This window comes from Mesorhizobium denitrificans, assembly GCF_003403035.1.
GTDB lineage: Bacteria > Pseudomonadota > Alphaproteobacteria > Rhizobiales > Rhizobiaceae > Mesorhizobium_G > Mesorhizobium_G denitrificans.
This window is the reverse complement of sequence record NZ_QURN01000013.1, coordinates 1-114,753: the sequence shown is the minus strand read 5'-3', so window position 1 is coordinate 114,753 and position 114,753 is coordinate 1. Positions and strand designations below refer to the sequence as shown.

The window sequence follows — 114,753 nt, the reverse complement described above, 5'->3', positions numbered from 1 at the left end:
GCTTGGTTGCCGTCGAGCGCGGTTGTCGGTTCGTCGAGGAACAGGAAGCGCGCCTTGCGATCCAGATTGGCGATGACTTCCACCATCTGCTTTTCGGGATGGGAGAGCGCGCTGACGGGATCGTTGGCATCGACCCGCAAGTGATAGTCGGCGAGCAATTTGCGGGCATAGCCCACCATTGTGGCATCGTCCTTGATGCCATGCTTCGTCAGTTCGCGGCCGAGGAAGAGGTTCTGCGCCACCGTCAGATTGGGGATCAGCCTCAGTTCCTGGTAGACGCAGGCGACTCCCTTTTTCAGGGCGTCGCGCGGGGATGAGAACGAGACTGCCTCGTCTGCCATCATCAGGACACCGGCATCCTGCTGCTGGGCCCCGGCCAGGATCTTCAGCAGCGTGGACTTGCCAGCGCCATTGTGGCCAAGCAGCGCATGGATTGTTCCGGGGCGTACCTCGAAATCGACGCCATGCAGCACCTGGATCGCTCCAAAGCCCTTCTTGATGCCGGTGGCACGATAGGGATCATCACTCATCGACATCGAACCCGATCTGGAACGGGCGGCCGGTGTCCCGAGGGACCCGGCCGTCCTGTCGGCTCAATAGGCCTTGTCGGCTGTCGCGGCGGCGTTGTCCTTGTTGACCAGCAGCGGCGGGCTGTCGATCACAGGTTCAAGCTTCGTGCCGGCGAGATACTTCTTGATGTTCTCGACCTGGATCTGCGCCAGCCTGGCCGGTTCCTGGATGGCGCCGGCCTTCATGATGGTGTTCTCCGCGATATGCTGCACGCCGAGCTTGTCGACGAAGGCATAGAGCTTGACGTCGTCCCGGCCGAGCTGCTCGATGGCCGCGATCGCGCCCAGCGCCGACGGTTCGGTGTCGGAATAGACGATGGTCATCTCAGGGTTGCCCTGCAGCATTTCCGTCGTCACCTTCAGCGACGTCGTTTCCTCGACCTTGCCGTTGACCAGGGCGACCACCTTGAGATTGGGATTGACGGCGATGGCTTCCTTGAAGCCGGCATCGCGCGCATTGGCCGCTGCGGCGGTGGGTTCGCCGACAATGCCGATAACCGCCGAGGCATTGGCGCCGAGATCCTTCATCAGTTGTTCGCCGATGTATTTGCCGCCCATCTTCTGGTCGGTCTGCACAGCCTGAACGACGGTCGCGCCGACCTGCTTCAAGCCGTCCGCATCAGGAAGAAGATTGATGGTGAAGACGGGGATGTTCGCGGTGTTGAGTTCCTGCACCGAGGACACGCAAGGACCCGAAGAGACGCAATTCAGGGCGACGGCGTTGACCTTGTCCTGAACGAAGGTCTGGACCTGCGAGAGCTGCTTGGCGTCGTCATTGTCGGCGATCAGCACCTTGACATCAAAGCCCTGGGTTGCGGCATTCTCCTCAAAACTCTTCTTCATCGCCACATAGTAGGGGTTGGTCAGGTTCGGCAGCGCCACGCCGAGCACCGGCTTGTCCTGGGCCTGAGCAATGCCGGCAAGGGCAAGCAGGGGTCGGAACAAGAACTGCTCAAAATTGTACGCTAAGGTCGAACGGAGCAGGAACGTTATGCGGCACGCCTTAGTCCAACCGGGAGGCGGAGCGACCTGAAGCCTTCCGGGAGATGTTGCTCGCTATCCCAGGTGTAGATGCCCGTCAGGTTGATATGCTCCCAACTCAGCGGCGAGATATGCTTCAACAGCGGATCTGGAATATTTCTTCCCGCTCGTTTGAGCTGTGTGACCGCGCGGTCGAGATAGACAGTGTTCCAGTGTACGATTGCACTGACGACGAGGTTGAGGCCGGAGGCGCGGAACGCCTGGCTTTCGAACGATCGGTCCCGAATCTCTCCGCGCTCGTGGAAGAAGACGGCGCGCTTCAGCTTATGCGCCGCCTCTCCCTTGTTTAGGCCGGCCTGGCAACGCCGCCGTAGCGCCGGACTTGAGTACCATTCGATCATGAACAAGGATCGCTCGATCCGACCCAGTTCGCGCAATGCTCTGGCAAGCTGGCTTTCCTTCGGAGATGCGGATAGCTTCTTCAGGATCGTCGACGGCACCACGGATCGCGTCGTGATTGACGCCGCCAGATGGAGTAGGTCGTCCCAATGATCGAGGATCAGCGTGGCGTTGATCGGCGCCCCGATGTGATTTGACAGCGCTGGATATGCATCGCCCTTCTCGAACGTATGGAACTTCCGATCTTTGAGATTACGCAGCCGCGGTGCGAACCGCTTGCCGATCAGGGCGAACAGTCCGAAGACGTGATCGCTAGCACCGCCCGTATCGGTGAAGTGTTCCTGGATGTCGAGGATCGTGTCCTGATCGAATAGCCCATCAAGTACATAAGCTGCCTCGCTTTCTGTTGGGCTGATCGGCAAGATGCTGAAATAGCCGTACTGATCGGACAGATGACTGTAGAATTTCGAACCGGGTTCGCTTCCGTAGTGCAAATTGACGTCGCCGCGCTTGGCGGCTCGGTCGCTCGCGCGGAAGAATTGCCCATCTGACGAAGATGTCGTGCCGTTGCCCCACAGGCGAGAATGCGGGTGACGGGCATGCGTATCTGTAATGCAAGCTTGCGCCGCACGATAGGTTTCGGATCGCGCATGGAATGTACGCATCCAGCCAATCTGATGCGCGCTGATCCCCTTGGATGCGCTCGCCATTCGCTTCGGACCGAGGTTGGTCGCATCGGCCAGCACGCCGGCCAGCATAGCGGAGATATTTCTCGGCACGTCGCCGGTGCGGACATGCGTAAAGTGGTCGGCAAAGCCGGTCCAATCGTGCACTTCCTTCAACAGGTCCGGTACCTCAACCATTGGATACATATCGCTGATCTCAGCATTCAGTTCTTCGGCCGCCGCCGGGACCTCGCCAGCCGTTGGCGTCACGATCAACGTCCCGGCCTCAAGACGAACACCGTCGAGCTTTCCTGACCGTGCTCTGTGCGCGAGGCGCTTCAGGTTGAAGTCGAGCATCTGACGCGCTTCGGCAAGCCAAGCCGCGCCATCACCCTGGACGCCCAGCCCAAGGCGATCCTCCTCCTGCATTTTGGTGAATGTCGACCGCGGCATTAGATGCTCGTCGATCGGCCGGAAGGATCGACTGCCGTCGACCCAAATGTCGGCAGAGCGCAGCCGGTCTCGCAAGGCGGCGAGCGTGGCGATCTCATAGAGACGACGATCGGGCTTTTCCTGTTCGAAGATGAGCCGTCGATCGGTTTTGCTTAGGTGGGTGACCGGGACGCGATCCGGGAGGGTCCTCCGCTTCTCGATATAGAGCCGCTTCAGCAGCGCGATAGCCGCAAGAAGCGGATCGTGGCGACGCGCCGATTGGAACGTGAACGCCTGCAGGAACGCACCGGCATATTTGTTGACGGTCGCATATTGCTCGGCCGCTAAGGTCAATGGCGCCGCCTCGTTGTCCTCGACCATCGACTCGAGCTCAGGCTTCATGCGAAGCAACCGGTGCCATCCAATTTCCTGATCGAGAACCTCCAATGCGTTCCGGCCATAATCGTTCGCGGACTGCAGGGCTGTGATCGTGTCCAGGAACATGCGCAGCGCTTTGGCGGTATCCGGCCTGCAGTCCATGTGCCGCTGCTTCTTGCGATTATTGGCTTGCGAGAACAGCCGACCCATCAGCTTGATGAACATCGTCACCGCATCATCGGTGAGCTTCTGGCCGAGCTTGATGACCTGCGCCACAATCAGGGCGCGCCGGCGGCTGGCATTGAAGTCGTTGGCCAGCCATGCCGGTGTGGCATTGCCCTCACGGATCATCTGATCCCACCGTCCTGACGATATGCGGACCTGCAATTTCGGATCGATTTCTAGCTTGCGCAGGAAGGCAATCCGTTCGGTCAGCCCGACCAGGTTCGATGCACTTGGCGCTTCCGGAGCCGAGCGCAGCCAATGAAAGCGCGTCTGGGCGATCGATGGGTCAACCTCCAACAGCCTATCCAATAATTGGAGCGTATCGAGCGGAATTTCTTCGATGAGCGCTCTCTCTGCCCGCCGACGAGCAATCGAGCGGCCCGCGAGCCCTATTCGCTCGATCGTCTCGGTCACCGGAAGCAGGGAACCGCGTTCACGAAATGCGGCGACAATGGAACTGGCTATTGCAGCACCGTCGTCGGACATCGCCGCCGTCTGAATTGCAGCCAATAACGCCGCTCGACGATCTTGCGCCGTTGCGCTTCTCGTATCCAGGTACACCATGAGGCGCGCCGTGTGATCGCGGCGGGTTTCTTCACGGCGCGCATAGAGCGCGAACGTTCCGAGGTCGGCGCCGACCTGATCGGCAACATACTTTAGCATTGCGCGAGGCGGAGTCTCTCCAGCGGCAAGCACTCTACCCGGGTGGCGCATTAGGCAGAGCTGAACAGCAAAGCCGAGCCGATTGTGTTCTCGCCTGCGGAGGTCAATCTCAAGCCTGTCAGCCGACGTCAGCGAATAGTGTCGGATCAGGCTTTCCTCATCGGTCGGCACCCTGAAGAGCTTTTGCCGATCTTGATCTTTGAGAAGCTTCCGTCTGCGCATCGCCCGACTCCATCACAATACTCGATGGAACGATGTCAAACTGGGCGACGCGTAAGTCAGCCTTGGCTACGCTATCCACAGACATCAAGTGCAATACGGCCGATATCACACTCGGGTTCTCGCTACGTTCGCCCTTAGCGTACGATTTTGGGCAGTTCTTGTTCCGACCCCTATTGGGATAGGACCAAGGGCGAGATGGTTGCGGCCTGCGCCAAGGGCGCGTTGTTACGCCGCCTCGTACCCTCATCGCTATCCTGCGCGTCCCCAACCAAGGGGCGCTGGCAGGGTCTCGGCACGCAGCATTGCGGCTATTGCCTGCCTTGTCTCATCAGACGGGCAGCACTCGTTGCCGGCCTACACCCCGATCCAGATCCCACCCTCTACACGGTCGACGACCTCACCGCCCGCGCGCTCGACACACGCCAATCGGAAGGTGTCCAGATCCGCTCTTTCCAGCTTGCGATCGAGCGGCTTCGCGCCCGGCCGGCACTGGCGCCGATCCTCATCCACAAGCCAGGACCGCTTTTCGATGAATCGCCGGCCCGGCAAGCAGCCCTCGCCGGCGTCTATCGGCGCGGCCTTGAGGAGGTCGGCGCGTTACTGGCGGGCGTCAGGACGCGCCCAGGATGACCGAAACCGCTCAAGCTGCCGGCGTAGATTTCCACTGCCATCTCGACCTCTATCCCGACCCTGAGGCCGCGATCGCAAGAGCAGAAGCCGCGCGGATCTACACACTGACCGTCACGACGACGCCGAAGGCCTGGTCGCGCAATTACGAACTAACGCGTCGTACCCGCTTCGTGCGCGCCGCGCTCGGCCTGCACCCGCAGCTTGTCGCGGAGCGCGCCGGCGAGCTGCCAATATGGGAGCGTCACCTGCCTGAGACACGCTATGTCGGCGAAGTCGGCCTCGACGCCGGTCCGCGCTTCTACAAGTCGCTAGACACCCAAAAACATGTGTTCCGCACTGTCCTTGAGGGATGCGCAGAAGCCGGAGGCAAGATTCTCACGGTCCACAGCGTGAGGAGCGCACCGGCGGTGCTCGAGATGATCGAGCAATATCTCCCGCGGGATCGCGGCACCGTCGTGCTGCATTGGTTTACCGGAAGCAAGAGTGAGGCTCGACGTGCGGCGACGCTTGGTTGCTATTTCTCCGTTAACACTGAAATGACCCGTTCGGATCGAGGCCGTGCTCTGGTCGCCGGGTTGCCGATTGATCGAATCCTGACGGAGACAGATGGCCCCTTCACTCAGATTGATGGACGCCCCAGCGAGCCTGCCGACGTGAAAGCCACGGTTGCCGCTATTGCCGAGGTCCGGAGTGTCCCGGTCGATGCCGTCAGGACGGCGGTAAAATCGAACCTTCGTCCTATGCTGACGTGATGCAACCGTACGAGAACTGGTTGCCTAGTCGACGGATGTCAGCTGTTCCGCCCAGTGGCCACTTTACTAGGTTGGCGGCAGAATGCAGCCATTCCGCTTCCGGCCCCCTTGCGGCGGACAGCAGTGCACGTCAAACTGACTGTTCAAGTTCGCCACTGTTTGCAGCCGAAAATAGACAGCGTTCTACGTCCTATCCAAGTCTATGGCTTTGCTTGCAAGCTGCAAGGATTGGACTTCGAGCATGCGGTTGGAGCATCTAGCCAGTGGAGCTTCACAAAGCTGAAGAAACTACGCGTTATCGACGTGCACAATCTAAGGAGCTTGCCAGTGAATCAATAATCCAATTCGCTTCGGTCGGAAGAGACTCCGCAAAGATTGATCCGTTGGTTTCGAGCAGGAGCCGTGCTGCCAAATACATATTCTGAGAGATGGCAGGCGATTCAGCCAAGGACAGTTCAGCGATCAGCCGCTCCAACCTATGGATTTCGAGTTGTTCTGCACGAAGCTCAATCGCCTTGATGTTTTCGCGCAGTTCCCAAGCCCCCATCTTATCGGTCAACTGCGATTGAGCCTTCATCGCTGTGCGAACAGAGCGCAGAGGCTGAATGACGGTTTCGCGCCAATTTGCGCACTGCACATCCAACGCCCGTATCTGATCTGAACTGACCGCGCGGCCCTCTGCAACAGCCCGAAGCACAGCCAGAAAAAGCGGCACATCGACTTTGTATTTTTCCTGAAGTTGAAGGCAGGCATTCGCGACGCCGGGTCGCGCATAGAATTCAACCATGAAGTTCCAAAGGTTGGATTCCTCTTGGGACATCTCCACCGTATTCCTCAATCGCGATGAATAGCGACGCAGTTTGAATCAGCTTTCTTTCATTCCACCCCAGCGCTTCACCTGCCCGGTATCTATACCGAAGAGATCGAGTGCCCGTCCTACTGAATGCGTAACCATTTCCTCGAGACTCTGCGGTTGTGCATAGAATGCGGGAACGGGCGGCATCATGATTGCTCCCATTTGGGTCAGCGTGACCATTGTCTGAAGATGACCGAGATGGAGCGGCGTCTCGCGAAACATCAGGACGAGGCGTCGACGCTCCTTCAGCACGACATCGGCGGCGCGGCTCAACAAGGTGGAGGTCACGCCTGAGGCGATCTCCGACATGGTCTTGACCGAGCACGGTGCGATCAGCATGCCCATGGTCTGGAATGAACCGGAGGCGATGGTCGCGCCAATATCCGACGCTGCATGAATGAAGTCCGCACGGCCATCGAGATCGGCTTTCTGCAATCCGAGTTCCTGATTCAGTGTGAGCAGCGCAGCGCGCGAGACGACGAGATGGGTCTCGACTTTCGCAGCGCGGGAAAGTTCAAGCGCCTTGAGCCCATAGATCGCGCCGGATGCGCCCGTGATCCCGACAACCAGCCGCTGCGATGCCGTGCTCATATGCCCGGGAACCAGTCTTCGGCGCGCACCACATCACCCAGGCGCAAACGCTTGCGCTCGAATTCCGCCTCGCGACCCCACGGTTTCGTTGCATCGACGAGCAGCCGGCCCCAATGGTCCTTCTGTTCGTCGCGGTAGAAAGAAGGCGTATCGGCGATGATCATCATGTTCTTGTCAGGCCTGCACCGCGTCAGAATCGCCCATTGAACATCATCCATGTCGTAGATGTTCACGTCGGTATCGACGACCGTAACCTGCTTGGCCCAGATCGGCTCCGCGCCAATTGTCGCCAGCATCACCTGTCGCGCGTGGCCCTCGAACTGGGGCTCTATCTGGACAATCGCATGATTGACGAAGGGCTGACAGGTAACGTTGACGATGCCCGGAAGTGCAGCGCTCAGCCGCTGGTAGATGTTGGCCGAAACAGACAGTTCCAACGTCAGCACTTCCTCTGGCGATCCGCACAGAATGGAATGGAACATGGCATCCTTGCGCACGGTAACGCCGAGAACTTCAAACACGGCGTTGGGGCCGACAGCGACGTAGTATCCCATGAACTCGCCGAATGGTCCTTCAGGTCGCCGCTCGTTCGGCAAGAAACGTCCTTCGATCACGACCTCGGTTTCCGCGGGCACCTCCAGATCTATGTGATTGCATCTGCGCATCGCGATGGGACGGCCGCGGAGGCGGGCTGCGACTTCGAGTTCGTCCACGTCATAGGGCAGTGGGGCGGCGGCGGTCAGAAATGCATGGGCGGGCGGTCCTATGAGCATCGCCGCTTCAAGCGCCTGGCCCTTCCTTTCTGCTTTTTCGTGGTAGATCGTCAGATGATGGCGCGGCGCAAGGCGGCATCTCAATTCGTTATCGCTGATGTACATCGAACGATGATAAGAGAGATTGCCGACTCCGGTATCGGGATCTTTGGCGATGAACATCGCGGAGGTGAAATAGGGCGCGCCGTCGCGGTCGGAATAGGTGATCAAAGGCAAGTCGGAAAGTTTGACTTCCTCATATTCAGGCAGTTCGCCTGCCTGCGCAGGGACGAGCGGTTCCTTCATTTCGGATCCGCCGAGCGAGGCAAGCTTGCTCCACTGCGTGCAGAAATCCAGCGGATTGATGCCGATCACTTCTGCCAGACGATCCCGCGTGCTGTACACATTGCTGACGACAGGGAAACGCGTGCCTTTGACGTTCGTGAACATTACCGGTTTCGCCCATTTCGTCTGGGCGAGCTGGGTGACCGCAGCGAGTTCATGTGCAGGGTCGATCTCACGATCGACAATCAGCAGGTCACCGCGCGTTTCGAGTTTGCGGACAAAATCTCTCATACGTCTTTCTCTCCCGAGGCGTTCGACGTTCAGCGGCCGGCGCCGGAACCCGAAGTGGTGACAATGCGGCTGGTGCGGGCTTCGTGCGTCGAGCGTAGCCGGTAGCGGTCACCCGGATAAATAAAACGGCTGCGCGTGACCGGAATTCCGTCCCGCCACGTCGAGCGGTCCAGCAGAAGACATGGCTGATTGCCTTCAATCTGCAGATGCTGGCGCGTCTCCTCGTCGGCGCGGATTGCACGGATCGTGTTATCAACCGTGGTCACTGTTGTCTCGCGGAGCAGCCAGACATGAGGACTTATCTTGGAGAAATCCTGCGCAATGTAATCGGGCGCCTCGGACGCGTTGACGTAGCGGTCCTCTAGCTGGATCGGTGTGCCGTCCTCTAGGTGCAGAAAGCGGGAATGGAAAATCACCTCGTCCGCAGGCAATTGCAGCATGTTGCGTCCAGGGTTTTCCTTGGCGAGAATGGAATGGGCAAGCACGCGGCAACTGTGCGCCCCGCCTGACGCGGCGATCTCCTCGGTGATGTCGGGCAAGTTGAATACCGCGCATTGCATACGAGGGCCGATCACGAAGGTGCCGCGTCCCTGTATGCGAATGAGTACGCCATCGGCCTGAAGCTCCCGCAACGCGCGCCGCACAGTGAGCCGCGAGGCGCCGAATTCTCCCGCCAGGTCACCTTCGGAGGGTACCTGAAAGTTCGCGGGCCATTCTTCCGTTTCGATGCGGCGATCAATGGCCGTCTTGATTTGCTCGTAAAGGGGCTGGTCGGTGGTCACGATCTCACTCATACTGATATCACTATCTGTACAAACTGTCATAGAAATCCGCCCGACTTCAAGCGCAAACTTCGGAAAATCGGCGATTGCTTAGGCCTTCTGCATTGAGTTTGCCATTTTCGGGGCGATTTGCGTAATTTTCATGCGTAATTCCGCTATTTTTTGAAGCAAATAATATTACCTGTTGACAGCTAAAAAAATATCAGTTTGCCTATTAATAGATATCGCTTTTGAGATGCAACACTCTCGAAAGTGCTGCGTCCACCGCAAGAATGACCTGCCGAGGAGTGATCATGCCGACCGAAAGCCTGCCGAAACTGTCCATGTATGTTGGCGGTGAGTGGGTGCCTCCGGCGGCCGGTGAATATATCGAGACGGTCGATCCGTTCACGGCGAAGCCCTGGGCGCTGGTGCCGCGCGGCAATGCGCAAGATGCCGACCGGGCGGTGCGTGCTGCGCATAAGGCGTTTACGGAAGGCCCGTGGCGCACGATGCACCCGAGCCTGCGCGGACGGATCATCCAGCGTTTTGCGGAACTGATCGAGGAAAACGCGGATGCACTCGCCGAAATCGAGGTGCGCGACAATGGCCGCCTGCTTGCCGAGATGCGGCATCAAATTCGCTACATCCCGCGCTGGTACCACTACTATGCGGGTCTGGCGGACAAGATCGAAGGCGCCGTCCATCCCTGCGACAAGAACGCATTGAGTTTTTCTCGTCACGAACCGCTCGGTGTCTGCGTCGGGATTGTGCCGTGGAACGCACCGCTGTTCCTCTTTTCCCTCAAAGCCGCGCCAGCATTGGCCGCAGGCTGCACGCTGGTAATGAAGCCGGCTGAATACACGTCGGCCACAGCGATCAAATTGATGGAGCTGGTGGAAAAGGCGGGCTTCCCGTCAGGCGTGATAAACGTGGTGACCGGCTTCGGACCGGAGGTCGGTGAGCCGCTGGTGACACACCCGCTCACTCGCCACGTCGGGTTCACCGGTTCCACGCGGACAGGCGCTCACCTCTATTCGCTGGCCGCGAAAGATATAAAGCGGGTCAGCCTCGAACTTGGCGGCAAATCGCCGAACATCGTCTTTGACGACGCCAATCTCGACAACGCTGTTCGCGGTGTCGTGGGCGGCATTTTTGGCGCGGTGGGTCAGACCTGCATCGCGGGCTCTCGCCTTCTCCTGCACCGCAAGGTCCATAACGAATTCCTTGAGAAACTGACGATCTTTACCAAAACAGCCCGGATCGGCGATCCCAGACATGCAGATACCCGGATCGGCCCCATCGCCAACTCGATGCAGTTCGAGAAGGTGCTGGGCTACATCGACGTAGCGCGCCAGGAAGGCGCCGATCTGGTCCTTGGTGGCAAGCGACCCGATATCGCGGAATGCAGGGACGGGTTTTTCATCGAGCCGACGATCTTCGCAGGCGTCAACAATGAAATGCGCATCGCTCGTGAAGAAGTTTTTGGCCCGGTTCTCGTAGCCATCCCGTTCGATGAGCCGGAAGAAGCCATCGCAATCGCGAATGATAGCGAATTCGGGTTGGCGGCCGGCGTATGGACCAGCGACATGCGCCGCGCAATCCTGATGTCGGAGCGGCTTGAGGCGGGCAGCGTGTGGGTGAACACCTATCGCGACGTGTCCTACACGACACCCTTCGGGGGCTACAAGAAAAGCGGAATCGGACGCGAGAACGGCATCGAAGGCATTCGGGAATTCTTGCAGACCAAAGCCGTCTGGCTTTCGACGGCAGAGGAAATAGCCAACCCCTTCGTCATCGGCTGAGGGCGAATGACCGGCGGCAAAGGCCGGGCTGGAATCAAGCGGGTCCGCATGCAAGCCGACAGGCGGGCCGACCACCAATGGGAGACTTGCAATGATGAAATTTGAAAGACAAAGGCGCGGCTCCGGCAGCGCCAGAATCGCGGTGGCGCTGGCGAGCGTGATGCTCGCAGGCGGCTCGGCAAATGCGGAAGGCGCGGCGGACCTGCTGCCCAAGAAATACAAGGATGCGGGTGTCATCAATCTGGTGACGGACGCCAAATACCCGCCCTTCCAGTATATCGACGATTCCGGCAAGATGGTCGGCTTCGAGGTTGATCTGTGGGACGCCATTGCACAGAAGTTGGGGGTAAAAGTCGAAGTGACCTCCGTGGCCTTCGACTCGATGATCCCCGGGGTTCAGTCGGGACGTTGGGACATTGCCATGGAAGGCATCACCGACAATCTCGAGCGTCAACAGGTCGTGAGCTTTGTAGATTATGGATACACCACTTCATCGGCATATGTGCTTGAGGAAAAGGGTGCCGAGATCAGCGACCACCTTCCCCTTTGCGGCCTCAAGGGCGCAGCGCAGAGCGGAACCGAATGGGTCGGAATGATCACGGCTGAAATGGCGGCAGCCTGCAAGGAAGCAGGCAAGCCTGAGCCGACCGTATCCGAGTTCGGAACATCGGACGCGACCCTGCTCTCCGTCTATTCGGGCCGAACCGATTTCGTGCTGACCTCCGCTGCCTCCGCGCAGGAGATCCAGAAGGCCGCTCCGCGTCCGGTCAAGGTGGTGCCGATGCCAATCCTGCCGCGCAAGCCAAGCGGGATCGCCTTCCGCAAGGACGAAAGCGATCTTGGCGAGGCGTTGCTTGCGGCGCTCAAGGAAGTCCGTGCGGACGGCACGTACGACAAGATCTATGCTGACTGGAGCGTCGAGCCCATGAAGATGGATCACGAGCCGGGCATCAATCTCGCGACTGTTCCGGCCGAGTAAGAATATATCGGGCCGGCGGCATGTCCGCCGGCCATTCAATGTGCGATTATCCGAGTGACCATGGCCAAGACCACGACCGCCGACCCGACAGACGTCGCTTCCGAGGCGACGGAACCTATGCTCACCTATGTACCGGCAAGTCCATGGGGTACTCGCATCGCTGCTGCGTTGCTGTCGGTGATCGTCGGTGGCTTCCTGATTTCCATAGCAGGCAACGCAAATTTCGGATGGGCAGTGGTCGGCGAATATTTGTTCGATGCCCGCATTTTATCCGGTCTCTATCTGACGATCTGGCTAACTGTTGTCACAATGATTATCGGCGTCGTGCTGGGCACGATCTTCGCGATCATGGCGATGTCGAACAATATCGTCATCTCTACCGTGGCAAACGCATATATCTGGTTTTTCCGTGGCACCCCCGTGCTGGTGCAGCTCATTTTCTGGTATAATCTTGGCGCCCTGTTTCCCGAACTTTTCATCGGCGTTCCGTTCACTCCCTGGGGTATGAGCGTGCCGACTAATACGCTGATTTCGCCGGTCACGGCTGCTGTCCTGGGGCTCGGCCTGAACGAAGGCGCATACATGTCCGAGATCATCCGCAGCGGCCTCCTTTCGGTCGATCCGGGGCAGCGGCAGGCAGCGACGTCGCTTGGCATGACCCGGGGCAAGGCGCTGTGGCGTATCGTTCTGCCGCAGGCGATGCCGGTGATCGTTCCACCCACTGGAAACCAGACGATCGGCATGCTGAAAACATCTTCGCTGGTCAGCGTGATATCGCTCTCCGACCTGCTCTATTCCGCGCAGACGATCTATTCGCGGAACTTCCAGACCATTCCGCTGCTAATCGTGGCTTGTCTCTGGTACCTGCTGGCGACCACGCTATTGAGCCTGTTGCAAGCCCGAATCGAACGCCATTTTGCCCGCTCTCGCCAAGAAATTGGCGCAGTCCCGCGGCGACGCATTTTCCGTTAATGCAGGGGTCGGGAATGTCTGCTCCGATGATCGTTTTCGATCGAGTCTCCAAGAATTACGGCGATCTCGCCGTGTTGCGCGATATCAACCTCACCGTGGCGGCGGGCGAAGTCATCAGCCTGATTGGCCCGTCCGGGTCGGGTAAATCCACGCTTCTTCGCTGCGTAAACCATCTGGAACGTATCGAGCGCGGCAGCATAACTGTCGATGGAGAATTGATCGGCTACCGCCGCAATGGAAACCATGCCTACGAGTTGCCCGAAAAGTTGATTGCAAGGCAGCGTGCTCGCATCGGTATGGTGTTTCAGAGTTTCAATCTCTTTGGGCACATGACCGCGCTGGAGAATGTCATCGAAGCGCCGGTTCACGTGCTGGGCATTCCCCGGCGCGAAGCAGAAAACCTCGGCGCAGAACTGCTCGTACGGGTCGGGCTGGCTGATAAACTCAAGAGCTATCCGCGCATGCTTTCCGGTGGCCAGCAACAGCGCGTGGCAATTGCCCGTGCACTGGCAATGAAGCCGAAAGTGATCCTGTTCGATGAGCCCACCAGCGCACTAGACCCGGAACTGGTTGGCGAGGTGCTCGATGTTATGCGCTCGCTGGCGGCGGACGGAATGACTATGATGGTTGTCACGCACGAAATGTCGTTTGCGCGCGAAGTCTGCCACCGCATCGCTTTTATGGAATCGGGCAGGATCGTCGAGTGCAGCACCCCGACAGAGGTGCTCGACAATCCCGCTTTCGAAAGGACGCGGACGTTTCTTTCTAAAGTTCAGTGATGCGCAATCATGACGTCCGATGAATGGGACCTGATCATTATCGGCGCGGGCATCGTGGGATGCTCGGCTGCCTTTTACGCGGCCAAAAATGGAATGCGCGTTCTGGTCTTTGAACGGGAGACGCCCGGTTCGGCGCAATCAGGGCGTAACCTCGGATTCGTCAGGCAACAGGGTCGTGACTTTCGCGAGCTCAGTCTTGCAATCGCTGCCATGAAGCTCTGGGAAGGCGTGGAAACGGAACTTGGCCGGAAAGTCGGCTGGTTTCGTGGGGGCAATCTCGCACTTGCGACTAGCGATGCTGACATGGCGCGGCACGAGGAATGGCAAGTCCGGGCGATGGACTTCGGCCTCGACACGCTGCTTCTGACAACGGAACAGGTCATTACGAAGCTGCCGCTGCTGTCGCGGAACGCCAATATCAAAGGCGCCATGTATACCGCCTCGGACGGAAAAGCAGAACCCGGCCGCGCCACCCGTGCCTATTTTGAGGCAGCGCTGGAACTTGGAGTTTCCTTCAGCCTTGGAGCATCGGTATCGCGTATCGACGTGAGCGCGGGACGTGTTACAGGCGTCTGGTCAGGCGGACGGCTTCATCGTTCCCGTATGGTTCTTTGCGCGGCCGGCGCGGGAAGCGGACGCCTTCTACGAGCAATCGGGCTCGATTTGCCGCAGGAGCAGATCCGGGCAACTGTCGTGCGCACACTGCCCAGACCGGAACTAAAACTGGAGCCGTGCGTATCGGGGCCGCTGACCGGTATCCGGCAGGATGTCAGAGGCGCCTATGTGGTTTCGGTGGCGGGCGGCGAATATGATGTACGTTGGGACTCCTGGCGATACGCACGTTCCTATGCGCCGGTTCGAAAATCCAATCCCGATATTGCCCGCATCAATGTCTGGGCGCCGTTGCAGCGGATATTCGGACGCGGATATGACAGGCCGTTGGCAGACATTCCCCCCACCCGCGATCATGTGGCTCCTGATGCATGGCGGACCAAAGAAGCCATTACGGAGTTTCGACACCTGTTTCCTGCTCTCGAGGACACGCAGGTTGAAACCTCCTGGGCAGGTATCATCGACACGCTGCCCGATGTCGTACCAGCCATGGGCGCAGTCGACGCGTTGGAGGGGCTTCTCGTTGCAACAGGCTTCAGCGGTCACGGTTTCGGACCCGGACCGATGGCAGGAAAGATCATGGCAGATCTCGCCACCGGACAGCAACCGCACATAGATATATCAGAGTTGTCACCAGCGCGTTTCAAGAATTCTCTCCAAGCCTGATGGAGAATCATCGAAACGCAATTCGACCGCTGTGAAGGTAAGTCATCGACTCGATTGGGCGGAGTTCAGCATAACAACTAACAAGTAGCGGAGCGACCAGTTATCGATCTTTTCAATCGGAAAGCAGCCGGTCCGCAGTCGGCCCCTTTTCTGCCGTCAGATGACGCGTCCCTGCACTATTTTGGAACCTTCCGCCGCAACGGAGTGTCCGAAATCGTGCTACAAATTTCGGACACACGTCGCCCTAAGCGGTCGTGCTCAAAAAGTCACATAGGCACCACCTCACATTGGGGAGGGCGCCGGACATACCCGATTCCTCCCCCGAGTAACCGGCCAACGTTTCAGTTATTGCAGTTAGAGCGCCGAACTCTTATATTGGCGGCAAGGAGAGCAGTCATGGCCAGCCAAGTCGTCAAATTTGCCGGTCTCTCGGATCGCGACCTCAAGAAGGTTGCCGCGATGCCAAGGCTCGCTGCAGGCGATCGGATGGAACTTCATGTGCGCCGCAAAGACGGGAAGGAGCAGACCCTGGCTCTTCCGGCCGTTGCCGTTGATGCTGTCGAGACTCTGATCGACCGATTGCTGAGCGGCGATCGCGTTGCGGTCCTCGCTGAAGACCAGGAACTCAGCCCGACGGAGATTTCTCCGATCCTCGGAATATCCCGGCCGCTCGTCGTGTTGCGGATGGATCGGGGTGACCTTCCGTTCCGATATGTCGGCAAGCACCGCCGTGCCTTGCTCAAGGATGTGCTGGCACTGAAAGCCCGTCTGGAAGCGCAGCGTGGTGCTATGGAGGCACTTGCTGAGGACGCTGAGGATCTGCACGTGCGCTATGGCGTTTAATCCTCCAACGGCGGTCTGTGATGCCTGCGTCCTTTACCCCTTCCATCAGCGCAACATCCTGATCCAGGCCTCCGCCGACGGGCTTTATGATGCACGCTGGACGGAAGAGATCCACGACGAGTGGATGCGCAATCTCATCGCGAACGTGCCGACGCTTTCGATTGAGCGCCTTCACGCAACACGGCGCCTGATGGAACAGGCTCTCCCTGAAGCACTGGTCGGGAAGTTTCATCACCATATCGAGGCCATCAGTCTGCCCGACCCTGATGACAGGCACGTCGTGGCTGCTGCGATCGAAACAAAAGCGTCCCATATCATGACCTGGAACCTGCGCGACTTCCCCGCAACGGAACTGAGGAAACACCGGCTGATCCGCGAGACACCCGATGGGTTCCTGGTCGGGATTTATGACGAGGCACCCGAACTCGTTATTGGGTCGCTGTCAAACGCTCGTCGCAATCTGAGCAAGACAGGCACCTCGGCGCAGGATTTCCTCGAACTTCTCCTCAAACAAGGGTTCACAAAACTGGCGCGGCGGCTGCGTTCGCACACTGCAGCGCTATAGCCGCTCCTGAGGCCATGTTCACGCTCCGTGCTCAAAAAGTCGCATAAGATTGCAAAGTGGATGTGATGTCCGGAAATATCTGGCATCTGGCGGGGTTTACGCGCCCGGAATTATGGGAGGCTGGTGGATCGCTTATGCGTCTGAAAACAGAACAGTTTTTTGGCTGAGCGCAGGGGATTCCGATTCCAAACCGGGTTTACCAATGGCCTCGTTGACAGTTAATTTTGGACCGGCGTTAGGGGATTGAATTTGAATGGAATGTTGGCTCGACTGTTGGTCAACCTGCTCATGGACGGTACCAGATTGGTCAACCTTGGACGGATACGATTGGTAAACCGGGGCAGGGGTCGCAACTCTTATTCCCAGCCTCGTCACGATGCGCGATGAGGCTGTCACACCAAGTATAATCCAGTCTGCTATTCGATGGTCACGTTCTCCCTATAGGGGCCAAGCACGATGACCATCGAAGAGTTCGTGCCTCTGACCTTGATCGCTCAGTTGGCGGGAGTCTCCCGGCAGGCAATTTGGAAGGCCTGCCAGCGTGGAAGCTGGCGAGGGTACCGCCTGGAGATCCGCGTTGCGCAAGGCAAAGGTGGCAACGCGGGCAAGCAATATCTCGTTAGTTTGGCTTCCCTTCCAGCCGAGCTGCAGCTGAGGTTGGAGGCCACTGGAACGCTGGTTCATCCGTCGCGGCCGATCGCAAGCCGAGGTCGGCGCCGCCGAGCGGATAGAGGCAAGAAGCGCGTGGTGATCAGTCGGCGGTGGGACGGACTGGTACTTTTCGACCCTGTCACCAAGGCCAAGATTGCGGAAGATCGCCTACGAAGCGATTGTTCTCTATGGTGAGAACACCTCGCTTCGCGCTCTTTGCTACCTCCTCCAGAACTGTGCTGCAGCTACCAACGGCATTGGCAACATTCGTCTTCCCCGCATCGAGACCATGCTCCGTATCATGTCGTGCGGCAGCGATGCTCTGAAGCTATTGTACGAACGCGGACACGACCTTCAAAGATCGGCTTAATTCCGGACGGCGACAGTTAATTTTGAACGGCACATGGAACCACCGATTCCGAACCCTTCCGAGACACTCATTGGCGCGGTCAATTGATTGCAAACCGAACAAGATCAGGGCAGTAAATATCGCGGGCTTCCGGGAGGTTCGCGACGTTTCGCCAGGACGGTCATCAATTTAGGTCGAGGAAGAAAGGCGCAACGCGCGTGCGTATGAAGGTTATCAGCTGCATTTGCGCTGCGTTCTTGAACATTGGATCTGCCACAGCGATGCCGGTGGACATGACGACAGACCGCTTTCTCGATATCTGCGACGCGCCCAATGTGCAGGCGGCCGCTTTGAAAGGCGACCAACTTGGCTGGCAGCGCCTGACCAAAGCGGAAACGGAGGAATGGCGAAGCAATTTTCTCAACTACAATGGCGGTTCAGTGGACGTTGTAGGTTGGCCGCGGGAGAGGAAAGCTCGATCCGATTCAATGTCATTCTGGGTTGCAGTCGGTCCAAATGCTCACAAAGCATGTGCATACTCGACAGCAAGACCTGGCGGGTGGCTTGATGCCTTGTCGGCTCGTCTAGGCGAGCCCGACACTCTCGACAAGGATGACACTGTAGAAGTTATTTCGGCGTCGTGGACGCGAGGTACGGTCGAGTATTCATTTGCTCAGGCAGGATCGTCCGCCAGCATCACAATCGCAGCAAAGCGATGATGTGGCGGCGAATGCGTCGATAGTTTATCGCCCCAATTCTGAGAGATGAGAGGCGCCTCAGCTTTGAGGGCGCTCTTTGAAGCGCCAGGACTCGCTGCCGGTCTCGATGATCTCGCGGTGATGGGTAAGCTGGTCCAGCAGCGTCGTGGTCATCTTGGCGTCGCCGACGACGGCCGGCCATTCTTCCGAAGTGAGGTCGATGGTGCCGATGTTCGAGGTCTGCTTGTAGAGCCGGCTGACTAGGTAGAAGAGGAGTTGTCCGCCGGCCTGGGCAAAGGGGTATAGCCAAGTTCGTCGGGCACGACGAAGTCGAGCCGGGTCAGGTAGTCTGCGATGCATCCCTGCATGCCACGCCGCTCTGTCTCAAGCCGGTTGACCAGATCGACAACTTTGAATAAGCGGCCGCAGGCGCCACTGCGGACAAACGCGCGGGCGATCGCGATGCTTACGCCCCATCCGTCCAGAGATCACCGGCACCGCTCCGGCTCTTCGCCACGTTCACGAGCACGCTCGGCCGCGCGGTTGCAGCGGATCCGTCTAACCGTCTCGAGGTTCTCGCGCGCCGCCGCGGCATTGCTCCGGCCAGCCTCGGCAAGATTGCGAATCTGCTCCGATTGATTCACTGCCGCGTCGTCGCGACGCTGCTGCTGATCGCGCATGCACTGCGTAAATGCCCGGCCGCGATCCGCGCCGAACCGTTCGCACGTCTGGCTGTCTTCCCGGTAGGCACTGCGATCAGAATTTTGCGCGAGGCCCGGCGAAGACGCGCATCCTCCGAGCGCTGCTGCCAGAACAAGAAGGGCGCTGAGCCGCACATTCGTCGTGCGGGCCGAAATGCTGTTATTCGTCATGATATCTTCTCCAAACGGCCGATTTCGGCCGATTTTCAAGTCGAGGTTGATTTCCGTTGCCGCTCTCAAGCGCTGCGGCACTTGTAGCGGGCGGTGGTCTGGTAGAGCTTGTTCGCCGCCAGAAAGGTGCTGGCGAGCGCACCGAGCAGCTTGGCTCCCCGGCCCTTGCAGCGACCGATCGCAAGCGTCGTGCACGGGCCGATGTCCCAGGCGAGAGCGCTGGTGCAGGTCACGATGAACTCGGACTTGTGAATTTCGCGCGCAAGGGTGCCGGTCGGCAAGACTGCGGCGCTCAGCACGAGCGCTATGCCGGCACAGGTTGGCGTCACGACACGAAAGTGGTGAATCTGTCCGACATTTGAGAACATAGGGTGATCAAGCGGCGAGGATGGACGTCTCGCGCCGGAGCGGCCTGAGATCGAAGCTGTCAGTCGGGGTCCAGATGTAGTCGCCGGTAAGGCTGATATGCTGCCATCCGAGCGGGGTGATGTGTTTGATCACGTCGGGCGGCGTGGCGACACCTTCCTGGTTGAGTTCGGTGAAAGCCGGATCGAGATAGAGCGTGTTCCAGTAGACGATGGCGTTGATCAGCAGGTTCAGCCCGGATGCCCGATAGAACTGGCTCTCGAAGGTTCTGTCCCGTAATTCTCCGAGCCGGTTGAAGAACAGCGCGCGAGCCAAGGTATTCTGGGCTTCGCTCTTGTTGAGACCGGCGGTCGCGTTCCTGCGCATTTCGGGGTTCTGCCACCACTGGGGCAGGAAGATGGATCGGTTGATGCGTCCGATGTCGCGCAACGCCAGTGCCAGTCCGTTTTGGCGTGGGAATGCGGACAACTTCGCCAACAAGGTCGAGGGGCGTATCTGGCCGGAACGGATGGTCGTGACGAGGCGCAGGATATCGTTCCAGTTTGCCTTGATCCGCTCGACGTTGATGGACTCGCCAACGAGCGGTACCAGGTTCTCGGGAGGCGTGTCGCCCGGGAAGAGATAGAGCTTGCGATCCTTGAGACCGCGCAATCGAGGTACAAGCTGGAAACCGATAAGGTGGCAGAGGGCGAAACTCATGTCGCTGACCCCGCCGGTATCGACATAATGGGTTTCGATGGCGAGATCGCTACCATGATAGAGTAAACCGTCCAGAACATAGATGGCCTCGCTCGCGTTGGCGTTCATGGCGATGATGTGGAAGGCGCCATACTGGTCGGAGGTGAAGCGATAAAATTTTGCGCCGGGGTTCGGGCCGTAGCGGGCGTTGAGGTCGCCGATCGCCTCGGCGTGCCCACCCGCCGGAAAATACTGCCCGTCCGAGGATGAGGTGGTTCCGTCGCCCCACAGTTTCGCGAGAGGCAATTGTCTCTGGGCATTGACAAGGATGGCATGCGCGGCGGTGTAACCCTCCTCCCGGATATGCCAGTCGTGCGCCCAGGCGAGCTGGCGCATCGTCAGGCCGGGAGACACATCCGCCATTCTGGTGAGGCCGAGATTGATGCCGTCCGCCAAAACGGCGGTAAGCAGGGCAAGCTTGTTGTCGGCCGTCCGCCCGGTCCGCAGATGCGTGAAGGCGCTGGAAAATCCGGTACGGGCGTCCATCTCAAGCAAAAGGTCGGTGATGCGGATTGCCGGCAGGCGGCCTTCCACCTTCGGTTTCAGCGCCTTTGCGATATCCGGAAACAGGGCCTTGTGCGGCGTGACGCTGAAACCCGCTCCGGTCAATTCGACATCGTCGAGCTCACCGGCTTCCGCCAGACGGGAAAGATCGCGCAGCCCGTCGTTCAAGATCTGGCGCTGTTGTTTCAGATAGGTTTCTACATCGGTATCGACGGCGATCGGAAGCGGGCCTTCCTCGCGCATCAACTCGAATGTCGGCGCGGGAATGAGGAAGCTCTCGAAGGACTGGAAGCGCTTGGCTCCGTCCACCCAGACATCACCGGCATCGAGGCGGCGTTTCAATTCGCTGAAGAGGCAGAGTTCATAGGCCCTGCGATCGATCTTGCCATCCTTCAAGATGAGAGGCATCCAGCCTCTCGGCGCAAATGATATGGGCACCCTGTCTGGTATCGCTCTTTTTCCTTTGCGGTACAGATCGGCGACCGCGGATAGCGCCCGCAGGAGGTTGGTCGCAACGGCGTGGCCACGAAACACGAACGTCGAGAGGAATTTCGGCGCCATCTTCCGGATCGTCGGATAGCGCTGAAGCATTTCGATCTTCCCGTCGATGCTGTCCGGAGCAATCAGCGTGTCGACCGCCTGAACACTGGTAGTGAAGATCGGCCATTGAATGATCCGTTCGAGCGCTCTACCGATATCCTCGCCCTTCTCCTTCGCCTCGATGATCGCGTGGCAAATTTTCGAAACGTCCTTCAGCGGCTTTTGAACCTCCCGGACGGAACGGGTTATGCGGGCCGTCGCCTGATTGTCGGCTCGCCGCGTCAAGGCGCCAATCAATTTCTTGAAGACGTCGATTGCGCAGTCGGTCAGATGGCGGGAAAGATGCAGGGCCGTTGCAGCCAGCACGGCGTACCGGCGTTCGGGGTTGAGGTCGCGCAGGTGCTGCGCGCTCATCCGTGTCCCTTCTGCGGCGAGTTCGTCAAAAATCTTGGCAGGAATGCGCTCCATCAGTTCCACTGGCAGATTCAGAGATCGGAGGAACTGAACGCGTTCCGCTATCCTGTCGAGATTAATCGCGGTGGGCGACATTGCTGGTGTTCTCGCCCATGCGAGGACGGTCACGCTCATCCCCTCGCGCGGATCGAGAAGCTCGTTGAGGTCACGCTTCTGGTCTTCCGAAAGCCCACCAGCCAAGGCCCGGTGAGCGATGCGAATTCCACGCCGGATTGCAACATGGATGATGGCTTCGAGCGCCCCGCGCGCCGGCAGGAGAATTCGCCGCCGGCGCAATTCCTCCACAACCATATCCGCCAATGCATCGGCCCGGCGCAGCGCTTGCGCCGCAGGCGTCAGCCAGCCGGTCAGCGCTCGCACGTCCGAAGGTACAAACGGGCGTATCTTCATCCTCTCGAAAAGCAGGGCCAAGTGCTCGCGGCGTGTCTGCGGGCGCTCGAAATATCGATCGATCTCGCGATGATCGACGCCGATCTGCCGCGCCAGGAACCGCAAGACGCCTGGAGGTAGGATCTCACCCTCCGCTAGCGGTCGGCCTGGAAATCGCAGCATCGCCAAAACGCAGGTCAGGCCCAGCCGGTTCGGTGCACGGTTCTGCCGCATGATCAGATCGAGATCCGATTGGTCCAGCGTGTAGTGCTTGGCGATCTCCCTTTCGTCATCCGGGATTGCCGTCGCCTGGCTCCACCATGTTTCGCTCAGCATTGCTCTTCGCGCCATTCACCACCATCCATCTCGCCACCGAGGTTGCAGTGAAATGGAAAATGCGTGTCCGGCAAACGGAGGTTTGGCGGCGTCCACAGTTTTTGTCCGCAAACCTTGCCATATAACGGCAAATCGGACATTGTCCGAATTCGACGCCAAAACGGACAAGCCGCAACTCATGACCGCAATAGGCTATGCAAGGGTTTCCACCAGCGACCAGGATACCTCCCTGCAACTTGACGCCTTACGCAAGGTCGGCTGCGAGAAGCTGTTCGAAGACAGGGCTTCGGGCGTCAGTGCCGATCGGCCCGGCCTGGCGGAAGCCATTCGCTATGTCCGGGAAGGTGACACGCTCACGGTTTGGAAGCTCGACCGTCTCGGCCGATCGATGAAGCATCTTATCGAAATCATCACCGAACTGGAGGCCAAGGGTGTCGGCTTTCGGTCCATCACCGAGAATATCGACACCACCACATCCGGCGGCCGTTTGGTCTTTCACGTATTCGGGGCGCTGGCGCAGTTCGAGCGTGATTTGATCCGGGAAAGAACCCGAGCAGGCCTGCAAGCGGCAGAGGAGCGGGGGCGACGCGGCGGCCGGCAAGCTGTCGTCACGCCGGAAAAGCTCGCCAAGGCTCGTCAGCATCTTGCTGCCGGCCTCAATGTTCGCGAAGCCGCCGCGCGTGTGAAAATCGGAAAAACCGCCCTCTACGAAGCTCTCAAAGCCGAAAACTCGATGACGCCCACGGTTAAGCTAAGCTAAGTTCTTGATACGTTCTCAAAAGTCGGACAGATTCACCACTTTCGTGTCGTGATGCCTTGATGGCCGACCCGAAGGTTTTGCTACTCGACGAACCATCGATGGGCCTAGCGCCGCAGATGATCCGCGAGGTTATGAACATCGTGCAGCGGCTGAACCGCGAGGGCGTTACGATTCTGTTGGTGGAGCAGAACAGCAAGGTTGCGCTTAAGTTCGCGGACTATGGCTACGTACTAGAAGGCGGACGAATAGTTTTGGAAGGTCCAGGCGCTGAACTTGCCGGCAATGATGCAGTTATCAGCGCCTACCTTGGGGACGCGGCCGGATAGATAGCGACAAAGTTGCACGCGAAGCCCAGCTTGTTCTGCGGACGGCGGTGGAGTTCGCATTCCAAACGATCTGCCGGACCCAGCGCAAAGTGACGGATCGGGATCCTCGTCCGTCGCTATACCCAAAAAAAGTATTGCCGCTTATTCGAGCTGATAAGCTTTATTTTCTCTACTGGCGTTCTCCCTTGGCACAAACAGACTCAAGGTGAAATTGGTCGCCATCAGCAGAATGCTTTCAACCAGCAGGCGACTCCAAACCAGATTATCTGGCGTTATTTGTTGTTTTTTGAGTGATTTATAGCGTTGATTTCCTACTAAGCCACAAATTCCAACGAAAAAACCAACGCTCGTTCAAACGCTATCAGTCCAAAGAGATCACGCCAGGCCAATCTCGGTCGGGAACGTCTCTAAGGAAACGACATGCAAAACCAGCGCAGGCTACCACCCGAGCCACTCAACGGCGTGGACATACCCGGCCTCCTTGCCACGATTCGCTTGGTCGCGGATCAACCGGAACTAGCCCAGTTTCAGTTCAGAACCTGCAACGAGTGGGTTCACGGCACTCACAGCAGAAGTGCGTTTGTTGGATTTGCCGGTGCGGGCAGGGAACTCAAGCATGAGAGATTCTATTTCGCCGATACTGACCATCCCGCAGTCCTGTGCGGGAAGGGCAGTGCTCCCACACCGGTTGAATGGATATTGCACGGCTTGGCGGGCTGCCTCATGGCGGGCATTGCAAACGATGCAGCCGCCCGAGGCATCAGGCTCACGAAAGTGAAGTGTTCCGTATCAGGCGATATCGACCTGCGCGGGATATTCGGAGCACCCTGTGCGATTCGCAATGGCTTTAGCGACATTACGGTAACGTTCGACATCTCCGGCGAGGCAACCGGCGAAATGCTCGAAGCCCTCGTTGCTAATTCTCGCGCCCGCTCAGCTGTATTCGACATTCTGACAGCCGGCGTTCCGATCTCAGTGAACGTGCGAGCGCAGCACTGAATACAAATCAACCAATCCAAAACCAAACCAATGGAGACTAAAATGTTCCACACCATAAGCCGTGTTGCGCGGTCCATCAGGCTTCGCAGGGCCGAAAACGACCTGCGTCAACTGCCCGATCATATGCTTAAGGATATCGGGATATCGCGGAGCGAAATCTCATTCGCAGTTCGCGAGCGCAACTACCGCCGGACCTGATGAACCTGGGACGGGCGAAGACGAATTTCCGCCGCAAGCTCATCGGAGGTCGAAGCAATAAAAGCGTTCAAATGATTGATGAACTCGGCGAAGGCTGGCTCGTCCTTCAACAGGATGTGGTTCTGGCTTGTTGATTTCCACTCAGAAGTGAGCCGGATAGGCGCATAATTTTCATTGAGAACTGAGCCATGTGACCACTCCCCGAAGCGACATGCAGAACGGGGACAATGGAGTGATCCACATGGGACTATTAAACGTCATTCGGCGGATGGCCTTGCGCGACGAGTTATCGATACGCGAGATCTCGCGCCGCACTGGCCTGTCGCGCAACACGGTGACGAAGCATCTGGCTTCCGGGACGATAGAGCCGAAGTTCGCAACGCCTGTGCGACCAAGCAAACTTGATCCTTTTGCCGGGAAGCTTTCAGCCTGGCTGAAGACGGAGGCCGGAAAGCCACGTAAACAACGACGCAACCTGAAGCAGTTGCATACGGATCTGGTGGCGCTTGGCTTCACCGGGTCTTACGGCAGGGTTGCGGCCTTCGCTCGAGTCTGGCGTGCGCAGCGGCAATTCGAACAACAGACCACCGGACGGGGTACATTCGTCCCACTGGCGTTTCGCCCTGGCGAGGCTTTCCAGTTCGACTGGAGCGAGGATTATGCCATCCTTGGCGGCGAACGCACAAAGTTGCAGGTTGCCCACATCAAGCTATCGCACAGCCGGGCGTTTCTGGTCCGCGCCTATCTTCTTCAGACCCATGAGATGTTGTTCGACGCCCATTGGCACGGGTTCCGAGTTCTCGGAGGCGTTCCGGCCCGCGGCATTTACGACAACATGAAGACGGCGGTCGATCGCGTGGGCCGTGGTAAGGAGCGACAGGTCAACATGCGTTTCCTCGCCATGACGAACCACTACGTCTACGAAGCTGAGTTCTGCAATCCAGCGGCGGGATGGGAGAAGGGACAGGTTGAGAAGAATGTCCAGGACGCCCGGCCGCGTCTGTGGCAGCCGATGCCGGACTTTCCTGATCTTGCCACGCTCAACATATGGCTGGAACTGCGCTGCCTGGAACTGTGGAGCGAGATCCCGCACGGCACTCTTGCCGGCATGATCGCTGACGTCTGGGCCGCCGAGCAGGCGGCGCTCATGCCCTTGCCGGTCGCGTTCGATGGTTTTGTCGAGCAGAGCAAGCGTGTCTCACCCACCTGCCTGATCAACTTCGAGCGGCATCGCTACAGCGTTCCGGCGTCCTTCGCCAATCGCCGCATCAGCTTGCGGATTTATCCTGAGCGGCTTGTCGTCGTCGCCGAGGGACAGATCGTGTGTGAGCACACACGCTTCATCGAGCGGACACATAAGCATCCACCGCGCACGATCTATGATTGGCGTCATTATCTGGCTGTCATCCAACGTAAGCCCGGAGCGCTACGTAATGGTGCGCCGTTCTCGGAACTGCCGCCAGCCTTCAGGCAGCTACAGGATCAGTTGCTTCGTCGCCCCGGTGGTGATCGCGAGATGGTCGATATCCTCGCATTGGTGCTGCAGCACGATGAGCAGGCTGTACTCACGGCTGTGGAGCTTGCTCTTGTCGAGGGAGTAGCAACCAAGACCCATGTGCTGAACCTGTTGCACCGACTGGTCGACGGCAAGACGACAGGCGGTCCGGAACTCGATACGCCGCAGGCACTGACATTGCGGCGTGAGCCCAAGGCCAATGTCGAGCGTTATGATGGCCTGCGCAATCATCTTGCGGGAGGCCGCCATGCGTCATGATCCCGCCAGCGGCGCAATCGTCATCATGCTGCGCAGCCTGAAGATGCACGGCATGGCGCAGGCAGTCACCGATCTCGTCGAACAAGGGGCGCCGGCTTTCGACGCCGCAGTGCCGATCCTCTCCCAATTGCTGAAGGCCGAATTGGCAGAACGCGAGGTTCGCTCCATCGCTTACCACATGAAGGCGGCGCGCTTCCCGGCATACAAGGACTTATCTGGATTCGATTTCGCTGCCAGCGAGATCAACGAAGCCACATTGCGACAACTCCATCGTTGTGAGTTCCTCAACGAGGCTCACAACGTCGTGCTGATTGGCGGGCCAGGGACCGGTAAGACGCATGCCGTTACCGCTCTTGGCGTCCAGGCCATAGAGCATCATCGACGCAAGGTCCGCTTCCTCTCCACCATCGAACTCGTCAATGCGCTCGAGTTGGAAAAGGCAAAAGGCAAATCCGGACAGATCGCCGAAAGCCTCACACGGCTCGACCTCGTTATCCTGGACGAACTGGGATACCTGCCATTCAGCGCGTCCGGCGGAGCGCTGCTCTTCCATCTGCTCAGTAAGCTATACGAACGCACCAGCGTCGCCATCACAACCAATCTGAGCTTTAGCGAGTGGGCCAGCGTCTTCGGGGACGCCAAGATGACGACAGCTCTTCTCGATCGTCTCACTCACCGATGCCATATCCTCGAAACGGGAAATGACAGCTTCCGATTTAAAGCGAGCTCAGCAGCAGCGGCACGAAAGAACAAGGAGACCAACCGTGACTTGACCCAGGCATGAAGCCAAAACGATAATCAAAACCGGCTCAGTTCTCGGTGAAAATCCCGGCTCACTTCTGGGTGGAAATCAACAGACTGGGACGTCAGAGAGATAGAGGCTCGCATCCCCGCCAGGGGATGCGCCCATATCCGGCGACCAGCCGGCGGGGTGCGCGAGGGGTTGCCCCTCGTGACGTCAGGGGCCGGTCGACCCGGTCCCTGAGGTCCCGCGAGAGGCGATCGTTACCTTTGGCGGAGACTGCTTCAGCAGGCTCCGTGAGCGGCGGCGCACCGCGAATAGAGCGCGGTCGGCCGCAGGCCGGCTCGCCCAAACACCGTTCATTCAGCCGATGCATAAACAGCCTGAATCGATCCGGTCGGACCGATTCACGGAACTCGTTGGACGGCATGCATTGCGCGCGCGACATTCCCGTCATGCAGAACGAAGATGTGATCCACCTCCATCGTATCGATCCCGCCCGGAACATGGCCAGGTTCTATCGGCTGTCGTCAGCACCCAGCCTGTTCGGCGACATCTGTGTGGTGCGCGAGTGGGGACGGATTGGCCGGCCGGGTCGGATGCGGATCGACCTCTATGAAAAGGGCGAGGAGGCCATCGCGGCGCGCAAGGTCCTTTTGCGTCTCAAGCGCCAACGCGGCTATCAGGATGCGGTCGGGGAAAGCTGACGGTCGAGAGTGGTAGTCAGGCGGGCAAAATAAAGAGGCCCGCGCCGGATGATCGTCCGGCGCGGGCCTCTTCTCTGCGGGTTACTTCGACTGGAGATGTCGCAGCAGTGCGGCGAGCGTTTCGTATTCGCGGTCGTTGGTGCCGAGCCAGAGGGCGAGATCGTCGCCGCTTTCGTCAGGGAATGCCTGCAGGAAGAAGGTGCGCAGCGGTGGATCGTAGCCGATGACGGCATCCGGATCGAAGCGGCTATCGCTGCTGGTGACGGTGTAGCGGCTCATCGAAGCCTCCTGATCGGGTGGTGCAAAAAAGAGAGCCGGCCCCTTGCGGGGCCGGCTCGCTGCGGTTCACTGCGGGTTGTTCCACAGGATCACCTTCTTGTTCTCGTCGCCGCCGGGGGCGGGAGCGAGGTTGCCGAAGATCACGCCGATCTCGGGAGCTTCCAGCTTGACCGAGGTGTATTCCTCGCCCGAACGCTGGGAGATGCGGTTCCAGCCGGCTCCGATCTCGAAGCCTGTGCGCTTGTTGACGATGCGGTAGTCGGGGGCATCCTCGCGGGTCTTGTTGGCGTTCGGGATCAGCGTGATCGGGGCGTTGACCCGCAGCGTGGCGAACACGCCTTCCATCGAGCCGTCGGCCTTGGCGGTGAGGTTTGCGATCGTGGTGGCCATGGTAGTTCTCCTTCGGTTGCATCGGGACCATTCCCAATGGCGCCAAAGGAGGGGGCCGTCCTGCTGCGGTCACTAGGCAACAAATTCTGGAAAATTCTATTTGCCGCAGACAGCGGGCCGCACTTTCAAAGGGCCCCGCTTGCGGGAAGGAAAGTGCCCTGGCCCGCAAAAAAGAACCGAAATCGAATTTTCCTGAATTTTTGCCGAGCGTACCCCCAACGGGGGTTGACCGCAAAAGCAGGCGGTCCACTACAAAGGCGACATAACCACGGGAATGGTCCGGATGTGAACGAAGGCGATGCCTCCGGCCGCCATCGCAGATCCTTCACGCCCACGCACGCCGCTCGCAGGCACGGGTTTGCCTCGGCTGCGGATCCGCCTCTCCGTCACCTTGCCACACCCAACGACCGCCGCGCGTGAGGTGTCCCCTGCCCCGTATTCCGTCACGCGTCAGGCTTTGCGGGTCGGAGCCGGCTGGTGATGCTCGATTCCAACATGGGGCGAAGGATTCGCCCGCCAAGCGTGCAGCCGAGACTGCGCTGCCTGATCCGCAACCGCCCTGGCCTTGGCGCGACGGACAGTTGGGATTTCTAGGGGAATGCCTGCGGACCGCGCGGGTTGGCCTCGTCAGGGATCGGCTTCGAAGCTCGCAGACGATCGCCGCGGCGGCATAGGCGGCCGGATCCGAGGCCGCCCGATCGGTAGCCGGTCGACCTGGCTTGGGATCAGATTTCGAGGGCAAGGCGCTCGTCCGCCGTCATGCGGGCTTCGACGTCGCGCTGCGTGTCGGGGCCGGCATGCCGCATCATGGCGCGCCAGTCCGCGACGGTATGGACGGTTCCTACCGTGCCGCGCATCGTGTCGTATACGACGCAGGGACTGCCGATGATGGCCAGGCGCAGCACGTTGAGGCAGGTACCTGGCGAAATGCCGTCCCACACCATCAGGCCGAAATCGGCGCGGTTAGCCATCTCGCGGTCTTTTTCGGCGTGGACAGCAAAACCCTTCGCGCCGGCCGGCGGCGGAACGTGGTAGGCGGCCCAGTCACCGAGATTGTTGCGGGGTTCCGCGCGAGCATGGAAGACGCCGACATGCTCGTAGTTGTAGCCTGCCAGCAGTCCCTGCATCTCGGAATCCGCGCCCGGTGCATCGCCGATCAGCACGCCATGTTCGGCCGCGACGATCGTGCCGACCCGTTCGATTGCGGGGACAGGCAGTTCGAAGATGTCGCGTGAACCGCCGAGGAATATCATCGCCATGGTCGCTTTCCTTTCTCTCAGATCAACCGCCTCGCCCCCGGCTCTCCTCTCGCTCTCGTGCGCGAGGGATCGTCACCGTAGGCCGAGACGGCGGAGCCGGCTCGGGGAGCGGCGGCACGCCGCGAGTAGACCCCGGCCGGCCGTAGGCCGGCGCGCCCGAACCCGTGACGGACGACATTGGCAACGCTCCATCTGCGCTGTTTCCACGACGTCCCCGGACTTGCTGACGGGAACGGATGTGCACGCACGAAGAATCCGGCCGCAAACGGCCGGGTTCTTCGACGCGGAAAATGAAGGCGGCGCTCACGCGCCACCCTCCGTGAACCGCCAGACGGAAATGCCGAGCCGGCGAGCCTTGTCGGCCAGGTTCTCGGTGATGCCGGAGCCGGGGAAGACGATTAGTCCGTAGGGCATAACCGAGAGCAGCTGGTCGTTGCGGCGGAACGGAGCCGCTTTCGCGTGCCGGTTCCAGTCGGGCTTGAAGGCGATCTGCGTGACCTTGCGGTTCTCGGCCCAGCAGGCTGCGATGCACTCGGCGCCGCGCGGGCTGCCGCCGTGCAGCAGGACCATGTCGGCGTGCTTTTCGCGGGCCTTGTCGAGCGCGTCCCAGATCCGGTCGTGATCGTTGCAGTCGAGGCCGCCGGCGAAGGCGATCTTGGTGCCGGCGGGAACCAGCACCTCGGTCTCGGCACGGCGGCGAGCGGCTAGGAAATCGCGGCTGTCGATCACCGCTGCCGTCATCGCCTGGTGGGAGACCTTGGAGCCGGTGCGCGGCCGCCACGCCGATCCGGTCTGAGCCTCGTAGAGGTCGGCGGCCTCGTCGCGCATGATTTCGAGCACGTTGCGGCGTTCAACATAGGTGATGCCTTCGGCGGTGAGCCGTTCCAGCTCGACTGACTTCACCTCGGAACCGTCCTGTTCGTTCTGGCTCGAGCGCTGCGCTTCCTCGTTGCGGTCAAGGCTGCGGGCGACGCGCTCGGCGGCACGATGGAAGACGTTGGTGAAGGACCAGAGCAGGTCGTCGAGGTCGGGTTCTAGCCTGGTGTCGCCGAGCATCCCGGCGAAGGTCTCGACGATCCCGGCGAGGCCGGCCCGGATCACCTCGTCGTCGGGCAGCGGCCGAGGATCGGGCTCGTCCTGATGCGGACGATGGCCGTAAATCTGCAGCTCGAGGATGACGCGGTCGGTCGGCGACGAGGCGTGGTAGGGCTCGTAGGCGTCGTCGAAAGGAAGTTCGTAGGTCATGGTGTGTCTCCGTCGGTTGTGGCCGGGCGCAATAGCGGCCTGACAGCGACGCCCGGCCGCGCCCCGGGCGCGGCCGCACCGAAGGCCGGAGCGAAGCGGAGGACGGCGCAGCCGTTGCGGCCGCGCCCGGGGGGTGGCAGGGATCGCCTCTCAGGCAGGCCGCGGGCGCGGCCTTTCCGAGGGACCGCCGCCATGGCTGCGAGATTTTCTGTGACGCCGCCCCTGCCCACCTGCCGGCCACTCGCCGACCCTTGGGCCGTTCATCCGGACGGAGGCAAGAGACCGGCATCGTCCGGGAGGAGCTGATCGCGCAGGCACGCCGCGAGTGACGCCGGGCCGAGGTAGCGCAGATCGTCGTTGAAGTCGCCGAGCTGCGGGCGAAGCACCATGGCGAGAATGCCAGCCTCGCCTGCACGCTGGCTGAGGCGTCGGATGCCGTGCCGGCCGGCGGCGTCCGCATCGGCGGCAATGTACAGGCGACGGCAGCCAGGCGGGAAGGTCAGGCCGGAGAGGTGATTGGCCGAGGTGGCGGCGGCGACCGGCAGTCCTGCCGACACCGTGCGCAGCGACGCCATAGTCTCGAAACCCTCGCCGGCGGCCATGGCCGGAACGGGTGCGCCAGGTTCGCGGCCGAGCCAGATGGCGTTGCCGAGAAGATTGCCGAGCGAGCGGCGCGGATCAGCAAGCTGCGCCTTGCCGTTGCCGGCCGGGTCCAGCCACGTGCGCTGCAGGCCGGTGATACGTCCGTCGAGCGAAGTGACGGCTGCGATCAGGGCGGGCAAGGTCAACGTCTCGCCGGTGACGAGATCGCGGTAGTAGCAGCCGGGGTGGAAGCGCAGGGCGCGCTCGCGCGCGGCAAGGAGGATGCCGCGCCCAGCAAGATAGGGGTCAGAACAAGAACTGTTCCCCCAGACACGCTAATATCGAACGAAGCGCGAACACGCGTGATTGATCTGTAGATGAAGCTGCTGGAAGGTTGAAAGAGACAGCCTGATGGCGGCCAATTCTCCCTTGAAGCTGTGTGCCAAGGGAGAGCGCGAGTGGGTAGAAGAAGGCTTGTCAGCTCGAAGGAAGCGGCGATACTTCTGGGTATAGCGACGGATGAGGATAGCCTGATCCGTCACTTTACACTGGATCCGGCAGATCGTTTGGAATGCGAGCTCCGCCGCCGACCGCAGAACAAGCTGGGCTTCGCGGTTCAGCTTTGCACAATGCGTCAGACGGGGCGGCTCTTGTGGGATATCGAGCAGCCGCCCGCGGCTGTGATCAACTATCTTGCGGATCAGCTCGGTATCGACGCCCGCCTCTACGCCTTCTATGCACATCGAGCACAGACGCGTTTCGATCACAGCCGGTCTTTGATGGGTTACCTTGGTCTCCGGACTGCCTCTAAAGACGACCGCCGCGCTGCCCTCGTAGCTGCAATCGATGCAGCGGCCAGTGGCGATCACGGGTTCCCGATCGCGACAGCAGTCATTGCCGAATTCCGGAAACGAAACGCGCTCCTTCCTTCGCTACATTCGATCGAGAAAATCGGCCTCGGCGGTCGCGCGATAGCTCGCAGACGTGCTGAGAAAGAACTCGTCGAAGGTATCCCGCCTGATCGGCTTGAATCGATGGACGGGTTGTTGGAGGTTGACCCGGCGATCGGCCAAACTCGCTTTCATTGGCTGCGATCGGCGCCAGAAGCGCCGGGTGCGTCAAACCTGGTCGGGCTGACAGAGCGGATTGCCTTCCTGCGCAAGCTGGAAATCAATCCAAAATTGCAGATGCGCATATCGTCTGGACGGTGGGACCAAATAATCCGTGAGGGTACCGCCACGCCGGCATGGCTGGCCAACGACTTCAATGCGAGCCGACGGCATGCTTTGATCGTGGCGCAGGTCATCAAGCTCGGCCAGAAGCTCACCGACGACGCAGTGTCGATGTTCATCAAGCTGATGGCTCGGTTGTTCTCGCAGGCGAACAACCGCAAAAAGCAGCGGCAGATGGATTCCAGGCGGGATGCGGCCAAGGCGCTGCGCATGTTCCTCGATACGATCACTGCACTACAGTCAGCCAATGACAATGGTCGTAACGCTTTGGATGTTCTCGATGAAAAAGTTGGTTGGGATAGACTGGTCCGTATGAAGCCGGAGCTCGAATTGATGGTCAAAGATAGCGAGGCGCCATCCCTGGTTTTGGCGGCCGAACAGCACACTAATGTGAACAAATATGCAGGGGCGTTCCTGCAGACGTTCACGTTCCAGTCGGCGCGGCGCGGTGATCCGCTTCTGGCGGCAATCTCGCTGTTGAAGCGCATGTATGCCGAGCGGCGTCGGACACTCCCGGATCGTGTTCCGGTCACCCACCTCAGCCAAGCCGATCGACGGCTCATCTTCGAACAGGAAAAGCCCGATCGTCGTCTCTACGAGATCGCCACGCTCGCCGCTTTGCGAGACAGACTTCGATCTGCAGACATCTGGGTCGACGGCAGCCGGTCGTTCCGGCCGATTGACGAGCATCTCATGCCGCGCGCGACATTCACCACAATGAAGGAGGAAGATCGCCTCGGACTCGGCGTCCATGGTGATGGCGCGGCTTGGCTTGCCGAAGCGAGTCAGATGCTCGACTTCAATCTGAAGCGATTGGCGCACAGAGCAAGGTCCGGAAAGCTCGAAGGTGTTCGTCTTGAGGCCGGGACGTTGATCGTCACGCCGACCGCCGGCGAAGTCCCCGCTGCAGCCGAGGAACTCAATGCCGAAATCAGCGATATGTATCCGATGGTCGAGGTGCCGGACCTTTTGAGGGAAGTGCACGATTGGACGGGCTTTGCCGACCACTTCACGCATGTCCGCACCGGCGATGTCCCAAGAAATGTCTCGGCCATGCTGGCCGGCGTGCTGGCCGATGCGACCAACCTGGGTCCGAAGCGGATGGCCAGCGCATCAAAAGGAATCAGCGCTCACCAGATAGGCTGGATGAGAACCTTCCACGCCCGATCGGAGACATATCGTGCTGCGCAAGCATGCATCACCGATGCGCACACCCGGCATCCGCATTCTCGGCTTTGGGGCAATGGAACGACCGCGTCATCCGACGGGCAGTTCTTTCGCGCCAGTGATCGCGCCGCCAAGCGCGGCGACGTCAATCTACACTATGGCAGCGAGCCGGGCTCGAAGTTCTATAGCCATCTGTCAGATCAATATGGTTACTTCAGCATTCTGCCCATCAGCCCGACCGAAAGCGAGGCGGCCTATGTGCTCGATGGGCTATTCGATCAGGACACGATCCTCGACATCCAGGAACATTTTACCGATACAGGCGGCGCAAGCGATCACGTCTTCGGGCTGTTCGCCCTGATCGGCAAGCGGTTCGCACCGCGGTTGCGGAACCTCAAGGACCGGAAGTTCCACACGTTCGAGAAAGGCGATGCATATCCGGCGCTGTCGAACCATATCGGGGCACCGATCAATGCCACCCTGATCCTCGATCATTGGAATGATCTGCTCCATCTGGCGGCGTCGATCACGACTCGATCCGTGGTGCCGTCCACGATCCTGAAGAAGCTGTCGGCGTCACCGAAGGAAAGCCAGCTCGCAAGGGCGCTACGGGAGCTTGGTCGGATCGAGCGATCGCTGTTCATGATCGAGTGGTACTCGAGTCCGGTATTGCGCAGACGCTGCCAGGCCGGCCTCAACAAGGGCGAGGCCGCTCATAAGCTGAAGCGCGCTGTCTTTTTCCACGAGCGTGGAGAGATACGCGACCGATCATTCGAAAGTCAGGCATTCCGCGCGTCCGGTCTCAATCTCGTCGTCAGCGCAATCGTCCATTGGAATACGGTCTATATCGAACGGGCCATCACCCATTTACGCAATGTGGGTCGCGCAATCTCCGACCATCTGCTCAAGCACATCTCGCCGCTAAGCTGGGAGCACATCAATCTGACAGGCATCTACACATGGGATGCGGAACATCAGATGCCTGAAGGTTTCCGGTCGCTCAGACTTCCGGTTCGGTTACGCCGCGCCGCCTGATGTTCCTGCTCTGTACGGCCTTAGCGTGTCACCGGGAACAGTTCTTGTTCCGACCCCTTTTTTTGGCATCCCTCAAGCCTCCACCGGCCGTCTGCTGCGTAACGTAATTTGATAGACCAGGATACGAATGATGCATTATTCTGTATCGGGACGTCACCACGATCATTGTTCTATATCATAGGCGTTGACCGAGGCCGCGCAACGCGTTAGATATAGCATCCTGATCGCTGCCATCATTTGATCTGGATTCTACATCATGGCATACCAGAGTGAAAGCCTGATCGCGCAAGCACGCGAGATCCGCGAGGCCTCCGGCGTTAGTCAGCGCGCGCTCAGTGAGCGGGCCGGGCTGACGCAGAGCCACATTTCCCAAATTGAGAGCGGCAAGTTGGAACCCGGGCTGTCGAGCTTCATCGATATGACCCGCGCGCTCGATCTCGAGCTCATGCTGGTGCCGAAGAAGCTCGTGCCCGCGGTGTTGGGCTTGGTGAAGGCCCAGGCGATGCCGGACATGCATATCCATGCCGGTCAGCCAAACGACAAGCGCTTCGCCCGCGCAGAGCGCTTGGTCAAGAAAATGAAGCACCTCTACGGGAGCTCGGCCGATCTCGATCGCATCGAAGATACAATTCGTTTTCTGCGGCGGGTGAACCTAAGCGACCAAGAGATGCAGCTGGTGCGCGAACTGATCGCGCGACTCGAGCGATACCAGGCGAGCGCACAGGCGGCACCCGTCGTCCATGACATCGCGCAGAACCTGCAGCGACTGCGCAATTCCCTCGCCCATGCCGCTCCGTCGGAGCCGCGACCAGCATATTCGCTGGACGATGGAGATGCCGATGCCTGACGTCTCGGTTCTCGACGTGCGGCTCTACGACCAGCCTATCGGCACGCTGACCCATTTGCAGGGTGAGCGGACGATCTTTGCCTTCAACGAAGACTACGTGGGGGACCCGGATCGACCTACCCTCAGCCTGTCGTTCAAGGACGATCTGGGTGGCCTCATCACCAAAATCCGCCCGACGCAACGGCTTGTACCGCCATTCTTCTCGAACCTGTTGCCGGAGGGCGGCCTGCGCCGCTATCTCGCTGAGCGGGCCGGGGTCAATCAGCAGCGCGAGTTCTTCCTGCTTTGGGTGCTGGGCCTCGACCTGCCGGGAGCACTCTCGATCCATCCAGCGGTTGGCGGCTCCCTTCCGCCGGGCGACGACGAGGAATTGCCGGCGAACGCTAAACCCAATGCGCTGCGCTTTTCGCTCGCCGGTGTGCAGCTCAAGTTCTCCGCCTTCGAGAACGCAGGGAAGGGCGGGGGCCTGACCATTCCCGCTGAAGGCGTCGGCGGCTCGTGGATCGTGAAGCTCCCGTCCCAGCAGTTCACCGGCGTCCCTGAAAACGAGTTCTCGATGATGACGATCGCTGGCATGATCGGCATGGAGGTGCCGGTCATCAACCTCGTCGACCTCGATGCGATCTCCGGCATTCCCGAAGGCGTTGGCGAGCTGAAGGGCCAGGCGCTTGCTGTCAGCCGCTTCGACCGAACCGGCGACGGCCCCATCCACACCGAGGATTTCGCGCAGGTGTTCGGGGTCTTCCCGGACGACAAATACAAGCGTGCAAGTTACGCCAACATCGCGCGAGTCATCGGCAACGAGGCCGGAGATGCCGGCGCCGCCGAGTTCATTCGCCGCCTTGTGTTCAGTGCTCTGATCGGCAATGGCGACATGCACCTCAAGAACTGGTCGCTGATCTATCCCAACCGGCGTACTGCCGCGCTATCGCCTGCCTACGATCTGGTGTCGACCATCCCCTATATCGAGGGCGAGGACACGGCCGCACTCAATTTCTCTCGGACCAAGAAAATGGCCGAGTTCGATGCCGATGAGCTTCGGCATCTGGCGGCCAAGGCACTTCTGCCCGAAAAGCTCGTCATCGACACCGCGGCAGAAACCGTCCGACGTTTCCGGCAGGTCTGGGAGGCCGAAAAGGGGAATCTTCCTCTGGCCGCCGACGTCGTGAAGGCGATTGACGGCCACGCTCCGACCGTGCCGCTCTACAATGAACTTGCATGACGGAGGTCCCGGTCACGAACACCCGTCACCGACTATCTTCGGATCAAAAAAGAGGGCGGGCCATGTCGCCTCGGGAACCATCGCTCGAGTTTGTATGCCCCCGATGCGGGGCGACGATCACCGAAACCATTGACGAAGTTCCGAGCTACGATGTTCAGGCAGACCGCGAATCCGACGCACAGGGCTACGCCGAACAGACGGTTGCCTGCCACGGATGCGAGCAGCAATTCGCTGTCGGTATCCGGAATACTGGGGCCTGCCTCGTGGCGAACCTGATGAATGAAAATATCCATGTGAGCGTGATCGATGATCCGGTCAATACTTCCGACGACCCATGGGAGGTCGAAGCGTATCAGCGCGAGAACCTACCGAGCGACCCGGCACAGATCTTCAAATTTGCGACCTACGACATCGGTCATATCGCCGCCGAGATGGAGGGGCGGGGGCTCATTGACGCGCTGAACCGCATGCTGCTCGTCCAGTATTTTTCCGCCATCGAAGCATACCTCAGCGATCGTCTTATCAGACTGGTGCTCGATGATCCGAAGGCAATGTCAGCTTTGGTGAAGGGGAACAAGGAGTGGGTTGCCGACAAGATCGAAGTCGTTGAACTCGCGTCCAATCCAAACGCTTTTCGCGATTGGGTACACATGCGGCTGCGCGAGTTGATGTACCATAACTTCGTGAAGATCGATCACTACTACCGGAGCGCCCTCGGTTCGACCATGTTTCCAGACGATGCGACCAAGAAAACGCTTATGGAGTTCGTGCCGGTGCGGCACGATTGCGTCCATCGCTACGGTCGCGATCACGATGGTCGGGAGCGATCCATAAGCAAGCCTGACCTGGAGAGGCTGAGCGAAGCCCTCGAAGGCATGGTCACGCACGTCGAGGCCGCATTCGCTCGGCGGGGAGAGGCTGGCTGAGGCGGGGACCATGTCTATTCATTCTGTGGTTGTCGACGGACCGCTGGCGTTGCGGATGCAACGGCTCGATGCCGCTCGTGAAGGAGCCACCGGGCGCCAGATACTGACCCTTCCCCTTCTTGCCGCACGCCTCGCCGGCGGCTTTGTCGCGCCGGCGTCACAGGAGGTCTTGTATCCCGCAATAAGACAGGCTCTCGACGCTGGCGGATATGAAGACATCGGCAAGGTTTCCGGCTTGCCCGGAATGCCATCAGCCGTGCTCTCCGCTCTCCGGAGCTGGTGGGACGCCGGCACCCCAAAGAGCATACCGGACAACGCCCGCCTTTGGGACTTCACCTTGCTGGAACGACGGGTGCGAGAGACATTGCCTCCGGGGACAATGGTGCCACCCGATCTTATCGATGCGGCGGTGAGGCGCCTGCATCTCGCGCCGAAATTGCTCGGTCAAGTCACCATTCACGAAGTTCCCGATATCAGGCCCGTCTGGCGCCAGTTCCTCGTCCAACTTTGTGACGTTGTTCCAGTCCGATGGGTTGCGTCGTCCCATAGTCGACGGAGCTGGTTTCCCGGAAGGACGGAAACCGCGCCCGTGGGATTGAGTCTTCTCGTTGCGGCCGATGTCTGCGCCGATCCGCGAAGTGAGGTGCGCGAAGCGCTCCGGTGGGCCCGCGCGCGGATAGCCGAGGACGGCATCCCTCCAGAAGAGATCGCGATCACGGCAGCCTCGCCGACAACCTGGGACGACACGTTCCTGGTGCTCACGCGCGAGGCCGGACTTCCAGTACACTTTACTCACGGCATTCCAGCCCTCGCGACCCGCGAAGGGCAGACCTGCGCGGCACTCGCCGACATCCTGTTGAGGGGGCTGTCCCAGGAGCGCGTTCGCCTTCTCTTTGCCCGTATCGCTCCGGTGCGAGAACAGATCCCACTTGATTGGGCCAAGGGTTTGAAGCGGAGCGCTGCGCTGACCACTCGGCAGCTTTGGCGGCACGCCCTCGAGCAGGCGCGGGCCGAGCGGGCTGACGGGGATCTTGCCGAGCGTACATTGCTGCCGGTTCTCGAACTGCTCTCTCGCGGTATCCCGGAGGCGGATCGCGCGGGACGCCGCCTCTTGCGCGGACCGGCGCTCACCTTGTGGCAGGACGCCTTGCGCATGGCACCGCCACAAGCGATCGAGCTGTCGCTGCAGGCGCTGCGTGTTGATGATGGACACGAGCCCGGCAATACCATCGTGTGGGGGCCTGCCCATCACGTTGCAGCGGCCCCCCGCAAGCATGTCCGCCTTATTGGCCTCGCAGCGAATGCTTGGCCACGACGGCCGAGCGAAAACCCGCTGCTTCCTGAACATCTGCTCGAGCCTCTTCGGCTGCCGTCAGCCGATATCGCCAACGACGATCGAATGACGCACGACATCATCGTCAGCCAATCGGCCGACCACAGCCTCTCGCGTGGACACAGAAGCGCTACGGGCGCGCTGCAGGCGGCGAGCACATTATGGAGACGCGATCGGGAACGAATTGTGGGTCGGAGCGCCATCCCGCGGCACGCGTTCAGCGAAAGCGACCGCCTCTACGCCAGGCCGGCCGATGCGGGCAAGCAACCGCAGGTTCGGGCCAGCCGCGCCTGCTGGCGCGCCTGGCAGGACAGCGACTGGCATACCGCCCATGACGGGCTCGTTCGGGCAAACCATCCCCTCATTCTGGGCGCACTCGGCGAAGTGCAATCAACAACCTCGCTGCATCGCCTTCTTTGCGATCCACTCGGATTTGTCTGGGAGTACGCACTCCATTGGCGCGAACCGAACCTCGATCCCCAGCCACTCGCGCTCGATCATCGTGCGTTCGGCGAACTCGTCCATGCGCTCATCGCGGGTGTGCTGCGACACGGAGCACCGCGAAATGTCGATGAGATCGAGATCGGCCTTACGGATGAAGCCAAGCGTCTGGATGACGCCTGGCCGATCGCACGGGCCGTCCCGCCAGGCCTGCTCTGGCGCCACACCATGCGGCTTGCCTGCGAACGTGCCTCGCGCGGGCTGAGAGATGCGCTCGGCGAAGCCCGCGGCACGGCCTGGACCGAACTCGCTTTCGGCGAGCCCATGGATGGACCTCACCCGTGGATCACACTTTCGCCGGTCCCCATCGGGACAACCGGCATTGCGTTTCGCGGCCGCATAGACCGGCTCGACGAGGACGGCTCGAGGGGCGCGGCCATCATCACCGACTACAAGGCGGGTGCGGCGCCGGAGCGGAAGAAGTCCGTCGTCTTCGACCGCGGCGCCGAACTCCAGCGTGTCTTCTATGCCCTAGCCGCCAGATCGCTGCTGGCAGGCGTTCGCAACCTCGAATCGCGGCTGACCTATCTAAGGAACGAGCCCGCCCGCACGTTGAGCCTGGTCCATGACGAACTGGCAGCCGCGATCGACCAGGCCATCTCATTCAGTGGAGCTGGCGCCGACCTTCAGCGGGGCGGTCAGATCGCACCGGGTCCGCAGCCGGAGTTCTTCGATCCCATATCGATCGCGCTTCCGGCGGACCCGGAGGCCTACCGTCGGACCAAGCAACGGCCGTTCGCGCAGGTAAACAGCCCGCTTGGCAAGCTTTGGAGCAGCCCGTGACCCTGCCTGACCTGGATGCTCGCAGGCGCGCCCTGACCGATTTCATCTCCAACATACTGGTCGAGGCGGCGGCCGGCACCGGCAAGACGTCCTTGATGGCCGCCCGCGTCGCGATGATGATAGCGAGCGGGATTGAACCGTCCAAAATCGCCGCGATCACCTTTACCGAGCCTGCCGCGAGCGAACTCGAAGCGCGGATTCGCTGGACGATCGGTGAGCTTCGCGCGGGACGAGTTCCACCAGCGCTTTCCAATATTGTCACCCAGCCTTTGGATGCCGACGCGGTCGCACATCTCGAGGCCGCGGCCCCGCGTCTCGATGAGATTACGGCGACGACAATCCACGGTTTTTGCCAGGCCATCCTTCGCTCCCACGGGCTGGCCGCAGGTCTGGATCCCGGGTCGCGCGTCGTCGACGGGACGGTCGCCGAGGCCCTTTTCGATGAAGTCCTCTCCGAATGGCTGACGGCGAAGCTGGCGGACGGCGCGGAAGATGGGGCGATTGCCACCCTGGCCAAAGACGATCCGCTGGGCGTTGTCGAGCGTGTTCGCGAACTTGCCATTCTGCGACGGGATCACCGCACCGCGACCACGCCTCCACCCGATCTTTCGTCTCGGCCAGATCGCACCTTTGCCGACGCCGTCGCAGCGATTTCCCGGTGGCACGCAGCCGGGCCTGGAGAGCCGGGGACGGCGGACTTGATCCACGACCTCGAGCGTCTTGCTGCATTCTACGAGGGCTCCCTGGAAAATCCCGACTTTCAGTCCCTTTGGCGCTTGACCCAGCCGCCACACTTGAGCGCGATGCGGCCGAAGTCCATCGACCTGCAGCCGTACAACAAAGCGACAGCCTGGAAAGGCATCCTTGGCGAAGCCGAGGGCCAACGTCGCGGCGGCGAGGCGGCCGCCCGCTTCGAGCAGGTCGGTAAGACCTATCGCATCTTGATAGGGTCGATCGCGCAGAGGCTCGTACACGAGCTTGCCGCGCTGTTGAGCGAAGTGATTGACGCCTACGACCGACGCAAGCGCGAAGCTGCGGTCCTGGATTTCGACGATCTGCTGCTGCAGGCCCGTATTCTTGTCTGCGAGCATCCGGAGATCCGCGACTGGCTCGCCGGCCGCTACCCGCATCTTCTCGTCGACGAATTCCAGGACACCGACCCGGTCCAGGCTGAAATCGTGTTCTGCATCGCCGCCAGCACGCTGCCAACACGATGGGATCAGGCACGCCTTCGGCCGGGCGCTTTGTTTCTGGTTGGCGATCCAAAGCAGGCGATCTATCGCTTCCGTGGCGCCGACATCGAGGCTTACGCGCTCGCCAAATCGGTGATCTCCAAGGCGGCCAACGGCCGTTTACTTGCCGTCACCGCCAATTTCAGATCCCGCCAGGAGGTGATCGAGCACGTCAACCAGGTCTTCCAGCAGGTTCTCGGCAAGGCCGGGCAACCCGGTTTCGTGCCCCTGGCGGCGACCCTGAACCTGCCGCCACTGTCTTTCCCCGCCGCGGTCAAGCTGACGATCGACGTCCCGCGCGATGCCCGCGCCGAGGAACAGCGCGAGGCGGAAGCAGCCGCGGTGGCCGGGCTATGCGCGCGCCTGATCGGGACGCTCACAATCACCGAGACGGATGGCAGCGAGCGGCTCCTGCGCGCCGGTGACATTGCGTTGCTTGCGCCCACGCATACCGATCTCTGGCGCTATGAGCGCGCCCTTGAAGGACAACGGATCGCTGTCGCATCGCAGGCAGGCAACGCGCTGTTCCGCCGGCAGGAGTTGCAGGATCTTCTCGCCCTCGTTCGTGCCCTGGCTGACCCGTTGGACACGCTCGCGTTCGGCGCGCTCATGCGCGGTCCCCTCGTGGGGCTGAGCGACGAAGAATTGCTCGATGTAACGGCCGCACTCCAGTCCGATGCCGATGGGCGCCGGCGATTCCAGCTTCGGACGTCGCCTGACGAGGTTGTCCATCCCCTTGCGCGGGATATCCTGGTGAAGCTCCAAAAGCTGCATCGCCTCGCGGCGGAGCTCACGCCCATGCAACTCCTGGCCTATGCGATCGAGCGCATGAACTTGCGGGTGGTGATGGCCGCGCGTCACGGCCAACGCAATGCCCGCGCCCTGGCGAACCTCGATGCGATCGTCGAACTCGCCCGGCCCTATGGCGTTGCCGGTCTCCGCGCGTTTGCCCTCGACCTCCAGCGCGGATGGGAACGCAAGCGCCGCCACCCGGAAGGAAGGGTGGACGTTTCCCAGGACTCTGTCGAAATCGTCACCATGCACAGCGCCAAGGGCTTGGAATGGCCTGTCGTTATCACAGTCAACTCGTCCACGCGCTTCAAGCCTCAGGACCAGTTCGTGTATCGGCAATCGGACGATACGATTCACTGGATCGTCGGAGGTCTCGAACCGCCAGAGCTTGCGGCCGCCCGCGAAGAGGAGGAGTTCCGGGAAGCGAGGCAGCGCGAGCGGCTGTGGTATGTCGCGACCACGCGTGCCCGCGACTTGCTGGTCATTCCCGACCTGCCAGGAGCCGCCTCGCGCTCATGGTCGCGGGTGATGGATCTTGGCCAGAAACGCCTGACCGAACTTCGAACGGACTCATTGCCCGCCCCCGTGGCCAGCCCTGCCCATACCCCCACGAACGAGCAGACGGAGGCGGTCTTCGCGGCTGAGGCCGAGCGGATCGTCGCGGCCTCAGCCCCCATCGTCTGGGATCGTCCGAGCGAGCGTGATGCCGATCGCAGCGCAGACAGCATTGACAGCTTCGTCGTTGACACCACATCGGATGGCCAGCGAATAGTCGGAGCCGGCGCGCTGCGCGGCAACGTGCTGCACAAGCTCATGGAAGAGCTTCTCAACGGTGAGCTGCCATCCATCCGAGAGGAGGGCATCCAGCGGGCGGCCGAATTGCTGCAGCAGCTGCAACCCATTGTCGATGACGAGGCCGACATGGGGCGGCCGGATCCAGCCGAGATGGCTACAACGGCGCTGCGCACACTCGGCCTGCCCGAGCTCACCCCCTATATCGCGCAACTGGTGCCTGAGATCCCGCTCTGGGCCGCCACCCCGCCACGCTTCCTCGCTGGCCGAGCGGATGCGGCCGTAATCGAGGGCGATCGGATCGTTCTGGTCGTCGACTGGAAATCCGACGTCAATCCGGACCCGGCCGCGCAAGGCGCGCACGCGGCACAGCTGCGCGACTATCTGAGCGTGACCGGCGCTCAGCGTGGCGCGATCGTCTACATGTCAGCTGGGCACGTCTCCTGGATCGAGCCTTAATAGGGAATTCACCAGGCCGGATTGAGGATCGCCGACGCGGAACAGACCAGCACGTGGCGAGATCCACGCGTCATCGCGACATAAAGGTTGCGGGCATTGAGAGCGCCGGCGTTGAGAACAACGCAGATGTCGGCCTCGAGCCCCTTGAGGAGCAGAGTGCTGCCGACGGAGCGCCTGGCCAGTGGTCGTCCGACGAGCCGCGACTGTTCGCGGATCGCGACCGTGGCCTCACGGAACGACGGTCCTTCGGGTGAAGCCGCAAGCTGCAAGGCTCTTTGTGCCGCTGCAAGGACCGCCGGTCGATAGCATCGCACTCCACCGGCCCGGTTGATCGCAACGAGCAGGTCCGAGACGGCGCCTGGCGTTCGCTCTTCCTCGAAAATTACGGCAGCCCGTTCCATGTCCGACAAGGCGCGGCCGAGCGTGCCCGCCCTAGCCGATGCGGTCGAACGCACAAGGTCGTCCGCGGAAAAGTTGCTCATCAGATTCTCAGCAAAGTCGGCCACCACGGATAATGCTTCCGGTCGGCCAAGATCGAGCGACGCACCAAAATCGGTGAGGTCACGCAGGTCCACCGCCTCGACCGTCACCGCGCCATCGACCTGGCGCGCGAACCGACGCTGGCCGCGGGGATCGATGCTATCGCCGATAATCAGAACCTTCGTGTCGCCAGGAGCTGCGACAGCGGCGGCCGCGAGACGAAGCGCGTCATCCCGCCGGCCGTCGAGCTGGATCCATGTGACACCAGCAGGCGCTGCGCGCAGATCGATCGGCGCGCCTCTTGCGAGCTCGGGTCGTATCGACAGCAACCACTGCCCCAGTTCGGGAGCCCCTGCATTGATCCATCTCCAAGGGGTCTTGAGTTCCCCGACCACGGGGAAGAACGCGACAACCTCCTTCTGCCAGTCCGCCAACGGGTCCCCGCCGAAGCCGAAAATGGATTGAAAGGGGTCTCCCACGATTGCTGTCGGCAGGCTTTGGGCGAGCCAGGTCACCAGCGCATGCTGGCGGATCGAACAATCCTGATACTCGTCCACGAACAGTTGCTCATAGCTGGCGGCCAGGACGTCGTGCAGGTGCCCGGCCGCTACCAGGCTCGCTGCGGCATTCCGGATGGCGTCGTAGTTTGGGCGTGCGCCGCTGACGATCCTAGGATCGTGTCCCGCCCGCTGCGGAAATGTCGATATGAGCCGGATCGCAAAGCCGTCGAGCGTCGCGGCGCGATATGCAGCCGGCTTCACCCCGATCTTTTCCAGGCGACCGCGCAGCGCGGCCACTCCGGCATTGGTATGGGTCAGCACCAGAATTGGCTTCGCCGTGTCGTGCCGAGCCAAGGCATCGACAATAAGCTGCGTCTTGCCGCAGCCGGCCGGTGCGATCACCAGCCCGCGGGTTATCGTTCGGAGATCGATTTCAGCGGGCGCCATCTGCAACCCAGTCCAAGACGCCGTCCATCACGCCTGTCAGGCTGATGTCGGTGTCGTCGTAGGCCGGCCCGACAATGGTTCGCCCCGCTGTTTCCATGGTCGTGATGGTTTTCAGCCAGCCGAAGCGTGCGGCCGCATTGCCGAGAAGCGTGCGGCTATCGGGGCTGAGGCCGTCAAGCAGCACTTCGATTTCAAGATCGCTCAGCGACGTCGCTCCGTTCGAGATGGTCTTGACATGCGCCTCCACCAGTGCGCGGTCCTTAACCTCGATGGCGAGTTCCAACAGCTTGCCAGCCGGTCCGTCCGGAAGCGCGGCGAAGAGTTCCTGCTCCAGCGCCCGCCCGCCGCCCCAGTCGAAGACGTGCCCGCCGCCCGCCAGGAAAGTCGCTTCCGCAGCCGCCGGCGCGGGCTTGTCGCTGTCCCGTAGAATTGCCACCCGATATCCGAGAGACTGAAGTGCATTGGCGCGGCTGAAGGTTTCGTCGCCATTGCCGTTGACGAGAGTGGCGCCGCAAGCCGCCAGCGACCTGTTGCCCGCTGCGGTAAAGTGCTGATCCAGGCCGCGCATGAGGCCGATCTCACTGCCGCCTTCACACACAACGATCGAGGTGGCAAGCAGGGCATGGGCGTGAGCACGGACTGTGCCCTGCACGTCGCCGGCGTCGCTGGCGCGCGTGACAATGTGCTCTCCGCCCTTTTCTCGGACGATATGCAGTTGATGAGCGCTCAATTCCGTGACGGTCGTCGGAGAGTGAGTTGTTGCAAAGACCTGCAACGGCGGCACCTGTTCCTTTGCACCGAGCGCTCCCAGCAACCGGATGATACGGTGCGGCTCCAGACCGTATTCGAGTTCATCGATCAGGAAGGTCGTTGCCTTGTCCGCGGCTTTCCGCTGCAAGGCCGCAATCAGCAGACGCGACGAGCCCAGGCCGAGTGACCTCAGCGGTATGCCGTTCTCATCGTGCAGCGAGATCGTCCCGCCCGTGAAGCTTATCGAGCCGGCATCGATAAGGGCCTGTACGGCCGCGCCGACCGGCACGCCCATTTCGCCAGCGGCGGCGGTGACGAGCTTCAGAGAATCGTCGAGTTCCTTGAGTCCCGCCTGGTCGAACGCATCCCGCATCTCGCGGGCCAAACGGGTCAGTTCGCTCGACGTATCCGCCTTGCCTCCGGTGAGCTTGCTCAGCACGGAGCCGCGGCGCCACGTCAGATGAGTATCCCCGGTAACGCCGAGGCGCGCCGGCGCAGTTCGCGTGCGATCAGCCCAGTTGAGGTTGCGCGTGCGTCCCGCGGCCTGGGCGCGAGGCGATATCAACGACCATTCCGGCTCGAGATCACTCCGCACCGTGAGTTGCAGGGTCAGCGCCGTTTCGATCCCCGCTCCCGGTTCGGGCTCGATGATGCCGGTGCCGGCGTTGAATCCCACGAGGAAATCGCCATACGCGTCTATGTTCTTAAGCGGCTCATCAAGGGCACCAAAGGTCACGGAAATGCGGATGGGCTGATCAAAATCGATCCCGTGAAAATCCACATCCGTAAAGGACAGCGATCGCCGTGCGCCGAGGCACAGGTCGATGGCGTCGAGGATAGTGGATTTTCCGCTGTCGCCCGGCCCAATCAGACAATTTACGCCCGGACCCGGCAACCAACGAAGCTTCCTGATCGCGCGAAAGTTCTCGATTTCGAGCACTCGGATCAATGTCATGCCGTTCCACTCCCCCAGGACATGGCCGTGTCGGCTTTCCCCTATGCCGTCCTCTCACCGACATGTTCGGTGATTGAGGCATCTTTCTGCTCGACATGGCGCAGGAGGTTCGACGCTGGCAAAGGGCGCGACGCTCATGATGCCCCGACATTGGCCGGCGCGACGTTGAGATATTGCTCGAGCGCCTCGATGCTCGCCATGACCTCCGCGAAAGCGGGCGGCGTTCCGAAAATCATCGCCGACATCCGCTGGTAGTCCGCTGCGAGCTTGGCTCGCATGTCTTCCGTCGGGACCAGGCGATAGCTGCCCGGCACCGCGTGGTCGTAGCGATGATCGGGCGCGCGAAACATCAGCTGCTTGTGCTGTCGGCAGGCCTCGGCAAGCTCGCGCATGGATGCAGTTGCGACACCGTAGTCGGGATGGGTCCAGATCTGATGGACGTCGTAGTAATGACGTGAGTACCGATTGAGGTCGGGCACGGGTCGCTCCGGATTGGCATCCTGACGCCGCTTCTCTGTCATCTCCGTCATCGCATGCAGGATCAGCACCTTCTCCCAGAAGGTCCGCTCCGGCTTCACCGTCGTCACGTTCCGAACAGTCAGGCTCGGCCCGTCCGGCATTTCGCCAGCTAAATAGGGCACGATCTCCCGCGGCTCAGCCGGCTCGGGGTCGGGGCGCGCGCCGCCCTCTATGCGGACTGCCGCCTGTACATAGCCGCCCGCGGACTCGAAAACGCTCTTGTAGCCCAGCACCAGAATGTCGAGCGCTTCCTTGTTGCGATAAAGATCAAAGCCGAAACCCAGCGAAAAATGACCTGGCCGCTCGGCTGCCTCTTCGACGGCCGTGAGCTCCTTGGCCAGCAGCTCCCTCAGCGGTCCGGAGATATATTGCCGCGCGGCCTCATCGACTTTGTCAGCGAGCGCGCGTTGCTGCTGATTGACGGAGGGCAGGGCGGCAATGTCGGCTTCGAGCGGGACGTGGAGATCGGCTTTGTAGATGCCGATGTCGATGTCCTCGGAGAATCGGCGGATCAATCCATACGCTTTGCTGAGGCTGGTGCCGCCCTTGAAGTAAAGACCAATCGGATCGCCTCCGCGGCGGTTGAACAGGAAGTCGAGCACCCAGCAGACGTAGAGATCCTTTTCGACGTTCGCCGCTTGTGTTTCCAGATGGGCCGCGACCGTCTCGAAGAGAGCACGGCGTTCACCGACGCTCGAGCGCAGGATCTCAATGAACGTCTTCTGCATGATCGCCCTTCTGCGTGTCTGTTTCGGTTCGATCCTCGGCGATTCTGCGCGTAATTGTCTCTGCCAGCGGATACATCCACGCGGGGACCGCATGAATGTTGTCGCGCAGATCGTCCACGACCTTCTCGCGGTTCGGGTCCCGCGCGAGGTGCCGTACGATGCCGTTCACGGCGGCATCAAAGCTCGACCTCTCGTCGCGAAACCATGTGAGCGCCTGAACCACCCGCATGGCCGGCCGCCCAGCCCAAAATGCCGTCTTGGCCGCGATGCGCTTGAAATCGAGCTTGTAAATGACCGGCATGGCCGCCTTCGGATCGCCGGCGTTGGCTTCGATCTCGATCGTTCGGGGATAGGTATCGGCATAGATCGTCGAGCGCGCCGGGACGGCCGTCGTCAAGCCGAGATCGTTTGCGGCGGTCATCCCGTCGACAAGGACGCGCAGTTTGTCGCGCCGCGCGATCGCGTCGATGAAGGAGGAGCGAGGTGGAAACACCATCTTGCCGGTCAGCGTGCTGACGCTGGGCTTGTCATAGAGACCGCGATAGGGCCGGCGGATATCGCCTCGCAGGGTCAGCCGTTGCAGCGCCTTCTCGACGGCATTCGGTGTCCCGATGTCGAGGAAGTCCGCCCGCGACCAAACCCCGGCCGGCGCGGCCTGGGCCATCCGGTCGTGAATGCGATCGAGCGTGTCGGACGTCGGGTCGGGCATTTGGGTACCATTTCTGACCGAAGATTATATATAAAAATTGGTCAGTAGCAACCAGCATAGGATGACTGACCAGAATTTGTATTCAAACTTTGGTCAGCACCACGCCATATTTGCCATCGCAGCTTTGCGCAATCAGCTCGATTGACTCTTGCGGCTGTTGAGAACAAAAATAGAACAAATCGAAAAACGGAGACGAATGCGACGGGCATGGCCATGTCCTCGAACAGGTTTGCATTGTCCGAACTTCGGGAACGCATCGCGCGCCTCGAGGGCGGTTCTGCACGCCGGCGCGAGGTCCTTTCCTTCGGCGTTCCGGCGATCGACAGGGTTCTACCGGGAGGAGGGCTGGCGTTAGGGGCGCTGCATGAGGTTGCCGGTGGCGGCAACGGCGCGCTGGATGGCGCCGCGGCAGCACTCTTTGCCGCCGGAATTGCGGCGCGCACAGCTGGCAAGGTGCTGTGGTGCGTTACCCGGCCGGACCTGTTTGCGCCGGCGATTGAACAGGCCGGCCTGCCACCGGGAAGGGTGATCTATGTTGAGGCCGGGGACGAAAAATCTGTTCTCGCCTGCTTCGAAGAGGGTCTTCGTGGTGGCTTTGGCGCTGTCGTTGCCGAGATTGCCCGGCTTTCGATGACCGCGTCACGGCGGCTTCAGCTCGCCGCCGAAAGCTCCGGCGCCATCGGCATCGCCATTCGCCGCTGGCGGCGTCAGACGGAGGCCACGGATTTCGGCCAGCCGACAGCCGCCGCAACCCGCTGGCGGGTTTCGGTCCTGCCGTCGACGCCGTTGCCCGTGCAGGGGGTGGGACGCGCGCGCTGGCAGCTTGAGTTGATCCGATGCAGGGCAGGGGAGAGTGCGGATTTTACAGTGGAGGCATGCGATGCCAAGGGTCGTATCGCTCTTCCTTCCGAGGTGGCCGACAGACCGCTTCAGAAGGAGAAGGAAATCGGGCGACGCCGCGCCTCCGCCTGAGACGCCGCTCGTCCTTATCGGCCGTGACGGTCGTCGCCGTGTCGTGCTCGCCGCCGACGCGGCAGCGTACGCAGCCGGCCTGCGCATCGGCATGCCGGCGAGCAAGGCGCAGGCGCTGGTCCCGGGTCTGGTCGTTCATGATGCTGAGCCCGATGCCGACGAAATGGCGCTCGAGCGATTGGCGCTTTGGGCGCTTCGCCGCTATTCGCCGATCGCTGCGGCCGATCCGCCGAACGGCCTCGTGATCGACACGACTGGCGCCGATCATCTGCATGGCGGCGAAGCTGCAATGCTCGCCCAAATGGCGGATCGTCTTGGCGCGTCTGGCCTCACCGCGCGTGCTGCGGTTGCCGACACCTGGGGCGCAGCTCACGCACTGGCCCGCTTCGGTAGACAGCAGACCCTTGTGGTACCGTCCGGCGAAACCGCCGAAGCGATCCTGCCTTTGCCGGTCGCTGCCCTTCGTCTGCCCGCCGTTACGATCGATAGCCTGCGGCGGCTCGGCTTCGAGACAATCGCGGATCTTGCAGGCACGCCGCGGGCTTCGCTCGCCCTGCGTTTTGGACCAGAACCCGGTCGCCGTCTCGACCAGGCGTTCGGACGGGTGAGCGAACCGATCGAGCCGATCCGGGCGGAGGAGATCGTCGAGGTACGCCGCAATTTTGCCGAACCGATCGGCGCGGCTGAAACGATTGCCCGCTATACCGGCAAGCTGGTAGCCGAGCTCTGCGCTGAACTGGAGACGCTAGGGCTTGGCGCACGCCGGCTCGATTTTTTGTTCTTCCTGGTCGACAATCGCATCGAGGCGATCCGTGTCAGCACAGCAACGCCGGTTCGCGACACGAAGCGCTTGACCCGGCTCCTCACCGATAAGATCGAGACGATCGATCCGGGCTTCGGCATCGAACTGATGCGGCTTGCCGCGACCGTCGCCGAACCGCTGCACGCGAAACAGACGATCTCTTCGCTTGCCGAGGCGCCGGAAGCTGATGTCTCGGATGTGATCGACATCCTTGCCAACCGTGTCGGCGAGGACCGGCTCTATCGTTTCGCCCCGGTGCAGAGCGACGTTCCCGAACGCTCCGTTCAGCGCATTGCGCCGATGGCGCCCGACACCGGCGAAGGCTGGCCCGGCCATTGGCCGCGACCGTCACGGTTGCTGCCTCGACCCGAGCAGATCGAGACAGTGGCGCTTCTCCCCGACCATCCGCCCGTGACCTTCACCTGGCGCGGCGTTCGCCGGCGCGTGAAGCGGGCGGACGGGCCGGAGCGCGTGTTCGGGGAATGGTGGAAGCGCGACGCCGAGCTCGTGGCGGTGAGAGACTATTTCCAGGTCGAGGACGAGAACGGAGAGCGCTACTGGGTCTATCGCGCCGGCGATGGTGAGGACGCCGCGACCGGATCGCACAAATGGTTCCTGCACGGGATCTTCGGATGACTGGCAGAGCCCGGTATGCCGAGCTGCAGGTCACCTCGCATTTCAGTTTCCTGCGCGGGGCGAGCAGCTGTGAGGAACTGTTCGCGCAGGCAGCGTTGCTTGGCATCAAGGCACTGGCTGTCGTCGATCGCAATTCGCTGGCCGGCATCGTGCGCGCCCACGAAGCGGCGAAGGCGACAGGTGTCCGGCTGATCGTCGGCTGCCGTCTCGATCTCGCCGACGGCATGTCGATGCTGGTCTATCCGACCGACCGGCCGGCCTATTCGCGTCTCTGCCGCCTGCTTTCGCTCGGCAAGGGCAGGGCGGGTAAAGCCAAGTGTCATCTGGAATGGGATGACGTCGTCGCCTACGGCGAAGGGCTGATTGGGGCGCTCGTTCCCGACGAGGCCGATGACGTCTGCGGCTTGCGTCTACGACGCCTGCGCGAAGCCTTCAGTGATCGCGCCTATCTGGCGCTCACCTTGCGCCGGCGCCCGAACGACCAGCTCCGACTTTACGAGCTGGCAAACCTGGCGACCGCAATGCACGTGCCAACGGTCGTCACCAATGACGTCCTTTTCCACGAGCCCGGCCGCCGCATGATGCAGGATGTTGTCACCTGCATCCGCCACAACGTCACTATCGACGACGCCGGCTTCCGTCGTGAACGTCATGCCGATCGCTACCTTAAGCCGGGCGACGAGATGGCGCGGCTCTTCAGCCGCTATCCCGAGGCTCTGGCGCGCACGATCGAAATCGCCGACCGCTGCCGTTTCTCAATGGACGAGCTCGCCTACCAATACCCTCAGGAGAAGACCATGCCGGGCCTCACCGCCCAGCAGGCGCTCGAAAAGCTCACCTGGGAAGGTGCTGCCCAACGTTACCCCGAGGGTCTGCCTGACAAGGTCGTTGGCATTCTTAAACACGAGCTGCGGCTGATCGAGACGCTCGAATACGCGCCCTACTTTCTCACTGTGAACTCGATCGTCCGCTTCGCCCGCAGCCAGGACATCCTTTGCCAGGGCCGCGGCTCGGCCGCCAATTCAGCTGTCTGCTACGTGCTTGGCATCACTTCAATTGATCCCGAACGCAACAACCTCCTGTTCGAGAGGTTCGTGAGCCAGGAACGGCGCGAACCGCCCGACATCGATGTCGACTTCGAGCATGAACGGCGCGAGATCGTCATGCAGTGGGTCTACGAGACCTACGGTCGCGACCATGCCGCACTCTGCTCGACTGTCATCCGCTACAGGACGAAAGGCGCCGTTCGTGATGTTGGCAAGGCGCTCGGCCTGCCTGAGGATATGACGAAACTGCTCTCCTCGCAGATCTGGGGCCATGGCGAAGCCGTCGATGAGCAGCGCGCCCGTGAGCTCAACCTCAATCTCGGCGATCGGCGCCTGCGCCTGACCCTCGAACTCGCAGCGCAACTTGCCGGCACCCCGCGCCATCTCTCGCAGCATCCGGGCGGCTTTGTCCTGACTCACGATAGGCTCGACGATCTCGTGCCGATCGAGCCGGCGGCGATGAAGGATCGGCAGGTCGTGGAATGGGACAAGGACGATATCGATGCCCTCAAATTCATGAAGGTCGACGTGTTGGCGCTCGGAATGCTGACGGCGATGAAGCGGTCATTCGATCTCCTGTCAGAGCACAAGAGTGTCACACTCGACCTGGCAACAATCCCGGCGGAGGATCCGCGCACCTATGCGATGATCAGGAAGGCCGACACGCTTGGCACCTTCCAGATCGAATCCCGCGCGCAGATGTCCATGCTGCCGCGCATGAAACCCCGGACATTCTACGACCTGGTCATCGAGGTGGCGATCGTCCGTCCGGGGCCGATCCAGGGTGACATGGTGCATCCCTATCTTCGCCGGCGCGACGGCAAGGAAGCGGTGACGTTTCCAACACCGGAGCTCGAGCGCGTACTCGGCAAGACGCTCGGCGTGCCGCTGTTTCAGGAGCAGGCGATGCAGGTGTCCATGGTCTGCGCCGGTTTTTCCGCCGGCGAGGCCGACCAGCTGCGGCGCGCCATGGCCACCTTCAAGTACACCGGCGGCGTCTCGAAGTTCCGCGACAAGCTGGTCAACGGCATGATCGCCAACGGCTACACGCGGGAATTTGCCGAAAAGACGTTTTCGCAACTGGAGGGTTTTGGCAGCTACGGTTTTCCGGAAAGCCACGCCGCCAGCTTTGCATTGATCGCTTATGCCTCGTCCTGGATGAAATGCTGGCATCCGGATGTGTTTTGCGCAGCACTTCTGAATTCGCAGCCGATTGGTTTTTACCTGCCAGCCCAGATCGTGCGCGACGCACGCGATCACGACGTCGAGGTGCGCCCGGTCTGTGTCAATGCCAGTCGCTGGGATTGCACACTCGAGCCGACGGATGTCGAAGACCGCTTTGCTGTCCGCCTCGGCCTGCGCATGGTGAAGGGGCTCGCCAATGACGACGCGGCCGCGATCGTTGCTGCGCGAGCCGATGAGCCCTTCCTCTCAGTCGACGATCTCTGGCGCCGCGCCGGCGTGCCGGGGTCATCGCTGGTCCAGCTTGCCGAAGCCGACGCTTTTCTGCCGGATCTCAACCTCGCCCGCCGCGACGCACTCTGGGCGATCAAGGCGCTGCGCGATGAACCCTTGCAGCTGTTTGCAGCGGCCACCTCCCGTGAACAGCAGACTGTGCCGGAGATCCACGAACCTGCCATTGCGCTGCGGCCAATGACGGCCGGCCGCGAAGTGGTCGAGGATTATGGCCATGTCGGGCTGACCTTGCGCAGCCATCCCGTGTCGTTTCTGCGTGCGGACCTTCGCCGGCGGCGCATCGTGACCTGTCAGGAGGCCATGCAGGCGCGGGACAGACGATGGCTCGAGGCCGCCGGTCTGGTGCTGGTCAGGCAAAGGCCTGGCTCGGCCAAGGGCGTCATGTTCCTCACCATGGAGGATGAGACGGGCGCCGCCAACGTCGTCGTCTGGGTCAAGGTGTTCGAGAAATTCCGGCGCGTGCTTCTATCGTCCGCCATGCTCGGCGTGCGCGGCCGCATCCAGCGGGAAGGAGAGGTTGTGCATCTCGTCGCTCACGAGCTGACAGACCTCTCTGGCGAGCTGGCAAGCGTGGGAAATCGCGAGGCGCCGTTTCCCCTGCCGCATGGCCGCGGTGACGAAGCCTATCACGGCGCGCCGGGTGTCGATCCGCGGAGCCTGCCGAAAGGTCGCAACATCGTCGACCCCTACGATCATATCGACCGCATCAAGGTGAAGACACGGGATTTCCGGTAGCAGGGATGGACAGCGCCGCGACTACTCGGACGCGTCGCTGATCGGAACAATGCAGGCTGCGAAAGTCTGGTTTCCAAAACGGGTCTTCGAAATGTGTTTCTGGTCGGACCGATATGATCAGGAGATCACACTCTCCACTTCGAAGGCTGACACTGGCGCGACAGTTCTGGTCACCGCCAACGCGATGCGATTACTTGGATGGAAAGCCGGAGGAAGAAATTAGGAGGAGCAGGGACGGCGCATTCATCACATTCCGATGAGTGGGTGGCCATACTGGCGAAGCTATGCCATGTTTGGGTCGATGAAACCTCGCGCGTTCACCAGACGCCTTCTCGTTGTGCTGGCCCTTTTTGGGCTGGTGCTCGCGCCTTTGACCGCCTCGTCGGCGTCGCTGACGATGTCCGCGCAGGCGATGGCATCGATGCCAGATGGCATGCCCTGCTGCCCGGACGACCAGCCCGCAGTTCCGGACTGCGGCAAGGATTGCCCGCTCGCAGTCCTCTGCCTGTCAGGACTCGTCAGTGTTCCGGTTCCGGAAACGCTGAGGTTGCTCACCCATCTCCCGATCGGCGACAAATTCCTAGTTGGCAGAGAAGCCGTCCTTTCGTCGTTAGGCGGCGAGCCGCCGCCGAGACCCCCCAAAGCCTGACTGTCATAGGCGCTTCCAGCGCTTGAAACCCGTGCTGCCGACCGCTGCGCGGGTGGGGTCGCGTGGTGTTTGCCACGCCCAATGCCGTGCGCAAGCGCGGATCAATGACAGTTGGAACTTTCAAATCATGAAATCGAAACTCGTACTTCGCGCCGCAATGCTGGCGCTCGCATCCGTCATCGTGTCTTCTCACGCGGCCGTGGCCGCGCCCGAGGATTACGAATTCCAGCTCGTTGACAACGAGGTCAAGCAAGGCGAAGCCGTCGTTGCAGTAAGGCTCGTCGACAAGCGGACAGGCGCGCCCGTCGGGGACGCCGTCGTCTTCACCACCCGCATGGACATGGCTCCGGACGGGATGGAAACGATGACCACGCCCGTCGAGGCAATGCCATCCGAGGAAGCCGGCGTGTACCGTTTCAAGACCGATCTCCCCATGGCGGGAGGCTGGCGCTTCTCGATAGCGGCCAAGGTCCAGGGCGAGACCGAAGCGGTCGAGAGCCGCCTGGAATTCAAGGCCGTCCAATGAGCAGGTTCGGCTCATTCCTGGCCCTCGCCGTCGTGGCGGCGGGGGCCGGGGCGGGTGGATACTGGGCCGGGCAGCGCGATCTGTCTGCTCCAGCCGCTCTGCAAATGATCGAGGCGATTGCGATGCGGGCGTTCGGGGCCGAGCCGGAAGCAATGCCGGCAGCCTCCGCTCCCTACGGTCCCGTCATCTACTATCGCCATCCAGACGATCCCGCCTATTCGACGACGCCGAAAAAGACCGATGACGGCCGCGACTTCGTGGCCGTGCTCGCCAGCGAGGACGTGAGCTTCGATAGGCCGGTGGAAGCCGAGCCGGACGAAGCGGCCGAAGTGGCGACGGATGGAGGCGGACGGCGGATTCTCTACTATCGGAATCCGATGGGCCTGCCGGACACGTCGCCAACGCCGAAGAAGGATTCGATGGGCATGGACTACCTCCCCGTCTACGAAGGCGAGGACGAAGACGGCTCGACCGTCACGGTTTCGCCAGGGAAGGTCCAGCGGACCGGGGTCAAGACTATTTTGGCCACGAAGGGCGCGATCGTTCGCCGGGTCCGGATACCCGGCACTGTCACGCTCGACGAGCGTCGCGTCAGCGTCATTTCGACCCGCACCGAGGCCTTCATCGAGGAGGTCGCACAAGTCACCACCGGCTCCGTGATCGGTGAGGGAGAACCTCTTGTCCGCTTCTACGCCAAGGAGATCGCGGCGGCGGGCGCGCTCTATGCGGCCGACTTGAAGAGCGGGGCCGGTAAGATAGCAGCGGCAGGCAGTCTGCAGCGGTTGACGAATCTCGGCGTGCCTGCAGAAGCGATCGCCGAAATCGAGAAGACCAACAAAGTCCCGATCTCGGTGACGTTGATGGCTCCGCGAAGCGGCGTCGTCCTGGAGCGCATGGCGGTCGACGGAATGATGGCCGAAGCGGGCCAGACGCTGTTCCGGATCGCGGACATCTCGACGGTGTGGATCATGGCGGACGTGCCGGAATACGACCTGAGAGCCGTGCGCGTGGGGGACAAGGCGTCCGTCCGCGTCCGCGGCCTGCCGGGCAAAGAGTTCGAGGGCAAGGTCGGCCTGATCTATCCCGAAATCCAGGGCCAGACCCGCACCGCGAAGGTCCGCATCGAACTGCCAAATCCAGACGTGCTGCTGCTCGCCAACATGTATGCCGAGGTGGAGATAGCGACTGGCGGCGGCGATCCCGTCGTGACGGTTCCGGACAGCGCGGTCATCGACACGGGCGACCGCCAGGTCGTAATCATCGACAGGGGCGAAGGCAGCTTCGAGCCGCGCGACGTGAAGATCGGCGCGCGCGGCGAGGGCATGACGGAGATCACGGAGGGGATCGCGGAAGGCGACCGGGTCGTGGTCTCGGCGAACTTCCTGATCGACGCTGAAAGCAACCTCAAGGCGGCGCTTTCCGCGCTCACGCCATCGGAGCCGAAGCCATGATCGCCAACCTCATCGCATGGTCCGCGCGCAACCTCGTCCTCGTCTTCTTCGCCACGGCGCTCGCCGTCGGCGCAGGGGTTTACGCGGTCAAGACCTTGCCGCTCGACGCGATACCCGACCTTTCGGATGTCCAGGTCATCGTATTCACCGACTATCCGGGGCAAGCCCCGCAGGTGGTCGAGGACCAGGTCACCTATCCGCTGACGACCGCCATGCTGACCGTGCCACGGTCGAAGGTGGTCCGGGGCTTCTCCTTCTTCGGCGTGTCCTTCGTTTATGTGATCTTCGAGGACGGCGTCGATCCCTACTGGGCGCGCAGCCGCGTGTTCGAATATTTGAACGCCGCCGCCAGCCGGCTGCCAGACGGAGTGTCCCCGGCGCTCGGTCCCGACGCGACGGGAGTCGGCTGGGTTTACCAGTACGCGGTCGTCGCCAAGGAACTTTCGCTGGCCGAACTCAGGTCGCTGCAGGACTGGGTCGTGCGTTTCGCGGCCTCCAAGGCGGAAGGCGTGTCCGAAGTCGCGAGCGTCGGGGGTTTCGTCAAGCAGTATTCGATCGTCGTCGACCCTGATCGGATGCGCGCCCAAGGCGTGACGCTGTCGGAGATCGGCGAAGCCGTTCGGGCGAGCAACATGGACACCGGCGGCCGCACGGTCGAAATCTCCGAGTTCGAGTTCATGGTGCGCGGCCGCGGCTATCTGAAGAGCGTCGCCGACATCGAGAGCATCGCGCTCAAGACCGTCGGCGGCGTGCCGCTCAGGCTAAGCGACGTCGCCCGGGTCGAGATCGTCCCGGACGAGCGGCGCGGCATCACGGAACTGAACGGGGAAGGCGAAGTCGCGAGCGGCATCGTGCTGCAGCGCGTCGGCGCTAACGCCCTGACCGTCATCGAGAACGCCAAGGAAAGCCTTGCCGAGATCGAGAAGAGCCTGCCGGGCGGGGCGAAGATCGTTCCGGTCTACGACCGCTCGGTACTGATCGACGCCGCGATCGAGACGCTGAAGTCGACGCTGGTCGAGGAGAGCATCGTCGTGGCTCTCGTCACCATCGTGTTCTTGCTTCACGTCAGGAGCGCGCTGGTCGCCATCATCATGCTCCCCGTTGGCATCCTGATGGCCTTCACGGCGATGAAGCTGCTCGGACTCGGCTCCAACATCATGAGCCTCGGCGGCATCGCCATCGCCATCGGCGCGATGATCGACGCGGCGATCGTGATGATCGAGAACGCGCACAAGCACCTGGAGCGCGCTTCGCCGGACAAGCCGCGTATCGAGGTGCTGGTCGAGGCGGCGAGCGAGGTCGGGCCAGCGCTGTTCTTCAGCCTGCTCGTCATCACCGTCTCGTTCCTGCCGATCTTCACTCTCGAAAGTCAGGAAGGGCGACTGTTCGGCCCGCTCGCCTTCACCAAGACCTTCGCAATGGCTGCGGCCGCGCTGCTGTCGGTGACGCTGGTGCCCGCGCTGATGGTGATCTTCGTGCGGGGCAGGATCGTTCCCGAGCACAGGAATCCCGTCAACAGGATCCTGATCGGGCTCTACCGTCCGGTCATTGCCGGAGTGCTTAAAGCGAAGACTTTCACCATCCTGCTCGCGGTCGTCGCGCTCGCCGCGACCGTCTGGCCGGCCCGCCAGCTCGGCAGCGAGTTCATGCCCGCCCTGGACGAGGGCACGCTTATGTACATGCCGACGACACTGCCGGGGATCTCGGTCACCAAGGCCGCCGAGCTCATGCAGATGCAGGACCGGATCATCAAATCCTTTGCCGAGGTGGAATCCGTTTTCGGCAAGGCGGGACGGGCGCAGACCGCAACCGATCCCGCCCCCCTGGAGATGTTCGAGACGATCATCAACCTGAAGCCGAAAGCGGAATGGCGGCCGGGCGTGACCGTGGAAAGCCTCAAGGCGGAGATGGACGCGGCGCTGCAGTTCCCAGGGGTGTCCAATGCCTGGACGATGCCGATCCGCGCCCGCATCGACATGCTGTCGACGGGCATCCGCACGCCCGTCGGCGTGAAGGTCTACGGGACCGATCTTGCCGAGTTGGAGACGGTCGCGCGCCAGATCGAGGCGGTCCTGCGGGCGGTTCCAGGCACATCCAGCGCCTATGCCGAGCGGGTGATCGGCGGCTACTATCTCGACATCGTCCCAGACCGCATCGCGCTCGGCCGTTACGGCCTGTCCGTCGGCGACGTGCAGGAAGTCATATCGATGGCCCTGGGTGCGGAGGTGATCACCTCCACCGTGGAGGGCCGCGAGCGCTACGGCGTGTCCATTCGCTATCCGCGGGCCATGCGCAGCAACCCGCAGGCCATCGCCCGGGACGTGCAGGTCGCGCTCCCCGGCGGCGGCTTCGTGCCGCTCGGCGAGGTGGCGACGGTGGAGCTTACGCGCGGCGCTACTTCGATCCGCACCGAGAACGGGCAGCTCGCCGTCTACATCTTCGTCGACATTGCCGGCCGAGACCTCGGCGGCTATGTCGCCGACGCGCAAGCCGCGGTCGCGAGCGAGGTCGATCTCCCTTCCGGCTACTCCGTCGCCTGGAGCGGACAGTTCGAATACCTGGAACGGGCGGTGGAACGCCTGAAGATCGTGGTGCCGCTGACGCTGGCGCTGATTTTTCTGCTCCTGTACCTCAATTTCCGGGCGCTCACCGAGACGCTGATCGTCATGCTGTCGCTCCCATTCGCGCTGGTCGGCGGCATCTGGCTGATGTGGTGGCTGGGCTTCAACATGTCGGTCGCGGTCGCAGTCGGCTTCATCGCGCTCGCAGGCGTGGCCGCCGAGACAGGCGTGATCATGCTGATCTATCTTGACCATGCATGGACAGAGGCGAAGGCACGAAGCACCGCCAAAAATCGCCTGATGACTAGAGACGACCTCCGCGCCGCGATTATGGTCGGCGCGGTCGAGCGTGTCCGCCCGAAGATGATGACGGTGGTCGCCATCATGGCGGGGCTGCTTCCGATCCTGTGGAGCACCGGGGCCGGATCGGAAGTCATGCAGCGCATCGCGGTCCCGATGATCGGCGGCATGATCTCGTCGACCATCCTGACGCTCGTTGTGATCCCCGCCGTCTACGGGATCGTCAAAGGCTGGCGGCTGCCGAAGCTGTCTACCGCCGAAACACCGTCGCTCCCGGCACCCGCGTTGAAATTGGCAGCGGAATAGAAAGAAGAGAACTGTTGCGGAAGCTCATAGGTTGCGAACCATGGCACAGCGGTTCGATCTCGTCGTCATCGTAGATGCGGCAGCGCGCGGGACGGCCCACGGATTGTTCAGGTCGCCGCCCTTGACCTTCCACCCGCTGGAAGGAGCACGATGCTTGCACATCAAAGGAGACTGAACAATGCTGTGTCAGTCCAATCCGCCTCTCGACCGTGCGATTCTTGCGGCCTTCAAATCCGCGCATGACGCGGGAAGGCTCGACGTCGCGGAGCACCTCCTGTGCGCCCTGGAGTGCCTCTGTGACAAGGGAATCGAGGCAAGCGCGGCCGATGAGGCTTACCTAGTTATCTCCCGCGCTTGCGGAAACAAACGGCGGAAGCATCGAGACTCTGGTTAGAAGATATAGCGTTACCATAGTGTCGAGCGCCGCTTTCACGCTCTCGCCGGAAGTGAAGTCGATCTCCAACGGGTACGCCTCCGAACCGCCGCTCAAGGCCTTCGGAGGTGTTCCGGCGACCTGAGGGTTCCCGGGTGGCGTCAACCTTGTCGCGGTCACTTCACGTTGTTCGTCAGGCCGTTGAGGTACATGACCAGGTTAAGAGGATCGAATCTGAGGCCGTGATACTTTGCGGCGAAGCGCCCGCCACGGTCGATGATGTGGGTGACCACCCCGTGCATCTGCTGACCGTCGTCGAGCGGGTCGAAGCGCTGGTTGTATTCCTCGGCGAGCTTCCGTGTCGCATCCTCGGCCTGCCCGTCGCGCGCGGTCAGGAATAGCCAGTTGCGCGGGTCAAGTCCGTGCGAGGGGCCGTGGGCCTTCAGGATCTCCGGCGTGTCCGCCGCCGGATCCGTGGTGACCGTCAGGAACTGCACCATGTCCTTCATCGGCGTGGCGTTCACCATCTCCTGCACCCGCGCGATCAGGTCGGAGTGGAGCGGGCAGACATCGATGCAACTGGCGAAGACGAAATTGAGCACGACGATCTTGTCGGAGAAGTCTGACAGGCGGACGGGATCGCCGTCGGCGTCGGCCAGTTCGAATCCGGGCGCGGCGGGAGCGTCGATCGCCTGGAAATACTTCTCCTCGCTGCCCATCAGCCTGTCGAGATCGGCCCCTGGGTGATGGGCATGTGCCGGAAGCGCGAGCGCCGGGATGGCGGCCGTCGAGAGGAGAAGCGCTCTTCTGTTCATTTCCGGTCTCCGGCTCTATCGGTGAGTTCGGACGGTGTCCGGCACGAACCCGCCTTCGCGTGGGGCATGAGGCGGTGCATGCAGACGCCGAGCGCGCACATGACGGCGCAGGGAAGCACCGCCAGTATGATGGGAGCGAGGCCGACCGCAGCAAGCCAGTCCCATCTCGACCAGAGGGCGATGGCGAGCGCCGAGAGGCCGACGAGCAGCCAGGCCCGCGTTCGCAAAGCGCGAAGCAGCCTTGCCGCGGTTTCGGGTGAGTAGATTCCGGATTGCACCGTCATGGCGTCTGATTCCTTTGCGGATGTCGTTCGATCGCACTTGTCAGGAAGGCAATCATCTCTGGCGAGTCCCACTCGGCGGGTCCGGCGAGGCGCGCAAGCTCGTTTCCGTCCGGACCGATCAGCAGCGTGGCTGGCAGCCCGAAGAGCGAAAGCGAACGGAGAGCGGCCCCGTCCTGGTCGATGAAGACCGGGAGGCCGACCCCGATCTCGTCGAAGAACTTCCGGACCGCACCCGCACCCGCTCGGTCCACCGAAAGGGCGACGACCTCGAATCCTTCGCCGCCGAGCCGCTCCTGCAGGCGGGCGAGCGTCGGCATTTCGGCGCGGCAGGGCGCGCACCACGTTGCCCAGATATTGAGCAGCACCACCTTGTTGCGCCAGGACTCCAGCGTTCGTGGCTTGCCTGACTCGTCGGCGAAGACGAGTACGGGCACGGATTGCGGCTCCTCGTGCAGAGCCATGGCCGCCGGCTCCTCGGCCCACGCGCTAGCGGTCGCGAGGACGGCAAATACCAGCGCCGACAGGATCGCCCTCACTGTGTCTTCTCCTTTGTCTTCTCCTTCTCGCGTTGGCTCATCTCCGCCTGGTAGGCGCGCTCACGCTCGGGCCATGTGCTCTTGATGAAGGCGAGGACGGCACCGATCTCCTCGTCGCTCAGCACCTCCCCGAATCCCTGCATGTCGCTCTCGTAACCGCCGCCCACCACGGCGGCGGGACCTTCCTTGGTGATCCGGAACAGAACCTCGTCCGGATGGTGCCAGGTGTGCCCTGACGCGTCGTGCGGCGGGGCGGGCATGCGTCTCGACGGCAGCGGCCTCTTCCAGTCCGGCTGGCCTTCGAGGTTGGCTCCGTGACAGGAGGCGCAGTTCGCGGCATAGAGCTGCCGTCCCTGCGCGATCGCCGCGGCTTCGCCGGGGTTGGCTCCGAACTGCCAGATCACGGCGAGGGCCGCGGCTCCGGAGAGCGCCGCCACGATGCCGAGGGCAACGACCTTCCTGCTCATTTGCGGCCGCTGAAGAACAGGTACTTCACCAAGGCCGCGGCCGCGAGGACAAGCACCGCCAGGAGCAGGAGCCAGACGAGCCCCATGCCCACCATCATGCCGCCCATGCCGTCCATCATTCCGCTGTCCATCATCGTCGGCTCCTTCCGGGTTTGGGTTCAGGCGACGCTATTCCCGCGCGTAGACTCCGCCCACGGTGCCCGACTTGGTAACCTCCAGCATCTCGAACGGCGCTTCCTTGGTGCCGCTCATTCCCGGCGAACCCATGGGCATGCCAGGCAGCGTCACGCCCTTGATGTCAGGGCGCTCGGTAAGCAGCTTTTTGACGGTCCCGACGGGCACGTGGCCGCTGACGACGTAGCCATCCACGAATGACAGGTGGCAACCCTGGAACTCGTCAGAAATGCCAGCCTCGCGGCTCATCTCCGCCAGGTCGTGCGTCGCCTTGACCGTGACGTCGAAGCCGTTCTCCCGCAGGTAGTCGGCATAGCCCTCGCAGCAGTCGCATTGCGGATTCTTGTAGAGGGTGACGTCCTTCTCGCCTGCGAGCGCCGGGACGGCAGCCCAGACGAAGGGAGCGAGGGCGACGGCATTCAGGAACTTTCGCATTTCGGTTCTCCTTTGGAGTGGATTGGTCAGGCGACGCCGAAGACGCCCATCATGCCTGCGGCCTGGTGTTCGAGGATGTGGCAGTGGAGCATCCATTCGCCGGGATTGTCGGCGACGAAGGCAATCTCCACCCGCTCGCGCGGCGACATGAGCACCGTGTCCTGCCACTCGCGGTGGCGGGTCGGCTTGCCGTCCCGGGAGATCACCCGGAACGAATGGCCGTGCAAGTGGATCGGATGATGCCAGGCAGTCGCGTTGGTCATCGCGATGACATGGCTTTTGTCCCGCGCCAGCGTCAGCATCGGGTCCATGATGTGGCCCTCGGCAGCAACCCCGTTGATGAACCAGATGCCGCCGGAATGCATCATGTTCATCATGCCGCCCATGTTGCCCATCATTCCGCCCATCTCGCCGGAGGAATCCTTGCCCATGTCTCCCATGCTGCCGCCCATCTCCTGCATGACCATGGCTCCCATCATGCCGCCGTTGAACGTCACCTCGTGGCGGATGGCGGTCGCGAGTTCCGGCTCCGGCAGCGGGTTCGGCGGCAGGACGACCGGCCAGTCGGGAGCCGTCTCCCTGAGCGGAGTGTCATCGTAAGCGAGATCGACCAGGCGGTACTCTAGCCCCTTGTAGAAGCGGTCGGTTACTGAAATCCGGCTCCCGGCATCAGCCGTCATGTCGAGGATGACGTCCACGCGCATCGCAGGTCCCAGCACGACGACCCCGCCCTCCGGGGCATGCGGCTCGACTGGCTGCCCGTCCAGCGCAATGACGACGGGTTCGTGGCTTCCGAAGTCGAGGCCGAAGATGCGGGCGTTGGCGGCGTTGATCAGCCGTAGCCGGATCCGTTCGCCCTTCCGCACCGGGAAAGCGTCCGGCACGCGCCCGTTGATCGTGACAGTGTTGCCGACCCGGCCGTTGTGCATCATGTCGTGGCGGTTGCCGAAGTCTTCCCGAATCTCGGCGGTCTTGGTCAGCCGCCAGTCGGACAGCACCCAGGTCAGGTCGCGGTCAACCCGGATTGGATCGGCTTCCTCCACGATCAGCGGGCCGTAGAGGCCTCGGCCGACCTGCTCGAAGCTGCGCTGGTGCGGGTGGTACCAGAAGGTCCCCGCATCGACGGCATCGAACTCGTAGGTGAAGGTCTCGCCGGGCGCGATCGGCGCCTGAGTCAGGTGCGGCACCCCGTCCATGGCGTTCGGCACGCGCACGCCGTGCCAATGAACGGTCGTCTCTTCGTCGAGCGCGTTCTCGACCGCGATCCGCAGGCGTTCACCCTGGCGGACGCGGATTTCCGGACCGGGCAGGCTGCCGTCATAGCACCAGACGGCGGTATCGCCATGCGGCTCCGGCGTGATCTGTGCGCGGCCCAGTCCGGGGCGGAGCCGGAACTCGGGGGTTCCCGCGGTGGCTTTGGATTGCGGTGGAAGCATCGCGCCCGCCGAGACGGCGGCGGCGGATGCGAGGAAGGCTCGACGCGTAAGCGTCGGCACGCGGAAATCGGACATGGATCAACCATCCTGGAATAGCCTTATGTGACGCGCGGACGTAGCCAGCGCGTCGACGGGTTGGCCGTAGGCGAATGCCGCCGCGGCCGGTCAGCTCAGAGGATGGATCGGGGAGGGTAGGGGTCAGGCGGACCCGCCCGGTCGCTAGGTGTTACTGCGGTACGGGTTGCCACGACATTCGGGATATTGGGAAGATCGGTGCTCGCCGGCGGGCAGATAGCGGCAAGCGTGGTCATGCAGAACTGGTCGCATGACGACGCTTGCGCGTCATCGCCAGGACAGTCTTGGCAGTCTGTCATTCCGCCATCGTCCATGGTCGCCATGGACATCTTCAGGGACATGTCGGTGGCAGCCGCCGCGTGCGCTGCCGACCCTGCGGCGAAGGCCGCGAGGAAGACGACTGCGAGGACGCGGACGAGCTTGCTCATTGGACTGACAGTAGTCCTGCCTCTGCACCGTGTCCAGAATCGGATGGTCGCAGGCTAGCCATGACCGCTGCGATGGGTTTCGCTCGCGAGGCGATAGTTGCAGGCCTCGGAATGCGTGGCTAGGCTTGGGAAATGGCCGATTTCGCTCCTTCTCTTTACGAGCCCATCAACGTCTACAAGCCACTGGCGGCCAATATCGGGATTGTCGACGGGCCTTTCGAGTATTTGACGGTTGCCGGAATGCAGCTCCCGCTCCCGTTCACCACACGTATGACGGTCGTGACGCTTCCAGGCGACGACCTGTTCCTCCACTCGCCGATCGCATTTGATGAAGAATTGGCGGATGACCTGCGATCAAGAGGAACGGTTCGTCACCTCGTCTCGCCCAATCAGTTTCATTACGCGCATATTGGAGAGTGGGCCCGGGCTTTTCCGGGCGCTTTGACGTGGGCTTCGCCGCATGTGCGCGCCCGCGCCCGCGCCCGACGCGTCGACGTCCACTTCACTAGGGATCTTGCCGCAAACGCATCCGAAGATTGGGTCGATGAAATCGACCAAACGCTGATCCCAGGCGGCTATTTCAAGGAGTATGTGTTCTTCCACAAGAGTTCCAGGACCTTGATCCTCGCCGACACCATCATCAACCTTGAACTCGACAGGATCGCTCAGCCCTGGCGTTTTGCGACGTGGCTTACGGGGATGTATCACCCGTTCGGACAGGTGTTCTTCGGAATGCGCCTGCCTCTCCTTTTGCAGAGAAAAAGGGCGAGGGCGGCGATAAGGACAATCCAATTATGGCGCCCAGAGCGGATTGTGCTCAGCCATGGACGCTGCTTCGATGAGAATGCCGAGGGCGTAGTGCGCCGGATTTTCGGCGAACCCTAGCCGTCAGTGCGCAGCCGTTTCATCGAGAGCTGAAATCTCGTTTCAGTCAGCTTGCAAAGCCATGACTCACCGCGTTCCAACCCTTGCCGAACTGCTGTCCCATACGCCTGACGGGAAGCGAATCGTCGCCGAGTCAATCGATACGGGCGAGCCCGTTCACATCGAGGATGCCGAGAAGGAATTTGCCTGCCGATACGTATGCCCGGGTTGCGGCAGGCCGATCGTCGCGCACCTGGGGTCCGCAGGCGATCCGTGGGCTTCGCCCGGAGACTGATACGAAAGCTCTTGAGCTTCCACCTGCTGGAAGGTCTATGTTCCGGCCAGTTTGTTCATCGGAGGCTTCAATGAACATAGGCGACGCAGCAGAAAGATCAGGCCTGCCTGCCAAGACGATCCGGTACTATGAGGATATCGGTCTCCTGAAGCCTGACCGGGCTGGCAATGGCTACCGGGACTACTCGACGGCGGACCTGCACCGCCTGCGTTTCCTGCAGCGGGCGCGCAGCCTCGGATTCTCAGTCGAGGAGTGCAGGCAGCTTCTCTCCCTGTACGGTGACACGCGACGGGAGAGCGCCGACGTAAAGGCAATCGCGACCGCCAAGCTCGATGACATCGACCGCAAGATCAGGGAACTCACAGGCCTCCAGGTAATGCTTCGCCAGCTGGTCGACAGCTGCCACGGCGACCACAGGCCCGACTGCCCGATCATCGACGGCCTTTCGGGCCGTCATGACCTGCACTGAAGAAGTCACAAGGCATTATGCGCAGTCTCGCCCCGCCCGTCGCCCTGACGATGGGGGAACCCGCAGGAATAGCGGCCGAAATCACGCTGAAGGCGTGGCTGGCTCTCCGGAACACGGGAAGCCCGTTCTTCGTCCTGCAGGATTTCGACCACCTGTCCGACGCGGCCGGGGCGTTGTCCCTGTCCGTTCCCGTGATCTCGATCTCACGTTCGGACGAGGCGTCAGAGGCTTTCAACGAAGGGCTCCCGGTGATGTCAGTTCCCCTGAAAGCGCCGGTGGCGGTCGGGCGGCCCGATCCCCGCAACGCTTCTTCGGTGGTCGATGCTATCCGCCTGGCCACCGAAATGGCGGCAAGCGGCCCGGCCGCGGCCCTCGTGACCAATCCGATCCAGAAGTCGGCCCTCTATGAAATCGGCTTCTGTTTCCCGGGGCACACGGAGTTCCTCGAGCATCTCGCCGGACCCGGACACCGCGCGACGATGATGCTCGCGAGCGAGCAGCTGAAGGTAATTCCCGTATCGATACATGAGCCGCTCTCGGCTGCCGTCAGCGGTATATCGACCGCGAAGATCGTGGAAGTCGCCAGGGCAGCCGACGCGGGGCTTCGCCGCGACTTCGGCATGGAGCGCCCAAGGCTTGCGATAGCCGGGCTCAACCCGCATGCAGGGGAACAAGGCAGCATGGGCCGCGAGGAGATCGACGTCATCATGCCCGCCATCGAAACCCTCGGGCGGGAGGGCATCGACGCCCATGGGCCGTTTCCGCCCGACACCATGTTCACGGCGCGGTCGCGGGCTGGCTACGACGCCGCGATCTGCATGTACCACGACCAGGCCCTGATCCCGATCAAGACGCTCGACGTCGACGGCGGGGTCAACGTGACGCTGGGCCTTCCCTTCGTGCGCACGTCGCCTGACCACGGCACCGCGCTGGACATAGCCGGGAAAGGAATCGCCGATCCCGGTAGCCTGGTCGCCGCCATGAGGATGGCCATTCGGATCGCCGGCCATCGCGGAAAAGGATTCGGCGAATGAGAAACATTCGTCTCGGCGTCAACATCGACCACGTCGCCACGGTACGCAACGCCCGCGGCGGCATTCATCCCGATCCCGTGCGCGCGTCGCTGCTCGCGCTGGATGCGGGGGCGGACGGGATCACGCTGCACCTCAGGGAGGACAGGAGGCACATTCGGGAAGACGATTTGAGGCGGCTGCAGGAAGCGGTCAGGGCCCCGGTGAATCTGGAGATGGCGGCCACCGAAGAGATGGTCCGCATCGCGCTGGCTGCACGGCCCCACGCGGTGTGCCTCGTGCCCGAACGGCGCGAGGAGGTGACCACCGAAGGCGGGCTGGACGCCGCGGGCAATCTGGAGGCCCTGCGCCCTGTCGTAGCCCGCCTGGTCGAAGCCGGAATACGCGTGTCCCTGTTCATCGATCCCGACGAGCGTCAGGTTCGCGCGGCGGCAGAACTGGGGGCTCCCGTGGTCGAACTGCACACGGGCCGATATGCTGAGACGGTGGGAAGCAGCCGCTCCGGCGAACTCGACAGGCTGACAAGGGCCGCCGCTGTCACGGCGCAATGCGGCCTCGAGTGCCATGCAGGCCATGGCCTGACGTTCGACAACGTGGAGGCCGTCGCGGCGCTGCCGGAAGTGGTCGAGCTGAACATCGGCCATTTCCTGATCGGCGAAGCGATCTTCGTCGGGCTGAAGGCGAGCATTTCTGAGATGAAGGGGCTTATCGCAGGAAGCCGGTGGAGGGAGCGCTGATTTTGGCTCTCCCTGCCGTCGCCTTCATCGCACAGGGGGCTTCGCCCTGAAAGCCGATCAGTTGGCGTTCGTCTCCAGCCAGCCCTTCAGGAAAGAGATCTCTTTCTCCTGGGCGGCGATGATCTCGTTCGAGAGCTTCGTAAGCTCAGGGTCGTTCTCGCCGCTCACCAGGTAGGCCTGCGCCATGTCGATGGCGCTCTGGTGATGGGGGATCATCATCATGGCGAAGTCGACGCCGGGCTTGCCCGACATCTTCGTCGCGCCCATCTCCCCGTCCATCTTCTTCATCGCCTCCATGTAACCCTTGGAGGTGTCGCTCATGCTTCCAGTTGCCGAATGGTCCGTCGAGCCGTGGGATTCCTGTCCGGTGGCTTGGAAGGCGAAAGCCGCGGCGATCATTGCGGCACCCGCCGCTGCCGCCAGAAGATACCTGTTCATTTCGAACTCCTTTGTCCTATGTCAGTCTTTGCGAACGGCCGCGTAAGGTTGCGGTTCCGGGGACAACCTCAACCATGCATGCCGCATGGGAAGCCGTGATGACCCTGCGGGTTCCACCTGCTGGAAGGTCAAGCGGGAAAATCGATGTTGACCTTCCAGCAGGTGGAAGGCGTACGGGGAGGTTCCTCGGGAGAGACGTCCATGGAACATGATCACGGAACGCATCACGGCCACGACAAGCGTCATTCCGACACGCAAGCGACGGACATCGTTGTCCGGGATCCGGTCTGCGGCATGACCGTCGATCCGCAGGCAGGCAAGCCCAGGGCGGAGCACGCCGGGCATGTCTATCATTTCTGCAGCCAGTCCTGCCACGACAGGTTCGTGAGGGAGCCCGAGGCCTATCTCGAGGCCACCGACCCGGTCTGCGGCATGAAGGTCGACCGCTCGACGGCGAAGCACTTCACCCGCCACGAAGGCGCGGGGCTCTACTTCTGCTCCTCAGGCTGCCAAGACAAGTTCGAGGCGAGTCCGGCGCGCTATCTCGGCGCGCGTCCAGCGGTCGAGCCGATGGCGACAGGCACCAAGTACACCTGCCCGATGCATCCGGAGGTCATCCGCTACAAGCCTGGATCATGTCCGATCTGCGGCATGGCGCTGGAACCGATGGGCGTGCCGACGGGCGACGAGGGCCCGAACCCAGAGCTGGTCGACTTCACGCGCCGCTTCTGGGTGAGCGCCGTCCTTTCCGTCCCGCTGCTCGCTTTGGCCATGGGACCGATGTTCGGCCTGCCGTTCAGGGAGTGGATCGGAGAGCGGCTCGCGGTCTGGATCGAACTCGTGCTAGCCACGCCCGTGGTGCTCTGGGCGGCGATCCCGTTCTTCCGTCGCGGCTACGATTCCTTCGTGAACAGAAGTCCGAACATGTGGACGCTGATCTCAATCGGCGTCGGGGCCGCCTACATCTACAGCGTCGTGGCGACACTTTTCCCCGGCATCTTCCCGCATCAGTTTCGCGGCCACGGCGGCACGGTGCCCGTCTATTTCGAGGCGGCGGCGGTGATCGTCGCCCTGGTGTTCCTCGGCCAGGTGCTTGAGTTACGGGCGCGCGAACGTACGGGCTCTGCCATCCGCGCGCTGCTCGACCTCGCCCCGAAGACGGCGCGGCGGATTGCCGAAGACGGCACCGATGCCGACGTGCCTCTGGAGGAGGTCCAGTCGGGCGATCGGCTGCGCGTACGGCCCGGCGACAGCGTGCCGGTGGACGGCACCGTGCTGGAAGGGCGCTCCGCGGTCGACGAATCCATGATTTCGGGCGAGCCCCTCCCGGTCGAGAAGACCGAAGGGGACGCCCTGACGGGCGGCACGCTCAACAAGAACGGGGCGCTGGTCATGCGCGCCGATAAGGTCGGTAAGGACACGATGCTGTCGCAGATCGTCGAGATGGTGGCCAAGGCGCAGCGCTCGCGTGCGCCGATCCAGGGTCTTGTGGATCGTGTCTCTTACTATTTCGTGCCGACCGTCGTGCTCGTTGCCATCCTTGCCTTCGTCGTCTGGGCGATCTTCGGACCCGAGCCGAGCATGACCTTCGCCATCGTCTCGGCGGTCTCGGTCCTGATCATCGCCTGCCCCTGCGCGCTCGGGCTCGCAACCCCGATGTCGATCATGACTGCGACCGGACGTGGCGCGCAGGCCGGCGTGCTAATCAAAGACGCCGAAGCGCTCGAGCGCTTCGCGAAGGTCGACACGCTGATCGTCGACAAGACCGGGACGCTGACTGAGGGCAGGCCAAAGCTGACCGACATCGTTGCGGCCGAAGGTTTCGACGAGGGCGAATTGCTGGCGATGGCCGCCAGCCTCGAGCGCGGTTCCGAGCATCCTCTGGCCGAAGCGATCGTCGAAGGCGTGCAGGCGAGAGGAACCGCCATGGCCGACGCCGAGGATTTCGAAGCCGTCACCGGGAAGGGCGTTCAGGGCAAGGTGTCCGGCCGTTCCGTCGCGCTGGGGAACGCTGCGATGATGGACGACCTCGGAGTCGCCACCGAATCGATGAAGCCGCGGGCCGACGCGCTCAGGTCAAACGGCAAGACAGCGATGTTCGTCTCCGTGGATGGCAAGCTGGCCGGCATGGTGGCGGTCGCCGATCCGATCAAGGCGACGACTGAAGCCGCGATCCGCGCGCTCCAGGAGAGTGGGCTGACGATCATCATGGCGACGGGCGACAACGAGCGGACCGCGAAGGCCGTGGCGGCCAGGCTCGGGATCGACGAGGTGCGCGCCGAGATGCTGCCCGAAAGCAAGAAGGCGCTGATCGACGAGCTTCACGCGAAGGGCGCCAGCGTTGCGATGGCGGGTGATGGCGTCAACGACGCGCCCGCGCTTGCCGCGGCCGATGTCGGCATTGCCATGGGAACCGGAGCGGACGTGGCGGTGGAAAGCGCGGGTATCACGCTGGTGAAGGGCGATCTCAACGGCATCGTCAGGGCGCGCACGCTTGCAAGGGCGACGATCCGCAACATCAAGCAGAACCTGTTCTTCGCCTTCGTCTACAACGCGCTCGGCGTACCCGTTGCCGCCGGAGTGCTTTATCCGGTGTTCGGGATTCTTTTGTCGCCTATGGTCGCTGCCGCGGCGATGAGCCTGTCGTCGGTATCCGTGATCGGCAATTCGCTCAGGCTGCGAGGCTTGCGGCTTGGCCTCCCGAACGAATGACGAACGGACGGCAGGGCGTGAATGCCAGAGTATCGGGTATCCCTGCTGCCAGACAGATAGTTTGATCGAGCCTCGTACAGCGCCGAGAGCGCCTGAAGAACGGAGAAAGCACGGATGGAAAAAGGTCGTGGTCACGAAGGCCATTCAGGCAGCGGAATGTACGGCCGTTTTGCGGTCGAGCTCGCGGTCGACTTCGTCATCATGTACCTCGTCATGTACACGATGATCGCCACGCTCGATGATTTCTATCCCAACCTCAACAACGTCTACATGACGCTTATGATGGTGGCGCCGATGGCGATCGTCATGCTGGTCTCCATGCGTTCGATGTTCCCGTCGCGCAATGCAAACCTGGCGATCATCGCAGTGGCGGCCGCGGTGCTCGCGGGCAGCTTCTACGGCATGCGGGCGCAGGCAGCGATCGATGACGAGGAGTTCCTACGGGCTATGATCCCGCATCACTCCGGTGCGGTGCTTATGTGCGAACAGGCCAGCCTCAAGGATCCAGAAATCATCGAGCTGTGCGGGCAGATCGTTCCCGCCCAACAGGAAGAAATCGCCGTGATGAAAGCTATTCTCGAGCGAATTTAGAACAGACGTCGGCGCTAGAGCCTTTCGCATTTAGGTTGACTTATAGCCTGCGTTTTCGATGTAGTTTTGGCATTCCGTCGCTGTGACGGCCTCGAGGGTTTGGGCGATTGCGTTGTGAACGGCTTCGACAGTTCGTGTGGCGGCGCGGCGCATGAAGTGCTTGAACTTGGCGAACAGTTGCTCGATCGGATTGAGGTCGGGGCTGTAGGGCGGCAGGAAGAAGAGCCTTGCGCCGGCGGCCCTGACGATGTCGCGGACGGCAACGCCCTTGTGGGAGCCGAGATTGTCGAGCACGACGATGTCGCCCGGCTTCAAGGTTTTGATGAGTTGGGTTTCGACATAGAGGCGGAAGGCCTCGCCGTTGATGGGTCCATTGAGGACCCAAGGCGCATCAACGCGATCATGCCGGAGCGCGGCGATGAAGGTCATGGTCTTCCAATGGCCATAGGGCGCGTGGGCGACAAGGCGCTTGCCGCGCGCGCTCCAGCCACGCAGCGGCGTCATGTTGGTCTTCACCCAGGTCTCGTCGATGAAGACCAGGCGTGTTGGATCAATGCGGGTCTGATAGCGGGTCCACTGCGCGCGTCGGCGCTTAAGCTTCGGCCTGAGCTGCTCGGCCGGCAGAACGGTTTTTTTTGAAGCTCTTGCCCTCGCGATGCAGGAAGCGGCCGACGCTGGCAGGGTGGATGTGCAGACCGCGGGCGGCCAGCGCCGCCGTCAGCTGGTGAAGCGTAACATTCGGATCGCGCTCGACTTCGCCCAGGACGAATAAACGATGCTCCCCGCTGATCAGATAGGGCCGGTGGCCGCCCATCTTGCCGGGCGCCGCGCTGCCCAGACGGCGCTTGCGCGCCGCCCACTTGATCACGCTCGATACGGCAATCTGAATAGCCCCTAGATTTTTGGACACCTTCTTCCCTAATTTTGAGGCAAGGAGGCCCGGATGCGGTCTGGCAATTTCACTGAAGATTTCAAGCGCGATGCGGTCGCACAGATCACCGAGCGTGGTTATCCGGTTGCTGAGGTGTCGCAGCGGCTGGGCGTGAGCCCACACTCGCTCTACGCGTGGAAGAAGAAGTTCTCGAAGCCATCAGGAGGCGATGAGGATCAGGCGGCAGAGATACGTCGTCTGAAGAAGGAACTGGCGCGCGTCACCGAGGAGCGCGACATCCTAAAAAAAGCCACCGCGTATTTCGCCAAGGATGCAAAGTGAGATACGCGTTTGTTGCCGAGCATCGCCACCAGTTCACGGTGCGTGCGATGTGCCGCTGCCTGCGCATCCGACCCAGCGGGTTTTACGCCTGGCTGAAGAACCCGCTGAGCAAACGGGCTCGGGAAGATGCCCGTCAGACCGAGCTTCTGAGCAAGGCCTGGAAGGAAAGCGGCAGGGTCTACGGCTATCGCAAACTGCATGACGATCTCCTTGATCAGGGCGAGACCAGTTGCGCCAACCGCATCGCTCGTCTCGCCAGGATGGCCGGGATCAAGGCGCAGATCGGCTACAAGCGTCGGCCTGGCTCCTATGGTGGCAAGCCGTCGGTCGTGGTCGACAACACCCTTGCCCGGCAGTTCGATGTCGATGCGCCGGACAGGGCGTGGGTGACAGACATCACCTACATCCGGACCGAGGAGGGCTTTGCCTATCTGGCCGTGGTGATCGACCTGTTCTCGCGCCGCGTCATCGGCTGGTCATTGCAGAGCCGGCAGACCACCGACGTCGTGCTGCAGGCATTGCTTATGGCGGTGTGGCGTCGAAGGCCGAAGAGCAGCGTCCTGGTCCATTCGGATCAGGGCTCGCAATTCACCAGCATGGACTGGGCGGCCTTCCTGAAGCACCACAAACTGGAGCATTCGATGAGCCGACGCGGAAACTGCCACGACAACGCTGTGGCAGAGAGCTTCTTCAATCTCCTCAAGCGCGAGAGGATCAGGCGCAGGACCTACCGAACACGCGACGAGGCAAGGCAGGACGTGTTCGACTACATCGAGATGTTCTACAACCCAAGGCGCAAGCACGTCAGGAACGGGATGCTGTCACCCGTCGAGTTCGAACGGCAGCAGGAAATGTAACCCAAGGGTGTCCACGAAACTCGGGGCTATTCAACCTTCAATGCCGCCGCCACCTCGTAGCTCGTCTCGCCTGCTTCAAGGCGGGCCAACGCCCGCTCCCGCAGATCCATCGAATAAGTCGTCGCCATCCGTCCCGACCTCCAACGGTCGGAACATCGAATCTGATTTGCGCCTTCTTGGGAATCCGGATTCCGTCAAAATGCAAACCGCTCTAGGGCGGACAGACTCCGCCGGCTTCCTGGTTACCCCAAGAGCCACCATGACAAAGGCAGGATGATTGCGAGCAGGATCGGTTGGTGCACCAGATAGATTGGAAGGCTCCTTCTGCCCATCCACGCGAATGTCCGGGCAAACCTGCTGGGATGGGCCTGCTGCACAAGACGGGTTTTGACAGGCCAAGCGGAGGTCCATTTCATAGCGGCCATTCCAAGCAGCGTCAGGCCGACCCAAGGGAAAACCGGCACAAAGTCGTTACTGGGCGGGGGCTGCGCGGCAAAGCCAATCCAGGCCAGCCACCTCATGTCGAAGGTCGAGGATTCCAGCACGAGGGGCAGGATGAGAACCAGAGTGCCAACGGCTAGACAGATCAGTGCCGAGGCTCCGAGGAAGAGTGCCCCGATGAGCGTCGCAACCGCGATGGCGTGGAGAATCCCGAAATAGACAAAGTTGGCCGGGAATGCGAGACGGGTGACGACTGTAATCGCCGCCGCCGCCAGGAGAATCGTCCCGAGACGCCGGGAAAACGAGCCCCAACGGATCTCGCCACGGTGCGCCAGGACAAGACTCACCCCCACGAGGACCATGAATGTCCCTGCTAGGCTGCGGCCAAACACTAGCCATGCCGGGTGCCTTGCCACACCGTCGATGAGGCCGGCGAATTCGAGATCCCAGACGACGTGAAACAATACGACACCGCCGATGGCGATGCCGCGGATGATGTCTATCGTGGGAATGCGTTGCAATCGATCCAATCCGACGTCCCTCAAGCCAACCGGCAATCTACAAGCTCATCCCGGTTGAGGTTCGATCCCCTGGGCGAAATCAGGTCGGCGCCGTCACTGGAACGCGCTGTCTTCAGACCGCTGTCGCTGCGCAGCAGCCAGCCGCCGCATGCCCCACCACGCGACCGGAGCGAGCAGAACGACGCTCGCCATGCCGGGGAAATAGGCAAGTGGCGAGGGCGCGAACCATGGGAACACGACGAAGTGTGCGAGTTCGGTGATGCCCATGGCAGCGAAGAAGGTCCACGCGAGATAGGTTCCGAACCGATATCCGCGCCCCATCGCCCATGGAATGAGTAACCAGGCTCCGACCGAGAGCAGAAGCAGCAACACGACCTCCCAGGAAGCAACCTCGGGTTTCTGGACTCCGGTTATCGCTGACAGCCTGTCGAAGAAGCCGGACAGATATTCTTCGATACGGTGGAGAATGAAGAGCACCAGGGTGAGAAAATACGGGATCTTGATCGCGCTGAAAGCCACCGTCGCCGGGAAGAGCAGCCAGAGAAGAAAGCCGCCCAAAAAGCCCGAAGTGAAAATCAGCATGGTCCAAAAGCCGAAGGCAGCATAACCCAGAGCGAGAACGGCCAGGGTGAACAGCAAGGCTGTGAGCACGGTTGCGGGATGCTTGCTCACAGGATTTCGCAGTCCTCTTGTGATTCCCAATCAGGGTTGCCCCACATGCCGGCCTCCGTGGTCAGCCGCCTTGACCGGTCCGGGTCACTTCGCTCTCGACAAGATTGAGAAGTTGTTGCGGACCGAAGGACTCCATGCTCTTGCCGTTGACGAAGAAGGTCGGCGTCTGCTCCACTCCAAGCGTCTTCACATCCTTTGTGTCCTGGTCGAGCACCGCCGCGATCTCGACAGACGACAGATCGCCGCGGGCGCGCTCCACATCCAGGCCAGCCGAAGCCGCCGCTTGCCAGGCACGGTCGAGATTGGGGCTACCGTGCAGCGCCCATTCGGGCTGAGCGGCGAGCAGGGCTTCCAGCACGGGCTCGAAGAGATCTTGCCGGCGGGCAGCTTCGAGGATGCCGACCGCCTGATCCGACCCCTCGTGGAAAGCCGCATAGCGCAGCACGAGCCTGACATCCTCGGGGTACTGCGCAAGGATGTTCTTGACGATTGGGTAGAAGGCCCGACAAGCTTCACAGGACGGATCGAAGAATTCGACGATGGTGACCGAAGCATCCGCCTTCCCGATCACGGGCGAGTGCGGGCGCATATAGACGTCGCTACCGTCCGGGCCGGCGCCCTCCTGAGCGTTGCGACCACTTCTGTCGTAGTAGAATGCTGACGCTCCGAAAATGGCAGCAGCGGCGGCAGCGGCGGAAATGACGATAGTCTGTCGACGGTTCATCGGAAAACTCCAGGGCGGCACAAGGTGAGAAGCCCGGCTATGGCCGTGAAGCAGAGCAGCGAGATCAGAGGCAGCGGCATACCGCCCATGATCGTCATCGCATCGCCCGAGCAGGACGGGCCGTTGCGGGCGCAGGGGACTATGGCCTCCTCGATGAGGCCGAAATAGAGCAGGGTATGGAAGCCGGCGACCGCCATGCCGAAGCCTGCAAGCGGCAGGGCGTAGAGCTTGATCGCGGGATCGAGCCTGAACACCGCGATTCCGAGGATGATGGCAAGCGGGAACATGAACACGCGCTGGAACCAGCAGAGGTTGCAGGGCGGCTGGCCCAGAATCTCTCCGATGAACAGCGCGGCAAATGTGGCCGCGACCGCAATCAGCCATGCCAGGAACAGGCACCAGGTATTGCGCTGGTCGACCGTCTGATTCGAGACCTTGTTCAGCATCTGCACAGCGTCAGACCTCGCTACGAGCTGACAAGCCGGCGCAGCTTCTGCAGCCTGGTTTCGCGCGGCTCATGCATGTCGAGAATGCCACCGAAGCTCCCGTCGCCTTTGATGAGATAGACGCCGGTGGTGTGATCCATCGTGTACTGCCCACCCTCCAGGGGGACCTTCTTCGCATAGGCGGAGAAAGCCTTTAGCGCTGTCTCCGTCTCCTCAGACGATCCTCGCAACGCGGTGATGCGGCTGTCGAACGAGGTCATGTAGCTCGCCAGAAGCTCCTGCGTGTCGCGTTCCGAATCCACGGTAATGAACAGCACCTCGAACTTATCAGCGTCCGCACCCAGTTCCGACATCAGGTCGGTCAGTTCGAACAATGTCGTCGGGCAGATTTCGGGACAGTGAGTGAACCCGAAGAAGACGAGGTAGGGCCGTCCGGCCAGCGATCGATTGTCGAGCCGCTCTCCCTCGTGCGACGTCAGCGAGAATGGCCCGCCGACCCGAGCTGTTCCGGTCGAGGCTTCGGCAGGAGCTTGCTGTTCCGACAGCTGTGTCGATACCAGCAGGAAGCCGGCAAGTACGATGACTACTCCCCACACACAGATGCGGAAGAGCCTAACCCGGTTCATGGCGTGTGACCGCCATGATCGTCAGCTCGGTCCGGCTCCTTCGCTGCGTTCCTTTGAACCACGAATTCGACCCTGACAGAGCCGGCACGCGCAAACTCCAGCGTCGCCTCGATGCGGTCACCTTCGGCAAAGGGCCGAGCAGGTTTGATGAACATCAGATGCGCGCCACCTGGCGCAAGATCGACGGACGCGCCGGGCGCGATTTCGATACCATCGGGAAGCGACCGCATGCGCGCCACGCCACCCTCGATGCTCATTTGATGAATCTCGATCCGTTCGGCCAGAGGCGTCGATCCACCGACCAGGGTGTCGGCTTCCGGTCCCGCATTGGTCAAAGTAAGGTATGCACCCATGACCGGAGCGGCGGCCGGAGCGATGCGCGACCACGGATGGCCGATCCTGATATCGCCCGCCGAGAAGTCGTGCGCCGATGCGGCCGAGGAAGACAGTATCGTGATCGACGCAAGGCCTAATGCGATGGCGACTTTGTTGAAACAGGACAAGCCGCTTCCTCCATATGTTCTCTTTGCTGGTGGGTCTTGTGCATCCAGAACGCCTCCCGGCACAGTCCGCACATCGCCGCACATCTTCCCGATCAGGTCTCGCGAATGCCCTTCCATGCGAGCAGCCGCATCGCATTTGCCGTCACCAGAACCGTGGCGCCGGTGTCGGCCAGGATCGCCGGCCAGAGCCCGGTCACGCCGAGCACCGTGGTGACGAGGAACACCGCCTTGAGCCCGAGCGAGATGGTGATGTTCTGGAGGATGTTGCGCATCGTGGCGCGCGAGAGAGCGACCATGTTCGCCACGTCCTTCACGCGGCCATGCAGCACGGCCGCGTCCGCTGTTTCCAACGCCACATCGGTCCCACTGCCCATGGCGATACCGATGTCGGCGGCGGCGAGGGCTGGGGCGTCATTGATGCCGTCGCCGACCTTGGCGACGAACTTGCCGGATGCGCGCATCTCGCCGACGATGCGCTGCTTGTCCTGCGGCATGAGTTCTGCCTTAGCCTCCATCCCGAGCGAGGCGGCGATGGCGTTGGCGGTGCGGGTATTGTCGCCGGTCAGCATGACGGCATCCGCTCCGAGCCTGGCCAACGCGGCGATGCCCTCCTTCGCATCCTCGCGTGGCTCATCCCGCATGGCGATCAACCCGGTTATCTCGTCGCCCGCAAGCAGCACCGACACCGTCTTGCCCTCGTCGTTGAGGGCGGCGATCCGTGCCGAGAGCGTGTCGTCGAGGGCTATCTTTTCCGCCGCCGCACGCGGCGATGCCAGGAAGAGTTCGATACCGTCGACCTTGCCGACGACACCCTTGCCGCCGACAGCTCCTGCATCGGTGGCGCTCCCGACCAGTACGTTGTCGGTCGCCGCCCTCGCCAGGATGGCGACGGCAAGCGGGTGGCTCGAACCGGCCTCGAGCGCCGCGGCAAGCCGCAGGACCTCTTTCTCGTCACGCGCTACGCCGATTATGTCCGTGACCTTCGGCTTGCCCTCGGTGAGCGTGCCCGTCTTGTCGAAAGCGACGCGGTCGACCTTGCCCAGGTTTTCCAGAACCGCGCCGCCCTTCATCAACAGCCCGCGGCGCGCGCCGGCCGAGAGTGCCGCAGCGATCGCCGCCGGCGTCGAGATGACAAGCGCGCACGGGCAACCGATCAGCAGCACTGCGAGTCCGCGGTAGATCCAGGTATTCCATTCCGCGCCGCCAAGCAGCGGCGGAAGGATCGCGATCAGCGCGGCGACGACCATGACGCCGGGCGTGTAGTATTTGGAGAAACGGTCAATGAACCGCTCGGTCGGGGCCTTCGATTCCTGCGCCTCCTCAACCAACGCGATGATGCGAGAAATGGTGTTGTCAGCCGCTGCTGCAGTGACACGAACCCGAAGCACGCCTTCCTGGTTCACCGTTCCCGCAAATACCTTGTCTCCGACTTCCTTCCGCTTCGGGATGGACTCGCCTGTCACCGGCGCTTCATCGACCGCGCTCTCTCCGGATTCGACGATGCCGTCCGCCGGCACGCGGTCTCCTGGGCGGACAAGCACGAGCGAATCGACGCTCAGGCTGTCTGCCGGAACGGTCTGCGTCGTCCCGTCTAGTTCCAGAAGAGCAGTCCTGGGCATCAGCGTCGCCAAGGCACGGATGCTGGCGCGCGCGCGTCCGGTCGCGATGCCTTCGAGCAGTTCGCCGATCAGGAACAGGACAACGACAACCGCGGCCTCCTCGGCCGCATTGATGATGACGGCGCCCACCGCCGCGACCGTCATTAGGGTCTCGATGGAGAACGGGCTTCCGTTCATAGCTCCGGATAACGCACGCCGCGCGATGGGAATGAGGCCCACGGCCATGGCCACGATGAAACCCCAGGGCTGCGTCTGCGGATAAAGCTGGCCAATTCCAAAGGCGACCGCCAGCGCGAGGAAGCAGACAATGGTCAGCCTTGCCTTTGACGTGCTCCACCAGGGGCCGTCTTGGGGACCGTGATCGTGACCGTGCATGCCCTCCAGCGCGTCCGATGTCTTTTTCGGCGCTGTTTCGTGCGCACCAGGTTGAGCATCTTTTCCGTGATCGTCTTTTTGGCCGTGTTTGTGGTCATGTGCGGCATGATCATGGCTACAGCCTGGCCTATGCGCGCCGTCGCCGTGCTCGGTCTCGCCGACCGACCCAGTCTTTGCCGTGACGGGCGCAATCAGCGCTGCCCTGTATCCTAAGCTGCCGACCTTGCGCGCGAGCGCTTCGAGGTCGACCGTATCGCCATGCTTCACCGTCATCGTGCCTGCGACGACGGAAACACTGACATCGGCGACATCGGGAATGCGTCGGACCGCCTTGTCGATCTTGGAGGCGCAACTCGCGCAATCCATGCCCTCCACCCTGAAGCGGGTCTGGCGTTCTGCAACGGTCATCCGTTCTACTCCATCTCTCTCAGGAGCAGACGCATACGACCTCTAGCAGCTAGAGGGTCAAGACTTTTGTTCATGAATCTCGCCCAAATCGTGCGCCAGATTGGCTCATTGGCAAACCAAGGCTTCTCCAGAATAGTCCCGGTCCCGAGGAGCTATCGTCAGAGATGGAAAATTGCTCTCATTCTCGTTTGGCCGTCAGATTTTCAGGCTTTGCGTCATTGTTGTCGTTACCGCTCAACTCGGGTTTTCTGGCGCGTTGCTGAGTTCGATGGGCCTTTCCCGATACCTGTGGCTCGCGGATCTCGCCTATTCATACGACCCCACCTCCTGGTGGCCGGCATAGTGCTCTCGTGGTCGGCCTGGCGCTGCCGCGACGGTCGACGAAGGTCGCTGGAACAATCGCGCTCGTGTTGGCTGCCATTCCCTTTCTTTTCTTGCCGCCGCCGGCGCCGTCTACTGCGGGAACGCCCGTCAGCGTCGTCGCCGCCAACGTTTATGTCCACAATCCCGACCCGGCGGATTTCCTGGCAATCCCCGCTGTGGCGAGTGCCGACATCCTCGTACTGCAGGAAGTGACCTCGACCTGGCAGGGTGCGTTGCTGGCCAGCGGTCGGTGGGCCTTCGAGAGCAGCCGCGACCTTGAGAGCAACACCGACATGAATCTCCTCAGCCGGTTCCCCATTCTGGACGCGCGGACCGTTTTCTCCCGAGAGCACGGATACCGGCGGCAGATATGCTGTTCGGTTCGAGCTGCTCGTGAACGAACGCACGGTCATTGTCTATGCGGTCCATCCACAGACGCCGCGAAGCACGCGCATGTGGCGGCAACGAGCGGCGTATCTCCGCGACCTGGAACGGGCACTGAGAGCCGAGCCGACCGACGCGCGGGTCATCGTCGCCGGGGACTGGAACACGCCGCCCTGGTCGCCTTTTTTCAGGGATTTTCTGTCCTCGACCGGATACCGAACGACAGAGGCGCGCTGGTGGCCGGCACCGACACGATTCAGCATCCGCCTGTGGTCACTGACTCAAATCGGTACGCCGATCGACCGCATCGTCGTGTCGCCGAATGTGGGACTTAGCGAATTGCTCATGGGTCCGACGTTCGGTTCGAACCATCTGCCGGTCATCGCGCGCCTGTCGATCCTGCGGTGAAATTCCGATAGTCTGTCGCTGGCCAAGCCGAGACGAGCCCGTCTTCTTTTGGCCCGCATGGAGTTAGGTAGACGATGGGGCTCAAGAAAGCAGCATGTGCTCTTTTCGTAGCGGTCGGGATATCCGCAGCAGATGATGCGGCAGCGAGCTCTCCGACCGGCGTTTTCCTGTGGTATCCCGATCAGGCGGAGCTGCCGTCTCCGGAGGACTGTAAAGCACTGGTCAGCCGCGTGAGACCGTCACGAGAAAAAGCTGAAGCATGGCTCTGGGGACGTGTCCCGCAAGACTCGGAGCTGGAATTCTATCTCTTTCTCTCGCAAGACAGAATGGAGCCCACCTTTTCGGCGGAAGGGGACTACGACTCGGGCAAGTTGCGCCTGGGCCGGACGGTCGGCGCCGAGACCGCCTTCGAGTTGATCCCCGACGATCACCCGACGATCACAATAAAAGGGTCCATCACTGCGCCGACGGGAAGCCCCGTTCTGACCGTGCTGCTGCGTGACGTGCCGTCGACCGATTCGCCGGCCGACAGAGTGACCTATTACTGCCGGTTCACGGACGAAGAAACGGAGGCTTAAGACGACATTGTGTTGGAACGAGCGCGATGCGGGCTACCAGCATGGTCTTTCCCTGTTATCATAGGCCACAAAGACCCAGCTTGTTAGTCGTCACCAATTCGCCAAGGTGTATCAGATCTTCACGAGCATTGCCGTCAGGTACATGAACCCTACGCCAACGGCGAGCCCCGCCAACACGGGCATAGATCCGAGAGCGGCGCTGGCGCCTCCGCGGCTGCGCACCAGCAGCGCACCGACCTCTAAGATGACCTGGAGGATCGCACCGGCGCCGATCGCCAGCGCCAGCGCCGACCATTGCGGTGCATAGGCAAGGCTGCCGATCCAGATGCCCACGACAGCCGGCCCGCCTGCCAGCAGCGCAAGAGCCGCGAACGCCCACAGCGGCGGTCTCACCTTCAGGATTGGGGCAGCGATGCCGATGCCCTCGGTGATGTTGTGGAGCGTGAAGCCGATCACAAGGAACGTTCCGAGCCCTGCGGCGCCTGCCGCGAAGGCGGCGCCAATGGCCAGCCCTTCGCCAAGGTTGTGGAGGCCGATGCCGAGCGCGATGTAAGTCGCGAGCGCCACTCCCGTCGGACTGCCTTGCCGCCGCGAGACCGCCATCAGGATGAGGAAGCTCGCCGCCGCCGTCAGCACGACCATGGCCTGGCCCTGGAAGATCGCAGCCGCCTGCGATGCGAACTCAAGCGAATCCTCCAAGGTATCGACGATCAGGAAGCCGAGCAGGCCGACAGTCATGGCCAGCAGGAAATCCATGGTCGCGGGTCCCGCGCCGCGAAGCGCCGGGTAGAACATTAGCCCGATGGCGACTGGCAGGATGCCGACGAACGCGCCGAGAATGGCCTGCGATACGAGGTTGCCTGAGGTGACGGATGGAGTCGCCACGGCTACTGGTATGGGGTGATCGAACGTCGCGCCGGTGTTGGTTACGAAGGTGACGAGATGGGCCTCTCCCGTCACCCACGGAAACGGCAGGCTAAGCCATGCCGTCTCGCCTCTGGCGATCTGTCCGGACGGTTCCTGCACGAATTCCCAATAGGCCGCATCGACCTGCACCTGCGCGATCGTCATCGGCTCGGAGCCGCCGGCGCGGACCAGCAAACGTAACCCGTTGTGGTCGAGGATCGTCCGCTCGACGGTCAGGGATTCCACCGGCGGCGCGCCATTGTCGAATCGGGAGAGGGGATTGGTGGCGGTCAGCCACCAGATCGCGGCAGCCAGCACAGCGAGCGGCAGGATCACCCAGATCGCCGGCTGCCAGCGTGAGCCTTTCGGCAGGGCCACCGTGACGGCACTCGGGTCAGTCGTGAAGTTCTCGTTCATGACACCGCCTCGACGACGTCGAACATCCCCATCCAGCCGAGCTCGGTGAACTCCGACTGGTGGGCGTGGAACATGTAAAGGCCTGGCTCGTGGTCGGCGAAGGTGAACTCCAGGATGCCCCGCTGCGCCTGGCACTGCATGATGACGTCGACGGTTTTCAGCGTCGGCGTCAGCGTGGTGCCTTGGTCGTAATAGTCGAAGAAGTTTGCATGCAAGTGAAACGAATTGATCGGGTCGAACTCGGTGATGTTCACGAGGTAGACGCGCACCGGACGGTGCTTCTCGATCCTGATCGGTTTCTCGGCGTAGCAGTGTGCGATCGTGTTGCAGGCGTAGAACTCGTTCTCGCCGTCGAAGGTGGTGTCGAAGGCGTTCATCACCATGGCAAGCTCCTGCCAGCGGGCGTTTTCCGGCGTGCCGAGCAGCCGGGATCGCGCCACATCTGCAAGGTCAGGATGACGGTCGGGGTCCGGGTCGACGACGAACAGCCCGTACATGCCCTTGTGGATATGCCGCGCCAACGGCAGTGCATGGCAATGATAGAGGTGGCAGCCGAAGGGCTTCGCCTCGAACTCGTAGATGAACTCCTCACCGGGCCCGATCAACCCCGCGCCGGGAACGCCGTCCATGCGCGCGGCATGAATCCCATGGAAGTGCATCGAGTGGGGGTGAGAACCATCGTTGCGGAAGACGATGCGCAACTGCTCGCCTTCAATCGCCCTTAGTGCTGGTCCGGGAACCCGACCATTGAACGTCCAGGCCGGGAACATGACGCCCGGCGCGATCTCGATTTCCTTGTCTTCCGCCGTGACCTCGAAGGTCCGCAGCCGCCGGCCGTCGGGCAAGGTGGAAACGGTGCCCGTGTCCCAGTCGGTCAGCATGGCGGTCGGATCGAAGCCGTTTCGGACATCGTCGACGTCGCCGACCGTGATCATTGCGCCATGAGCGACACGATGCGCCGGGACGACCGAGTTGGCGTCGGCCTGCGCTGTACCGCCGCCATGTCCGGCCGGGTGGGCAGTTTGGCCAAGGGCAGTGCGCGCGGTGAAAGCGGCCCCGCCGGCGGCCAAAAGACCGGCGCCCAGGAACCCTCTACGTCTGAGATCGAACGGTAGCCAGCTTCTCATCAGAATCCCTCTTAGCTATTGCAATTAAGAGAAGCACGACATCTGAAAGATAGCAATGGCTATGTTTATCCGCCTGTCTCTGCGATTTGAGAGCAGCGCGCTAGGAATGACCTATAGCCTCGGCTAAGATATTTTCCGATTTGCGGAATGCGCAGGACGAGGGAAGCCGGATGAATGATCGGACGACAGCCGATGAGACCCATGTTGGGCTGGTGGACGCCGGCACGCATGTCGAGAGCTTCCGACAGACCCGCAGCAACCGGCGAACCGAACTTGTAGAGGATTATGTGGAGCTCATCGCCGATCTGATCGATCATGACGGCGAGGCCCGCCAGGTCGATATTGCCCAGAGGCTCGGCGTCGCGCAGCCCACGGTCGCCAAGATGCTGAAGCGTCTTGCGACAGAGGGATTGATCCAGCAGCGGCGCTATCGTGGAGTATTTCTGACGGAGGAGGGTAAGGAACTCGCACGCGTGAGCCGCGAGCGGCATCAGGTCGTTGAATCCTTCTTGTGCGCGCTCGGGATCAGTCCCGAGACCGCGAGGATCGACGCGGAAGGCATCGAACACCATGTTAGCGCCGAGACGCTCGAAGCGTTCCGGGTGTACCTGAAGCGGTAGAGACCATGCTCATACTCGCCAAACGCGGTAGCGGCGGGAAAAGCATGTGGTGGCGTTTTCCTCCGTGTCCCCTCCGCTATCGATGACCGTTATGTCACCTGGCCGCTCGCACGTGCATGTGGCGACGCATCCCAGTTGCATCTGCGATGGATGATATCGCCATTCTTGGCGGGCTATTCACCGTCGCGTTCATCGCGGCCACGATTCTCCCGGCTCAGTCGGAAACCGCGCTCGTGGGGCTGCTGGTCGCCGGAATGCAATCACCGGTCCTCCTCGTCGCTGTAGCAAGCCTCGGCAATGTGCTCGGCGCAGTGGTCAATTGGTCGCTCGGTCGGGGGGTTGAGCGCTTTCGTGACAAGCGCTGGTTTCCGGTAAGCCCGGCAGCACTCGACCGTGCCACCGGCTGGTATCGTCGCTGGGGACGTTGGAGCCTTCTGCTGAGCTGGGCGCCGATCGGTGGCGATGCGCTGACGGTGGCAGCCGGCATTCTTCGTGAACCGCTATGGAGCTTTCTGGTGCTCGTTACGATCGCCAAGACGGGTCGATATATCTTGCTGGCACTGGCGACCTTCGGACTGATCGGGTCGTAGTGGCTCAATGTTCCGTCTTGCACAACTCGTGGTTCGCCAGGGACTGGATCACGTAACAATCCTTGACCTGGTCTCCATGGCAGCGTGTCGCGATGCGACTCAGCTCCTGCTCGAGCAGCCGAAGCTTTGCGATCTTGTCGCGGACGGCCTCTAATTGGCGAACGGCGATGTTATCCGCATCGGCGCATGGAAGTTCCGGATGGGCACTCAGGTCGAGCAACTCGCGAATGGCCTCGATCGTAAAACCCAGATCGCGGGCATGCTTGATGAAGGACAAGCGATCGCGATCACGAGCTTCGTAACGCCGTTGATTGCCTTCCGATCGCTCAGCGGCCGCCATTAGGCCCATCTGTTCGTAGTAGCGGATGGTTGGAACCTTCACCCCTGTCCGACGCGATAATTCTCCAATGGTCAGCATTGTAGACCTCCAGTTCCTATAGATTGTCACAAGGACGCTGATTTGCAATCGCGTTCATTTGCCGCATTCTTGATCGGGCACCGTTCATCGATCGGCCCAAATTCTGGCAAAGGCTGATGTTCTCGGCGAAATTGGGGGAAGAGCAACGATGAACTGGGCGTGTCGGAGAGCAATTTCGAGTCTGATCGTACCAGTCGTTGTCGCTAGCGCTTCTGCAACGGCTTCTGCCGGCCCGATCGATCACATCAATCCGCCAGCAGAGTTGGTCGTGGAGCACGCCGAACTGGCACTGGCAGGCTTAGATGGTGGCAAGGTGGAAGGTTATGTGACCATCTGGAATGGGACGGCCGTTCAGGCGAGCCTAGCTTCGATTGAGAGTGAAGCGTTCGGCACCATCGTGATTCTGCAAACGGACTTTCGTACGGGCGAAACCAGCGTAGCCCCCGGAATCGTGCAGATCCCCGGACACGCAGAACTATCGATGCGGCGCGGTGGCATTCGCCTTGCGCTGAAGGCACCGGTACATTATTGGGACACGGATATACGGTAGGCATGGCAATCAAGCCTGATTGCTGCGCAGCGGCAGATACCCATCGGTGTCGAGCGGCAAGGTTTCGGACCAGATGTAGTCGCCGGTGATGTTGATGTGGTCCCAGCCGAGCGGAGAAAGGCGGGCCGTGATTGTGTCTTCGATCTTCGCTCCTCGTGACTTCGTTTCCTTCAGTATCCGTCCAAGGTAGCGGCAGTTGAACAGGACAATGGCGGCCGTGACGAGGTTGAGTGCGGCTGCTCTGCTTGACTGGTTTTCTTGGCCGCGATCCCGGAAACGCCCCAGACGATGGAAAGCGATCGCCCTGGAGAGGGAGTTCCGCGCCTCCCCCTTGTTGAGTTCCGTCGTGACGAGTCTACGCAGGCCAGGATCTTCGAACCAGCGCAAGGTGAACAGCGTGCGCTCGATCCGGCCGATCTCGCGCAGCGCGGCGGCAAGACTGTTCTGCTGCCGATACGCCGAGAGCTTCCTCAGGATCAATGAAGGCGTGACGGCCTTGTGCCGCAGCGCATGGATCACTCTCTGGATTTCGTCCCAGTGCGCGCGGATCAACTGCGGGTTCAGCCGATTCCCGAATAAGGGCGCGAGAGCACCGTATTTTGACTTGGGTTCGAATGCATAGAGCTTGCGGTCCGAGAGGCGCGGGATGCGGGGCTCGAACGACAGGCCGAGCAGATGCATGACGGCGAAGACGATATCCGAGACACCGCCGCCATCGACATGAAAGGCGGCAATATCGACGCCGCTCTCGTGACCCAGGATGCCGTCAAGGGAATGCACGGCCTCGCTTGCGGTGCCGGCGATCACCTTCTGGTGGAGCGGGGCATACCTGTCGGTGATCGTGGTGTAGATCTTGACGATCGGATCCCGCCCGTAGTGGGCGTTGACGGCGCCACCTGCTTCACCCGGCCCGCCGAGATAGAATGCTTGTCCATCTGCCGATGCGCGCCAGCCTTCGCCGAACCAGGCGGCGATCGGCTCCGCGTGAATGGCGTCCGTCAAGTTGGCAAGAGCCGCGCGGAAGGTTTCTTCGCGCATGTGCCACATCTGCATGCGCAGGAGAGCACGCCGTGATCCCGCGCCGCTGACTTCAGCCATTCGGGACAGGCCGAGATTCGTCGCTTCCGCGATCAGGGTCGCCATGAACGCCCGCATGTCGGTTGGCGGCAGGCCCGTCGAGACATGCGTAAAATGCTCCGCAAAACCTGTCCACAGATTGATCTGATCGAGAAGATCGGTGATGCGGACGTGGGGCATCATGCGGTAAAGGGCGCCGATGGCGGCCGCGCTATCGTCGTGCTCGCCGTCACCCTGATCCTTCGGGAAGCGCAGCCGCCCGCCCGCGAACAGCATCGGTTCCCTGGCCGCGAAGCCCTCGGCCACTGACAGCAAGGCGGTATCCAGTATCGAAGCACGCGCGTGCAGGTATGTGTCCGCGTCGACGTCTGGATGTGCCTGCAACGCGTTGCTGTCCGCCTTGTCATTAGCCAGAAGGTCATCCAGCGACCGATGGATACGTGAGGTCGGAACCCATACGATTCCGCTCGCCAATGCGTTTGCTAGGCCGAAGTATGTCGCAAGCTCGTAGCATGTGCGGTCAATCGAACCGTTTGTGAAGACATGACGTCGCCAGCGCCGCTCGATATGGGCGAGCGGTATTGTCTCTGGCAGTCGCCGGCGTTTGTCTCCGCCGATTTCCGCAAGAACAGCGACGGCATCCAGCAACGGTTTGGCGACGCGGCTGCCCTCGAACGCAGAAACAGCAGCCCCGGCAGGTCTATGCTGCAATCTTTGCCGACGATGAAACGCTTATCTCTGACGAAGCCGAGCTGGAGTTCGATTTCGCGTCCGAGAACCCGCGCGAGCGCGAGCTATCGCGCAACTTCCTGCTATCCCGGGCTGCAGACGCCTATAACAATCAGACCGTCTTCCTGAAGCTGCGTACGCGCATCGGCAAGACCAGCCATTTCGAAGATCACGCTTCACAGCCATTGTTGCTGAAACGCGGGATCAGCACAGATTTCGATTTCTGAGGTGCCGATGTCGACCCTTGATGACAAGATCAACGAGCATTTTGCCGGTTTCGTGGTTCGCAAGGACCTGGTGAAGGCCGTGAAGGGGAATGCCATTGTTCCCACCTATGTGCTCGAATACCTGCTCGGCCAATACTGCGCCACCGACGACGAGGCCTCGATTGCGACAGGCATCGAGACGGTCAAGGATATCCTGCGTAAACATTACGTCCATCGTTCCGAAGCGGGGCTGGTCCAGTCGACGATCAAGGAGCGCGGCCGCTACAAGGTCATCGATCAGGTCAGCGTAGCGCTGAATGAAAAGACCGATGCCTATGAGGCCGTGTTCGAGAACCTTGGGATCAAACGGGTTGCGATCGATAGCGCCACGGTCAAAGCGCATCCGAAACTACTGGTTACCGGTATCTGGTGCATCGCCGAGGTGCAGTACGAGTTCTCGGAAGAAAGCCGGATCTCTCCTTGGATCATCGACACGCTGAAACCGATCCAGATCGCCCGCGTCGACTATGACGGGTATCGCGAGACGCGTGGCAAGTTCACCACCGAGGAATGGATTGATCTTCTGATCCAGAGCATCGGCTTTGATCCGTCTATGTTTGGGCGCCGGTCGAAACTTTTGCAACTGTTGCGTCTGATCCCTTTCGTCGAACGCAACTACAACCTCATTGAGCTTGGCCCCAAAGGGACGGGAAAATCGCATATTTATTCTGAGTTTTCACCCCATGGTCAGTTGATCTCCGGCGGTGAAATCACGGTTCCCAAGCTCTTCGTGAACAACTCCAATGGGCGGATTGGGTTGGTTGGCTATTGGGATGTCGTCGCCTTTGACGAATTTGCCGGTCGTGAGAAGACTGCCAACAAGGCGCTTGTCGATATCATGAAGAACTACATGGCGAACAAGCAGTTCTCGCGCGGGGTAAATCCGATGGGCGCTGAGGCCAGTTTCGCCTTCGTCGGCAATACCGATCATAATGTCCCCTGGATGCTGAAGAATACTGACCTGTTCGAGGCTCTGCCGCCGCAGTTCCACGACAGCGCCTTTATCGATCGCCTGCATGCCTATCTCCCCGGATGGGAGGTCGACATCATTCGAGGCGAGATGTTCACATCTGGCTACGGGTTCATCGTCGACTATCTGGCCGAAATCCTGCGTCACCTGCGTGCCGAGGACTTCTCGCACCGGCCGGATCGCTACTTCACCGTACCCGTTCAGACCCATATCCGGGACCGTGCAGCCATCAGCAAAACCATGTCGGGCCTGTTGAAGCTGATCTTCCCGAATGGAGGCGAGACGGAAGCTGAGGTTGAAGAGCTGCTGCGGTTTGCGATTGAATGCCGCAAGCGGGTGAAGGACCAGCTCCTGCGGATCGACAGCACCTTTGAGAGCGCGGATTTCCATTACATCGCGTCGGATGGAGCAAAGCGCGCTGTCACCACGCTGGAGGAAGAAGAGTTTCCCCAGTTCTACCATCGGCGGTCCGCCGGCGATGTGGATGACAGCGCGGATCAATCTGAGATCGTGCCGATTTCGGCGGAGCCCGCGTCAACGGCGGCTGCCTCCGCAGCGCCTATTATTGCCGCTGCCCCTGCTTTTTTCCCGAAGCCCGGACATGTCGTTTTCACGGAAAACCGCAAGGGCATCAGTTTCGACAAGATCTTTGGTCCCTGGACGGATGGAGCGTCGCGGATCATCATCACCGATCCTTATATCCGGAAGTTCCATCAGGCACGCAACGTGATGGAACTGATCGAGATGCTGATTCGGCGCAAACAGCCCGAAGATCAAGTCGCAGTGCATCTTGTCACTGCTCCGGACGATGGGAACATTCAGGAGCAACGGGAATGCCTGGACGGGATTGCCGAGGCCTGCACTGGCACAGGCGTTGATTTCACGTGGGCCTTTGATGGAACCGGGACGCTTCATGCACGCGATATCACGACGGACACCGGCTGGAAGATGGTTCTGGACCGTGGCTTGGATATTTTTCAGCCGACACCCCGAAAGATGAATGGTTTTTCGCTGGGGGAACGAATGCAGGAACACCGTATGATCCGTGGATTTTATGTGACCTATGTCGAGAGGTCATGAAAGCTTGCAAATTGCGCGTAACACTATGAATAGTGCCTAACAGTGCCCGGGGCATCGAGGCACCTACGTGGCCATTGGTCCAGAATTGCCAAACACACACATGGGCGTGGCGTTGTAGTGGTCGTCTCGGTAGAAGAATATGAATGGCTCTCCGTGCAATCTGGACGCGCGGATATTCCAGCATCCAGTTGCGCAATGCCCTTGCGGATATCGGCCAGTTCGTCCTCGTCCCCGATCATCAAAATAACTAAAGTCCGACGCAAGTTATCTGAGGTGGTGACTACCGCCAGGCAGTCGCAGGTTTTGGCATTGGGGGTTGCGAAGACGAAGCACATTCCATCCTAATGCCCGTGCGAGACCAGTTCGTAGTCTATCAAAGATTTGCAGCAGAGCCAGCTTCGGGCAATCAGATCCAGAGCGGATTCCGACATCATGGTTGGGCAACGATCGATTTCAAATTTGACCCCGATCTGTATCTGAAGGTTCGACTTTTTCTTTGAAAATGCAGCAAACGCTGCCGTTAGCCATTCGGGCTGGTATTTGATGGGGTCCTTCCCGGGAAGGCCCGTACGCAGATCGAACTCCGCAATGCTGTCGATGAAAGGCACCGACCGTTGAGTAGGATATCTACGCTGGATTGCACGTAAGGCCGGGGTGGCCAAAGGTTCTATCGAGAGGACCTCAGATTCCATTTGGGCAAGTATGTCGCCTATCAGATCGCGAAAGCCACGTTCACCGAGATCGATCAGAGTCCGACGAAACTGACGATTTATAGAATTGGGGATGGTGATCATCGTGTCGACTACTGTGCCCAATCCTAGCGTAATATGGGGATGTTGGGTATGTAGTTCGGCACCCTTGGAGGTACGGAGCGACAGGTAATCCCATACCCGATCCTCGTCTCGTCCGGTTATCGCTCCTCGACCCGGGATGGTCGGATCCATACCCAGCTCGTTTACCAGCCGATTATCATTCCGGAGAGACGCCATCGCAAGCTTCAGAACGCGCCTGCCTTCAAGATATGAGTAATCGGATGTCTTCCTGAACGGAAATCCCGCGAACTCGGTCAACGTTCCGGATGAAAAGTTCTCATCGTTGATCATGCGCGCCTCCAACGCTTCGAAGTATTCGGCCGCTTCCTGTGCCCAGATACTGCCAGGGTGTGAGCGGAGCCATCGATATAGACGCGACCACGTGGTTGAGATTGCCCCTTCAGAGGTCTTCGCTGGCGTGGAATGAGCGGTAATAGCCAGGGCAGTGATCCTGGTGAAACCGAGTTTCTGGGCAATCCGGACATGACGCCGGATCTGATCTGCAGTCAGTGGCGCATTGATTTTAACCTCAACGACGACACACCAGTCTTCCCCATTGTGAATCCAGGCGTCAGGAATGCCGCGTCGGTCGTTCTCTTCCTGCTCGGGTTCTTCTGGCTTACCGGGAATCGTCTGCACGCTGACGGAAAGCTCGCTTGCCTTCTGGCTGCGTCCGGATTTCACGAATTGCTGCAGGAAGCTTGCCAGAAGAGTGCGATCCCGATCCAGTGCAGTGAAGAACGCATGCGTCAGACGATTTTCGGCGTGACGGTATTGATCAAAGATGTTCCGCAATAACCCTCAGGCCTCCCTGTGGGTAGGTGTGGCGCTTTCTACTGCGCTTGTAAACTACTGACTGAGTATCCGAGGTGCGTATTCAGCATTTGGTGCTTCTTGACGTCCACCCCGTCGCAATGGTCGCGACAGGTGCAAGACCGTTGGGGACGTTTACCTCGTGAAGCCCTGCAATCACATGATTTCGTTGACCTGATCGATTTACTGGAAACGCACTCCACTACGGCAAATTGGCGCGGTCCTTCTGGATGGCCTTTTCGAACCAACCCGGAACTGCGGTGACCTGTGTGTCGTAGATGTTTCCGGGAACATTCTGCCAGAACGAAACGATAGCGTCAGAGAAGGCCTGCAGCTGATCGTCGCTTACTTTTAGATGCGTGTGGTCACGATATTCCATGTTTGAGAGAGCCCGCTCGGAACCCTCGAACGGATCGGGCAGATATTCCGGATATCGGCTCTTCAGATCCTCGAGGGAATCGCCTTTGCCGTGTTTGTAGACATTGACCACACGGCGGCATGCATCGAGCTTGTTGAAATAATCCGTGGTTCGGACAGGCCAGCCCAGGCTCTCTAATAACTCGGCGACCTGATCAAAATTGACCGACCACATTTTCGCGGCGGCAACATCACCATGATGCCAGTGCCTAATCTCCCGAGCCAGCCACCCACGTAACTGCTTGTCCCACTCATGGAACATCCCAGCGACAACGCTCAGGCGAGTGTTCTCGCGCATATCACTCAGGAGACCGTAAAACTCGATCCCGACGTCGTTTGCCGCCTCATAGAAGCTACCCTCGTCATGTCGGTCCGGATCAAAGTATCGACCGCGCTCTTCAAGCCACTCCTCGCCTGCCTTGTCGGCTTCAGGTTCGATATTGCCGAACTGCGAAAGCAAGCGCTTCTGCGCCTGTTCGACATAGAATTCATGTCTCCTGATCAGGGATTGCCGAAAATCCTCCCACATCTGAAACAAGGTATATGTCATGCCGTTATCACCTCTTCGGGCTTCAACCCTTGGGCCGCGGTGCCGGTGATTTCTTCGCCGAGGCGTGGTTTCCTGTTGTCAGCTTCATGCGAATGCGCATGCTGCCGCCTTCGGGCTGCTCCAGGTCGAAAGCATTCGTCTTCCGCACCAGATCGCTCAACTTGCGAAAGCCAAACGTTCGCGGGTCGAAATCGGAAGCCATGTTGGCAAGCTGTTTACCGATGACACCAAGCGAAACCCAGCCGTCCTCACTCTCCATCTGGGCGATCACCTTCTTGATGGTCGGCGTCGCGGCACTTGGCGGTTTCAGGGCTTTGCTTTCCGGGGTTGTTTCCTGATTGGCGGCATGTTCCGCCACAGACAAGTTTTCCGTGTAAATGAATCGGCGGCAGGCCTGACGGAAGCTTTCAGGTGTTTTCTGCTCCCCGAAACCGAAGACGTCGACGCCTTGCTCGCGGATGCGGGCCGCAAGCCGGGTGAAATCGCTATCGGAGGAAACCAGGCAGAAGCCGTCAAATCGCCCGCTGTGCAGCAGGTCCATGGCGTCGATCACCAGCGTAATATCAGAAGCGTTCTTGCCCGTCGTGTACGCGAACTGCTGCTGAGGGATGATGGCATGTTTCGACAGGATGTCTGCCCATCCTTTCGAGCGTGCGCTGGAAAAATCGCCGTATATGCGACGGACGCTGGCCTCCCCGATCTTGGCGATCTCTTCAAACAAGCCGTCGGCAATCTTCGACGAGGCGTTGTCGGCGTCGATCAGGACGGCGAGGCGTGGGGATCGGGTTTCTGACGACATGGTGGTCTCCAACTGGCGACAGATTCTGTTCGGCTGTTCACCGTGTCAACTTGGCACTCACGGGCTAAGAATCCAGGATACGTAGCCCGTCTCGCCGCGCCGTCTGATCTCGGCCTTGTCGCAATAATCGCAACAGCCACGGAAATGCCGGGTTTTCGCTTTGGTGCCGAACGCCCAATCCAGAATCCTGACTGAGAGGCTGCGCCGCACCGTCGTCTTCGGCCCTTGAAAATACTCCGAGATAGCGGCCCGCATGCAGGACCGGGCCTTCATCAGTTCGGCGACCTGGTCAATCTGGTGATAGCGCTGCTCCAGCATCTTCTCCCGGTCGAACGTGGGAACCTTTGACGATTCAACCGTCTTCTCGGCCATGAAACGCAGTCTCGATATGTCGCGGCCGATGCTCGAGCCATTGTGGAACATCACCGCTACCGAAGGCTTTCCATCCCGCCCCGCGCGGCCGAATTCCTGCAACTGATCTTCAACGGAAGCGGACTGTTGCCAATGGATCACGAGGTGGACGTTTGGGACATCGAGACCCATGCCAAAGGCGTTCGTGCAAATAATTTGGTCGACGGGCGGCTTGCTCTGGCCCAGGAAGCGCTTGACGAGTTCCTGTCGCTCCCACGCGTTGCCTAACCTGGAGTGATAGAAGGGTACTTCCGGCCCAAGATTCCGAAGAGTGGCTTGCAGTTCCAAGCCGACCTTAGTGGACGGGACAAACACCATGGCCTTCTGCCTTTGGAGTTGCGGCAGCCGAAGAAGAGAGGCAATTTCCTCCGCTCGCTTTTCGGTCGCGCATCGCCACCGGAGCAACGCGATATTCGGTCTGTCTACATCTCGAACAAAGACGTCGGCGTCTTCGATGCCCAGCGATTTGAGGATGCGCTGCTGCATCTCGCGACCAGCGGTGGCCGTGAACGCCAATACGGGTGGCGAGCCCAGTTTCTCACGGACTTCCTTGAGGCGTCCGTATTCCCGCCGGAAATCCCGGCCCCATTGGTCAACGCAATGGGCTTCGTCGACGACAATAAATGATGGCTTCGTCTGTTTCAGGCGAGCGCGTTCATCCTCGCTCCGCACGAAAAAGCGCTCGGGAGCCAGATACAGCAATTTGATCGCGCCACGACCCAGAAGGGAAAACCGCGATTGCTTCTCGTCAGGGCTCAAATCACTGTTTACGAAAGTGGCCGGGATTTTCTTGGTGAGGAGATCGGAGACCTGTTCCGACATCAGGGTCTTGAGAGGGCTGACGACCATCGTCAGGCCGCGTCGGAGCACGGCAGGTAGTTGGAAGCAGAGCGTCTTGCCGGAACCAGTCGGGCTGACAACCAGGATCGATTTTCCGGACAACGCAGCCAGAACGATCGGCAACTGGCCCTGCCGGAAGCGATCCAGTCCGAACAGGCGGAGAGTAGGGCCGAAATTACCTACGCCCTCGGAAACCTGGCCATCCGTGTCCAGCCATCGAGCCAGCCTGACTGCCCATTTCTCGATAACCCGCCTTGCAAGACCGCCGGCGAGATTCGGATGATGGGCGGCATGGCAGCCGTCGCAAAGCGTGACCAGATTCGAGAGCTCGTCGGTTCCGCCCATCGATCTGGGCAGCAGGTGATGAACGTCGGCTTCCGACGACTTCAGCGGGGTCGAACAGGAGACGCAGCGGTAATCGTCACGCTTGAGAACATGGAGGCGTATTTCCCGCCACGGATCAGTGGCAACAGGTTGATCCATTTTCTGCTTGCGTCCAAGACCCCGAAGAATTCGAACAGTGACAGAAAGCAGTTATGAAAACCTGACTATCCCGTTGATCGGTCCATCCAATTTGATAAAGACTTCATTGGGGACGGGCTTGATCATGTTTCGATTTGTTCGGATTGGACGACGCACAATCGGCGGGGCCATGCTGGCCGCTTCGTTCATCGCCTTCTTTTCTTCCAATCAGTTTGCTCTCCTGAAACTAGCTTTCGGCTTCTACGACCCGTTTTCGATCACGCAATATCGTATGAGCCGACTTTCCGACGAGGAATACAAAACTGCCATCGAGCAGTCTCTTGAAGAAGGTGATATTTCGGACGCCCAATCCCTGGTCGATTTCGCCCGGGAAAACGGTCGCGAGTTGCCAACGGAACTGGTGGAACGCACGCAGGAAAACCCTTTTGAGTTTGGGCTGCGAAACACGTTGGATCTCGTAAATGGGGCGAGAACGGGAGAAATGACGAGCATGGCGTCGGCCGGTGGCGTCCTTGCTGCCGATTACGTTGGCGTAGGCGATGTCCGCGACATCCTGATCCAAGGGAACAATCTTGTTCAAGGAGAAAGTTACGACAAAATCACTCTGGGGTTTGCGCTGGTCGGGGCGGCAACCTCTGCGACGATTGCGGCGGCTTCTGCGGGTACCTTTATTACATCCGGGGCTGCGACGCCTGTTACCGGACCAGCATTAGCCTTGGCGACAACAATCGATAACGGGGCTTCGATTGTGAAAAACGCAAACAAGATGAGGAAGTTATCAAAGCCGTTGGTGAAGCAGATTACCCGGATTTCCACGAATCTTGTTAATGTGGAGCCACTAAAGAAAGCCCTCACGCGAGTTTCGCTGCCTTTGCCGAAATGGCCTTCACTTACGTCGGTTCGCAACTCCTTGGATAATCTCGACTGGCATGACCTCGCAAAAGGAGACTTCAGCCGATTGAAGAAGCCGCTTTCGGAAATGATGCCCACCAATATGGGAGATGTAGAAACGGCGTTAAAAGGGGTGGTCAGAACCGACGAATTGGAGAACGCCAAGATTCTTGCCAAGTCAGTGGGTGGGATCGTCGCGGCCGGAGATGTGAAGACTGCCTTCCGGGCAATGGAATATGCCGACGATGCCAAGGATCTCTCCAGATTTCAAAAACTGGCAGCCAGCATGAAGGGGAAAACGTCGGCAGCAATCAGGGTTCTGGGCAAGGGCGCTATCAAACTCGGCAAACTGTTCTATCGGGTCATCATCATCCTGATCGCTGTCTTGGGCTGGGTGCTCGGCGCGTTGTGGTTTCTGTATTCCATGGTCCGCTTCTCGTATCGTATGGTGAGGCGGGTGAGGGGGGTTACCTGATGTTCTCTGGCAAGCGGTCGAATCTCGCACTAATAGCAGCCGGGGTTGGTGGCGCAGCAGTTGCCGGATTCGGCCTCTCCTTCGGCAGGGACGTTTACAAAAAGTCGAAGAAGAATCTCGAAATCATTCTTTTGCTGTTGGCCGTCATCTTCTGTCCGTTCATCGGCGGACGAGGCTTGGTCAGGGGACATGATCGAGGTGTGGTCGGAACGATCTTTCTGACGGTTATCGGAAGTGTTGTTCTGATTGCCGTTGGCTTTTGCGCGGCTGCTTTCTTGGCTTTTGAGATCGTCGTCATGGGTAAGATCAACCCCGACAATCCGTTGCCGCTCGCCCTGCTTCGCGGCTTCGCAGCTACCGCAGTCATGACGGGAATCGGTCTCGTGGTTGGATTTATCCAGCGGCCCAAACGATTAAAAGCGATTGCTGTCGGGAAGGCCAACGAGAAATTTCTGGCCGACCAAGGCTTCAGGGAAACCGAGGGGAAGGATATCACCCATTATGACCCGGACGGTCTGGCTCTGCGTTTTCTGGAAGCCCACGCTGGCCGTCTGGTTTTCATGGTTGTGGGTCGCCGAGGGAAGCGGGCTTTCATCGATCTCGATCCGGATGGCCGGATGATTGGATATTCCGGTGTCCAGTGAGCGGAACTCTCCCGAATTGAAGGTTGTCCGATACCGGGTGGCGCATTTCGCGTTGCTGGGCCTGCTGATTACTCCGGCCACGGCACAGAGTCTTGGCGAACGCATAAAAGCCAATCCAAGTTGCCATCAATTCAATGACGGATGCAGTATCTGCGCCGTGTCAACCGACGGCGTAACGTGTTCAACGCCCGGAATCGCCTGCATTCGCACTTCATGGCGATGCGCCGACACAGGCGATACCGGACAAGCAGTGCCTGATCCTGATAAAAGTGGACACGAAATTACCCCGGACCAACAGGGGGCGCAGTGACGGTTGCAGGCGTCAGCCTGACGAAAGCTGGATTTCGTGCGTGCCAACCACGCGTCCCTGCACCGTGTCGCCTTCATTGAAGTTCTCCTGAAACCAATGGGCGATCTGCTGATTGTTGCCAACGACCCGAACGGCACCGGTACTGTTGGCCGTCCGGTTGATCTTCGAGATGACCATCGGGCTACCGTCGCTAAAACGAATCCGGATCGGATCTCCATCTTTGCCGAGATGACGGCTGGCCTCGACGCCGGGATTCAGGAAACCCTTGTTGTAGTAGGTCGGACCGAGAACGACTGAGAAGGTTGCCTTGGCCGGATCAGATGCCTTGGACTCCGGTGGGATATCGGACGCGGCTGCGGCATCTGGTTTCCCAACCTCGGTTTCGTCGGCTTCCTCGCGTTCGGCGTCTTCGGTAACAGGCTGACCCCTGTCCTTACCATTCCACGGCGGATCGAATTGTCGGATCAGGCCATCTTCGAGGCCTGCGGCCAAATTGATCTCGAAATCGGCGTAGCGAAGGTGGGAGATCGGCGTGAAAACGAAAATACGGATTTCGGTTTCTTCGGCGATAGCAGCCTTGATATTGCGATGGCAGCGCAGATTCGTCGCCTGCCTTTTCCCCGGGCGGCAATAGCCGACATAGCGCTTCCGAATCGAGCGGGCGGTTTTCCCGATGTAGAGAACCTCATCGCGTCTTACGAAAGCATAGAGGGCGTTCGGAGCATCCAGCAAGACTTCGTTCGCCTCGGCGTCATCGCCGTCCAGGTGGTAGACGATGAAATCTCCGGACGGCTGCCAACGGCCGACGTCGACGAAGCCAATGTTGAGCAGCACCTCTGCGGTCAATTCCGGATTTGCCATACACTGTTGCCCCTGTGCCGAGGACATGTCTGCGCACGGGCGTCCGCCATGTCAACAATGTCTTATCTCGGGAAATCAGGCTTTGTAGGCGACTCAGCCTCTGAAGGTGAACCCTATGTAGAACAGGGCTACGTCGCTCGGTACGCGGACGCACCGGTCCGTCCGCGTACCGAGCGACTGTCTGCCGTCAGCACCCATGGCGGGTTGAGTTGGTATCGGGCAATGGCTATCTGGTGCCAACCGCAAGCGGGTTCTCCGCAAACACAAGGCACATTCCGGCATGATCCCAGATTTCCTCGTCACCCATTCCGGTGGCTTCCATGCCGATGAACTGCTGTCCAGCGTCATCCTGACTGAGCTTTTCCCGAAGGCTCGTCTGATCCGCAGCAGGGCGCCGGAATGGATCACATCCGGCCTGGACCGTATCGTCTACGATGTTGGCGGCCTCTACGACGCTGCTGCACAGATATTCGATCACCACCAGCGTGGCGCGCCGTTGCGCCAGGATGGCCAACCCTTCAGTTCATTTGGATTGATCTGGAAGCATTATGGCCGTGACTATCTCGCCGCCTTGAGCCTTCCCGATGCCCATATTGAAGCGGCCCACGCCTCGTTTGATGCAAGTTTTGTGCTCCCGGTCGATCTGGTGGACAATGGTGCGCTCAGCCCTTCGGGGCCGCTGGCGGGGCTCACGCTGCCGGCACTGCTGGAAACCTTGAAGCCGGCTTTTGACGAGACCGACCCTGCAGCCGAAGATCGCGCGTTTCAGGCCGCGCTGACGATCGCCCGCAGTTTTGTCGAGGCAGGTATCTCCCGGATCGCCGCAAAATTGCGTGCTGAAGCTGTTGTGCATCGAGCCATCGAGAAGACAGGGCAGGGGCGGATTCTCGAGCTTCCCATGGGAATGCCCTTCCGGCCAGCCATCGTGAAGGCGGGTGCCGATCATCTGCTGTTCGTGGTCCACCCGCGCGCCAGGGACTGGTGCCTGACCACAATCCGCCGAGCGAACGAAGGGTTTGAGGTGAGGGCCGATCTTCCTGCGGCCTGGGCCGGGCTGAGCAATGGCGATCTGGAGGCGGCATGCGGCGTGAAGGGCGCAAGCTTTTGCCACAACGGCCGCTTCGTCGCCGCCGCCAAGACCCGCGATGCTGCTCTCGCCATGGCTGAATTGGCGGTGAAGGAGGCTATTCCCACCGAGGCCAGGTCAGTTGGCTGCAACTGACTGTCAATGACCGTGGAATCGGGACCCTGTATTTTCGCGCAAAAGGGACCCCGGTTTTGGGGTTGATGAAGGGCACGCCGGTTAGCGCCCGATCAGGCGAAGCTGGTCGGGGTTGCACAGCCTGATCGGGTGCGGTTCGTTGGCTTTTGGCTTTAGCTTTGAGAGCGGCTCTTGAAGCGCCAGGATTCGTTTCCGGTCTCGACGATCTCGCAGTGATGCGTCAGGCGATCGAGCAGCGCGGTGGTCATCTTGGCGTCGCCGAAGACGGTGGGCCATTCGCCGAACGCCAGATTGGTGGTGATGATGACGCTGGTGCGCTCGTAGAGTTTCGAGACGAGATGGAAGAGCAACTGCCCGCCGGCCTGGGCGAAGGGCAGATAGCCCAGTTCATCGAGCACGACGAAGTCGAGCCGGGTCAGGTGATCGGCAATGCGCCCCTGGCGGCCGGCACGGGTCTCGGTCTCCAGCCTGTTGACCAGGTCGACGACATTGAAGAAGCGGCCGCGCGCACCGTTGCGGATGAGCGCCCGGGCAATGGCGATGGCCAGATGGGATTTGCCCGTGCCGGTGCCGCCGACCAGGACGACGTTACGCTGATCGGCGACAAAGGCTCCTCCGGCGAGATCGCGGATCAGGCTCTCGTTGACGGGCGTGCCGGTGAAGTCGAAGTCCTCGATATCCTTCGCCAACGGCAGCTTGGCGACGGTGAGCTGGTATTTGATGGAGCGGGCCTGCTTCTCGGATATCTCGGCCTGCAGCAGATCGCCGACGATCTTCGGTGGTTCGTGCTGGCGCTTGATGGCGACGCCCATGATCTCGTCATAGGCTGATCGCATCCCGTAGAGCTTCAGCGTGCCCATCAGTTCCAGAACCTCGGTGCGTTCCATGGCTGTTTGTCCTCCTGAGACTGTCATAGCGGGCGCAGTCAGCGATCGGCTCGTGAGCCAGCTTCAGCGCTTGGGGAATGGAAAGGATCGTGCCCGGCGCCGGGTCGCGGCGGCGGGCCAGGATGTTGAGGATCACCGCCGCCGACGAGACGCCGTGATCGAGCGCCTCCTGACAGGCCGCCTCGACCGCGTGCAATCCGTCGCTCAGCACACAGGTGAGGATCGACACCATCTGCCGGTCGCCGTCATCGGCAGCCTTGAGCTTGCGGCGCACTTTCTCCATGGCCGACGGCAGAACCCAATTCTTGAACGGTGCGCCGTTGCGCAACCCGCCGGGTTTGCGGGCCAATACCGGGACGTAATGCCAAGGGTCGTAGATCACCTCGTTGCGGCCGAAGCAGCGGGCATGTTCGCCCACGACCACGCCGTCCTGGCGGATGACGATCCGATCGGCATAGGCATGGATCTCGATCGGCCGGCCGACGGCGCTCGACAGCACCGAGTATTTGTTGTTGTCGAAGCGCACCGTGCAGGTCTTCGACACCGAGGCCGGGACACAGTGGAAGCCGTCGAAGCGCCCGGCATAGGGAATGAAGCTGCCGCGCTCCTCCTCGAACACCTCCCAGATCGTGCGGCCGTCCTGTTCGGGGTGCCGGTGCACCTTGGCGTAGGAGACGCATTTGTCGGCCAGCCAGCCGTTCAGGTCCTCCAGCGTCTTGAAGCGCAGCCGCGGCGTGAAGAAGCGCTCGCGCACCAGCCCGACCTGGTTCTCGACCTGTCCCTTCTCCCAACCCGACGCCGGCGTGCAGGCTTCCGGTTCGACAAGGTAATGTCCGCACATCTGCGCGAAGCGGCGGTTGTAGCGGCGATCCCTGCCGATGAAGATCGCATCCACCGCAGTCTTCATGTTGTCGTAGATGCCGCGCGTGCAGGCCCCACGAAAGAAGGCGAACGCACGATCATGGGCGTCGAACACCATCTCCTGCGTCTCGCGTGGGTAGGCCCGAACAAAGAACATGCGGCTATGACAGAGCCGCATGTGCGCTACCTTCACCGTAACCGTCACGCCGTCCAGCAGGACGACCTCGTGGCTCCAGTCGAACTGATAGGCTTCACCGGGCGCAAAGCTCAGCGGGATATAGGCCTCGGCCGCGGCGCTGCCGCGTTGCTCCTCCCAGTTCTGCGCATGACGCCACACCGAGCTGTAGCTGCCGTCGTAGCCAAAGCCGCGAAGCTCCTCATAGATCCGGATCAGCGTCAAACGCTCACGCTGCGGCTTCGCCGAATTCGCCGACAACAACCCGTCCAACTTCTCGCGCCACGCCCCCATCCGTGGATAGGGCTGTTGCTTGCGTTCGTACCGGAACTCCGTCTCGTCCGAGCGCAGCACCTTGCGGACCACTTTCCGCGAAATCTTCAACTCCCGGCAGATCGCCTTGATCGACTTCCCCTGGACCAGCGACAGCCGGCGTATCTTTGCAATCGTCTCCACAACCAACATCCAAAACACAAATGCCTCCGATCAAACCGGAGGCACTTTGATGACCCCACGTTAAGGGGTCCCGTTTGGACGAAAATTACCCCTCAACTGGGGTCCTCATTCCATGAAAAATCACACCATTGCCAAGGTTGGGACCAGTAACAGTTAGAACTGTCTTGAACGTCATGGATCTACCCCTGTTTGAGAAACTGTCGTGTGGGAAATGCCCGAGCGTGGGGCGTTTCAGTTCGACTGGTGCATCTTCAGTTCTCCTTCGCCTCGCGCCCGGAGAGTTGCTCCACCAGGATGCGGAAGAAGACATGCTCGGAATGACCCGACTGCGGTGGCGCCACCGGCTTGAGGGCGCCGGGCTCCCACCAGTCGAAATGCCTGCTGAGCAGCGACCATGCGTGATCCCGCTCTGTCTTGTGGCCAATCCGGTCCGGCAGTTCCTCGAAACGGCCGTCGACGACGACGCTTTGCCATTCCCTGCCATGGCCGCCGCGCTCCTCTACGACGAGCGAGACGTGTGGATTGGCTCGCATGAAATCGATCTTCTTGCCGGGCATCGAGAACGCGTAGAGATGAATGTCCGCATAGGCAAAATAGAGGGGCACGACATAGGGCTTGCCGTCCTTCGCGCAGGCGAGATGGGCGAGCCGGCTCGCGGACAAAAGTTTGGTACATTCAAGCGTGCTCAATGAACGGACATGCATCGCATCTTCCTTTCGGATTCCACTTGCCGAGGGCTCCATTGGTGCGGCCTGCTCACACCCAGGCCGCGCAAGAGACACCTGGGCCACGGCTTCTATTGATTTTGATGAGATCAAACGGGAATGGGCGCGATATTTGGCTGGTCAAATCACGATAGACCATTGTGACGCGCCGACCGATTGTCTCCTGATCGCAGCCACAAATTTCCGCGGCTTGACCCATGGTGAAACCCCACACCTCGGTCAACGACAGAGCCTCACGCGCGGTCCGTGGCAGACGCATGAAGCGTGTCCGGAAAACGTCTTCGCCCTCTGGAACGCGTTGCCCTCCAAGCGTCGGCGAGATCGGATCCACAATCCCCTGTCGCAGAAATTGATGACGCACGACGCTGAATGCAGCGATCTTGAGCGCGTGACCTCGTTCGCCTTGATGCTTGGACCAGATCTCGACCAACGACGAATGAACAAGCGCATCGGCATGCCACCGGTCCAGTGTCAGGCAGAAGGCATATGCCCTCAGGGAGGGAAGGAGCGTAAGAAGAGCGCGTTTCAGCCCACAGCACATGATTTCATGCTCCCTAAATCAGGTTCTTGCCTGCGTCCGAGCGCATCATCGCGTGGTTTTGGCGACCCCGCTTTGAGCGGGATCAAAAAAGGCGGCCGTTGTCGGCCTGGCATTCTCAGGATCAGGGCATTTTCGGCGATGCTGTACGCCTACCGCAGAAACTGACGAAAACGCTGCAACGAGAATGCAAATAGCAGGAGGCCGATGACCGCGAGCGCGGCAAGCTGTGGCCAGACGACAGCGAGGCCGGCGCCGCGGAAGAGCACCGCTTGCGCCAGGATCACGAAATGTGTGTTGGGCGCTGCATACATGATGGTCTGGATGATTTCGGGCATGTTCTCGCGCGGCGTCACGCCGCCCGACAACAACTGAAGCGGCATCAACACCATCATCACGAGCAAGGCGAACTGGGGCATAGAACCGGTTACCGTCGCCAGGAACAGGCCGAGACAGGTCATGGCGAAAATGTCGAGGCCGGCCGCGACCATGAACAGCGTCACCGATCCTTGAATGGGTACCGCAAGCAGGCCCTGAATGACCACGACCAGGCAGAATGCCGTTGCCACCAGCACAACCAGGCCCATCGACCAAACTTTGCCCACCATGATTTCGAATGCGGTGACGGGCATGACAAGAAGGTGTTCAATCGTGCCGTGCTCGCGCTCGCGGATTAGGGCGGCGCCGGTGAGGATGACGGAGAGCATCGTGATGGATTCGATCATTTCGTTGATGGCGCCGAACCATCCCTTGTCCAGTTCAGGATTGAAGCGGGCACGCAGGTCGATCTCCACTGGCAATCGTGTTTCGGTCCTGTGATGCGCAAGAAATTCCTCGATTTCACCGTTTACAATGGACTGGACGTAGCCACCCCCGGTGAAGGCCTGCGACATGCGCGTGGCGTCTATGTTGAGCTGAATGGTCGGCGAGCGCCCAGCCAGCAGGTCGCGCTGGAAGTCAGGGGGAATGTCGCGAGCGAAGGTATCGAGCCCGGCATCCATTCTGAGGTCCATCTCCGGCTGCGCGATAGGCTTCGGCGGCATGAAATAGGGAAGGTAGAAGGCGTCCTGGATGGGGTCGGAACAAGAACTGTTCCCAGCGACACGCTAAGGTCGAACGGAGCATGAACGTCATGCGGCGTGGCGTAACCGAGCCGGAAGTCTGAGCGACCGGAAGCCTTCAGGCATCTGATGTTCTGCATCCCAGGTGTAGATCCCGGTCAGATTGATGTGTTCCCAGCTCAGCGGCGAGACGTGCTTGAGCAGATGATCCGGAATCTCGCGGTGCATTTTGCGCAAGTGGGTGACGGCCCGTTCGATATAGACCGTATTCCAATGCACGATCGCGCCAACGACGAGATTGAGGCCGGAGGCGCGGAACGCCTGGCTTTCGAATGATCGGTCGCGGATTTCGCCGCGCTCGTGGAAGAAGACAGCGCGCTTCAGTTTATGCGCGGCTTCGCCCTTGTTGAGGCCGGCTTGGCAGCGCCGACGCAATATCGGACTTGAGTACCATTCGATCATGAACAGCGATCGCTCGATCCGACCGAGTTCCCGTAGCGCCCTTGCGAGCTGGCTTTCCTTCGGAGATGCGGACAGCTTCTTCAGGATCGTAGACGGCACCACGGATCGCGTCGTGATCGACGCCGCCAGATGGAGCAGATCGTCCCAATGGTCGAGAATCAAAGTGGTGTTGATCGGCGCCCCGATGTGGTTCGACAGCGCCGGATATGCGTCGCCTTTCTCGAATGTGTGGAACTTCCGATCTTTGAGATTGCGCAGTCGCGGTGCGAACCGCTTGCCGATCAGGGCGAACAGCCCGAATACGTGATCACTCGCGCCGCCCGTATCGGTAAAGTGTTCCTGGATCTCGAGGACCGTGTCCTGATCGAATAGCCCATCGAGCACGTAGGCCGCCTCGCTTTCGGTCGGACTGATGGGCAGAATGCTGAAGTAGCCATACTGATCGGAAAGATGGCTGTAGAATTTCGATCCGGGTTCGCTGCCGTAATGCAAATTGATGTCGCCGCGCTTTGCGGCTCGATCGCTCGCGCGGAAGAATTGGCCATCGGACGATGAGGTTGTTCCGTTGCCCCACAGTCGAGAATGCGGATGGCGGGTGTGTGCATCGGTGATACATGCTTGCGCCGCGCGATAGGTCTCCGACCGAGCGTGGAAGGTGCGCATCCAGCCGATCTGGTGAGCGCTGATTCCTTTGGACGCGCTCGCCATTCGCTTCGGACCGAGGTTGGTCGCATCGGCCAGCACGCCGGCCAGCATGGCCGAGACATTCCTCGGAGTGTCACCCGTGCGAACATGCGTGAAGCAGTCCGCAAAGCCGGTCCATTCGTGCACATCCCGCAGAAGGTCCGGCACCTCGACCAACGGATAAAGCTCGCTGATCTCGGCGTTCAGTTCCTCGGCCGCCGCCGGAACCTCGCCAGCCGTTGGCGTCACGATCAACATGCCGGCTTCAAGACGAACACCTTCGAGCTTTCCGGACCGTGCTCTGTGCGCGAGGCGCTTCAGGTTGAAGTCGAGCATCTGACGCGCTTCGGCAAGCCACTGCGCGCCGTCACCTTGGACGCCCAGCCCGAGGCGGTCCTCCTCCTTCATGGTGGTGAATGTTGACCGCGGCATAAGATGCTCGTCGATCGGCCGGAAGGATCGGCTGCCATCGACCCAGATGTCCGCAGATCTAAGTCGGTCCCGCAAAGCCGCGAGCGTTGCAATCTCATAGAGACGGCGATCGGGCTTCTCCTGCCCGAGGATTAGCCGTCGATCAGCTTGGCTGAGGTGGGTGACCGGGACGCGATCCGGAAGGATCCGCCGCTTCTCGGCATAGAGCCGTTTCAGCAGCGAAATCGCCGCAAGAAGGGGATCGTGGCGGCGCGCTGAGCGGAACGTGAACGCCTGCAGGAACGCACCGGCATATTTGTTGACGGTCGCATATTGCTCGGCCGCCAAGGTCAATGGCGACGCCTCATTGTCTTCGACCATCGACTCAAGCTCAGGCTTCATCCGAAGCAACCGATGCCACCCAACTTCCTGATCGAGAACCTCCAATGCGTTCCGGCCATAATCGTTCGCGGACTGCAGGGCTGTGATCGTGTCCAGGAACATGCGCAGTGCCTTGGCGGTATCCGGCCTGCAGTCCATGTGCCGCTGCTTCTTGCGGTTATTGGCTTGCGAGAACAGCCGACCTATCAACTTGATGAACATCGACACTGCATCGTCGGTGAGCTTCTGGCCGAGCTTGATAATCTGCGCCACGATCAGCGCGTGTCGACGGCTGGCATTGAAGTCGTTGGCCAACCATGCCGGTGTGGCGTTGCCCTCACGGATCATCTGATCCCATCGTCCAGATGGTATGCGCACCTGCAATTTCGCGTCGATTTCCAGGTTGCGCAGGAAGGCAATGCGTTCTGTCAGCCCGACTAGGTTTGACGCACCTGGCGCTTCTGGCGCCGAGCGCAGCCAATGAAAGCGCGTCTGGCCGAGGGCCGGGTCAACCTCCAACAGCCTGTCCAATGACGCAAGCTGATCAGGCGAGATACCCTCGATAAGTTCTTTCTCCGCCCGTCGGCGAGCTATCGCGCGACCGCCGAGGCCGATCTTCTCGATGGAATGCAGCGAAGGCAGGAGTGCGTTTCGTTTCCGGAACTCGGCAACGACTGCTGTCGCGATCGGCAACCCGTGATCGCCGTTAGCCGCCGCATCGATTGCAGCCACAAGAGCGGCGCGGCGATCGTCTCTAGATGCAGTCCGGAGACCGAGGTAAGCCATCAACGATCGGCTGTGATCGAAACGCGTCTGCACTCGATGCGCATAGAAGGCGTAGAGGCGCGCGTCGATACCGAGCTGATCCGCAAGATAGGTGATCACAGCCGGAGGTGGCGGCTCGTTGTCCCACAAGAGCCGCCCTGTTTGTCGCATCGTGCAGAGTTGAACGGCGAAGCCCAGCTTGTTCTGCGGTCGCCGGCGGAGTTCGCATTCCAATCTATCTGCCGGGTCCAGAGTAAAGTGACGGATCAGATTATCCTCGTCCGTCGCTATGCCCAGCAGTACCGCCGCTTCCTTTGAACTGACAAGCCGTCTTCTACCCACTCGCCTTCTCCCTCGGCACTCTAAATTCCAAGGGGAAGTGGTTGGCCATCGGCCGGAAGCTTTCAACCAGCCCGGTGGCTTCATCTACAGATCTATGCGCGTGTTCGCGCTTCGTTCGATCTTAGCGTGTCTGCGGGAACGGTTCTTGTTCCGACCCCTTCCTGGTGAAGCCGTTCGGTCTGGCACGGCCAAAGTAAATCGTTACTTCCACGATCTCTATCATCACATTGCTGCTGACCTGAAAGCCGGCGGAAGCAAATTTTGGGGACTTGAGGGCCGTGAACATACGGCGCAGGTCTCCCAAAGACAGCGCGAATGGCGCGAGTGGCGCTTCAGGTACGAGAAGGAAGACCGGGAAAACCTCGCCCAAAACGCTGTCGAACTTAATGCGGTGGGAGAGTCGGAACAGTTTCTACCGGCTCTCTTTTGCTCTCCGACCATGGAGCTTGGTGTCGACATCTCGGCGCTCAATGCCGTTTATCTGCGCAACGTGCCTCCGACGCCGGCGAACTATGCGCAGCGCGCCGGTCGTGCTGGCCGTTCCGGGCAGGCTGCCGTCATCGTAACCTATTGCGCCGCTCAATCGCCGCATGACCAATATTTCTTTGAGCGGCGCAATGAAATGGTGGCCGGCGTCGTCCGTCCGCCCGCGCTCGACATCACCAACGAAGAGCTTGTGCGTTCGCACTTGCACGCTATCTGGCTCGCTGAAGCGAAACTTGCCCTCTCGCCGGACATCCCCGAAATCCTCAATCTAACGGGGACGGGCTATCCGTTGAAGAAAGAAATTCACGACATCATCGATCCGCCCGCACTCGCTGGGATGGCACATGCCCCAATGAAGCGAGTGCTCGATCAGATTCTTGCATCCGTCGATGGCCGAATGCCGGCGTGGATGAGTGATCCCGACGATTTCGTGTCTGCCGTCGCTCAACGTGCGCCCGAGGACTTTGATCGTGCCTTCGATCGCTGGCGCGAACTCTACAATTCAGCCCGAACGCAATTGATGGAAGCCAATGCGCGCTCCGAGATCACGGGGCTTTCCGGCGCGGATCGCCGTCGCATCAAAGCGGCGCAGATGCAGGCGAGCGACCAGATCACCATTCTGGAACAAGGCAAAGCCTCGAACGGATCGGACTTCTATTCGTATCGCTATCTTGCGACCGAAGGCTTCTTGCCGGGCTACAATTTCCCGCGCCTGCCCCTCTCTTACAGCTGCGACAGTGCCTTGTCGGTCCGCTCGCGCGCCTTCTTCGGCAATTTCGCATCCTTAATCACCTGTACATTGGCGGGGTTCTCTCCCACCACGATCACCGCCACCATACCCATGCTATAATGCGGCGTGCACTTTATGACATAGACTCCGGGCGTATTGAACGTCTGCTTTACTGTCTCATTGACCTTTCCCTTGAACAGCTCTGCGCCGTCAGGAATCATGTTTTTTATGGCTTCAGCGTTGTGGCCCTTGTCCTTTGGCACAAAGGTGACAGTGTCGCCGACAGCGATTTTTGACAGAAGCGGCTCGAACACCATCACCCCATCGGAGCCCTTGTTGAGCATATCAACTTCGAAGTCCGCAGCGATTGCACTACTGCCTATCAGCACTGAGACCACGCCTCCGATGAGAGTCGTTGCAATAAAATTCATCATTTTTCTCCTCGATATTTATTCAGCCGCACGACGGCAGCGTGGGTGATGGACCAAGGGCCGTGAGTCAACCCTTATCTGAACATAGCAACCATGGATGCCCGTTCAACCCAAAGGAAAACGTAAAGTTCTGCTTTGATGCCGATTTTGGCCAAGACGGAGAATACGAAATCTACGGGTCCGCATGGGTAGGGCGATCGACCCTCGCGGTGATAGTCCACAGATCTCCCACCAGCTGAGGTGAAGGCTTCCTCCCATCGTTGACGTGAAGCTGTCGGACAACCAGAACTTAGGCGTTTAGGTCTTGGGGAAAAAGGCTGCGAAATGTCGATCTCGCCACCAGTGGCAGGCGATGCGTCGGTGACCGGAAGACAATATAAGCGTAAAAGCACTTCGACCAGGTCCGCTCGACGCCGTGCGGGACGTTCAACTCCCGTATCGTCTGTGTTCGCCTGACGCCAGAACAAGATCCACCATGATATCAGGTTTTCCAGCAAGGCTTGAACGGATGCTCTCCGGATCCGTCAGGCTGAAGACGGTCGAGAGAGCGTCTGCAGTCGTGGCGTCCGGCGCAACGACCGTCAGGCGCCGGTAGGCTGCGCTGGCACCGCCGTTGCGCGGGTCGAGTATATGGCCGAATCGGCGGGCGGTATCGAAATGGAAGCCTGCTGGACTGGATGTCGCGACCGCCCGGTCGATGAGATCGAGGACGCTGTCGGGCCGCTCGGCATCCTGAAGGTCGGCAAGGCCGACGCGCCACGGGGTGCCATCGGCCTGCCCGCCGATCGCCCGACCTTCGCCCATGTCCACCATGCTGCTGGTGATACCCGCATCCCGCAGTATGGAAACCACGCGGTCGGTGACATACCCCTGGGCGATGCCGTTCAGTGTCAGCGCCATGTCCGGCCGCGCAAACACGATGCGGTCGCGGTTGAAGCGGACCGCGTCGAAGCCGACCTGCCCGACCGCCCGGGCGATCGCGTCAGCCGGCGGGCCGTCGGGATCGGCGTCCGGCGCCGAGAAGTGATCGCGATAGAGCGCCCAGAGCGGCTGTATGGTCGGGTCGAAAGCGCCGCCGCTCTCATGCCAGTGGTGGCGACAGGCTTCGAGCAGAACCACCAGCTCGGCGGGTGGTGCAACAAGGCCGCCGACCCGGTTCAGTTCGCTGATCGCGGATGTGCTCCTGTAGAGGCTGAAAACCTCTTCCAGTCGCGAGACTTCCGTCACGACACGGTCGATCAGACGCTGCGCCTTGTCCCTGTTCTCGTGATGCAGGATCAGCGTCGCCGGCGCACCCAGCGCCTGCCCTTTCCAGGTGACCGCATGGGTTGCCGCCCGCGCGGGCCGTATCAGGGGTAGGCCGGCGGCCGCGGCGAATATCGCAATGGCGCGGCGGCGGGTGACGATACTAGCCATTTGTCTGTCCTTTCCCGGGTTCTTCCAAATTTTCCGGCGTACTCTGTATCTCAGCATCGTCCGTCGTCGAACCCAGCACATAATCGCGGGGAATCTCTTCGAAGCTGACAACGCGGCCGCCGTGTTCTCCGGCGAATATATCGGCAGCCTCGCGCGTCGAGAATGGCACCGCCTCGTCTGTGCCCATGCCGCCGCGTAGCCCACTACCGATCACGAAGAAAGCTATGCGCGCATCGATCCAGTTGTCGGCTCCGGGATCTTCCCATGTAGTTGCCTTGGCCATGTCGGACACATAGATGGCCGCGATGTCCTTGGGTTCTTCCGGCAGCATCGTGAAGGCGAGCGTATCTCGCGCCGAACTGAACCAAATGGGCTCTGGGATTTGGGACATGATGACCTGGCCTTTGGGGCCGGGATGTTCCAGAACATTCATGCCACAATAACGGCCCATCGCGTCCTCGGTGAGTGCGTAGGGCGCTGGTGGCGCTGCTTCCTTCTCCTCACTACAGCCGGTTAGGAGAAGGCCGGAGAACAAGAGTGCGATGACGGGAGCGATCTTCATAGCTCTCTCCTTGAGAATATCCTGAGCGCCAGCGTCAGCGGCGCGGCGATCCAGGCGACGAGAGCGGCAACGAGCATCGGCCCATTGAGCCCCGTATGTCCGGCAATACCGCCGAGCCCCGAAAGAGCCCCGGCCTCTCCGGAACCCAGGTTGAGCAGTCGGTAGGCATCGGTCGGGTTGAGGACGAGCAGGATATCGAGAAGCCCGGACGGTAGTGGCCGGCCTTCGGCCGCCACTAGGACCCCAAGCAGAGCCATGTCGTATATCAACACGAAGAACAGCCAAACGCCTATCGCGATGCCGCCGGCCGTGCTCCGCTCGCTGGAAAGCGCGCTCGTTACATAACCTATGGCTATGAATACCATACCGAGTAGGATTGATGAAGTGATCATCGCCAGGAAGGCCCACCAACTGGCCAAGCCGATCTCGGTCCCGGTCAGCGCCAGTGCCGCAGCCGCCGTGCCATAGCCGAACAGGGTGGCGAAGGCGAGGATCGCCAGATGGCCGAGGAACTTGCCGAAGATGATCTGCCGCCGGCCGATCGGGTAGCTAATCAGCAGCAGCATCGTGCCGCGTTCTATTTCGCCGACGATCGCATCGTGCGCAAGCAGCAGCGCAATCAGCGGCACCAGGAATATGGTCAGGCTCGACAGGCTGACGATGACGACGTCGAGCTGGTTGACGCCGACATTGCCGGTCGGCGCACTGCCGAGGAAGGACAGGGTGAGCGCAAGCGCCGCCAGCAGCAGCGTGGTGGCCAGCACCCAGCGGTTCCGCAGGCCCTCCTGGATTTCCTTGCGCGCCACGATCAATATATTGTTCATCGCATCATCCCCCGCCCGCCGAGGAAATGGGCGTAGAGTTCATCGAGCGTCGGCTCCACCACATGCAGCGCCGCAACCGCGGCGGGATCGGTCGTGACGTCCCTGAGGATCGAGATTTTGTTTTCGGGCGCGACCTCCGCCTCGAAGGTGCGGTCCCTGACAGCCTTCCAGGCGACCTGCCCACCGCTCGGGGCGGTTATTCCCGCGCCGTCCGCCAGCGTGACGCTGATCCGGGTCGGCAGGCGAGCGATGCCCCGCAGCTTCTCCAGAGTGCCGTCGGCGATCGTCACGCCCTCGTTGACGATGATCACCCGGTCGGTGCGATCTTCGAGTTCCGTCAGCGCATGCGAGGACAGCAGGATCGTCGTACCTGCCGAGCGCAGGCCGGACACCAGTTCATAAAAATTTCGTCTCAACGCCGGATCAAGTCCGCTGGTAGGCTCGTCGAGCAGCAGCACGCGTGGTGCGCCGAGCAGCGCCTGGGCTAGTCCGAGCCGTTGCCGCATGCCCTTGGAATAGGTCCGGACGGGGCGGTCGGCTGCAGCTGGCGCAAGCCCGACGCGCTCGAACAGGCCCGCCATGTCCGACACATCCACACGTTTCAGCCGCGCATAGAAGGCAAGCGTCTCCCGCCCGGTCAGCGCCATGTGGAAGGATACGCTCTCCGGCAGGTAGCCAAGCCGCTGGCGCACGGCGAAGTCGCCGCGGGCCGGGTCTTTACCCAGCACCTGCACAGTGCCCTGCGTCGGCCGGATAAGGCCGAGCATCAACTTGATAAGCGTCGTCTTGCCTGCGCCGTTATGGCCGACGAGGGCCACCGTCTGTCCCTGTTCAAGCTCGAAGGAGACATCCTTGACCGCCTCGATCCGACCGTAGCGTTTCGCCACGCTTGATAATGTGACCGTGGGGGCCGTCACTGTAAACCGTCCTTCTGTCTTGCAGGTGCCATCAACGGATGGCTGTCCACTACGCCGCCCGGCAACAGCGCCGGAAACTGGACCTGCGCCCAGCGGATGATCTGCACCGCCGGGCTCGATGTGAGTATCTTGGCCTGCGGTGACGTCCACAGGACTTTGTCCATCAGGTCGTTCGGGCGATAGGCGTTGTCGCCGATTCCATCGCCATCAAGGTCAAAGGCGGGGTTGTCGCTCCAGTAGTTGCCGCGCCCATTTACCGACCAGTCGAGATAGCGGGTGCCGACATATTTCACCTGGTTGCGATTGTCGATGAAGGCATTGCCGGTCATCGTATTGCCTTCCGACCCGGCGGTGAAATGGATG

100 protein-coding genes and 4 pseudogenes (1 of these 104 only partly in view) are annotated in these 114,753 nt (G+C 61.1%); 48 read left to right on the top strand and 56 right to left on the bottom strand.

Annotated elements, in window-relative coordinates; all coding sequences use genetic code 11:
* The 3 genes from DY251_RS16390 to DY251_RS16380 form a co-directional block, all read right to left on the bottom strand.
* Window positions 1-530, bottom strand: the 5' portion of a protein-coding gene (locus tag DY251_RS16390) for a sugar ABC transporter ATP-binding protein (protein WP_116625024.1). It extends 970 nt beyond the left edge of the window; 530 of the gene's 1,500 nt are visible here — the first part of the coding sequence; its start codon is at window positions 528-530; its stop codon lies beyond the left edge, outside the window.
* A gap of 63 nt (window positions 531-593) precedes the next feature.
* Complete coding sequence (locus DY251_RS16385) at window positions 594-1,514, bottom strand: substrate-binding domain-containing protein (RefSeq protein ID WP_199498857.1); 921 nt, start codon at window positions 1,512-1,514, stop codon at window positions 594-596.
* A gap of 44 nt (window positions 1,515-1,558) precedes the next feature.
* Window positions 1,559-4,534, bottom strand: coding sequence for a Tn3 family transposase (locus tag DY251_RS16380; protein ID WP_116624985.1), 2,976 nt, complete (start codon window positions 4,532-4,534; stop codon window positions 1,559-1,561).
* 195 nt (window positions 4,535-4,729) lie between these two features.
* On the opposite strand from DY251_RS16380, the gene DY251_RS16375 reads away from it, so the two are divergent.
* Both DY251_RS16375 and qatD read left to right on the top strand, forming a co-directional pair.
* Window positions 4,730-5,164: a hypothetical protein gene (locus DY251_RS16375; protein ID WP_245416003.1), complete on the top strand. Its 435-nt coding sequence runs from the start codon at window positions 4,730-4,732 to the stop codon at window positions 5,162-5,164.
* Window positions 5,161-5,916 carry a Qat anti-phage system TatD family nuclease QatD gene (gene qatD, locus DY251_RS16370; RefSeq protein ID WP_116624984.1) on the top strand — a complete coding sequence of 252 codons (756 nt, stop codon included), beginning with the start codon at window positions 5,161-5,163 and terminating at the stop codon, window positions 5,914-5,916. The genes DY251_RS16375 and qatD overlap by 4 nt, the downstream gene beginning before the upstream one ends.
* Window positions 5,917-6,211: 295 nt before the next feature.
* Here qatD and DY251_RS16365 read toward each other — a convergent pair whose 3' ends face one another.
* Genes DY251_RS16365 through hutC form a run of 4 tightly spaced genes read right to left on the bottom strand, consistent with a single transcriptional unit; the run spans window position 6,212 to window position 9,485 of the window.
* Window positions 6,212-6,736: a TIGR02444 family protein gene (locus DY251_RS16365; protein ID WP_116624983.1), complete on the bottom strand. Its 525-nt coding sequence runs from the start codon at window positions 6,734-6,736 to the stop codon at window positions 6,212-6,214.
* Between the two features lie 45 nt (window positions 6,737-6,781).
* Window positions 6,782-7,363, bottom strand: a complete 582-nt coding sequence (locus DY251_RS16360; protein WP_116624982.1) for a UbiX family flavin prenyltransferase — start codon at window positions 7,361-7,363, stop codon at window positions 6,782-6,784.
* Window positions 7,360-8,691 carry a UbiD family decarboxylase gene (locus DY251_RS16355; RefSeq protein ID WP_116624981.1) on the bottom strand — a complete coding sequence of 444 codons (1,332 nt, stop codon included), beginning with the start codon at window positions 8,689-8,691 and terminating at the stop codon, window positions 7,360-7,362. Before DY251_RS16355 ends, DY251_RS16360 begins: the two co-directional genes overlap by 4 nt.
* A 29-nt stretch (window positions 8,692-8,720) precedes the next feature.
* Entirely contained in the window at window positions 8,721-9,485 is a 765-nt protein-coding gene (gene hutC, locus DY251_RS16350; protein WP_116624980.1) for a histidine utilization transcriptional repressor HutC, read from the bottom strand.
* Window positions 9,486-9,766: 281 nt separating this feature from the next.
* Here hutC and DY251_RS16345 point away from each other — a divergent pair, with 281 nt between their 5' ends.
* The 8 genes from DY251_RS16345 to DY251_RS21495 all read left to right on the top strand — a co-directional run bounded on the left by DY251_RS16345 (window position 9,767) and on the right by DY251_RS21495 (window position 17,519).
* The gene (locus DY251_RS16345; RefSeq protein ID WP_116624979.1) at window positions 9,767-11,257 is read left to right on the top strand and encodes an aldehyde dehydrogenase; all 1,491 of its coding nucleotides are present in this window, start codon (window positions 9,767-9,769) and stop codon (window positions 11,255-11,257) included.
* A 91-nt stretch (window positions 11,258-11,348) separates the two neighbouring features.
* Window positions 11,349-12,236 carry an ABC transporter substrate-binding protein gene (locus DY251_RS16340; protein ID WP_245416002.1) on the top strand — a complete coding sequence of 296 codons (888 nt, stop codon included), beginning with the start codon at window positions 11,349-11,351 and terminating at the stop codon, window positions 12,234-12,236.
* A 60-nt stretch (window positions 12,237-12,296) separates the two neighbouring features.
* Complete coding sequence (locus DY251_RS16335) at window positions 12,297-13,208, top strand: amino acid ABC transporter permease (protein WP_116624977.1); 912 nt, start codon at window positions 12,297-12,299, stop codon at window positions 13,206-13,208.
* Window positions 13,209-13,222: 14 nt separating this feature from the next.
* Window positions 13,223-13,987: an amino acid ABC transporter ATP-binding protein gene (locus tag DY251_RS16330; RefSeq protein ID WP_116625023.1), complete on the top strand. Its 765-nt coding sequence runs from the start codon at window positions 13,223-13,225 to the stop codon at window positions 13,985-13,987.
* A 9-nt stretch (window positions 13,988-13,996) separates the two neighbouring features.
* A complete protein-coding gene (locus tag DY251_RS16325) occupies window positions 13,997-15,265 on the top strand; it encodes an NAD(P)/FAD-dependent oxidoreductase (protein WP_116624976.1) in 1,269 nt (422 codons plus the stop codon).
* A gap of 396 nt (window positions 15,266-15,661) precedes the next feature.
* Window positions 15,662-16,108: a DNA-binding protein gene (locus DY251_RS16320; protein WP_116624975.1), complete on the top strand. Its 447-nt coding sequence runs from the start codon at window positions 15,662-15,664 to the stop codon at window positions 16,106-16,108.
* Window positions 16,098-16,673 (top strand): PIN domain-containing protein, encoded by a 576-nt coding sequence (locus tag DY251_RS16315; protein ID WP_116624974.1) that lies wholly within the window; start codon window positions 16,098-16,100, stop codon window positions 16,671-16,673. Before DY251_RS16320 ends, DY251_RS16315 begins: the two co-directional genes overlap by 11 nt.
* Before the next feature lie 456 nt (window positions 16,674-17,129).
* Entirely contained in the window at window positions 17,130-17,519 is a 390-nt protein-coding gene (locus DY251_RS21495) for a hypothetical protein (RefSeq protein ID WP_158553268.1), read from the top strand.
* A gap of 930 nt (window positions 17,520-18,449) precedes the next feature.
* On the opposite strand, the pseudogene DY251_RS16300 reads toward DY251_RS21495, so the two are convergent.
* The 4 genes and pseudogenes from DY251_RS16300 to DY251_RS16285 all read right to left on the bottom strand — a co-directional run.
* Window positions 18,450-18,841, bottom strand: a pseudogene (locus DY251_RS16300) (ATP-binding protein); the annotation flags it as partial.
* Between the two features lie 18 nt (window positions 18,842-18,859).
* Window positions 18,860-19,243 carry a hypothetical protein gene (locus DY251_RS16295; protein ID WP_147307448.1) on the bottom strand — a complete coding sequence of 128 codons (384 nt, stop codon included), beginning with the start codon at window positions 19,241-19,243 and terminating at the stop codon, window positions 18,860-18,862.
* A gap of 65 nt (window positions 19,244-19,308) precedes the next feature.
* A complete protein-coding gene (locus tag DY251_RS16290) occupies window positions 19,309-19,611 on the bottom strand; it encodes a hypothetical protein (protein WP_116624971.1) in 303 nt (100 codons plus the stop codon).
* A gap of 7 nt (window positions 19,612-19,618) precedes the next feature.
* On the bottom strand, window positions 19,619-22,585 hold the full coding sequence (locus tag DY251_RS16285; RefSeq protein WP_116624970.1) for a Tn3 family transposase: 2,967 nt from the start codon (window positions 22,583-22,585) through the stop codon (window positions 19,619-19,621).
* Between the two features lie 163 nt (window positions 22,586-22,748).
* On the opposite strand from DY251_RS16285, the gene DY251_RS16280 reads away from it, so the two are divergent.
* From DY251_RS16280 to DY251_RS16250, 7 genes are all read left to right on the top strand, one after another.
* Entirely contained in the window at window positions 22,749-23,330 is a 582-nt protein-coding gene (locus tag DY251_RS16280) for a recombinase family protein (RefSeq protein WP_116625022.1), read from the top strand.
* Between the two features lie 59 nt (window positions 23,331-23,389).
* On the top strand, window positions 23,390-23,656 hold the full coding sequence (locus DY251_RS16275; protein ID WP_342633575.1) for an ATP-binding cassette domain-containing protein: 267 nt from the start codon (window positions 23,390-23,392) through the stop codon (window positions 23,654-23,656).
* A 420-nt stretch (window positions 23,657-24,076) separates the two neighbouring features.
* The gene (locus DY251_RS16270) at window positions 24,077-24,655 is read left to right on the top strand and encodes an OsmC family protein (protein WP_116624969.1); all 579 of its coding nucleotides are present in this window, start codon (window positions 24,077-24,079) and stop codon (window positions 24,653-24,655) included.
* Window positions 24,656-24,685: 30 nt separating this feature from the next.
* Window positions 24,686-24,853 carry a DUF1127 domain-containing protein gene (locus DY251_RS16265; RefSeq protein WP_342633574.1) on the top strand — a complete coding sequence of 56 codons (168 nt, stop codon included), beginning with the start codon at window positions 24,686-24,688 and terminating at the stop codon, window positions 24,851-24,853.
* Between the two features lie 241 nt (window positions 24,854-25,094).
* Window positions 25,095-26,627 carry an IS21 family transposase gene (istA, locus tag DY251_RS16260; RefSeq protein ID WP_116624967.1) on the top strand — a complete coding sequence of 511 codons (1,533 nt, stop codon included), beginning with the start codon at window positions 25,095-25,097 and terminating at the stop codon, window positions 26,625-26,627.
* The gene (istB, locus tag DY251_RS16255) at window positions 26,617-27,411 is read left to right on the top strand and encodes an IS21-like element helper ATPase IstB (RefSeq protein ID WP_116625021.1); all 795 of its coding nucleotides are present in this window, start codon (window positions 26,617-26,619) and stop codon (window positions 27,409-27,411) included. The genes istA (DY251_RS16260) and istB (DY251_RS16255) overlap by 11 nt, the downstream gene beginning before the upstream one ends.
* A 386-nt stretch (window positions 27,412-27,797) precedes the next feature.
* A complete protein-coding gene (locus DY251_RS16250; RefSeq protein WP_245416007.1) occupies window positions 27,798-28,076 on the top strand; it encodes a WGR domain-containing protein in 279 nt (92 codons plus the stop codon).
* 81 nt (window positions 28,077-28,157) lie between these two features.
* On the opposite strand, the gene DY251_RS16245 is transcribed toward DY251_RS16250, so the two are convergent.
* The 5 genes and pseudogenes from DY251_RS16245 to DY251_RS16225 all read right to left on the bottom strand — a co-directional run.
* The gene (locus DY251_RS16245) at window positions 28,158-28,355 is read right to left on the bottom strand and encodes a hypothetical protein (protein ID WP_116624966.1); all 198 of its coding nucleotides are present in this window, start codon (window positions 28,353-28,355) and stop codon (window positions 28,158-28,160) included.
* Window positions 28,356-28,421: 66 nt separating this feature from the next.
* Complete coding sequence (locus tag DY251_RS16240; RefSeq protein WP_116624965.1) at window positions 28,422-28,745, bottom strand: DUF736 domain-containing protein; 324 nt, start codon at window positions 28,743-28,745, stop codon at window positions 28,422-28,424.
* A gap of 725 nt (window positions 28,746-29,470) precedes the next feature.
* Complete coding sequence (locus DY251_RS16235) at window positions 29,471-30,004, bottom strand: hypothetical protein (RefSeq protein ID WP_116624964.1); 534 nt, start codon at window positions 30,002-30,004, stop codon at window positions 29,471-29,473.
* Window positions 30,005-30,307: 303 nt separating this feature from the next.
* Entirely contained in the window at window positions 30,308-31,249 is a 942-nt protein-coding gene (locus tag DY251_RS16230) for a DUF2493 domain-containing protein (protein ID WP_116624963.1), read from the bottom strand.
* Window positions 31,250-31,509: 260 nt separating this feature from the next.
* Window positions 31,510-32,142: pseudogene (locus DY251_RS16225) on the bottom strand (DUF7146 domain-containing protein); the annotation flags it as partial.
* Window positions 32,143-32,289: 147 nt separating this feature from the next.
* On the opposite strand from DY251_RS16225, the gene DY251_RS16220 reads away from it, so the two are divergent.
* The 6 genes from DY251_RS16220 to DY251_RS16195 all read left to right on the top strand — a co-directional run bounded on the left by DY251_RS16220 (window position 32,290) and on the right by DY251_RS16195 (window position 44,152).
* Window positions 32,290-35,265 (top strand): Tn3 family transposase, encoded by a 2,976-nt coding sequence (locus DY251_RS16220; protein ID WP_116624962.1) that lies wholly within the window; start codon window positions 32,290-32,292, stop codon window positions 35,263-35,265.
* 256 nt (window positions 35,266-35,521) lie between these two features.
* The gene (locus DY251_RS16215; protein WP_116624961.1) at window positions 35,522-36,112 is read left to right on the top strand and encodes a helix-turn-helix domain-containing protein; all 591 of its coding nucleotides are present in this window, start codon (window positions 35,522-35,524) and stop codon (window positions 36,110-36,112) included.
* The gene (locus DY251_RS16210) at window positions 36,105-37,334 is read left to right on the top strand and encodes a type II toxin-antitoxin system HipA family toxin (protein ID WP_116625019.1); all 1,230 of its coding nucleotides are present in this window, start codon (window positions 36,105-36,107) and stop codon (window positions 37,332-37,334) included. Before DY251_RS16215 ends, DY251_RS16210 begins: the two co-directional genes overlap by 8 nt.
* A 62-nt stretch (window positions 37,335-37,396) precedes the next feature.
* Window positions 37,397-38,260, top strand: a complete 864-nt coding sequence (locus DY251_RS16205; RefSeq protein WP_116624960.1) for a hypothetical protein — start codon at window positions 37,397-37,399, stop codon at window positions 38,258-38,260.
* Between the two features lie 10 nt (window positions 38,261-38,270).
* On the top strand, window positions 38,271-40,877 hold the full coding sequence (locus tag DY251_RS16200) for a PD-(D/E)XK nuclease family protein (protein ID WP_116624959.1): 2,607 nt from the start codon (window positions 38,271-38,273) through the stop codon (window positions 40,875-40,877).
* Complete coding sequence (locus tag DY251_RS16195; protein WP_116624958.1) at window positions 40,874-44,152, top strand: UvrD-helicase domain-containing protein; 3,279 nt, start codon at window positions 40,874-40,876, stop codon at window positions 44,150-44,152. The genes DY251_RS16200 and DY251_RS16195 overlap by 4 nt, the downstream gene beginning before the upstream one ends.
* Window positions 44,153-44,160: 8 nt before the next feature.
* Here DY251_RS16195 and DY251_RS16190 read toward each other — a convergent pair whose 3' ends face one another.
* From DY251_RS16190 to DY251_RS16175, 4 genes are all read right to left on the bottom strand, one after another.
* Window positions 44,161-45,579 carry a UvrD-helicase domain-containing protein gene (locus tag DY251_RS16190; RefSeq protein WP_116624957.1) on the bottom strand — a complete coding sequence of 473 codons (1,419 nt, stop codon included), beginning with the start codon at window positions 45,577-45,579 and terminating at the stop codon, window positions 44,161-44,163.
* A complete protein-coding gene (locus DY251_RS16185; protein WP_116624956.1) occupies window positions 45,566-47,284 on the bottom strand; it encodes an ATP-dependent nuclease in 1,719 nt (572 codons plus the stop codon). Before DY251_RS16185 ends, DY251_RS16190 begins: the two co-directional genes overlap by 14 nt.
* A 134-nt stretch (window positions 47,285-47,418) precedes the next feature.
* A complete protein-coding gene (locus tag DY251_RS16180) occupies window positions 47,419-48,531 on the bottom strand; it encodes a nucleotidyl transferase AbiEii/AbiGii toxin family protein (RefSeq protein WP_116624955.1) in 1,113 nt (370 codons plus the stop codon).
* Complete coding sequence (locus DY251_RS16175) at window positions 48,512-49,240, bottom strand: DUF6088 family protein (RefSeq protein WP_116624954.1); 729 nt, start codon at window positions 49,238-49,240, stop codon at window positions 48,512-48,514. The genes DY251_RS16180 and DY251_RS16175 overlap by 20 nt, the downstream gene beginning before the upstream one ends.
* Window positions 49,241-49,447: 207 nt before the next feature.
* Here DY251_RS16175 and DY251_RS16170 point away from each other — a divergent pair, with 207 nt between their 5' ends.
* From DY251_RS16170 to DY251_RS16160, 3 genes are read left to right on the top strand one after another with little or no spacing between them, the layout of a single operon-like run.
* Window positions 49,448-50,212 (top strand): ImuA family protein, encoded by a 765-nt coding sequence (locus DY251_RS16170; RefSeq protein ID WP_116624953.1) that lies wholly within the window; start codon window positions 49,448-49,450, stop codon window positions 50,210-50,212.
* The gene (locus DY251_RS16165) at window positions 50,121-51,650 is read left to right on the top strand and encodes a Y-family DNA polymerase (RefSeq protein WP_116624952.1); all 1,530 of its coding nucleotides are present in this window, start codon (window positions 50,121-50,123) and stop codon (window positions 51,648-51,650) included. The genes DY251_RS16170 and DY251_RS16165 overlap by 92 nt, the downstream gene beginning before the upstream one ends.
* Window positions 51,647-54,907, top strand: a complete 3,261-nt coding sequence (locus DY251_RS16160) for an error-prone DNA polymerase (protein ID WP_116624951.1) — start codon at window positions 51,647-51,649, stop codon at window positions 54,905-54,907. Before DY251_RS16165 ends, DY251_RS16160 begins: the two co-directional genes overlap by 4 nt.
* 282 nt (window positions 54,908-55,189) lie before the next feature.
* Here the strand turns inward: DY251_RS16160 and DY251_RS21490 are convergent, their stop codons facing one another.
* On the bottom strand, window positions 55,190-55,462 hold the full coding sequence (locus DY251_RS21490) for a hypothetical protein (RefSeq protein ID WP_158553267.1): 273 nt from the start codon (window positions 55,460-55,462) through the stop codon (window positions 55,190-55,192).
* Window positions 55,463-55,683: 221 nt separating this feature from the next.
* On the opposite strand from DY251_RS21490, the gene DY251_RS16150 reads away from it, so the two are divergent.
* Genes DY251_RS16150 through DY251_RS16140 form a run of 3 tightly spaced genes read left to right on the top strand, consistent with a single transcriptional unit; the run spans window position 55,684 to window position 60,700 of the window.
* Window positions 55,684-56,082, top strand: coding sequence for a FixH family protein (locus DY251_RS16150; protein ID WP_116624950.1), 399 nt, complete (start codon window positions 55,684-55,686; stop codon window positions 56,080-56,082).
* The gene (locus tag DY251_RS16145) at window positions 56,079-57,533 is read left to right on the top strand and encodes an efflux RND transporter periplasmic adaptor subunit (protein ID WP_116624949.1); all 1,455 of its coding nucleotides are present in this window, start codon (window positions 56,079-56,081) and stop codon (window positions 57,531-57,533) included. Before DY251_RS16150 ends, DY251_RS16145 begins: the two co-directional genes overlap by 4 nt.
* Entirely contained in the window at window positions 57,530-60,700 is a 3,171-nt protein-coding gene (locus tag DY251_RS16140; RefSeq protein WP_116624948.1) for an efflux RND transporter permease subunit, read from the top strand. Before DY251_RS16145 ends, DY251_RS16140 begins: the two co-directional genes overlap by 4 nt.
* Window positions 60,701-61,249: 549 nt before the next feature.
* On the opposite strand, the gene DY251_RS16130 is transcribed toward DY251_RS16140, so the two are convergent.
* The 6 genes from DY251_RS16130 to DY251_RS16105 form a co-directional block, all read right to left on the bottom strand.
* The gene (locus tag DY251_RS16130; protein WP_116624946.1) at window positions 61,250-61,888 is read right to left on the bottom strand and encodes an SCO family protein; all 639 of its coding nucleotides are present in this window, start codon (window positions 61,886-61,888) and stop codon (window positions 61,250-61,252) included.
* 280 nt (window positions 61,889-62,168) lie between these two features.
* Window positions 62,169-62,708 carry a TlpA family protein disulfide reductase gene (locus DY251_RS16120; protein ID WP_245416001.1) on the bottom strand — a complete coding sequence of 180 codons (540 nt, stop codon included), beginning with the start codon at window positions 62,706-62,708 and terminating at the stop codon, window positions 62,169-62,171.
* Complete coding sequence (locus DY251_RS16115) at window positions 62,705-63,175, bottom strand: c-type cytochrome (RefSeq protein WP_116624944.1); 471 nt, start codon at window positions 63,173-63,175, stop codon at window positions 62,705-62,707. Before DY251_RS16115 ends, DY251_RS16120 begins: the two co-directional genes overlap by 4 nt.
* Window positions 63,172-63,309, bottom strand: coding sequence for a hypothetical protein (locus tag DY251_RS21485; protein ID WP_158553266.1), 138 nt, complete (start codon window positions 63,307-63,309; stop codon window positions 63,172-63,174). Before DY251_RS21485 ends, DY251_RS16115 begins: the two co-directional genes overlap by 4 nt.
* A 34-nt stretch (window positions 63,310-63,343) precedes the next feature.
* Window positions 63,344-63,784: a DUF411 domain-containing protein gene (locus DY251_RS16110; RefSeq protein ID WP_116624943.1), complete on the bottom strand. Its 441-nt coding sequence runs from the start codon at window positions 63,782-63,784 to the stop codon at window positions 63,344-63,346.
* A gap of 26 nt (window positions 63,785-63,810) precedes the next feature.
* Window positions 63,811-65,295, bottom strand: a complete 1,485-nt coding sequence (locus DY251_RS16105; protein ID WP_116624942.1) for a multicopper oxidase family protein — start codon at window positions 65,293-65,295, stop codon at window positions 63,811-63,813.
* A 560-nt stretch (window positions 65,296-65,855) separates the two neighbouring features.
* Between DY251_RS16105 and DY251_RS16095 the strand changes: the two genes are divergently transcribed.
* The 4 genes from DY251_RS16095 (at window position 65,856) to DY251_RS16075 (ending at window position 69,119) form a co-directional block, all read left to right on the top strand.
* Window positions 65,856-66,608: a DUF4336 domain-containing protein gene (locus tag DY251_RS16095; RefSeq protein WP_116624940.1), complete on the top strand. Its 753-nt coding sequence runs from the start codon at window positions 65,856-65,858 to the stop codon at window positions 66,606-66,608.
* Window positions 66,609-66,952: 344 nt separating this feature from the next.
* Entirely contained in the window at window positions 66,953-67,351 is a 399-nt protein-coding gene (gene cueR, locus DY251_RS16085) for a Cu(I)-responsive transcriptional regulator (RefSeq protein WP_116624938.1), read from the top strand.
* A gap of 17 nt (window positions 67,352-67,368) precedes the next feature.
* Complete coding sequence (gene pdxA / locus DY251_RS16080; RefSeq protein ID WP_116624937.1) at window positions 67,369-68,385, top strand: 4-hydroxythreonine-4-phosphate dehydrogenase PdxA; 1,017 nt, start codon at window positions 67,369-67,371, stop codon at window positions 68,383-68,385.
* Entirely contained in the window at window positions 68,382-69,119 is a 738-nt protein-coding gene (locus tag DY251_RS16075) for a pyridoxine 5'-phosphate synthase (protein WP_116624936.1), read from the top strand. The genes pdxA and DY251_RS16075 overlap by 4 nt, the downstream gene beginning before the upstream one ends.
* A 57-nt stretch (window positions 69,120-69,176) precedes the next feature.
* Here DY251_RS16075 and DY251_RS16070 read toward each other — a convergent pair whose 3' ends face one another.
* A complete protein-coding gene (locus DY251_RS16070) occupies window positions 69,177-69,557 on the bottom strand; it encodes a DUF305 domain-containing protein (protein ID WP_116624935.1) in 381 nt (126 codons plus the stop codon).
* Between the two features lie 201 nt (window positions 69,558-69,758).
* On the opposite strand from DY251_RS16070, the gene DY251_RS16065 reads away from it, so the two are divergent.
* Window positions 69,759-72,269 (top strand): heavy metal translocating P-type ATPase, encoded by a 2,511-nt coding sequence (locus DY251_RS16065; RefSeq protein ID WP_116625016.1) that lies wholly within the window; start codon window positions 69,759-69,761, stop codon window positions 72,267-72,269.
* 114 nt (window positions 72,270-72,383) lie between these two features.
* On the top strand, window positions 72,384-72,860 hold the full coding sequence (locus DY251_RS16060) for a DUF305 domain-containing protein (protein ID WP_116624934.1): 477 nt from the start codon (window positions 72,384-72,386) through the stop codon (window positions 72,858-72,860).
* A gap of 30 nt (window positions 72,861-72,890) precedes the next feature.
* Here DY251_RS16060 and DY251_RS21975 read toward each other — a convergent pair.
* Window positions 72,891-73,818 (bottom strand): IS630 family transposase gene (locus tag DY251_RS21975; RefSeq protein WP_425373311.1). Its coding sequence is split into 2 segments (ribosomal slippage): window positions 72,891-73,497 and window positions 73,496-73,818, totalling 930 coding nucleotides; the frame shifts between segments, so codons are not numbered across the junction.
* Here DY251_RS21975 and DY251_RS16045 point away from each other — a divergent pair.
* A protein-coding gene (locus DY251_RS16045; RefSeq protein WP_116624931.1) for an IS3 family transposase occupies window positions 73,804-74,930 on the top strand; the annotation gives its coding sequence in 2 pieces (ribosomal slippage) (window positions 73,804-74,044 and window positions 74,044-74,930; 1,128 coding nt in all). The genes DY251_RS21975 and DY251_RS16045 overlap by 15 nt on opposite strands.
* A gap of 242 nt (window positions 74,931-75,172) precedes the next feature.
* On the opposite strand, the gene DY251_RS16040 is transcribed toward DY251_RS16045, so the two are convergent.
* From DY251_RS16040 to DY251_RS16010, 7 genes are all read right to left on the bottom strand, one after another.
* On the bottom strand, window positions 75,173-75,901 hold the full coding sequence (locus DY251_RS16040; RefSeq protein WP_116625015.1) for a heparan-alpha-glucosaminide N-acetyltransferase: 729 nt from the start codon (window positions 75,899-75,901) through the stop codon (window positions 75,173-75,175).
* A gap of 84 nt (window positions 75,902-75,985) precedes the next feature.
* Entirely contained in the window at window positions 75,986-76,564 is a 579-nt protein-coding gene (locus DY251_RS16035; RefSeq protein WP_245416000.1) for a hypothetical protein, read from the bottom strand.
* A gap of 61 nt (window positions 76,565-76,625) precedes the next feature.
* Window positions 76,626-77,288: a DsbA family protein gene (locus DY251_RS16030; RefSeq protein ID WP_116624930.1), complete on the bottom strand. Its 663-nt coding sequence runs from the start codon at window positions 77,286-77,288 to the stop codon at window positions 76,626-76,628.
* On the bottom strand, window positions 77,285-77,734 hold the full coding sequence (locus DY251_RS16025) for a disulfide bond formation protein B (RefSeq protein ID WP_116624929.1): 450 nt from the start codon (window positions 77,732-77,734) through the stop codon (window positions 77,285-77,287). Before DY251_RS16025 ends, DY251_RS16030 begins: the two co-directional genes overlap by 4 nt.
* 20 nt (window positions 77,735-77,754) lie before the next feature.
* Window positions 77,755-78,360 carry an SCO family protein gene (locus tag DY251_RS16020; RefSeq protein ID WP_116624928.1) on the bottom strand — a complete coding sequence of 202 codons (606 nt, stop codon included), beginning with the start codon at window positions 78,358-78,360 and terminating at the stop codon, window positions 77,755-77,757.
* On the bottom strand, window positions 78,357-78,863 hold the full coding sequence (locus DY251_RS16015; RefSeq protein ID WP_245415999.1) for a copper chaperone PCu(A)C: 507 nt from the start codon (window positions 78,861-78,863) through the stop codon (window positions 78,357-78,359). Before DY251_RS16015 ends, DY251_RS16020 begins: the two co-directional genes overlap by 4 nt.
* Window positions 78,864-78,955: 92 nt before the next feature.
* Window positions 78,956-81,265, bottom strand: a complete 2,310-nt coding sequence (locus DY251_RS16010) for a heavy metal translocating P-type ATPase (RefSeq protein ID WP_116624927.1) — start codon at window positions 81,263-81,265, stop codon at window positions 78,956-78,958.
* A gap of 756 nt (window positions 81,266-82,021) precedes the next feature.
* On the opposite strand from DY251_RS16010, the gene DY251_RS21790 reads away from it, so the two are divergent.
* Window positions 82,022-82,420 carry an endonuclease/exonuclease/phosphatase family protein gene (locus DY251_RS21790; protein WP_245415998.1) on the top strand — a complete coding sequence of 133 codons (399 nt, stop codon included), beginning with the start codon at window positions 82,022-82,024 and terminating at the stop codon, window positions 82,418-82,420.
* Window positions 82,421-82,494: 74 nt separating this feature from the next.
* Complete coding sequence (locus tag DY251_RS16000; protein WP_245415997.1) at window positions 82,495-82,998, top strand: hypothetical protein; 504 nt, start codon at window positions 82,495-82,497, stop codon at window positions 82,996-82,998.
* Between the two features lie 111 nt (window positions 82,999-83,109).
* Here DY251_RS16000 and DY251_RS15995 read toward each other — a convergent pair whose 3' ends face one another.
* Both DY251_RS15995 and DY251_RS15990 read right to left on the bottom strand, forming a co-directional pair.
* Window positions 83,110-84,321, bottom strand: a complete 1,212-nt coding sequence (locus DY251_RS15995) for a ZIP family metal transporter (RefSeq protein ID WP_116624926.1) — start codon at window positions 84,319-84,321, stop codon at window positions 83,110-83,112.
* Complete coding sequence (locus DY251_RS15990) at window positions 84,318-85,448, bottom strand: multicopper oxidase domain-containing protein (protein ID WP_116624925.1); 1,131 nt, start codon at window positions 85,446-85,448, stop codon at window positions 84,318-84,320. Before DY251_RS15990 ends, DY251_RS15995 begins: the two co-directional genes overlap by 4 nt.
* A 170-nt stretch (window positions 85,449-85,618) precedes the next feature.
* Here DY251_RS15990 and mntR point away from each other — a divergent pair, with 170 nt between their 5' ends.
* Complete coding sequence (gene mntR, locus DY251_RS15985) at window positions 85,619-86,068, top strand: manganese-binding transcriptional regulator MntR (protein ID WP_116624924.1); 450 nt, start codon at window positions 85,619-85,621, stop codon at window positions 86,066-86,068.
* A gap of 146 nt (window positions 86,069-86,214) precedes the next feature.
* Complete coding sequence (locus DY251_RS15980; RefSeq protein WP_116624923.1) at window positions 86,215-86,658, top strand: YqaA family protein; 444 nt, start codon at window positions 86,215-86,217, stop codon at window positions 86,656-86,658.
* A 4-nt stretch (window positions 86,659-86,662) separates the two neighbouring features.
* Here the strand turns inward: DY251_RS15980 and DY251_RS15975 are convergent, their stop codons facing one another.
* Entirely contained in the window at window positions 86,663-87,076 is a 414-nt protein-coding gene (locus tag DY251_RS15975; RefSeq protein WP_116624922.1) for a MerR family transcriptional regulator, read from the bottom strand.
* Between the two features lie 148 nt (window positions 87,077-87,224).
* On the opposite strand from DY251_RS15975, the gene DY251_RS15970 reads away from it, so the two are divergent.
* Entirely contained in the window at window positions 87,225-87,626 is a 402-nt protein-coding gene (locus DY251_RS15970) for a copper chaperone PCu(A)C (protein ID WP_116624921.1), read from the top strand.
* A 9-nt stretch (window positions 87,627-87,635) separates the two neighbouring features.
* Here the strand turns inward: DY251_RS15970 and DY251_RS15965 are convergent, their stop codons facing one another.
* On the bottom strand, window positions 87,636-89,351 hold the full coding sequence (locus DY251_RS15965) for a Tn3 family transposase (protein ID WP_245415996.1): 1,716 nt from the start codon (window positions 89,349-89,351) through the stop codon (window positions 87,636-87,638).
* On the opposite strand from DY251_RS15965, the gene DY251_RS15960 reads away from it, so the two are divergent.
* Window positions 89,285-89,659 (top strand): hypothetical protein, encoded by a 375-nt coding sequence (locus DY251_RS15960; RefSeq protein WP_245416009.1) that lies wholly within the window; start codon window positions 89,285-89,287, stop codon window positions 89,657-89,659. The genes DY251_RS15965 and DY251_RS15960 overlap by 67 nt on opposite strands.
* 7 nt (window positions 89,660-89,666) lie before the next feature.
* Entirely contained in the window at window positions 89,667-91,748 is a 2,082-nt protein-coding gene (gene brxL / locus DY251_RS15955; RefSeq protein WP_116624920.1) for a BREX system Lon protease-like protein BrxL, read from the top strand.
* A 341-nt stretch (window positions 91,749-92,089) separates the two neighbouring features.
* Here the strand turns inward: brxL and DY251_RS21325 are convergent, their stop codons facing one another.
* The 4 genes from DY251_RS21325 to DY251_RS15930 all read right to left on the bottom strand — a co-directional run bounded on the left by DY251_RS21325 (window position 92,090) and on the right by DY251_RS15930 (window position 96,873).
* The gene (locus tag DY251_RS21325) at window positions 92,090-93,355 is read right to left on the bottom strand and encodes a hypothetical protein (protein ID WP_147307446.1); all 1,266 of its coding nucleotides are present in this window, start codon (window positions 93,353-93,355) and stop codon (window positions 92,090-92,092) included.
* Window positions 93,356-93,575: 220 nt separating this feature from the next.
* The gene (locus DY251_RS15940; protein ID WP_116624917.1) at window positions 93,576-94,340 is read right to left on the bottom strand and encodes a hypothetical protein; all 765 of its coding nucleotides are present in this window, start codon (window positions 94,338-94,340) and stop codon (window positions 93,576-93,578) included.
* Window positions 94,341-94,362: 22 nt separating this feature from the next.
* On the bottom strand, window positions 94,363-95,139 hold the full coding sequence (locus DY251_RS15935) for an NYN domain-containing protein (protein ID WP_116624916.1): 777 nt from the start codon (window positions 95,137-95,139) through the stop codon (window positions 94,363-94,365).
* A gap of 57 nt (window positions 95,140-95,196) precedes the next feature.
* A complete protein-coding gene (locus DY251_RS15930) occupies window positions 95,197-96,873 on the bottom strand; it encodes a RecQ family ATP-dependent DNA helicase (RefSeq protein WP_116624915.1) in 1,677 nt (558 codons plus the stop codon).
* 37 nt (window positions 96,874-96,910) lie between these two features.
* On the opposite strand from DY251_RS15930, the gene DY251_RS15925 reads away from it, so the two are divergent.
* Entirely contained in the window at window positions 96,911-98,239 is a 1,329-nt protein-coding gene (locus DY251_RS15925) for a hypothetical protein (RefSeq protein WP_147307445.1), read from the top strand.
* Window positions 98,239-98,883 (top strand): hypothetical protein, encoded by a 645-nt coding sequence (locus DY251_RS15920; protein WP_116624913.1) that lies wholly within the window; start codon window positions 98,239-98,241, stop codon window positions 98,881-98,883. Before DY251_RS15925 ends, DY251_RS15920 begins: the two co-directional genes overlap by 1 nt.
* 322 nt (window positions 98,884-99,205) lie before the next feature.
* On the opposite strand, the gene DY251_RS15915 is transcribed toward DY251_RS15920, so the two are convergent.
* Complete coding sequence (locus DY251_RS15915) at window positions 99,206-100,054, bottom strand: GIY-YIG nuclease family protein (RefSeq protein ID WP_116624912.1); 849 nt, start codon at window positions 100,052-100,054, stop codon at window positions 99,206-99,208.
* Between the two features lie 280 nt (window positions 100,055-100,334).
* Here DY251_RS15915 and DY251_RS15910 point away from each other — a divergent pair, with 280 nt between their 5' ends.
* Entirely contained in the window at window positions 100,335-101,276 is a 942-nt protein-coding gene (locus DY251_RS15910) for an MYG1 family protein (RefSeq protein WP_116624911.1), read from the top strand.
* Between the two features lie 152 nt (window positions 101,277-101,428).
* On the opposite strand, the gene istB (DY251_RS15905) is transcribed toward DY251_RS15910, so the two are convergent.
* From istB (DY251_RS15905) to DY251_RS15895, 3 genes are all read right to left on the bottom strand, one after another.
* Window positions 101,429-102,163, bottom strand: coding sequence for an IS21-like element helper ATPase IstB (gene istB, locus DY251_RS15905; RefSeq protein ID WP_116624910.1), 735 nt, complete (start codon window positions 102,161-102,163; stop codon window positions 101,429-101,431).
* Window positions 102,096-103,664, bottom strand: a complete 1,569-nt coding sequence (istA, locus tag DY251_RS15900; protein WP_116624909.1) for an IS21 family transposase — start codon at window positions 103,662-103,664, stop codon at window positions 102,096-102,098. The genes istB (DY251_RS15905) and istA (DY251_RS15900) overlap by 68 nt, the downstream gene beginning before the upstream one ends.
* Before the next feature lie 242 nt (window positions 103,665-103,906).
* A complete protein-coding gene (locus DY251_RS15895; protein WP_116624908.1) occupies window positions 103,907-104,359 on the bottom strand; it encodes a pyridoxamine 5'-phosphate oxidase family protein in 453 nt (150 codons plus the stop codon).
* On the opposite strand from DY251_RS15895, the gene DY251_RS21320 reads away from it, so the two are divergent.
* The gene (locus DY251_RS21320; RefSeq protein ID WP_147307444.1) at window positions 104,337-105,086 is read left to right on the top strand and encodes a hypothetical protein; all 750 of its coding nucleotides are present in this window, start codon (window positions 104,337-104,339) and stop codon (window positions 105,084-105,086) included. The genes DY251_RS15895 and DY251_RS21320 overlap by 23 nt on opposite strands.
* Here the strand turns inward: DY251_RS21320 and DY251_RS15885 are convergent.
* Window positions 105,071-105,991: pseudogene (locus DY251_RS15885) on the bottom strand (ABC transporter permease); the annotation flags it as partial. The gene DY251_RS21320 and the pseudogene DY251_RS15885 sit on opposite strands and share 16 nt — an antisense overlap.
* A 57-nt stretch (window positions 105,992-106,048) precedes the next feature.
* Entirely contained in the window at window positions 106,049-109,024 is a 2,976-nt protein-coding gene (locus tag DY251_RS15880) for a Tn3 family transposase (protein ID WP_116624905.1), read from the bottom strand.
* On the opposite strand from DY251_RS15880, the pseudogene DY251_RS21785 reads away from it, so the two are divergent.
* Window positions 108,972-109,559 (top strand): annotated as a pseudogene (locus DY251_RS21785) (helicase C-terminal domain-containing protein); the annotation flags it as partial. The gene DY251_RS15880 and the pseudogene DY251_RS21785 sit on opposite strands and share 53 nt — an antisense overlap.
* Window positions 109,560-110,233: 674 nt before the next feature.
* Here DY251_RS21785 and DY251_RS15870 read toward each other — a convergent pair.
* From DY251_RS15870 to DY251_RS15845, 6 genes are all read right to left on the bottom strand, one after another.
* Complete coding sequence (locus DY251_RS15870) at window positions 110,234-110,671, bottom strand: pseudoazurin (protein ID WP_116625011.1); 438 nt, start codon at window positions 110,669-110,671, stop codon at window positions 110,234-110,236.
* Between the two features lie 426 nt (window positions 110,672-111,097).
* On the bottom strand, window positions 111,098-112,087 hold the full coding sequence (locus tag DY251_RS15865; RefSeq protein WP_116624904.1) for an FAD:protein FMN transferase: 990 nt from the start codon (window positions 112,085-112,087) through the stop codon (window positions 111,098-111,100).
* Complete coding sequence (locus tag DY251_RS15860; protein WP_116624903.1) at window positions 112,080-112,649, bottom strand: nitrous oxide reductase accessory protein NosL; 570 nt, start codon at window positions 112,647-112,649, stop codon at window positions 112,080-112,082. The genes DY251_RS15865 and DY251_RS15860 overlap by 8 nt, the downstream gene beginning before the upstream one ends.
* Window positions 112,646-113,473, bottom strand: a complete 828-nt coding sequence (locus tag DY251_RS15855) for an ABC transporter permease (protein WP_116624902.1) — start codon at window positions 113,471-113,473, stop codon at window positions 112,646-112,648. Before DY251_RS15855 ends, DY251_RS15860 begins: the two co-directional genes overlap by 4 nt.
* Window positions 113,470-114,390 carry an ABC transporter ATP-binding protein gene (locus DY251_RS15850; RefSeq protein WP_116624901.1) on the bottom strand — a complete coding sequence of 307 codons (921 nt, stop codon included), beginning with the start codon at window positions 114,388-114,390 and terminating at the stop codon, window positions 113,470-113,472. The genes DY251_RS15855 and DY251_RS15850 overlap by 4 nt, the downstream gene beginning before the upstream one ends.
* On the bottom strand, window positions 114,387-114,753 hold a 367-nt coding region (locus tag DY251_RS15845; RefSeq protein WP_281004474.1), incomplete at its 5' end, for a NosD domain-containing protein. The genes DY251_RS15845 and DY251_RS15850, both read right to left, overlap by 4 nt.

What these genes read in the sequence shown, in the direction of transcription:
- DY251_RS16335 (WP_116624977.1), top strand. Translation starts at nt 12,297, where the DNA reads ATGGCCAAGACCACGACCGCCGACCCGACAGACGTCGCTTCCGAGGCG.
- hutC (WP_116624980.1), bottom strand. Translation starts at nt 9,485, where the DNA reads ATGAGTGAGATCGTGACCACCGACCAGCCCCTTTACGAGCAAATCAAG.
- mntR (WP_116624924.1), top strand. Translation starts at nt 85,619, where the DNA reads ATGAATGATCGGACGACAGCCGATGAGACCCATGTTGGGCTGGTGGAC.
- DY251_RS16315 (WP_116624974.1), top strand. Translation starts at nt 16,098, where the DNA reads ATGGCGTTTAATCCTCCAACGGCGGTCTGTGATGCCTGCGTCCTTTAC.
- DY251_RS16075 (WP_116624936.1), top strand. Translation starts at nt 68,382, where the DNA reads ATGAGAAACATTCGTCTCGGCGTCAACATCGACCACGTCGCCACGGTA.
- DY251_RS16110 (WP_116624943.1), bottom strand. Translation starts at nt 63,784, where the DNA reads ATGCGAAAGTTCCTGAATGCCGTCGCCCTCGCTCCCTTCGTCTGGGCT.
- qatD (WP_116624984.1), top strand. Translation starts at nt 5,161, where the DNA reads ATGACCGAAACCGCTCAAGCTGCCGGCGTAGATTTCCACTGCCATCTC.
- DY251_RS16020 (WP_116624928.1), bottom strand. Translation starts at nt 78,360, where the DNA reads ATGAACCGGGTTAGGCTCTTCCGCATCTGTGTGTGGGGAGTAGTCATC.
- DY251_RS15895 (WP_116624908.1), bottom strand. Translation starts at nt 104,359, where the DNA reads ATGCATGTCCGTTCATTGAGCACGCTTGAATGTACCAAACTTTTGTCC.
- DY251_RS16200 (WP_116624959.1), top strand. Translation starts at nt 38,271, where the DNA reads ATGTCTATTCATTCTGTGGTTGTCGACGGACCGCTGGCGTTGCGGATG.
- istB (WP_116624910.1), bottom strand. Translation starts at nt 102,163, where the DNA reads ATGGAACGCACCGAGGTTCTGGAACTGATGGGCACGCTGAAGCTCTAC.
- DY251_RS16340 (WP_245416002.1), top strand. Translation starts at nt 11,349, where the DNA reads ATGATGAAATTTGAAAGACAAAGGCGCGGCTCCGGCAGCGCCAGAATC.
- DY251_RS15980 (WP_116624923.1), top strand. Translation starts at nt 86,215, where the DNA reads ATGGATGATATCGCCATTCTTGGCGGGCTATTCACCGTCGCGTTCATC.
- DY251_RS15995 (WP_116624926.1), bottom strand. Translation starts at nt 84,321, where the DNA reads ATGAACGAGAACTTCACGACTGACCCGAGTGCCGTCACGGTGGCCCTG.
- DY251_RS16115 (WP_116624944.1), bottom strand. Translation starts at nt 63,175, where the DNA reads ATGAGCAGGAAGGTCGTTGCCCTCGGCATCGTGGCGGCGCTCTCCGGA.
- DY251_RS16280 (WP_116625022.1), top strand. Translation starts at nt 22,749, where the DNA reads ATGACCGCAATAGGCTATGCAAGGGTTTCCACCAGCGACCAGGATACC.
- DY251_RS15855 (WP_116624902.1), bottom strand. Translation starts at nt 113,473, where the DNA reads ATGAACAATATATTGATCGTGGCGCGCAAGGAAATCCAGGAGGGCCTG.
- DY251_RS21485 (WP_158553266.1), bottom strand. Translation starts at nt 63,309, where the DNA reads ATGATGGACAGCGGAATGATGGACGGCATGGGCGGCATGATGGTGGGC.
- DY251_RS16380 (WP_116624985.1), bottom strand. Translation starts at nt 4,534, where the DNA reads ATGCGCAGACGGAAGCTTCTCAAAGATCAAGATCGGCAAAAGCTCTTC.
- istA (WP_116624909.1), bottom strand. Translation starts at nt 103,664, where the DNA reads ATGTTGGTTGTGGAGACGATTGCAAAGATACGCCGGCTGTCGCTGGTC.
- DY251_RS16030 (WP_116624930.1), bottom strand. Translation starts at nt 77,288, where the DNA reads ATGAACCGTCGACAGACTATCGTCATTTCCGCCGCTGCCGCCGCTGCT.
- DY251_RS16000 (WP_245415997.1), top strand. Translation starts at nt 82,495, where the DNA reads ATGGGGCTCAAGAAAGCAGCATGTGCTCTTTTCGTAGCGGTCGGGATA.
- DY251_RS16285 (WP_116624970.1), bottom strand. Translation starts at nt 22,585, where the DNA reads ATGGCGCGAAGAGCAATGCTGAGCGAAACATGGTGGAGCCAGGCGACG.
- DY251_RS21495 (WP_158553268.1), top strand. Translation starts at nt 17,130, where the DNA reads ATGACCATCGAAGAGTTCGTGCCTCTGACCTTGATCGCTCAGTTGGCG.
- DY251_RS16210 (WP_116625019.1), top strand. Translation starts at nt 36,105, where the DNA reads ATGCCTGACGTCTCGGTTCTCGACGTGCGGCTCTACGACCAGCCTATC.
- DY251_RS16025 (WP_116624929.1), bottom strand. Translation starts at nt 77,734, where the DNA reads ATGCTGAACAAGGTCTCGAATCAGACGGTCGACCAGCGCAATACCTGG.
- DY251_RS16160 (WP_116624951.1), top strand. Translation starts at nt 51,647, where the DNA reads ATGACTGGCAGAGCCCGGTATGCCGAGCTGCAGGTCACCTCGCATTTC.
- DY251_RS16070 (WP_116624935.1), bottom strand. Translation starts at nt 69,557, where the DNA reads ATGAACAGGTATCTTCTGGCGGCAGCGGCGGGTGCCGCAATGATCGCC.
- DY251_RS15935 (WP_116624916.1), bottom strand. Translation starts at nt 95,139, where the DNA reads ATGTCGTCAGAAACCCGATCCCCACGCCTCGCCGTCCTGATCGACGCC.
- DY251_RS16270 (WP_116624969.1), top strand. Translation starts at nt 24,077, where the DNA reads ATGCAAAACCAGCGCAGGCTACCACCCGAGCCACTCAACGGCGTGGAC.
- DY251_RS15930 (WP_116624915.1), bottom strand. Translation starts at nt 96,873, where the DNA reads ATGGATCAACCTGTTGCCACTGATCCGTGGCGGGAAATACGCCTCCAT.
- DY251_RS15870 (WP_116625011.1), bottom strand. Translation starts at nt 110,671, where the DNA reads ATGAATTTTATTGCAACGACTCTCATCGGAGGCGTGGTCTCAGTGCTG.
- DY251_RS16245 (WP_116624966.1), bottom strand. Translation starts at nt 28,355, where the DNA reads ATGAGCCGCTACACCGTCACCAGCAGCGATAGCCGCTTCGATCCGGAT.
- DY251_RS16365 (WP_116624983.1), bottom strand. Translation starts at nt 6,736, where the DNA reads ATGTCCCAAGAGGAATCCAACCTTTGGAACTTCATGGTTGAATTCTAT.
- DY251_RS16065 (WP_116625016.1), top strand. Translation starts at nt 69,759, where the DNA reads ATGGAACATGATCACGGAACGCATCACGGCCACGACAAGCGTCATTCC.
- DY251_RS16105 (WP_116624942.1), bottom strand. Translation starts at nt 65,295, where the DNA reads ATGTCCGATTTCCGCGTGCCGACGCTTACGCGTCGAGCCTTCCTCGCA.
- DY251_RS16170 (WP_116624953.1), top strand. Translation starts at nt 49,448, where the DNA reads ATGGCCATGTCCTCGAACAGGTTTGCATTGTCCGAACTTCGGGAACGC.
- DY251_RS15940 (WP_116624917.1), bottom strand. Translation starts at nt 94,340, where the DNA reads ATGACATATACCTTGTTTCAGATGTGGGAGGATTTTCGGCAATCCCTG.
- DY251_RS16250 (WP_245416007.1), top strand. Translation starts at nt 27,798, where the DNA reads ATGCATTGCGCGCGCGACATTCCCGTCATGCAGAACGAAGATGTGATC.
- DY251_RS16230 (WP_116624963.1), bottom strand. Translation starts at nt 31,249, where the DNA reads ATGACCTACGAACTTCCTTTCGACGACGCCTACGAGCCCTACCACGCC.
- DY251_RS16265 (WP_342633574.1), top strand. Translation starts at nt 24,686, where the DNA reads ATGGAGACTAAAATGTTCCACACCATAAGCCGTGTTGCGCGGTCCATC.
- DY251_RS16375 (WP_245416003.1), top strand. Translation starts at nt 4,730, where the DNA reads ATGGTTGCGGCCTGCGCCAAGGGCGCGTTGTTACGCCGCCTCGTACCC.
- DY251_RS16320 (WP_116624975.1), top strand. Translation starts at nt 15,662, where the DNA reads ATGGCCAGCCAAGTCGTCAAATTTGCCGGTCTCTCGGATCGCGACCTC.
- DY251_RS16330 (WP_116625023.1), top strand. Translation starts at nt 13,223, where the DNA reads ATGTCTGCTCCGATGATCGTTTTCGATCGAGTCTCCAAGAATTACGGC.
- DY251_RS16185 (WP_116624956.1), bottom strand. Translation starts at nt 47,284, where the DNA reads ATGACATTGATCCGAGTGCTCGAAATCGAGAACTTTCGCGCGATCAGG.
- DY251_RS15915 (WP_116624912.1), bottom strand. Translation starts at nt 100,054, where the DNA reads ATGGCAAATCCGGAATTGACCGCAGAGGTGCTGCTCAACATTGGCTTC.
- DY251_RS16290 (WP_116624971.1), bottom strand. Translation starts at nt 19,611, where the DNA reads ATGTTCTCAAATGTCGGACAGATTCACCACTTTCGTGTCGTGACGCCA.
- DY251_RS15970 (WP_116624921.1), top strand. Translation starts at nt 87,225, where the DNA reads ATGAACTGGGCGTGTCGGAGAGCAATTTCGAGTCTGATCGTACCAGTC.
- DY251_RS16190 (WP_116624957.1), bottom strand. Translation starts at nt 45,579, where the DNA reads ATGGCGCCCGCTGAAATCGATCTCCGAACGATAACCCGCGGGCTGGTG.
- DY251_RS16215 (WP_116624961.1), top strand. Translation starts at nt 35,522, where the DNA reads ATGGCATACCAGAGTGAAAGCCTGATCGCGCAAGCACGCGAGATCCGC.
- DY251_RS16235 (WP_116624964.1), bottom strand. Translation starts at nt 30,004, where the DNA reads ATGGCGATGATATTCCTCGGCGGTTCACGCGACATCTTCGAACTGCCT.
- DY251_RS16175 (WP_116624954.1), bottom strand. Translation starts at nt 49,240, where the DNA reads ATGCCCGACCCGACGTCCGACACGCTCGATCGCATTCACGACCGGATG.
- cueR (WP_116624938.1), top strand. Translation starts at nt 66,953, where the DNA reads ATGAACATAGGCGACGCAGCAGAAAGATCAGGCCTGCCTGCCAAGACG.
- istA (WP_116624967.1), top strand. Translation starts at nt 25,095, where the DNA reads ATGGGACTATTAAACGTCATTCGGCGGATGGCCTTGCGCGACGAGTTA.
- DY251_RS16275 (WP_342633575.1), top strand. Translation starts at nt 23,390, where the DNA reads ATGGCCGACCCGAAGGTTTTGCTACTCGACGAACCATCGATGGGCCTA.
- DY251_RS15865 (WP_116624904.1), bottom strand. Translation starts at nt 112,087, where the DNA reads ATGGCTAGTATCGTCACCCGCCGCCGCGCCATTGCGATATTCGCCGCG.
- DY251_RS15975 (WP_116624922.1), bottom strand. Translation starts at nt 87,076, where the DNA reads ATGCTGACCATTGGAGAATTATCGCGTCGGACAGGGGTGAAGGTTCCA.
- DY251_RS16360 (WP_116624982.1), bottom strand. Translation starts at nt 7,363, where the DNA reads ATGAGCACGGCATCGCAGCGGCTGGTTGTCGGGATCACGGGCGCATCC.
- DY251_RS16180 (WP_116624955.1), bottom strand. Translation starts at nt 48,531, where the DNA reads ATGCAGAAGACGTTCATTGAGATCCTGCGCTCGAGCGTCGGTGAACGC.
- DY251_RS15990 (WP_116624925.1), bottom strand. Translation starts at nt 85,448, where the DNA reads ATGAGAAGCTGGCTACCGTTCGATCTCAGACGTAGAGGGTTCCTGGGC.
- pdxA (WP_116624937.1), top strand. Translation starts at nt 67,369, where the DNA reads ATGCGCAGTCTCGCCCCGCCCGTCGCCCTGACGATGGGGGAACCCGCA.
- DY251_RS16205 (WP_116624960.1), top strand. Translation starts at nt 37,397, where the DNA reads ATGTCGCCTCGGGAACCATCGCTCGAGTTTGTATGCCCCCGATGCGGG.
- DY251_RS16345 (WP_116624979.1), top strand. Translation starts at nt 9,767, where the DNA reads ATGCCGACCGAAAGCCTGCCGAAACTGTCCATGTATGTTGGCGGTGAG.
- DY251_RS16095 (WP_116624940.1), top strand. Translation starts at nt 65,856, where the DNA reads ATGGCCGATTTCGCTCCTTCTCTTTACGAGCCCATCAACGTCTACAAG.
- DY251_RS16240 (WP_116624965.1), bottom strand. Translation starts at nt 28,745, where the DNA reads ATGGCCACCACGATCGCAAACCTCACCGCCAAGGCCGACGGCTCGATG.
- DY251_RS16060 (WP_116624934.1), top strand. Translation starts at nt 72,384, where the DNA reads ATGGAAAAAGGTCGTGGTCACGAAGGCCATTCAGGCAGCGGAATGTAC.
- DY251_RS15920 (WP_116624913.1), top strand. Translation starts at nt 98,239, where the DNA reads ATGTTCTCTGGCAAGCGGTCGAATCTCGCACTAATAGCAGCCGGGGTT.
- DY251_RS16355 (WP_116624981.1), bottom strand. Translation starts at nt 8,691, where the DNA reads ATGAGAGATTTTGTCCGCAAACTCGAAACGCGCGGTGACCTGCTGATT.
- DY251_RS15860 (WP_116624903.1), bottom strand. Translation starts at nt 112,649, where the DNA reads ATGAAGATCGCTCCCGTCATCGCACTCTTGTTCTCCGGCCTTCTCCTA.
- DY251_RS16145 (WP_116624949.1), top strand. Translation starts at nt 56,079, where the DNA reads ATGAGCAGGTTCGGCTCATTCCTGGCCCTCGCCGTCGTGGCGGCGGGG.
- DY251_RS16140 (WP_116624948.1), top strand. Translation starts at nt 57,530, where the DNA reads ATGATCGCCAACCTCATCGCATGGTCCGCGCGCAACCTCGTCCTCGTC.
- istB (WP_116625021.1), top strand. Translation starts at nt 26,617, where the DNA reads ATGCGTCATGATCCCGCCAGCGGCGCAATCGTCATCATGCTGCGCAGC.
- brxL (WP_116624920.1), top strand. Translation starts at nt 89,667, where the DNA reads ATGTCGACCCTTGATGACAAGATCAACGAGCATTTTGCCGGTTTCGTG.
- DY251_RS16150 (WP_116624950.1), top strand. Translation starts at nt 55,684, where the DNA reads ATGAAATCGAAACTCGTACTTCGCGCCGCAATGCTGGCGCTCGCATCC.
- DY251_RS16010 (WP_116624927.1), bottom strand. Translation starts at nt 81,265, where the DNA reads ATGACCGTTGCAGAACGCCAGACCCGCTTCAGGGTGGAGGGCATGGAT.
- DY251_RS16295 (WP_147307448.1), bottom strand. Translation starts at nt 19,243, where the DNA reads ATGACGAATAACAGCATTTCGGCCCGCACGACGAATGTGCGGCTCAGC.
- DY251_RS15910 (WP_116624911.1), top strand. Translation starts at nt 100,335, where the DNA reads ATGATCCCAGATTTCCTCGTCACCCATTCCGGTGGCTTCCATGCCGAT.
- DY251_RS16325 (WP_116624976.1), top strand. Translation starts at nt 13,997, where the DNA reads ATGACGTCCGATGAATGGGACCTGATCATTATCGGCGCGGGCATCGTG.
- DY251_RS16165 (WP_116624952.1), top strand. Translation starts at nt 50,121, where the DNA reads ATGCCAAGGGTCGTATCGCTCTTCCTTCCGAGGTGGCCGACAGACCGC.
- DY251_RS16130 (WP_116624946.1), bottom strand. Translation starts at nt 61,888, where the DNA reads ATGAACAGAAGAGCGCTTCTCCTCTCGACGGCCGCCATCCCGGCGCTC.